This is a genomic window from Thauera sp. WH-2 (genome assembly GCF_048321015.1).
GTDB lineage: Bacteria > Pseudomonadota > Gammaproteobacteria > Burkholderiales > Rhodocyclaceae > Thauera.
On sequence record NZ_JBLWFG010000002.1, the window covers coordinates 114,935 to 227,346 of the forward strand.

At 65.8% G+C, this 112,412-nt stretch carries 107 protein-coding genes, 1 tRNA gene and 1 pseudogene (2 of these 109 running past the window's edge); 45 read left to right on the forward strand and 64 right to left on the reverse strand.

The features are described 5' to 3' along the window. From guaD to ACNKW1_RS04740, 5 genes are all read left to right on the forward strand, one after another. Positions 1 to 1,079 carry the 3' portion of a guanine deaminase gene (gene guaD / locus ACNKW1_RS04720; protein ID WP_418363446.1) on the forward strand. 238 nt of this gene lie to the left of the window's left edge, so only the last 1,079 of its 1,317 coding nucleotides appear in the window; the start codon falls outside the window, past its left edge; it ends in the stop codon at positions 1,077 to 1,079. 109 nt (positions 1,080 to 1,188) lie between these two features. Next, positions 1,189 to 2,697 (forward strand): DUF1538 domain-containing protein, encoded by a 1,509-nt coding sequence (locus tag ACNKW1_RS04725; RefSeq protein ID WP_418363447.1) that lies wholly within the window; start codon positions 1,189 to 1,191, stop codon positions 2,695 to 2,697. Beyond that, positions 2,694 to 3,041: a P-II family nitrogen regulator gene (locus ACNKW1_RS04730; protein ID WP_418363448.1), complete on the forward strand. Its 348-nt coding sequence runs from the start codon at positions 2,694 to 2,696 to the stop codon at positions 3,039 to 3,041. Before ACNKW1_RS04725 ends, ACNKW1_RS04730 begins: the two co-directional genes overlap by 4 nt. 12 nt (positions 3,042 to 3,053) lie before the next feature. Further along, positions 3,054 to 3,455, forward strand: coding sequence for a CBS domain-containing protein (locus ACNKW1_RS04735; protein ID WP_418363449.1), 402 nt, complete (start codon positions 3,054 to 3,056; stop codon positions 3,453 to 3,455). A gap of 34 nt (positions 3,456 to 3,489) precedes the next feature. Beyond that, positions 3,490 to 4,389 (forward strand): universal stress protein, encoded by a 900-nt coding sequence (locus ACNKW1_RS04740; RefSeq protein ID WP_418363450.1) that lies wholly within the window; start codon positions 3,490 to 3,492, stop codon positions 4,387 to 4,389. A gap of 65 nt (positions 4,390 to 4,454) precedes the next feature. Here ACNKW1_RS04740 and ACNKW1_RS04745 read toward each other — a convergent pair whose 3' ends face one another. The 10 genes and pseudogenes from ACNKW1_RS04745 to ACNKW1_RS04790 all read right to left on the reverse strand — a co-directional run bounded on the left by ACNKW1_RS04745 (position 4,455) and on the right by ACNKW1_RS04790 (position 18,191). Next, a complete protein-coding gene (locus ACNKW1_RS04745) occupies positions 4,455 to 7,211 on the reverse strand; it encodes an EAL domain-containing protein (RefSeq protein WP_418363451.1) in 2,757 nt (918 codons plus the stop codon). 241 nt (positions 7,212 to 7,452) lie between these two features. Further along, positions 7,453 to 8,214, reverse strand: coding sequence for an ABC transporter permease (locus tag ACNKW1_RS04750; protein WP_418363452.1), 762 nt, complete (start codon positions 8,212 to 8,214; stop codon positions 7,453 to 7,455). After that, entirely contained in the window at positions 8,211 to 9,257 is a 1,047-nt protein-coding gene (locus tag ACNKW1_RS04755; RefSeq protein WP_418363453.1) for an ABC transporter ATP-binding protein, read from the reverse strand. The genes ACNKW1_RS04750 and ACNKW1_RS04755 overlap by 4 nt, the downstream gene beginning before the upstream one ends. 83 nt (positions 9,258 to 9,340) lie before the next feature. Then, the gene (locus ACNKW1_RS04760) at positions 9,341 to 12,493 is read right to left on the reverse strand and encodes an EAL domain-containing protein (RefSeq protein ID WP_418363454.1); all 3,153 of its coding nucleotides are present in this window, start codon (positions 12,491 to 12,493) and stop codon (positions 9,341 to 9,343) included. A gap of 17 nt (positions 12,494 to 12,510) precedes the next feature. After that, positions 12,511 to 13,401, reverse strand: a complete 891-nt coding sequence (locus ACNKW1_RS04765; RefSeq protein ID WP_418363455.1) for a transporter substrate-binding domain-containing protein — start codon at positions 13,399 to 13,401, stop codon at positions 12,511 to 12,513. Between the two features lie 110 nt (positions 13,402 to 13,511). Beyond that, positions 13,512 to 14,630 carry a diguanylate cyclase gene (locus ACNKW1_RS04770; RefSeq protein WP_418363456.1) on the reverse strand — a complete coding sequence of 373 codons (1,119 nt, stop codon included), beginning with the start codon at positions 14,628 to 14,630 and terminating at the stop codon, positions 13,512 to 13,514. 47 nt (positions 14,631 to 14,677) lie between these two features. Further along, positions 14,678 to 15,250, reverse strand: a pseudogene (locus ACNKW1_RS04775) (chemotaxis protein CheB); the annotation flags it as partial. Between the two features lie 122 nt (positions 15,251 to 15,372). After that, entirely contained in the window at positions 15,373 to 16,185 is an 813-nt protein-coding gene (locus ACNKW1_RS04780) for a CheR family methyltransferase (protein WP_418363457.1), read from the reverse strand. Positions 16,186 to 16,281: 96 nt separating this feature from the next. Further along, entirely contained in the window at positions 16,282 to 16,953 is a 672-nt protein-coding gene (gene leuE / locus ACNKW1_RS04785; protein WP_418363458.1) for a leucine efflux protein LeuE, read from the reverse strand. Between the two features lie 332 nt (positions 16,954 to 17,285). Beyond that, positions 17,286 to 18,191 carry a DMT family transporter gene (locus tag ACNKW1_RS04790; protein ID WP_418363459.1) on the reverse strand — a complete coding sequence of 302 codons (906 nt, stop codon included), beginning with the start codon at positions 18,189 to 18,191 and terminating at the stop codon, positions 17,286 to 17,288. Between the two features lie 252 nt (positions 18,192 to 18,443). Between ACNKW1_RS04790 and hyi the strand changes: the two genes are divergently transcribed. Continuing rightward, the gene (gene hyi, locus ACNKW1_RS04795) at positions 18,444 to 19,241 is read left to right on the forward strand and encodes a hydroxypyruvate isomerase (RefSeq protein ID WP_418363460.1); all 798 of its coding nucleotides are present in this window, start codon (positions 18,444 to 18,446) and stop codon (positions 19,239 to 19,241) included. Between the two features lie 28 nt (positions 19,242 to 19,269). On the opposite strand, the gene ACNKW1_RS04800 is transcribed toward hyi, so the two are convergent. The 5 genes from ACNKW1_RS04800 to hemN form a co-directional block, all read right to left on the reverse strand. Continuing rightward, a complete protein-coding gene (locus tag ACNKW1_RS04800; protein WP_418363461.1) occupies positions 19,270 to 20,247 on the reverse strand; it encodes an arsenic resistance protein in 978 nt (325 codons plus the stop codon). Positions 20,248 to 20,553: 306 nt separating this feature from the next. Further along, the gene (gene ppa, locus ACNKW1_RS04805; protein ID WP_418363462.1) at positions 20,554 to 21,081 is read right to left on the reverse strand and encodes an inorganic diphosphatase; all 528 of its coding nucleotides are present in this window, start codon (positions 21,079 to 21,081) and stop codon (positions 20,554 to 20,556) included. Between the two features lie 89 nt (positions 21,082 to 21,170). Beyond that, positions 21,171 to 21,380, reverse strand: a complete 210-nt coding sequence (locus ACNKW1_RS04810) for a heavy-metal-associated domain-containing protein (protein WP_418363463.1) — start codon at positions 21,378 to 21,380, stop codon at positions 21,171 to 21,173. A gap of 39 nt (positions 21,381 to 21,419) precedes the next feature. Beyond that, entirely contained in the window at positions 21,420 to 22,130 is a 711-nt protein-coding gene (locus ACNKW1_RS04815) for a sulfite exporter TauE/SafE family protein (RefSeq protein WP_418363464.1), read from the reverse strand. Positions 22,131 to 22,190: 60 nt separating this feature from the next. Beyond that, entirely contained in the window at positions 22,191 to 23,582 is a 1,392-nt protein-coding gene (gene hemN, locus ACNKW1_RS04820) for an oxygen-independent coproporphyrinogen III oxidase (RefSeq protein WP_418363465.1), read from the reverse strand. Between the two features lie 138 nt (positions 23,583 to 23,720). On the opposite strand from hemN, the gene fnr reads away from it, so the two are divergent. Next, complete coding sequence (fnr, locus tag ACNKW1_RS04825; RefSeq protein WP_418363466.1) at positions 23,721 to 24,461, forward strand: fumarate/nitrate reduction transcriptional regulator Fnr; 741 nt, start codon at positions 23,721 to 23,723, stop codon at positions 24,459 to 24,461. 16 nt (positions 24,462 to 24,477) lie between these two features. Here the strand turns inward: fnr and ACNKW1_RS04830 are convergent, their stop codons facing one another. Continuing rightward, positions 24,478 to 24,861: a SirB2 family protein gene (locus ACNKW1_RS04830; RefSeq protein ID WP_418363467.1), complete on the reverse strand. Its 384-nt coding sequence runs from the start codon at positions 24,859 to 24,861 to the stop codon at positions 24,478 to 24,480. Between the two features lie 103 nt (positions 24,862 to 24,964). Here ACNKW1_RS04830 and ACNKW1_RS04835 point away from each other — a divergent pair, with 103 nt between their 5' ends. Continuing rightward, the gene (locus ACNKW1_RS04835; protein WP_418363468.1) at positions 24,965 to 25,651 is read left to right on the forward strand and encodes a Crp/Fnr family transcriptional regulator; all 687 of its coding nucleotides are present in this window, start codon (positions 24,965 to 24,967) and stop codon (positions 25,649 to 25,651) included. Between the two features lie 3 nt (positions 25,652 to 25,654). Here the strand turns inward: ACNKW1_RS04835 and ACNKW1_RS04840 are convergent, their stop codons facing one another. Further along, complete coding sequence (locus tag ACNKW1_RS04840; RefSeq protein WP_418363772.1) at positions 25,655 to 27,319, reverse strand: PHA/PHB synthase family protein; 1,665 nt, start codon at positions 27,317 to 27,319, stop codon at positions 25,655 to 25,657. Positions 27,320 to 27,453: 134 nt separating this feature from the next. Beyond that, positions 27,454 to 28,863 (reverse strand): MBL fold metallo-hydrolase RNA specificity domain-containing protein, encoded by a 1,410-nt coding sequence (locus ACNKW1_RS04845; protein WP_418363469.1) that lies wholly within the window; start codon positions 28,861 to 28,863, stop codon positions 27,454 to 27,456. Between the two features lie 125 nt (positions 28,864 to 28,988). Between ACNKW1_RS04845 and ACNKW1_RS04850 the strand changes: the two genes are divergently transcribed. Then, entirely contained in the window at positions 28,989 to 29,432 is a 444-nt protein-coding gene (locus ACNKW1_RS04850) for a universal stress protein (protein WP_418363470.1), read from the forward strand. Between the two features lie 74 nt (positions 29,433 to 29,506). On the opposite strand, the gene ACNKW1_RS04855 is transcribed toward ACNKW1_RS04850, so the two are convergent. From ACNKW1_RS04855 to ACNKW1_RS04900, 10 genes are all read right to left on the reverse strand, one after another. Next, positions 29,507 to 29,659 carry a DUF3149 domain-containing protein gene (locus tag ACNKW1_RS04855; RefSeq protein ID WP_418363471.1) on the reverse strand — a complete coding sequence of 51 codons (153 nt, stop codon included), beginning with the start codon at positions 29,657 to 29,659 and terminating at the stop codon, positions 29,507 to 29,509. 30 nt (positions 29,660 to 29,689) lie between these two features. Further along, positions 29,690 to 30,202 (reverse strand): FixH family protein, encoded by a 513-nt coding sequence (locus ACNKW1_RS04860; protein WP_418363472.1) that lies wholly within the window; start codon positions 30,200 to 30,202, stop codon positions 29,690 to 29,692. Position 30,203: 1 nt separating this feature from the next. Continuing rightward, complete coding sequence (gene ccoG, locus ACNKW1_RS04865) at positions 30,204 to 31,628, reverse strand: cytochrome c oxidase accessory protein CcoG (RefSeq protein WP_418363473.1); 1,425 nt, start codon at positions 31,626 to 31,628, stop codon at positions 30,204 to 30,206. 96 nt (positions 31,629 to 31,724) lie between these two features. After that, complete coding sequence (gene ccoP, locus ACNKW1_RS04870) at positions 31,725 to 32,615, reverse strand: cytochrome-c oxidase, cbb3-type subunit III (protein WP_418363474.1); 891 nt, start codon at positions 32,613 to 32,615, stop codon at positions 31,725 to 31,727. Then, positions 32,608 to 32,796, reverse strand: a complete 189-nt coding sequence (locus ACNKW1_RS04875; protein ID WP_418363475.1) for a cbb3-type cytochrome oxidase subunit 3 — start codon at positions 32,794 to 32,796, stop codon at positions 32,608 to 32,610. The genes ccoP and ACNKW1_RS04875 overlap by 8 nt, the downstream gene beginning before the upstream one ends. A gap of 14 nt (positions 32,797 to 32,810) precedes the next feature. After that, the gene (gene ccoO, locus ACNKW1_RS04880; RefSeq protein WP_418363476.1) at positions 32,811 to 33,446 is read right to left on the reverse strand and encodes a cytochrome-c oxidase, cbb3-type subunit II; all 636 of its coding nucleotides are present in this window, start codon (positions 33,444 to 33,446) and stop codon (positions 32,811 to 32,813) included. 15 nt (positions 33,447 to 33,461) lie between these two features. After that, entirely contained in the window at positions 33,462 to 34,892 is a 1,431-nt protein-coding gene (ccoN, locus tag ACNKW1_RS04885) for a cytochrome-c oxidase, cbb3-type subunit I (RefSeq protein WP_418363477.1), read from the reverse strand. A gap of 374 nt (positions 34,893 to 35,266) precedes the next feature. After that, positions 35,267 to 35,494, reverse strand: coding sequence for a cbb3-type cytochrome oxidase assembly protein CcoS (gene ccoS / locus ACNKW1_RS04890; protein WP_418363478.1), 228 nt, complete (start codon positions 35,492 to 35,494; stop codon positions 35,267 to 35,269). A gap of 18 nt (positions 35,495 to 35,512) precedes the next feature. Beyond that, the gene (locus tag ACNKW1_RS04895; protein WP_418363479.1) at positions 35,513 to 38,002 is read right to left on the reverse strand and encodes a heavy metal translocating P-type ATPase; all 2,490 of its coding nucleotides are present in this window, start codon (positions 38,000 to 38,002) and stop codon (positions 35,513 to 35,515) included. A gap of 157 nt (positions 38,003 to 38,159) precedes the next feature. Next, positions 38,160 to 38,927, reverse strand: a complete 768-nt coding sequence (locus ACNKW1_RS04900; protein WP_418363480.1) for a 3-hydroxyacyl-CoA dehydrogenase — start codon at positions 38,925 to 38,927, stop codon at positions 38,160 to 38,162. 276 nt (positions 38,928 to 39,203) lie between these two features. Here ACNKW1_RS04900 and ACNKW1_RS04905 point away from each other — a divergent pair, with 276 nt between their 5' ends. After that, the gene (locus ACNKW1_RS04905; RefSeq protein ID WP_418363481.1) at positions 39,204 to 39,458 is read left to right on the forward strand and encodes a hypothetical protein; all 255 of its coding nucleotides are present in this window, start codon (positions 39,204 to 39,206) and stop codon (positions 39,456 to 39,458) included. An 83-nt stretch (positions 39,459 to 39,541) separates the two neighbouring features. Here the strand turns inward: ACNKW1_RS04905 and ACNKW1_RS04910 are convergent. Then, a tRNA-Thr gene (locus tag ACNKW1_RS04910) sits at positions 39,542 to 39,617 on the reverse strand. 395 nt (positions 39,618 to 40,012) lie between these two features. Between ACNKW1_RS04910 and ACNKW1_RS04915 the strand changes: the two genes are divergently transcribed. The 8 genes from ACNKW1_RS04915 (at position 40,013) to ACNKW1_RS04950 (ending at position 48,166) form a co-directional block, all read left to right on the forward strand. Further along, positions 40,013 to 40,795 (forward strand): sulfite exporter TauE/SafE family protein, encoded by a 783-nt coding sequence (locus tag ACNKW1_RS04915; protein ID WP_418363482.1) that lies wholly within the window; start codon positions 40,013 to 40,015, stop codon positions 40,793 to 40,795. Positions 40,796 to 40,800: 5 nt separating this feature from the next. Further along, positions 40,801 to 41,763 (forward strand): DMT family transporter, encoded by a 963-nt coding sequence (locus ACNKW1_RS04920; protein ID WP_418363483.1) that lies wholly within the window; start codon positions 40,801 to 40,803, stop codon positions 41,761 to 41,763. Between the two features lie 45 nt (positions 41,764 to 41,808). Next, positions 41,809 to 42,744 (forward strand): nucleoside recognition family protein, encoded by a 936-nt coding sequence (locus tag ACNKW1_RS04925; protein WP_418363484.1) that lies wholly within the window; start codon positions 41,809 to 41,811, stop codon positions 42,742 to 42,744. Between the two features lie 134 nt (positions 42,745 to 42,878). After that, positions 42,879 to 43,241: a CidA/LrgA family protein gene (locus ACNKW1_RS04930; RefSeq protein ID WP_418363485.1), complete on the forward strand. Its 363-nt coding sequence runs from the start codon at positions 42,879 to 42,881 to the stop codon at positions 43,239 to 43,241. Next, positions 43,238 to 43,972, forward strand: coding sequence for an LrgB family protein (locus ACNKW1_RS04935; RefSeq protein WP_418363486.1), 735 nt, complete (start codon positions 43,238 to 43,240; stop codon positions 43,970 to 43,972). Before ACNKW1_RS04930 ends, ACNKW1_RS04935 begins: the two co-directional genes overlap by 4 nt. Before the next feature lie 81 nt (positions 43,973 to 44,053). Then, positions 44,054 to 45,679, forward strand: coding sequence for a hypothetical protein (locus ACNKW1_RS04940; RefSeq protein WP_418363487.1), 1,626 nt, complete (start codon positions 44,054 to 44,056; stop codon positions 45,677 to 45,679). 110 nt (positions 45,680 to 45,789) lie between these two features. Then, complete coding sequence (fusA, locus tag ACNKW1_RS04945) at positions 45,790 to 47,844, forward strand: elongation factor G (protein ID WP_418363773.1); 2,055 nt, start codon at positions 45,790 to 45,792, stop codon at positions 47,842 to 47,844. 61 nt (positions 47,845 to 47,905) lie between these two features. Beyond that, positions 47,906 to 48,166 carry a DUF4212 domain-containing protein gene (locus ACNKW1_RS04950; protein WP_418363488.1) on the forward strand — a complete coding sequence of 87 codons (261 nt, stop codon included), beginning with the start codon at positions 47,906 to 47,908 and terminating at the stop codon, positions 48,164 to 48,166. 106 nt (positions 48,167 to 48,272) lie between these two features. Here the strand turns inward: ACNKW1_RS04950 and ACNKW1_RS04955 are convergent, their stop codons facing one another. The 4 genes from ACNKW1_RS04955 to icd all read right to left on the reverse strand — a co-directional run bounded on the left by ACNKW1_RS04955 (position 48,273) and on the right by icd (position 52,368). Then, entirely contained in the window at positions 48,273 to 48,662 is a 390-nt protein-coding gene (locus ACNKW1_RS04955; RefSeq protein ID WP_418363489.1) for a hypothetical protein, read from the reverse strand. 153 nt (positions 48,663 to 48,815) lie between these two features. Further along, complete coding sequence (locus ACNKW1_RS04960) at positions 48,816 to 50,621, reverse strand: sodium:solute symporter family protein (RefSeq protein ID WP_418363490.1); 1,806 nt, start codon at positions 50,619 to 50,621, stop codon at positions 48,816 to 48,818. Between the two features lie 16 nt (positions 50,622 to 50,637). Continuing rightward, complete coding sequence (locus ACNKW1_RS04965; protein ID WP_418363774.1) at positions 50,638 to 50,895, reverse strand: DUF4212 domain-containing protein; 258 nt, start codon at positions 50,893 to 50,895, stop codon at positions 50,638 to 50,640. A gap of 228 nt (positions 50,896 to 51,123) precedes the next feature. After that, entirely contained in the window at positions 51,124 to 52,368 is a 1,245-nt protein-coding gene (icd, locus tag ACNKW1_RS04970) for an NADP-dependent isocitrate dehydrogenase (RefSeq protein WP_418363491.1), read from the reverse strand. A 281-nt stretch (positions 52,369 to 52,649) separates the two neighbouring features. On the opposite strand from icd, the gene aceK reads away from it, so the two are divergent. Then, entirely contained in the window at positions 52,650 to 54,410 is a 1,761-nt protein-coding gene (gene aceK / locus ACNKW1_RS04975; RefSeq protein WP_418363492.1) for a bifunctional isocitrate dehydrogenase kinase/phosphatase, read from the forward strand. A 78-nt stretch (positions 54,411 to 54,488) separates the two neighbouring features. Here aceK and soxB read toward each other — a convergent pair whose 3' ends face one another. The 8 genes from soxB to ACNKW1_RS05015 form a co-directional block, all read right to left on the reverse strand. Further along, the gene (gene soxB / locus ACNKW1_RS04980) at positions 54,489 to 56,213 is read right to left on the reverse strand and encodes a thiosulfohydrolase SoxB (protein ID WP_418363493.1); all 1,725 of its coding nucleotides are present in this window, start codon (positions 56,211 to 56,213) and stop codon (positions 54,489 to 54,491) included. Between the two features lie 101 nt (positions 56,214 to 56,314). Next, a complete protein-coding gene (gene soxX, locus ACNKW1_RS04985; protein ID WP_418363494.1) occupies positions 56,315 to 56,914 on the reverse strand; it encodes a sulfur oxidation c-type cytochrome SoxX in 600 nt (199 codons plus the stop codon). 12 nt (positions 56,915 to 56,926) lie between these two features. Further along, entirely contained in the window at positions 56,927 to 57,727 is an 801-nt protein-coding gene (soxA, locus tag ACNKW1_RS04990) for a sulfur oxidation c-type cytochrome SoxA (RefSeq protein ID WP_418363495.1), read from the reverse strand. 110 nt (positions 57,728 to 57,837) lie between these two features. Continuing rightward, positions 57,838 to 58,149, reverse strand: a complete 312-nt coding sequence (soxZ, locus tag ACNKW1_RS04995; protein WP_418363496.1) for a thiosulfate oxidation carrier complex protein SoxZ — start codon at positions 58,147 to 58,149, stop codon at positions 57,838 to 57,840. A gap of 30 nt (positions 58,150 to 58,179) precedes the next feature. Continuing rightward, positions 58,180 to 58,647 carry a thiosulfate oxidation carrier protein SoxY gene (gene soxY / locus ACNKW1_RS05000; protein ID WP_418363497.1) on the reverse strand — a complete coding sequence of 156 codons (468 nt, stop codon included), beginning with the start codon at positions 58,645 to 58,647 and terminating at the stop codon, positions 58,180 to 58,182. 22 nt (positions 58,648 to 58,669) lie between these two features. Beyond that, on the reverse strand, positions 58,670 to 59,746 hold the full coding sequence (locus ACNKW1_RS05005) for a c-type cytochrome (protein WP_418363498.1): 1,077 nt from the start codon (positions 59,744 to 59,746) through the stop codon (positions 58,670 to 58,672). After that, the gene (soxC, locus tag ACNKW1_RS05010) at positions 59,730 to 61,067 is read right to left on the reverse strand and encodes a sulfite dehydrogenase (protein ID WP_418363499.1); all 1,338 of its coding nucleotides are present in this window, start codon (positions 61,065 to 61,067) and stop codon (positions 59,730 to 59,732) included. The genes ACNKW1_RS05005 and soxC overlap by 17 nt, the downstream gene beginning before the upstream one ends. A 62-nt stretch (positions 61,068 to 61,129) precedes the next feature. Continuing rightward, complete coding sequence (locus tag ACNKW1_RS05015) at positions 61,130 to 61,480, reverse strand: ArsR/SmtB family transcription factor (protein WP_418363500.1); 351 nt, start codon at positions 61,478 to 61,480, stop codon at positions 61,130 to 61,132. Positions 61,481 to 61,730: 250 nt separating this feature from the next. Here ACNKW1_RS05015 and ACNKW1_RS05020 point away from each other — a divergent pair, with 250 nt between their 5' ends. Together ACNKW1_RS05020 and ACNKW1_RS05025 are read left to right on the forward strand one after the other, a co-directional pair. After that, entirely contained in the window at positions 61,731 to 62,030 is a 300-nt protein-coding gene (locus ACNKW1_RS05020) for a c-type cytochrome (protein ID WP_418363501.1), read from the forward strand. A gap of 16 nt (positions 62,031 to 62,046) precedes the next feature. Next, on the forward strand, positions 62,047 to 63,327 hold the full coding sequence (locus ACNKW1_RS05025; RefSeq protein ID WP_418363502.1) for an FCSD flavin-binding domain-containing protein: 1,281 nt from the start codon (positions 62,047 to 62,049) through the stop codon (positions 63,325 to 63,327). A gap of 84 nt (positions 63,328 to 63,411) precedes the next feature. Here ACNKW1_RS05025 and ACNKW1_RS05030 read toward each other — a convergent pair whose 3' ends face one another. The 4 genes from ACNKW1_RS05030 to coaBC form a co-directional block, all read right to left on the reverse strand. Continuing rightward, entirely contained in the window at positions 63,412 to 64,032 is a 621-nt protein-coding gene (locus tag ACNKW1_RS05030) for a c-type cytochrome (RefSeq protein WP_418363503.1), read from the reverse strand. Positions 64,033 to 64,256: 224 nt separating this feature from the next. Next, complete coding sequence (locus ACNKW1_RS05035; protein WP_418363504.1) at positions 64,257 to 64,691, reverse strand: NUDIX hydrolase; 435 nt, start codon at positions 64,689 to 64,691, stop codon at positions 64,257 to 64,259. Next, positions 64,691 to 65,140: a dUTP diphosphatase gene (gene dut / locus ACNKW1_RS05040; protein WP_418363505.1), complete on the reverse strand. Its 450-nt coding sequence runs from the start codon at positions 65,138 to 65,140 to the stop codon at positions 64,691 to 64,693. The genes ACNKW1_RS05035 and dut overlap by 1 nt, the downstream gene beginning before the upstream one ends. A 50-nt stretch (positions 65,141 to 65,190) precedes the next feature. Further along, the gene (gene coaBC, locus ACNKW1_RS05045) at positions 65,191 to 66,387 is read right to left on the reverse strand and encodes a bifunctional phosphopantothenoylcysteine decarboxylase/phosphopantothenate--cysteine ligase CoaBC (protein WP_418363506.1); all 1,197 of its coding nucleotides are present in this window, start codon (positions 66,385 to 66,387) and stop codon (positions 65,191 to 65,193) included. A 74-nt stretch (positions 66,388 to 66,461) separates the two neighbouring features. Here coaBC and radC point away from each other — a divergent pair, with 74 nt between their 5' ends. From radC to rpmG, 3 genes are all read left to right on the forward strand, one after another. Further along, a complete protein-coding gene (radC, locus tag ACNKW1_RS05050; RefSeq protein ID WP_418363507.1) occupies positions 66,462 to 67,139 on the forward strand; it encodes a RadC family protein in 678 nt (225 codons plus the stop codon). Positions 67,140 to 67,284: 145 nt separating this feature from the next. Beyond that, positions 67,285 to 67,521, forward strand: coding sequence for a 50S ribosomal protein L28 (gene rpmB / locus ACNKW1_RS05055; protein WP_002924478.1), 237 nt, complete (start codon positions 67,285 to 67,287; stop codon positions 67,519 to 67,521). Positions 67,522 to 67,546: 25 nt separating this feature from the next. Next, positions 67,547 to 67,714 (forward strand): 50S ribosomal protein L33, encoded by a 168-nt coding sequence (gene rpmG / locus ACNKW1_RS05060; protein ID WP_075149299.1) that lies wholly within the window; start codon positions 67,547 to 67,549, stop codon positions 67,712 to 67,714. Between the two features lie 176 nt (positions 67,715 to 67,890). Here the strand turns inward: rpmG and ACNKW1_RS05065 are convergent, their stop codons facing one another. Continuing rightward, positions 67,891 to 68,094: a cold-shock protein gene (locus ACNKW1_RS05065; protein WP_418363508.1), complete on the reverse strand. Its 204-nt coding sequence runs from the start codon at positions 68,092 to 68,094 to the stop codon at positions 67,891 to 67,893. A gap of 484 nt (positions 68,095 to 68,578) precedes the next feature. On the opposite strand from ACNKW1_RS05065, the gene clpS reads away from it, so the two are divergent. From clpS to aceA, 4 genes are all read left to right on the forward strand, one after another. Further along, a complete protein-coding gene (gene clpS / locus ACNKW1_RS05070; protein ID WP_418363509.1) occupies positions 68,579 to 68,887 on the forward strand; it encodes an ATP-dependent Clp protease adapter ClpS in 309 nt (102 codons plus the stop codon). Next, on the forward strand, positions 68,888 to 71,161 hold the full coding sequence (clpA, locus tag ACNKW1_RS05075) for an ATP-dependent Clp protease ATP-binding subunit ClpA (RefSeq protein WP_418363510.1): 2,274 nt from the start codon (positions 68,888 to 68,890) through the stop codon (positions 71,159 to 71,161). A 190-nt stretch (positions 71,162 to 71,351) separates the two neighbouring features. Then, positions 71,352 to 71,831 (forward strand): ribonuclease E activity regulator RraA, encoded by a 480-nt coding sequence (gene rraA, locus ACNKW1_RS05080; RefSeq protein ID WP_418363511.1) that lies wholly within the window; start codon positions 71,352 to 71,354, stop codon positions 71,829 to 71,831. A 340-nt stretch (positions 71,832 to 72,171) separates the two neighbouring features. Next, positions 72,172 to 73,485 (forward strand): isocitrate lyase, encoded by a 1,314-nt coding sequence (gene aceA, locus ACNKW1_RS05085; protein ID WP_418363512.1) that lies wholly within the window; start codon positions 72,172 to 72,174, stop codon positions 73,483 to 73,485. A 167-nt stretch (positions 73,486 to 73,652) separates the two neighbouring features. On the opposite strand, the gene ACNKW1_RS05090 is transcribed toward aceA, so the two are convergent. Then, entirely contained in the window at positions 73,653 to 74,198 is a 546-nt protein-coding gene (locus tag ACNKW1_RS05090; RefSeq protein WP_418363513.1) for a Spy/CpxP family protein refolding chaperone, read from the reverse strand. A gap of 197 nt (positions 74,199 to 74,395) precedes the next feature. On the opposite strand from ACNKW1_RS05090, the gene ACNKW1_RS05095 reads away from it, so the two are divergent. Both ACNKW1_RS05095 and ACNKW1_RS05100 read left to right on the forward strand, forming a co-directional pair. Beyond that, positions 74,396 to 75,163: a response regulator gene (locus ACNKW1_RS05095; RefSeq protein WP_418363514.1), complete on the forward strand. Its 768-nt coding sequence runs from the start codon at positions 74,396 to 74,398 to the stop codon at positions 75,161 to 75,163. Then, on the forward strand, positions 75,160 to 76,500 hold the full coding sequence (locus ACNKW1_RS05100; RefSeq protein ID WP_418363515.1) for an ATP-binding protein: 1,341 nt from the start codon (positions 75,160 to 75,162) through the stop codon (positions 76,498 to 76,500). The genes ACNKW1_RS05095 and ACNKW1_RS05100 overlap by 4 nt, the downstream gene beginning before the upstream one ends. Here ACNKW1_RS05100 and ACNKW1_RS05105 read toward each other — a convergent pair. Then, a complete protein-coding gene (locus ACNKW1_RS05105) occupies positions 76,458 to 78,002 on the reverse strand; it encodes an FAD-dependent oxidoreductase (RefSeq protein WP_418363516.1) in 1,545 nt (514 codons plus the stop codon). The two genes, ACNKW1_RS05100 and ACNKW1_RS05105, sit on opposite strands and share 43 nt — an antisense overlap. Further along, a complete protein-coding gene (gene glpK / locus ACNKW1_RS05110; RefSeq protein WP_418363517.1) occupies positions 78,003 to 79,520 on the reverse strand; it encodes a glycerol kinase GlpK in 1,518 nt (505 codons plus the stop codon). A 269-nt stretch (positions 79,521 to 79,789) separates the two neighbouring features. On the opposite strand from glpK, the gene ACNKW1_RS05115 reads away from it, so the two are divergent. The 3 genes from ACNKW1_RS05115 to ACNKW1_RS05125 all read left to right on the forward strand — a co-directional run bounded on the left by ACNKW1_RS05115 (position 79,790) and on the right by ACNKW1_RS05125 (position 82,006). Beyond that, on the forward strand, positions 79,790 to 80,677 hold the full coding sequence (locus ACNKW1_RS05115) for a DMT family transporter (protein ID WP_418363518.1): 888 nt from the start codon (positions 79,790 to 79,792) through the stop codon (positions 80,675 to 80,677). Positions 80,678 to 80,762: 85 nt separating this feature from the next. Continuing rightward, positions 80,763 to 81,131: an STAS/SEC14 domain-containing protein gene (locus ACNKW1_RS05120; RefSeq protein WP_418363519.1), complete on the forward strand. Its 369-nt coding sequence runs from the start codon at positions 80,763 to 80,765 to the stop codon at positions 81,129 to 81,131. Between the two features lie 20 nt (positions 81,132 to 81,151). Then, positions 81,152 to 82,006, forward strand: coding sequence for a sulfurtransferase (locus ACNKW1_RS05125; protein WP_418363520.1), 855 nt, complete (start codon positions 81,152 to 81,154; stop codon positions 82,004 to 82,006). A 49-nt stretch (positions 82,007 to 82,055) separates the two neighbouring features. On the opposite strand, the gene murI is transcribed toward ACNKW1_RS05125, so the two are convergent. Then, entirely contained in the window at positions 82,056 to 82,862 is an 807-nt protein-coding gene (gene murI, locus ACNKW1_RS05130) for a glutamate racemase (protein ID WP_418363521.1), read from the reverse strand. 31 nt (positions 82,863 to 82,893) lie between these two features. Then, on the reverse strand, positions 82,894 to 84,093 hold the full coding sequence (gene tyrS, locus ACNKW1_RS05135) for a tyrosine--tRNA ligase (RefSeq protein ID WP_418363522.1): 1,200 nt from the start codon (positions 84,091 to 84,093) through the stop codon (positions 82,894 to 82,896). 89 nt (positions 84,094 to 84,182) lie between these two features. Between tyrS and ACNKW1_RS05140 the strand changes: the two genes are divergently transcribed. After that, a complete protein-coding gene (locus ACNKW1_RS05140) occupies positions 84,183 to 85,505 on the forward strand; it encodes a M23 family metallopeptidase (protein ID WP_418363523.1) in 1,323 nt (440 codons plus the stop codon). Positions 85,506 to 85,572: 67 nt separating this feature from the next. Here the strand turns inward: ACNKW1_RS05140 and erpA are convergent, their stop codons facing one another. The 4 genes from erpA to rplM form a co-directional block, all read right to left on the reverse strand. Then, entirely contained in the window at positions 85,573 to 85,923 is a 351-nt protein-coding gene (erpA, locus tag ACNKW1_RS05145) for an iron-sulfur cluster insertion protein ErpA (protein ID WP_418363524.1), read from the reverse strand. A 91-nt stretch (positions 85,924 to 86,014) separates the two neighbouring features. After that, on the reverse strand, positions 86,015 to 87,052 hold the full coding sequence (gene argC / locus ACNKW1_RS05150; protein ID WP_418363525.1) for an N-acetyl-gamma-glutamyl-phosphate reductase: 1,038 nt from the start codon (positions 87,050 to 87,052) through the stop codon (positions 86,015 to 86,017). Positions 87,053 to 87,212: 160 nt separating this feature from the next. Then, positions 87,213 to 87,605 (reverse strand): 30S ribosomal protein S9, encoded by a 393-nt coding sequence (gene rpsI, locus ACNKW1_RS05155; protein WP_418363526.1) that lies wholly within the window; start codon positions 87,603 to 87,605, stop codon positions 87,213 to 87,215. Between the two features lie 11 nt (positions 87,606 to 87,616). Further along, entirely contained in the window at positions 87,617 to 88,045 is a 429-nt protein-coding gene (rplM, locus tag ACNKW1_RS05160; protein WP_418363527.1) for a 50S ribosomal protein L13, read from the reverse strand. Between the two features lie 596 nt (positions 88,046 to 88,641). On the opposite strand from rplM, the gene ACNKW1_RS05165 reads away from it, so the two are divergent. Further along, complete coding sequence (locus tag ACNKW1_RS05165) at positions 88,642 to 89,061, forward strand: OsmC family protein (protein ID WP_418363528.1); 420 nt, start codon at positions 88,642 to 88,644, stop codon at positions 89,059 to 89,061. Between the two features lie 48 nt (positions 89,062 to 89,109). Here ACNKW1_RS05165 and coq7 read toward each other — a convergent pair whose 3' ends face one another. The 3 genes from coq7 to ACNKW1_RS05180 all read right to left on the reverse strand — a co-directional run bounded on the left by coq7 (position 89,110) and on the right by ACNKW1_RS05180 (position 90,913). Then, complete coding sequence (gene coq7, locus ACNKW1_RS05170) at positions 89,110 to 89,730, reverse strand: 2-polyprenyl-3-methyl-6-methoxy-1,4-benzoquinone monooxygenase (protein ID WP_418363775.1); 621 nt, start codon at positions 89,728 to 89,730, stop codon at positions 89,110 to 89,112. Further along, entirely contained in the window at positions 89,730 to 90,209 is a 480-nt protein-coding gene (locus ACNKW1_RS05175; RefSeq protein WP_418363776.1) for a CNP1-like family protein, read from the reverse strand. The genes coq7 and ACNKW1_RS05175 overlap by 1 nt, the downstream gene beginning before the upstream one ends. A gap of 116 nt (positions 90,210 to 90,325) precedes the next feature. Further along, positions 90,326 to 90,913 carry an RNA pyrophosphohydrolase gene (locus tag ACNKW1_RS05180; protein WP_418363529.1) on the reverse strand — a complete coding sequence of 196 codons (588 nt, stop codon included), beginning with the start codon at positions 90,911 to 90,913 and terminating at the stop codon, positions 90,326 to 90,328. A gap of 175 nt (positions 90,914 to 91,088) precedes the next feature. On the opposite strand from ACNKW1_RS05180, the gene ACNKW1_RS05185 reads away from it, so the two are divergent. Together ACNKW1_RS05185 and ACNKW1_RS05190 are read left to right on the forward strand one after the other, a co-directional pair. Beyond that, the gene (locus ACNKW1_RS05185; protein ID WP_418363530.1) at positions 91,089 to 92,837 is read left to right on the forward strand and encodes a proline--tRNA ligase; all 1,749 of its coding nucleotides are present in this window, start codon (positions 91,089 to 91,091) and stop codon (positions 92,835 to 92,837) included. A 16-nt stretch (positions 92,838 to 92,853) separates the two neighbouring features. Further along, on the forward strand, positions 92,854 to 93,516 hold the full coding sequence (locus ACNKW1_RS05190) for a lytic transglycosylase domain-containing protein (RefSeq protein WP_418363531.1): 663 nt from the start codon (positions 92,854 to 92,856) through the stop codon (positions 93,514 to 93,516). Positions 93,517 to 93,524: 8 nt separating this feature from the next. On the opposite strand, the gene ACNKW1_RS05195 is transcribed toward ACNKW1_RS05190, so the two are convergent. Beyond that, positions 93,525 to 94,157, reverse strand: a complete 633-nt coding sequence (locus tag ACNKW1_RS05195; protein ID WP_418363532.1) for a bactofilin family protein — start codon at positions 94,155 to 94,157, stop codon at positions 93,525 to 93,527. Positions 94,158 to 94,566: 409 nt separating this feature from the next. Here ACNKW1_RS05195 and ACNKW1_RS05200 point away from each other — a divergent pair, with 409 nt between their 5' ends. From ACNKW1_RS05200 to ACNKW1_RS05210, 3 genes are read left to right on the forward strand one after another with little or no spacing between them, the layout of a single operon-like run. Further along, a complete protein-coding gene (locus ACNKW1_RS05200) occupies positions 94,567 to 95,973 on the forward strand; it encodes an ATP-binding protein (RefSeq protein WP_418363533.1) in 1,407 nt (468 codons plus the stop codon). Then, positions 95,966 to 96,517 (forward strand): hypothetical protein, encoded by a 552-nt coding sequence (locus tag ACNKW1_RS05205; RefSeq protein WP_418363534.1) that lies wholly within the window; start codon positions 95,966 to 95,968, stop codon positions 96,515 to 96,517. The genes ACNKW1_RS05200 and ACNKW1_RS05205 overlap by 8 nt, the downstream gene beginning before the upstream one ends. After that, positions 96,514 to 97,911, forward strand: a complete 1,398-nt coding sequence (locus tag ACNKW1_RS05210) for a sigma 54-interacting transcriptional regulator (protein ID WP_418363535.1) — start codon at positions 96,514 to 96,516, stop codon at positions 97,909 to 97,911. The genes ACNKW1_RS05205 and ACNKW1_RS05210 overlap by 4 nt, the downstream gene beginning before the upstream one ends. 3 nt (positions 97,912 to 97,914) lie before the next feature. Here the strand turns inward: ACNKW1_RS05210 and tldD are convergent, their stop codons facing one another. The 3 genes from tldD to ACNKW1_RS05225 form a co-directional block, all read right to left on the reverse strand. Beyond that, positions 97,915 to 99,360: a metalloprotease TldD gene (tldD, locus tag ACNKW1_RS05215; protein WP_418363536.1), complete on the reverse strand. Its 1,446-nt coding sequence runs from the start codon at positions 99,358 to 99,360 to the stop codon at positions 97,915 to 97,917. A gap of 133 nt (positions 99,361 to 99,493) precedes the next feature. Then, positions 99,494 to 100,318: a carbon-nitrogen hydrolase family protein gene (locus ACNKW1_RS05220; protein WP_418363537.1), complete on the reverse strand. Its 825-nt coding sequence runs from the start codon at positions 100,316 to 100,318 to the stop codon at positions 99,494 to 99,496. Between the two features lie 101 nt (positions 100,319 to 100,419). Beyond that, entirely contained in the window at positions 100,420 to 104,313 is a 3,894-nt protein-coding gene (locus tag ACNKW1_RS05225) for a YhdP family protein (protein ID WP_418363538.1), read from the reverse strand. A gap of 210 nt (positions 104,314 to 104,523) precedes the next feature. Between ACNKW1_RS05225 and glnE the strand changes: the two genes are divergently transcribed. From glnE to ACNKW1_RS05250, 5 genes are all read left to right on the forward strand, one after another. Beyond that, positions 104,524 to 107,232, forward strand: coding sequence for a bifunctional [glutamate--ammonia ligase]-adenylyl-L-tyrosine phosphorylase/[glutamate--ammonia-ligase] adenylyltransferase (gene glnE, locus ACNKW1_RS05230; RefSeq protein WP_418363539.1), 2,709 nt, complete (start codon positions 104,524 to 104,526; stop codon positions 107,230 to 107,232). Positions 107,233 to 107,338: 106 nt separating this feature from the next. Next, the gene (locus tag ACNKW1_RS05235; protein ID WP_418363540.1) at positions 107,339 to 108,868 is read left to right on the forward strand and encodes a CHAD domain-containing protein; all 1,530 of its coding nucleotides are present in this window, start codon (positions 107,339 to 107,341) and stop codon (positions 108,866 to 108,868) included. Between the two features lie 69 nt (positions 108,869 to 108,937). Then, on the forward strand, positions 108,938 to 109,390 hold the full coding sequence (locus ACNKW1_RS05240) for a SixA phosphatase family protein (protein ID WP_418363541.1): 453 nt from the start codon (positions 108,938 to 108,940) through the stop codon (positions 109,388 to 109,390). 199 nt (positions 109,391 to 109,589) lie between these two features. Beyond that, positions 109,590 to 110,162, forward strand: coding sequence for a DUF2062 domain-containing protein (locus ACNKW1_RS05245; RefSeq protein WP_418363542.1), 573 nt, complete (start codon positions 109,590 to 109,592; stop codon positions 110,160 to 110,162). A 50-nt stretch (positions 110,163 to 110,212) separates the two neighbouring features. Beyond that, positions 110,213 to 111,160, forward strand: coding sequence for a hypothetical protein (locus tag ACNKW1_RS05250; protein ID WP_418363543.1), 948 nt, complete (start codon positions 110,213 to 110,215; stop codon positions 111,158 to 111,160). A gap of 87 nt (positions 111,161 to 111,247) precedes the next feature. On the opposite strand, the gene mnmA is transcribed toward ACNKW1_RS05250, so the two are convergent. Both mnmA and ACNKW1_RS05260 read right to left on the reverse strand, forming a co-directional pair. Next, complete coding sequence (mnmA, locus tag ACNKW1_RS05255) at positions 111,248 to 112,345, reverse strand: tRNA 2-thiouridine(34) synthase MnmA (RefSeq protein WP_418363777.1); 1,098 nt, start codon at positions 112,343 to 112,345, stop codon at positions 111,248 to 111,250. Positions 112,346 to 112,361: 16 nt separating this feature from the next. After that, positions 112,362 to 112,412 carry the end of a hypothetical protein gene (locus tag ACNKW1_RS05260; protein WP_418363544.1) on the reverse strand. Its footprint extends 528 nt past the window's final position, so the window shows 51 of its 579 coding nt (coding positions 529–579); its start codon lies beyond the right edge, outside the window; the stop codon is at positions 112,362 to 112,364.

Genomic DNA, 112,412 nt, shown 5'->3' on the forward strand with positions numbered 1-112,412 from the left:
ACCCGCAGACCGACATCATCGCCAGCCACGGCGAACAGCTGCTCGAGTGGCTGGAGAAGTACACCTTCCCCGCCGAGCGCCGTTTTGCGGAACGTGCCCATGCCGACGAGGTGGCGGGCTTCTTCTGCGACACGCTGCTGCGCAACGGCACCACCACCGCGTGCAGCTTCGCCACCGTGCATGCGAGCTCCGTGGACGCGCTGTTCGAGGCTGCGCAGGCGCGCCGAATGCGCATGATCACCGGCAAGGTGCTGATGGACCGCAACTGCCCGGACTTCCTGTGCGACACCGCGGCCTCCGGCTACGCCGAATCAAAGGCCCTGATCGAGCGCTGGCACGATCGTGACCGCCTGCTGTACGCGATCACCCCGCGCTTCGTGCCGACCTCCACGCCCGAGCAGCTGGCGCTCGCGGGCCAGCTCTTCGCCGAGCATCCAAGCGTGCTGCTGCAGTCCCACGTCGCCGAGAACCGCGCCGAGCTCGAATGGGTCGCCCGACTCCACCCCGAAGCACGCAGCTACCTCGACGTTTACGCACACCACGGCCTGCTCGGCAAGCGCGCCCTCTACGCACACTGCATCTGGCTCGACGACACCGATCGCCAGCGCATGGCCGACACCGGCACCGCGATCAGCTTCTGCCCCACCTCGAACCTCTTTCTTGGTTCGGGCCTGTTCGACCTCGCCCGCGCCCGCGAGCGCGGGGTTCGGGTGGGCCTGGGCACGGACGTGGGCGGCGGCACCAGCTTTTCGATGCTGCAGACCCTGAACGAGGCCTACAAGGTGCTGCAGCTTGCCGGCCAGTCCCTGTCGGCGGTGGCCGCTTTCCACCTCGCCACACTGGGCGGGGCGCGCAGCCTCTACCTGGACGACCGCATCGGCAACTTCGCGCCTGGAAGGGAGGCGGATTTCGTCGTCCTCGACCCCTGCGCCACGCCCCTGCTCGCACGCCGCAGCGCAGCCTGCAACACGCTGGAAGAGCGCCTCTTCACAATGATGATGCTGGGCGACGACCGCGCGGTCGCGGCCACTTTCGTGCTCGGCGAGGCGGCCTGGCGGCGCGACACGCTGCCCACCTGAGGCAGCAGGGCACCGGCACATCCGCGGCGGGGTGGTAAGCTTCGCTCGAGACTTCGAGCCACCCCGCCCCCGCCCGAACAAACAAGCACCTACGCGGAGATACCAAGCCTTGCACCCGCTTCGGGAATTCAGTCACATCCTGCTGCACGCATTTCGCAACCTGATGCCGATCGTCGTCGTGGTCGCGGTGTTTCAGCTTGCGGTGATCCGGGAAGTGCCAGACGGCTTGCTGTCGATGGCGGGCGGGCTGCTGATCGTCGCGATCGGCGTCGCACTGTTCCTGCAGGGCCTGGAACTCGGGATTTTCCCGATCGGCAAGAACCTGTCGAACGAGTTCGCCAAGAAGGGCTCCTTGCTCCTGCTGATGGTCTTCGGCTTCTGCCTTGGATTCGCCGCGGTGATTGCCGAGCCGGCGCTGATCGCGGTCGCCTCGCAGGCGGAATCCATCAGCGGCGGGCGGATCGACGGCTTCACGCTGCGCGTGCTGGTGGCCCTGTCCGTGGGCGCCGTGGTGGCGCTGGGCGTGGTGCGCACGATCCTCGGCCACTCGCTGCACTGGTACATGATCATCGGCTATCTGCTGGTGGTCACGGTGACCTTTTTCGCCCCGGCAGAGATCGTTGGCCTGGCCTACGACTCGGGCGGCGTCACCACCAACATCGTCACCGTGCCACTGATCGCCGCGCTGGGCATTGGCCTGGCGGTATCGATCCGCGGCCGCAATGCGCTCTCGCATGGCTTCGGCCTCGTGGCGCTGGCGGTGATGGTACCGATGGTCCTGGTGCAGCTCTACGGCATCGTGGTCTATCGCTTCGGCATGGGTCCGGAATCCGGCACGCCCGCCGTCGCACTCGCCACGGCCGTGGCCGACACCGGCCCCGCCACCCTGCTTCAGCATCTCATGCGCATTCTGGGCGACCTGCTCGGCATGCTGGGCGACGTGCTGCCGATCATCGCGGTGATCCTGTTCTTCCAGTACGCAGCAATCCGCAAGCCCATCGCCCACCTGCAGAAGGTCACCGGCGGCTTCATCCTCGTCATCGTTGGACTGTACGCCTTCGTGGTCGGGCTCAAGCTCGGACTGTTCCCGATCGGGCGCAGCATGGCAGCCCAACTCATCGGGCTCGACACCCTGCTCTATGTGTACCTGTTCGCCTTCGCGATCGGCTTCGCCACCACCATGGCCGAACCCGCGCTGATCGCCATCGGCGAGAAGGCCGAGGAAGCCGGCCAGGGACGTCTGCTCGCCAGCCGCATCCGCATCCTGGTCGCGCTCGGCGTCGCGGTGGGCATCACCGTCGGCGTACATCGCATCATCACCGGCGACTCGATCCACTACTACATCATGGGTGGCTACGCGCTGGTGATTGCGCTGACCTGGTTCGCGCCCAAGTACATCGTACCGCTGGCCTTCGACCTGGGCGGCGTAACCACCTCCGAGGTGACGGTGCCGCTGGTGACGGCGCTCGGCATCGGCCTGGCAACCAACATCGAGGGACGCAACGTGCTGATCGACGGCTTCGGCCTGATCGCGTTCGCGTCGATCTTCCCCATCGTGACCGTCATGCTCTACGCGATCGGGGTGGAGTGGTTGAAGCGAAAAGGAGAGGCAGCATGAAGTTCTCTGTACTGGTAGCGATCCTCGCCGAGGATCTGGAGGAGCAGGCGATCGAGGTCGCGCGCGCGGCCGGCGCAGGCGGCGTGACCATCCTGGGCGGGCGCGGCATCGGCGCGCGGGAGAAGAAGACCTTCTTCGGCCTGACCTACGAGGGTAGCCAGTCGGTGCTCGTGTTCGTGCTCGAGAAGAAGCTCTCGCTGGCCGTGCTCAAGGCGCTTCGCGACGCGCTCGAGCTGCGCGACAACAGCCGGGGAGTGATCTTCACCCTTCCGCTCGAGCATATCGCCGGCATGGACATGAGTCAGATTCACCAATTCGAGGATCGTCTGCGCGACGACATCTAGGAGACATCGACGATGCAACTGGTCAAGGAAATCATGGTGCGCAACGTTGCCACCATTTCGCCCTTCGCGAGCATCCGCGAGGCCATGCAGAAGATGCGCAGCCGCGGCGTCAAGTCGCTGGTGGTCGAACGCCGCGATGCGCACGACGCATTCGGCATCATCACCTACACCAATATCCTCAAGACCATCGTGGCCGAGGAAGGCGACATCGACCTCATCAACGTCTACGACATCTGCGCCAAGCCCGCGCTGACGATCCCGGTCGAGCTGAGCGTCCGCCATGCGGCCCGCATGATGGTGAACATGCGTCTGCGCCGGCTGCTGGTGCTCGACGGCAACGAGCTCGCCGGCATCGTGACCATGAACGACATCGTCACCGACATCCTGAACATGGCCGAAACCGAAACCCCCTGACTGCCTCCTCCGCAGCCCCCAGGAGCGCCGCGAGATGACTGCCCTGCATACCCTGCTCGCCCCGACCGACCTGTCCGCGCTCGCGCGCCACGCCGCCCTGCGCGCAGCGATGATCGCCACCGAAACCGGGGCGCGGCTTTGCCTGCAGCATGTGGTGAACATCAACGCACTCGACAGCCTTCGCCACCTGCTTGACAAGGAGGCGGACGAGATCGAGCGGCGCCTGCTCGACAGCGTGCGCGATGACGTCGAGGCGCTTGCTGCGGACATCGCAGCACGCACAGGCATCCCCCCTGAGGTCCGCCTCAGCAGCGGGCCGATCCTCACAGAAATCGCTGCCCACGCCGACGCCATCGACGCCAGCCTGGTGGTGATGGGCGCGCGCGGTGCAGGTTTCCTGCGCGAGATGCTCATCGGCTCGACAACCGAACGGGTGCTGCGCAAGACCCGCCACCCTTTGCTCGTGGTCAAGCAGAGCCCGCACGAGCCTTATCGGCGCGTGCTTGTCCCGGTGGATTTTTCCGAGCGCTCGGCGGAGGCGATCCGCATCGCCCAGGGCGTGGCGCCAAGCGCCGAGATCTTGCTGCTGCACGCCTTCGATGTGCCGTTCGAGGGCAAGCTGCGCTATGCGGGCGTCGAGGACGCGCAACTCTCGTCCCTGCGCGTGAATGCGAAGCGCGAAGCGGTCGAGCAGCTCAACGCGCTGATCAATGCGGGCGGCTTTCCCACCGACCGCATCCGCCGCCTGGTGCTGCACGGCGACGCCAGCACCTGCATCCTGGAGGAGGAGCAGCAGCAGGACTGCGACCTGATCGTGATGGGCAAGCGCGGGCGTGGCGCGCTCGAGGAGATGTTGCTGGGCAGCGTCTCCAAGCACATCCTGCTGCAATCCAGCGCGGACGTGCTGATCACGGACCGCGCCTCCGGCGGCTGAGCGCCGCGGGCCTCCTGCATAAGGAGGCGCAGGAAGCGGGGTCGGTCGGTTCGCCCCCCCCTGGCTCAAGCCATCTCGAGGAAATCTCCCCAGGCTTCGATCGGCATCGGCTTGCCGAACAGATAGCCCTGGTAGAACTCGCAGCCGTGCTGGCGCAGGAAGTCGCGCTGGGCTGGCGTTTCCACGCCTTCGGCCACCACTTCCAGCCCCAGGGCGTGGCTCATCGACAGGACCGCGAGTACGATGGCCTCGCTGCCCTCGTCCTGTGCCATGTCGCGAATGAAGGACTGGTCGATCTTCAGCTGGGCGAAGGGCAGACGCTTCAGGTAGGACAGCGAGGAATAGCCGGTGCCGAAGTCGTCCAGCGCGAACTGGATGCCGAGCGAACGCAGCTGGTTCATGCGGATTACCGTCTCATCCAGGTCGGCGAGGATGGCACTCTCGGTGAGCTCCAGCTTGAGCCGGCTGGGGTCGATGCCGGCGCGCATGACGACTTCCCGCACGCTGGCGACGAAGTCGGCCTGGTGGAACTGGCGGGCGCTCACGTTCACCGAGATGCAGAGCGGATGCGTGCGCGCTTCGGACTGCCACACAGCCAGCTGGGCACAGGCGGTGCGCAAGACCCACAGCCCGAGCGGAATGATGTGGCCGGTGTCTTCAGCGAGCGGGATGAACTCTGCGGGCGAAACCATCCCGGCTTCGTCCAGCGGCCAGCGCACCAGCGCCTCTGCACCGACCACCCGCCCGTGACGGTCCACCAGTGGCTGGAAGAACAGGCGGAAAGCCTCCGCAGCAAGGGCCTCATGCAGCCGTACCTCCATGCGCGCGTGCGCATCCACCACCGCCTGCATTTCCGGGCTGAAAAAGCGCACGGCGTTGCGCCCGTCCTGCTTCGCCCGGTACAGCGCCACCTCGGCCCGCTTGAGCAGGGTGTCCAGCGAACTGTCGCCATCGAAGAACAGGCTGATCCCGATACTCAGCGTTGCAAAGTGGCGCTCGCCTTCATCGTCACCGAGCACGTAGGGCACCTCGAGCGCCTGCTGCAGCTTGCGCGCGACGTGCTCGGCGTGGGCAAGCGCCTCGGCCTCGGTGCTGCCGATCTGCTCGATCAGCACGGCGAAGTCGTCATCCCCATGGCGGGCGACCGTGTCTTCTTCGCGCACCCCGCCACGTAGACGCGCGGCCACGGTGCGCAGGAGCTGGTCGCCGGCAGCGTGACCCAGGGTGTCGTTGAGCTGACGGAAACGATCGATGTCGACCAGCATCAGCATGCCCCAGGCTTCCTTGCGCGAACTGTTTCGAATCGCCTGGGCGATGCGGTCGTGCAGCAACGCCCGGTTGGGCAGCTCCGTGAGGGCATCGTAGTAGGCAAGCCGGTGCAGCAGCGCCTCGGACTGCTTGCGCCGGGTGATGTCCTCCTTGACCGCGACGTAGTGTGTCACGACGCCGGCCGCATCCTTGATCGGCGCGATCGTGGCGAGCTCCAGATAGGTCGATCCGTCCTTGCGCGTATTATGGAACTCGCCGCGCCAGACCTCGCCGCGTCCGAGCGTGGACCACATGTCTTCGTACGTTTCCTTGGGCGTGAGTCCGGTGTTGAGCACGCGCGGATTGCGACCGACGACTTCATCATGTGCGTAGCCGGTGGTGCGCCGGAAGGCGTCGTTGACGTAGAGGATCTGTGCATCGGTGTCGGTGATCACGATCGACTCGGGACTCTGCTCGATCACCATCGACAGCCGCCGCAGTTCGCCCTCGCGCTTCTCGATCTCGACGGCCATGCCGTCCACCCCTGCGGACAGTTCGTCGAGTTCGCTGACCCCCGTGTCGTACCCCACACGTGTGCCAGGGCTGCCGCTCGCGATACGGGCGACGGCATCGCGCACTCGCAGCGCCCACACCTCCACCTGACGGTAGATGTAGAAGCGCGCAAGCAGGGCCGAGACGAGGGCCAGACCGGCGATCAGCGACAGATGAAGCTGGAAGCGGTGGTCAACTGCGTCCAGCGAGCGATCCAGCGGCGCGCCGATGGTGAGAAAGCCCGAGTCGGGCGCAAACTCCGGCGTTGCAACGCCATACAGACGGCGTGTGCCGTCGAGCCCGGCAAACTGCGCGATCCCGGTTTCCGTCCGCATGACCTGTGTCATCTGCGCCAGTGTGTCCGCAGGGACGACGTGGCCGCGCCAGCGCGAAACATCGGGGTGATGGGCGAGCACATGCCCGGTCGCGCTGATCACGCTCGCCTCCCACTCGCGCGGCAGATTGAAGCCCTGGATCAGGCGCTCGAACCAGCCCAGCGTGATCGAGGCAAACAGCACCGCACGCACCTCACCGGTATCAGTGGCGAGCGGGTACCCGAACACCAGCCCGGGCTTGCCGCTGATGCGCCCGACGATGAACTCCCCGGCGGAGATGCCCTGCCCGCCCAGCGCCGCGCCAAACCAGGCCCGATCCGCAACATTGGTCGGCGCCGCAGCCGGTTCGGCGCTGCAGAATACGCTGCCATCGGGCCGCACCGCGCCAATGTTGGCAAAGCCCTGCACGGAGCCCAGCAACCGGCGCGCAATGCCGGTGCAACGCTCGGGGTCCGCATCGCGCAGATCGTCCGAGCGCGCCATGATCTCCAGAACGAGCACGACCACGCGGTGGGCCGCACGGATCTCGCGGTTCGCGTCTGCGAGCCGGTGTGAAATCTCGGTGTGGATGCTGGCGACCGCCTCCGCACGCCGCTCCTGGTAATCGAGCAGCGCGAACAGCAGGAGCGGGACGACCGCGATCGCGATCGTCAACCACAACCGGAAGCTGAGAGAGTTATGTCGCATCGTTCATGCGGCGCGGAATGCCGGGTTCTTCAGCCAATGCATTACTCGGAAGGGAGCGTGGGCACACTGTGCCCCAATCTGGGAAGTTTGTCTCCTGTCGAGGGCGCGCCCCTGTCAAGAAAGTCACGCATGGCACATGCGAATGCGCATGCAGCCAGAAATGACTCGAAAATATGACAAAGGCCATTTCGGGAAGTTCGCCTTCCCTCCGGTTCCGCCATGACCTTCGACGACCCACCACTCATGCCTTGAGCCGGTAGCCTGTCTTCAGCATCCAGGTCGCCACCGCCACGAACACCGCGAGGAACAGCAGTGCCATCGCCAGGCTCACCCCCACCGCCACATCGGCCGTGCCATAGAAGCTCCAGCGGAAACCGCTCACCAGATACACCACCGGATTGAACAGCGACAGCGTGCGCCAGGCCTCCGGCAGCATGTCGATCGAGTAGAAGCTGCCACCGAGGAAGGTCAGCGGCGTGATGATCAGCAGCGGCACGAGCTGAAGCTTTTCGAAGTTGTCCGCCCAGATCCCGAGGATGAAGCCGAGCAGGCTGAAGCTGAGCGCAGTGAGCAGCAGGAAACCGACCATCCACAGCGGGTGTTCGATGCGCAGCGGCACGAAGAAGGTGGCGGTGGCGAGGATGATGAGGCTGAGCAGGATCGCCTTCGTGGCCGCCGCACCCACATAGCTCAGCACGATCTCGAAGTGCGACACCGGCGCCGACAGGATCTCGTAGATGGTGCGCGAGAACTTGGGAAAGAAGATGCCGAAGGACGCGTTCGACACGCTCTGGGTGAGCAGGTTGAGCATGATCAGGCCGGGTACGATGAAGGCCCCGTAGCTCACCCCTTCCACCTCCGGAATGCGCGCGCCGATCGCCGCGCCGAACACGACGAAGTACAGCGAGGTGGTGATCACCGGGGCCAGCACGCTCTGCAGCAGCGTGCGCTTGGTGCGCGCCATCTCGAAAAAATAGATCGCACGGACTGCGTGCCAGTTCATCTTGCGCCCTCCTTGGCGGGCGTGCCCGCGGCGTCCTTGTTGCGCGGGTCGCCTGCGCCGCCCGGTTCGCGCTCGCTGACCAGGCTGACGAATATTTCCTCCAGCGAGCGCTGGGTCGTGTGCAGGTCGGCAAAGGCGATGCCGGCAGCGGCGAGATCCTGCAACAGGTCGGCGATCGCCCTCTCGCCAGCCCTCTCGCCGGCCCCCTCGCTGCCCTCACCGCTCTTGCTGCCCTCGCCCCCCCTGGCCATCTCGTACGCGTAAATGAGCGTGCTGCCGCCCTTGCCCAGCGTCAGCCCGTAGTGCGCGAGCGCGGGCGGAACCTCCTGCAGCGGCGCCACCAACTGCAGCGTAAGCTGCTTGCCACCGAGCTTGCGCATCAGCGCGGCCTTGTCCTCGACCAGAATCAGTTCGCCCCGCGCGATCACGCCGATGCGCTCGGCCATCTCCTCGGCCTCCTCGATATAGTGCGTGGTCAGGATCACGGTGACACCGCTGTCGCGCAGCCGGCGCACGAGCTGCCACATGTCGCGGCGCAGTTCCACGTCCACGCCGGCGGTGGGCTCGTCGAGGAAGAGGATGCGCGGCTCGTGCGACAGCGCCTTGGCGATCAGCACCCGGCGCTTCATGCCGCCCGAGAGCATCATCAGCCGGGCGTCCTTCTTCGCCCACAGCGACAGATCCTTCAGCAGCTGCTCGAGATAGGCCGGATCGGGCGGCTTGCCGAACAGCCCGCGCGAGAAGCTGACCGTGTTCCACACCGTCTCGAAGGCATCGGTGGTGAGTTCCTGCGGCACCAGGCCCACCAGCGCACGGGCTGCGCGGTAGTCGCGCACGATGTCGTGGCCGTCGACGCGCACGCTGCCCGCGCTCGGATTAACCAGGCCGCAGACGATGCTGATCAGCGTGGTCTTGCCCGCACCATTGGGGCCGAGCAGCGCAAAGATCTCGCCGCGGCGGATGTCGAGGTCGACACCCTTGAGCGCAGCGAAGCCGGAGGCGTAGGTCTTCGACAGACCAGAGATCGAGATGATGGAAGTCATGGCCCGAAGATAGCAGATCGGCGCAGATGGACGGCAGGCAGCTGCGCGAGCGTGCCGCACAGCCGTCGCATCCGGCGCACCGATCACCGCAGGCGGCCGAGTCTCTCGATCAGGTGGTCGCGCAAGGCGCGCAACGCAAGCAGGCCCGCATCGTTGTCGGGGATGGGCGCAGTCGCCCTGCGGCTCATCAGTTCGTGCGCGAGTTCGTGCACCCCGTCGTGCATCGCCAGCGCCTCGTCGAATGCAGGGTCGTTCCCGTGCCGCAGCCTGCCCTCGTCTTCGAGCCACATCCCGAGCGCACACTGGTCATCGGTCGCGGGCGGCGCAAGCGTCCCGGCCTGCGACAGCAGGTAAGCCTCGATGCGCGCAACCCAGGCGCGATGATGGGCGATCGCAAACATGCGCGGCAGCTCGTCGTGCTCGACACGCGGCCGGTCCAGCCAGGACGGACCGGGGCGCCAGCCGCGCACCCAGCCGGGAACGTCATCCGCCGCCATGGGGCGGGCGATGCCATAGCCCTGCGCGATCTCGCAGCCCAGATCCAGCAGCAGCTCACCATGGAGAACGGTCTCGACCCCCTCGGCGACCGTCTGCCGGCTGAAGGCGCCCGCGAGGCCGATCACCCCCTCGAGAATCGCCAGATCCTCGGGGTCGTCCAGCATGTCGCGCACGAAGCTGCGGTCGATCTTGAGCGTATTGGCGGGCAGATTCTTCAGATACGTCAGGGAGCAGTACCCGGTACCGAAATCATCCAGCGCAAAGCGCACCCCCAGGCTCTGGCAGGCGTGCATGATGCTGGACACTTCCGCGATGTCGTCGAGGGCACTGCTCTCGAGCACCTCGAGCTCGATCTGCTCGGGGCGGACGTGGGGATACGCTTCGAAGCGCTGGCGCAGGCCCGCGACGAAATCCGTCTGCTCCAACTGGCGCGCGCTCACGTTCACACTCACCGAAAGCCGCAGACCTTGCGCCTGCCAGGAGGACACCTGCGCGAATGCGCTGTCGAGCACCCAGGCACCCACGGCGACTGCGAGCGGATGCTCCTCGATCAGCGGCAGGAAGGCGGCCGGCGGCAGCAGGCCGCGCTCGGGGTGGCGCCAGCGGATCAAGGCCTCGAGACCCAGCACCGCGCCGGAGCGCATGTTCACCTTGGGCTGGTAGAAGAGCACGAACTCGCCCGCCTGAAGCGCCTGGCGGATACGCTCACGCCCCTCGTGGCTGTCACGCACGGCGCGGTCCTGCTCGGCGTCGAACAGATAGTAGCGGTCCTTGCCCTGCAGCTTCGCCTGGTACATGGCCTGATCGGCCTGGCGCAGCAGTTGGTCCGCGTCGACGGGGTCTGCCTGCGGAAAGAAGGTGACCCCCAGGCTGGCGGAGACGCGCAGTTCGCAGTCTTCCTCCACCCAGGGCGCGGACGCGGCCTCGAGCAGACGGTTGAGCAAGGGCACACACGCCTCGACCGTCGGCATGTCCTGCAGCACGGCGACGAACTCGTCACCACCGAGCCGGGCCAGCGTGTCGCCCTCTCGCAGCACCGCATGCATGCGCTGGGATACGCCCATCAGCAGGCGGTCACCCATGTCGTGCCCGTGCCGGTCATTGACCGCCTTGAAGCCATCCAGGTCAAGATAGACGATGGCCAGCCGGGTGGCGCGCCGCAAGCTCATCACCATGCTCTGGTGCAGCCGGTCGGCGAGCAGGCTGCGATTGGCGAGACCGGTGAGCGCGTCGTAGTGCGCGATGCGCTCGAGTTGCTGCTGGTGCGACTTCTGCGCGGTGATGTCGCTGAACAGGGCCACGTAACACTGGATGCGGCCGTTGTCATCGCGCACGGCGCTGATGGTCAGCAGCTCCGCATACAGGCTGCCATCCTTGCGCCGGTTCCAGATCTCGCCGTGCCAGTGGCCGTGCTCATGCAGCGCCTGCCACATCTGCAGGTAATGCTCGGGCTTCTGTCGTCCCGACTTCAGCATGCGCGGGTTCTGTCCGAGCAGCTCCTCGCGCGCGTAGCCCGACAAGCGGCAGAAGGCGTCATTGACCTCGAGGATGGTGCCGTCGGCGTCCGTGATCGAGATGCCCTCGCGCGCGTAGGTGAACACCATTGCCAACTGGCGCAGCTCGGCATTCGAGCGCGTCAGCTCGGCGGTACGCTCGCTCAGGCGGGCCTCCGCCGCTTCGCGCCGCGCCACCTCGGCGGCCAGCGCGGCATTGTCGGCCTCGAGCCGGGAGCGGTGTTGCACAGCGGTCCTGATGTCCGAGCGCAGGCGCTCGGCCCGGCGGCGCTGGCGCAGAAAGGCCAGCCACAGCGCCACGAGCGCCAGCGGGAAAGCCATCATCACGCCGCTCACGGCCGCGGAGATCGCCTGCCCGTGCGCATCCTCGCGCGCGATCAGGGTGAGCACGGACAACTCGGTGTGCGGTACCTCCGCACGCACCAGCAACATGTCGGGCGCAAGCCCTGGCGTATCCGCAAGCATCGCTGCAGGCACAACCGCGCCGGCTTCGGCGGCCGCGAGCGCCTGCAACGCGCCGGGCGCCAGCACAAGCGCCGGCGCGGACGAGGCCAGCGGTGCGCCGCCAAGGCCAAGCACCAGCTCGGCATAGCGCACCGCATCCTGCTCCAGCCCACGCTCGCCCTCTCGCGCCTCGATCAGCAAGGCACCCAGCGTATCGAGACTGCCGACAGCGACCAGAAACGCGCGCGGTGCACCGCGGAACAGCACCGGCGCCACGATCTCGAAACACCGGTTGCCACAGTCCATGCGCAGTCGCGGCCCATCGACGTCCGTGAGCATCGGCGCCCGCTGCGGCGCGCCCCCCGCGGCGGCCAGCACCCGGTCGGAGCCTTCGATCAGGCGCAGGCTGCGAAATACCGGCACGTCACGCAACGTCGCCTCGCGCAGTTGCTCGGCTAGTCGCCGGTCGATCGCATCCAGACTGGCATTCAGGCCATAGCGGGGCGACATGCCGAGGTCGGCGTTGACGAAGTAATCCTCGATCTCCCGCACCGAGGCGATCTGGGCCACGTTGCGGATGCGCTCATCGATGAAGTCGGAGATCACCGCAGCACGCCGCTCGGTGTCGGCCACCAGCCGCCGCTCGGTCACCTCGCGCAGCACGCTCTGCGACGCCAGCACGTTCCACAGCAGCACCGCCGCATAGGCCACGAACAGGCCGAGGATCAGCAGTGGCGTATGCCTGCAGAGCAGCAGCGCACGCATTCGGCTCATCGACATGCGTCCAGATCCGGCCGTCAACGCGGCACACTCGCGAAGAAGTCGGGGAAATAGCGCCGGATGCCCGGGTAGTATTTGTCCACCAGGGCGTCATACCCGCCACTCGCCTTCAGGGCGGCGAGATAGGCGTTGAAGGCATCGCGCAGCGCCGGTGCATCGGGCGGGAACGCCGCGGCAAGCGCCTGCTCCTCCGAGATCGGCCCCAGTACCTTGATGCGGCCGGCCCACTTGCGCAGATCGAGGATGGCGTCGGGCACGTCGAGCAGCGTGAACTCCGCATCGGCATTGAGCAGCGCCGGCACCATTTCGTTGAGGTTGGTGCTGCGGGTGTAGGCGCGCAGGTCGATACCCACGCCTTCCAGCCCGTAATTGGCCGGATCGAGGCAGGTGCCCTCCATCACCAGCAAACTCTTGCCGGCGATCAGGGCCCGGGTTTCCAGAATGTCGGCGGCGAGATCGTCGCTGCCCGCGATCGGCCTGACCGGGGACTGCGCGCTCGCCACCAGCAGTACCTGCGAAGGAAAGGTGGGCGCAGAGAACAACAGCACCGCGTCGCGCCACGGCAGCACGGTGAAGCCCGCGGCGATCACGTCGCCGCGCACCGGATAAGACCCTTCCAGGCGCACCGAATCCCCTTCGCGCACGACCTCACGCCCAAGCAGGTCGCGGATGACCGAGTAGAAGTCGGAATGCACCAGCGTGTAGCGCACGCCGATGTGCGCCGCGAAGCCCTGCATCAACTCGACGTCGAAACCGTCGCCGCTGCCGGTGACGAAGTTTGCGTAGCGGATTCCAAGGTGACGGAGCTCGCCGCGTGCACGAATCTCGTCCAGATCCGCAGCCGGGGCGGGCAGCGCCATGAAAAAACCGAGAAGCAGGGGCAAGACACGGCGAAGCATGCGAAGCATGGAGAGGATTCCACGGAGAGGTGACGAAGGCGCCGCGGCATTTTCGCGGATAACGCACTTTCGCGACATGGCCGACTGCTCGGCCGATTGCCCGTATTGGGCGCGCGCCCTCACCCGACGCGGTCGCCGCCTCCGCGCTTGGCTTCGTACAGCGCCCGGTCCGCGGCCTTCAGCATGTCCTCGGCGCTGTGCATCGAGGGCTCGATCTCCGCCACCCCGACGCTCACCGCCCCGCTCCAGCATTCCTGCCCGAGGGCGTTGATGTGAGGGCGGCGCGAAGCGACGATCTTGCTGGCCACCTGCCGCGCACCGGCGCGGTCGCTGCGCGGACAGATGACCAGAAACTCGTCGCCGCCGAGGCGGCACACGATGTCGCTGGTACGCACGGCGTCACGCAGTCGCTGGCCAAGCGCGCGCAGCACGGCGTCCCCCTCGGCATGACCGTAGGTGTCGTTGACGCCCTTGAAGCGGTCGGCATCCAGCAGCAGCACCGACAGCGGCGTGCCGTCCCGGCGGGCCTCTTCCCACAGCGCCTCGAGCGCGGTGACGGCGTGGCGCCGGTTGGGCAGACCGGTGAGGTCGTCATGGTAGGTCAGCACGTGCAGGCGCTCGTTTGCACGCGCGAGCTCCGCGGTGCGCTCGGCGACGCGTTGCTCCAGCGTGCGGTTGAGTTCGGCGAGCTCGCGATTACGCTCGGAGACCATCGCCAGCAGCCCGTTCAGGGCACCGAGCAGCGGTTCGGTCGAGGCCTCGCGCTGGCGCTGCTCAAGCTCGGCTTCGAAGGCCTCCGGCGCGCCGAGCCCATTCTCCATCAGCCGCAGCTGCCGCGCCATCGACTGATCGACCCCGAGGATGTGGTGAGCAAGCCAGTTGACCAGATAGCCGACCTCCATCCGCACCGTCTGCTCCCGCTGCGGTCCCTTGGCGTCTTCGGCCGCGCCCATCGCATGAAGCTCGTCGATGAAGCGCTGGTGCTCCCCGCGGTGGAAGTCGACATGGCGCGGGTCGATGCCCGCCGCGATGAACATGGCCTCCTCGTCACCGAAGTGCGTTTGGCTGTACTCGATCAGCTCGGCACGGGCCGCATCGATCTGTGCCTGCGAAACCCCGCCCTCCCCCATCAGCAGGCCACCGAGGCGGTTGATCAGGTCGACCAGGCGGCGGTGCTGCCGGTCTACCTCGGGAAGGTCGGTCATGAAGGCAGATGACCATGTGAACAATTCGCTCATTCCGAAACTCCTTTGACCCTGACTCTTGGCAAGCCCAGGCGATCTCTTCAAAAACCGCTGCGGGCGAAGTGTTCGATTGCCGGGCCGATCGCATCGAGCGGCAGCACCCTGCCGGCCGCGCCCCGGCGGATGGCCTCCTTGGGCATGCCGAACACCACACAACTGGCCTCGTCCTGGGCGATGGTCTGCGCGCCGGCATCGAACATCTCGCGCAGCCCGCGGGCGCCATCGTCGCCCATGCCCGTCATGATGACGCCGAGCGCCCTGCGCCCCGCGTACTTGGCGACGGAGTTGAACAGCACGTCGACCGAGGGGCGGTGGCGGTTGACCGGCGGCCCGTCACGCACCTCGACCACATAGTGCGTACCGCTGCGGCGCACCGACATCTGCCGCCCGCCCGGCGCGATCAACGCACACCCGGGGCGCACGCTCATGCCGTCCTCCGCCTCGAGCACCTCGATCTTGCACAGCTGGTTGAGGCGCTGGGAGAACAGTGCGGTGAACTTTTCCGGCATGTGCTGCACCACGACGATACCCGGCATGGTGAGCGGCAGATTGCGCAGCACCGCCTCCAGCGCCTGCGTGCCGCCGGTTGAGGTGCCGATCGCGATGATGCGGTCGCCGACCTCTGGCCGGGCTTCGCGCACATGCGCATTTCCAGCCTGCACCGGGTTTGTGCGCGCGGCGGAGGGTCCGTCGGTCGACACGGCCCGGATCGGTCTGTGATCGTCCATCTCCATGCTCAGGCCCGCCGGTAAATCGTCGGGCGCTCCTGACGCAGGCCGACGTTGAGGCCGTTCAAGCTCTCCGAGTGGCCGATGAGCAAGCAGCCATCGGGGCGCATCTGGCGCGCAACGCGTTCGACGATGCGCTGTTTGGTGGGCGTATCGAAATAGATCAGCACATTGCGCAGGAAGATCACATCGAAGTCACCGACACTGCCGAGGTTCTCGTTCAGATTGACCTGCGCGAAACGCACCCGCCTGCGCAGGGCGGCGTCAATCTGCAGCGTCTGCTCGCCGCCCGTATTCTCGAGCCGACAGAAACGGCGCAGGTAGTCCTTGGGAATACCGTCGATGCGGTTGGTGGCATACACGCCGCTGCGGGCCTTCTCGACCACCTGGCGGCTGATGTCGGAAGCGAACACCTCCCACGCCGAAGCCACGCCAAGCCGGTCGGCAAGCACCATGGCGATGCTGTAGGCCTCTTCGCCGGAGGAACTGGCCGCACTCCAGATTCGCGTCGGTCTGGTGCGCTGCTGAAGCTGGGGCAGCACGGTGGCGGTGAGGAAATCGAAGTGCTTGGGTTCGCGGAAGAAATAGGTCTCGTGCGTGGTCAGCAGATCCACCATACGGTCGAATTCGTCGGCCGACTTGCGATCGGACACCACCGCGAAATACTCGCCGAAGCTCTTCAGCCCGAGCGCGCGCAGCCTGCGCGCCAGCCGTCCGCTCACCAGGCTCTTCTTCTGCGGCGACAGATCCACGCCAGCGACCCGCCGCATCAGCGTGCGGAACTGCTCGAACTCGTGCTCGGTGATCGAAATTTCCGACATGGATGGCCCTTTCCGACAAGACCGTAGTGTACGCGCCGGATGGCGGTGCAGGGTGTGCCGTAGTGCGCACGCGGGCGCAACGGAACCGTGCTTGAGTTACCCCAGCGTCGCCGTGGCGAGCTTGGCGCCGAAGCCGATGAACACCCCGCCCACCCCCGCGGTCGCCCCGGCCGCGGCACGGCGGTGACGGCGGAACTGCGCCGCGAGGCGGGCGCCCGCGAAGATGAGCACCGACAGGTAGAGCAGGCTGCAGACCTGCACGATCACGCCCAGGATCACGAAGGACAGCGCCGGGTGGCCGTAAGCGGGGTCGACGAACTGGATGAAGAAGGACACGAAGAACAGGATCGCCTTGGGGTTCATCAGGCTGATCAGCAGCGCGGTGCGGAAGGGGTGCGGGGTGCTGCGCACCGGCGGGTAGTCCGGCTTGCCGTCGCCGACCGCTGCGGCGGTTTCGCCCCCCCGCCGCCAGGTGGCGAGCGCACCGCGCAGCAGACTCAAGCCCACCCAGGCCAGGTAGGCCGCACCGGCGTACTTGATGACCATGAACAGTTCGGGCGTGGCGCGCAACACCGAAGCCATGCCGGTGACCGCCAGCAGCATCAGGAGGGTGTCACCGACGAAGATGCCGGCCGCGCCCCGGTAGCCGGCGCGCACGCCCCAGCGCGAGGCAGCCGCCATCACATAGAGCGAGTTGGGCCCGGGCAGCAGCACGATAAAGATGGTGCCGAGGACGAAGGTGAAGAGGTCGGTGATGCCGTAGAACATGGCCGGAGCGCTGCACGATGACGGGTGGGGAGCTACTTTGCCACGCCGCTCATGTGCTCGCCAGTCGTGCACTCGGATGCAGCCAGTTCCGCACTCCTTGTCTGCCGCCCAGCTAAAAGTTTAGATATGATCGACTACTCATTCGGGTATAAAGTATTCTTATACGAGCGCTGCGAAAGTTCGGCATGCCGAAAGAGGCGATTCGCCTCGGTGCGGCCGATAGCGTCGTTCCACTGAACCAGATTCCGGAGATGGTGTTGCGCAAGAGCGCCCAGTAGCGCGTCGCACAGGAAATCCGAACCCGTCTTGCAGCAAGCGCGCGCCGCCCGGCCTTACCCGTCGCTGCGCGCGGCCCGGCTGCTTTGAATCAGGGCCCACAGACTCACCAGCCCCAGCGCACCGACGATAAGCGCTATGCCGGCGAATTCTGCCGCCGTCGGGCGTTCGCCGAGCTCGATCCAGCCCGCCAGCACGCCGACGAGGGGAACCCCCAGCACCGAGAGCCCCGCCATCCCCGCAGACAGGTGCTGGAGGATGTACAGCCACAGCACCCAGGCGAGCCCGGTCGCGAATACGGCGTTAAAGACCAATGCGCCGAAGAAGTACGGCGATGGTTCGATCGGCCGCGAGGGATGCAGCCCCGCGAAGACGCACAGCGCGATCGCGCCGAACAGCATCTGCCACGCAGTGAGCGCGAGCAGATCGAACTTGTGCCTCTGGCGCATGCGCTTGGCGAGCACCGAAGAGGCCGCCCAGATCGCGCCGGCCAGAACGGCCAGCAGATTGCCAAGCACCGAGCCCCCCAGCGACCAGGGTTCGAGCACCAGCACCAGCCCACTGGCTGCCAGCGCGATGCCCAGCCACTGCACGCCGCGCACGCGCTCGCCCAGGGCGAGCCAGGCCATCGGGAGCACCCAGAACGGCATGGTGTAGACGAGCACTGCAGTCTTGCCCGCACCCGCGGTCACCAGCGCCCACTGGATGAGCGCGGTGAAAGCCCCCGTCTGCAGCAGGCCGAGCAACACGACCTCACGCCAGGCCTCGATCGTCATTGGCCGCCGGAGCAGCGCGAGCACCCCGAACAGCGTGAGCGCGCCGAACGCGGCGCGGATGGCAGAGAAATCGAAGGGATCGACGTAGTCGATCACCTGCTTCATGACGACCCAGTTGTATCCCCAGATCAGGGAAAGCGCGACGAGCGCAAGCAAGGCAATGCGGGATGCGCCGGGCGCGGACATCGATCCTCCAGAAGGAAAATGCCGCGACACCCCGGTCGGGCGGCGCGGCGTTTCAGGTGCCGTCGGCTGCGAGCGGATACAGCGGCAGGCAGCGGCTTCGGACTCGGACTCGGATTATGCGCCCGCACATGGCAAGATGCGAACCCACGCGGTACAACCGAAGCAGCACGTACAGAGCGCCCTCCGTCTCACCCGCGCCCCTGTGCACGAAGCGCCTTCGGGCTGCGAGTGAGCCCCGAAAGAAGGAAGCGCATGCCCAAGTTCGACGCCAACCTGACCCTGCTCTTCAACGATTTACCCTTCCTCGCGCGCTTCGAGGCGGCTGCGGAAGCGGGCTTTCGCGGGGTGGAATTCCAGTTCCCCTACGCCTTCGACCGGAACGAGATCGCCGACCGGCTGCACGCGAACGGCCTGGTGGCGGTGCTGCACAACCTCCCTGCGGGCGACTGGGATGCGGGCGAGCGCGGCATTGCATGCCACCCGGGCCGGGTGGGCGAATTTCAGGACGGCGTCGGGCGCGCGATCGAGTACGCCACGGCGCTCGGTTGCGCACGGCTCAACTGCCTCGCGGGGGTCCCTCCTGCCGATCTGGCCCCGGCGCAGGCGCACGAGATCCTCGTCGCCAACCTGCGCTTCGCCGCACGCGAGCTGAAGGCGGCCGGCATCCGCCTGCTGATCGAACCGATCAACACCTTCGACATCCCCGGCTTCCACCTGCATCACAGCGCGCAAGCCATCGCGCTGATCGATGCAGTGGGCGCGGACAACCTCTTCCTGCAATACGACGTGTATCACATGCAACGCATGGAAGGCGAACTCGCCAACACGATCGCCCGGCACCTGCCGCGCATCGGGCACATCCAGATCGCCGACACGCCAGGCCGGCACGAGCCGGGCAGCGGCGAGATCAACTACCCCTGGCTGTTCGACTTCATCGACCGCATCGGCTACACGGGCTGGATTGGCTGCGAATACCGCCCCGCGGCCGGCACCCGCGAAGGCCTGGCGTGGATGCACTCAGCGACGACCGGCCGGGCCCGGTCCGACTGACCTCCGGCCACGCCATCTCCCCTGGGCTTCAGCCGGCCTTGGGCTGTGCGGGGCCGAACAGGCGGTTGGTGAGCTTGACGTACCACGCCGCCGACTGCACCTGCAGGATGTATGCGAGCGCGATGACCAGCGCGGCGCCCGCGCTTTCGCCACCGAACACGTTCATCGCCAACGCGAGCGCGATCGAGAGATTGCGCATCACCGTGCCGTAGACCAGCGCGATGGCGTCACCACGCGGCAGCAGGGTGCGGGCAACCACCGTGCTGAGCACGTAGTTGATGCCGTACAGGCACAGCAGCGGCACCAGCACGACGACGATCTCTCCGGGCTGGGCGACGAGGTCCTTCGCCTTGAGTGCGAGTGCGACAAATACGATGCCGAGCACGCCGAGCGTGGAGAATGGCGGGAAGCGTGGCCCCCAGGTTTTCTGGTATTCGGCCTGGCCGTGGCGGGCAATGAGCCACTTCTGCGTGAAGTGGCCGGCAACCATGGGCAGGAACACGATGATGATGATCTGCATGAAGATCGCGGCCATGTCGACCGGCACCTCCGCCCCCATCAGCCAGCGCACGTACAGCGGCGTGGCGAGCGAGCCGAGGATGAGGCCGAGCACGGTCATCTTGACCGCAGCACCGAGGTTACCGCCGGCGAAACCGGTCCACGAGATGGTCATGCCGCTCGTAGGCAGCAGCGCGGCCAATAGCAGGCCGAGCGCATAGAAGGGCTGCTCGGGGAAGAAGAGCTTGCCGAGGCCGAAGGCCACGAAGGGGATGATGGCGAAGTTGATCGCCTGCGCGAGCGCCTGCGCCTTGAGGTCGCCGCCCTCGAGCACTTTCTGCAACTTGAGGTTCACCATCATCGGATAAACCATCAGGAAGGTGAGCGGCACGATCAGCGACTTGAGCCACGCCACCGGCGCGACGAGGCCGAAGCCGAAGCCCAGCACCATCGCCACCGGGATGGCGAAGATGAGGTTCTTGTTGATCTTCATGAGGAGCGCGAGCATGGCGGGTCTTCCCTGTTGTCGCTGTTGTGATCCGATGCCGCCATCGTAGCAGCGGGAGAGGCACAAGCAAGCGTGATGCCAGCCTGCCAGCCCCCTTGTCTGGCGCAGACCATGGTCCGCCGCCCCGGGGCACCTTGCGCCAGCAAACTGCCATCTCAGGCACATTGCGGGCAAAACTGCTGCCACTACTGGCAGCAGCCCCGCTCGTCAACACGCGGACGCACTCTGTGTCCCCCGCGCCGTCGTGGACGGAAAAGGGCCCGCACACGGCGGGCCCCTTCACCAGCGACGGCCCAGCCGTCCGTGTTACTTCTTGCCGGCGGCGAGACCGTTCAGGATTTCCTGCTTGGCGTCTTCGACCGTGCCCCAGCCCAGAACCTTGACCCACTTGCCGGGCTCGAGATCCTTGTAGTGCTCGAAGAAGTGCACGGTCTGCTTCATCAGCAGTTCGGGCAGGTCGTCGGTGGTCTGCACCTTGTCGTACAGCGGGGTCAGCTTGGACACCGGCACGGCGACGACCTTGGCGTCTACCCCGCCGTCATCTTCCATCTTGAGCACGCCCACCGGGCGGCAGCGGATGACGACGCCCGGCTGCAGCGGAAAGGGGGTCACGACCAGCACGTCCACCGGGTCGCCGTCGCCGGCGATGGTGTGCGGCACGTAGCCGTAGTTGAGCGGGTAGCGCATCGAGGTGCCCATGAAGCGGTCGACGAAGACGGCGCCGCTGTCCTTGTCCACCTCGAACTTGATCGGATCGCCCTGCGCGGAGATCTCGATGATGACGTTGATGTCGTTCGGCACATCCTTGCCGGCGCTGACCATATCGAAGCCCATGAATCCCTCCCGTGGAAAAATGTGCGCGGATTATAGGGGGAAACCACAATTTCTTGCACTGCGGCATTGCCCCGTCTGCATGAAAACCATCAGGCCGGGGAGTCGAACCCGGCATCCTCGACCGCAGCGCGCAGCGCCTCGACGGAAGTCTGTGCAGGGTCGTGGCGCACGGTGGCAGACGCCGTCCCGAGCGAGACCTGCACGTCCTGCACGCCGGGCAGCGCCTGCAGCACACCGGTCACATTCTTCACGCATCCGCCGCAGCTCATGCCTTCCACCTTGATCGTCACTTCATTCATGTGTTGCTCCTTGTCGATACCAAACGCCGGACGGCGCCCTCAGGTCACGCAGACCACACCACGCCACAGGTCGCCGCCCAGCGTCGGTGCATGATAGAGGCCGAACACCCCGAAACCCAGCACCAGCACGCCGGACGCAATGCGGACCCGGCGGTTGCGGGTGATGTCACGAAAACGTTTGAACAACATGCCTGCCAGCAGCAGATTGGGCAGCGTACCCAGGCCGAAGGCCAGCATCAGCCCTGCCCCGCGCGCACCCGAGCCGGTGACCAGCGCGGTGGCGAGGACGGAGTAGGTCAGCCCGCAAGGCAGAAAGCCCCACAGTAGTCCAAGCGGCAGCGCCTGTCGGATCGAGCGCGCAGGCAGGAAGCGCCGGGTCGCGGGCTGGATGCGCCGCCATAGCACGCCGCCGGCACGCTCGATCGGAGTGAGCAGGCGGGTGAAGCCGGTGAGATAGAGCCCGAGCGCGATCAGCATGAGGTTGGCGAGCACGTACAGCGCCATCTGCACCGGCAGCATGCCGTCGTAGAGCAGGCCGACCGAGCCGAGCAGACCCACTGCCCCGCCGAGCGCAGTGTAGGTGGTGATGCGGCCGATGTTGTACGCCAGGTGCAGCGGCCATTGCGGTTTGCCGCCAGGCGTCTGCACCTGCATGGTCAGTGCACCGACGATGCCGCCACACATGGCCACGCAGTGCGTGCCGCCGAGCAGGCCGATGAGGAAGACTGCGATGAAACCGGTGTCAGGCATGGATGAAAAAGGCCCCGCGGGGAATGCGAGGCCTCATTCTACGCTGCGTTGCCGCAATACTCAGATCACGCGCGAGTAGCGCGCACGCTCGCGGTCGGCGCGCAGGTAACGGTCGAACACCATCGCGATGCCGCGTACCAGCAGGCGCCCGCCGGGCTGCACGCTGATCCAGTCGCCATCGATCTTCACCAGGCCGGCCTTCTCCATCTCCTGCAGGTCGGCGAGTTCTTCGGCGAAATACTCGCGGAAGTTGATCAGATGGGCGATCTCGATCGACTGCATGGACAGCTCGAAGTGGCACATCAGCGCCTGGATGATCGCGCGCCGCAGCAGATCGTCTGCGGTAAGCTCGATGCCGCGCAGCACCGGCAGTTCGTCGCGGTCGAGCGCATCATAGTACTCGTCCAGGCTCTTCACGTTCTGCGCATACACCGGCCCGATCTTGCCGATCGCCGACACGCCGAAGGCGAGCAGATCGCACTCGGCCTGGGTGGAGTAGCCCTGGAAATTGCGATGCAGACGCCCCTGGCGCTGGGCGACGGTGAGTTCGTCGTCCGGCTTGGCGAAATGGTCCATGCCGATGTACACGTAGCCCGCCTCGGTGAGGCGGCGGATGCCCAGCTGCAGCAACTGCAGCTTGGTATCCGCGGTGGGCATGTCGCCGCTGTTGATGCGGCGCTGGGGCTTGAAGAGGCCCGGCAAGTGCGCATAGCTGTACAGCGAGATGCGGTCGGGCGAGATCTCGAGCACCTGCTCCAGCGTGCGGTTGAAGCTGATCACGTTCTGCTTGGGCAGGCCGTAGATGAGGTCCATGCTCACCGACTTGAAACCGGTGGCGCGCGCCGCGTCGATGACGAGCTTCGTCTCGTCGTAGCTCTGGATGCGGTTGACCGCCGCCTGCACGTCCTCGGCGAAGTCCTGCACGCCCACGCTCATGCGGTTGAAACCGAGGTCGGCGAGCAGCTTCACCGTCTCGAAGTCGACCTTGCGCGGGTCGACCTCGATGGAATACTCGCCATTGGGCACCAGCGTGAAGTGCTCGCGCACCGCCGCCATGAGCTCTCGCAACTCGTCGTGGGACAGGAAGGTCGGCGTGCCCCCCCCCAGGTGCAGCTGGGTGACCTGCCGGCTGCCGGTCAGGCAGGCGGCCTGCATCTCGATCTCTTTCGCCAGATATTTCAGATACTTGGCAGAGCGCCCATGATCCTTGGTGATGATCTTGTTGCAGGCGCAGTAATAGCAGATCGTGTTACAGAAGGGGATGTGGAAGTATAATGAAAGCGGTTTGCTTACGCCGCCCACGCCCCTCTTGGCGAGCCAGGTCTTGAGCGCATCCGCATTGAAGGCCTCGACGAAGCGGTCCGCCGTGGGGTAAGAGGTGTATCGCGGTCCGTTGATGTCGAAGCGACGAATCAGTTGCGGATCGAAGATGAGTTCGTTCTGACTTTTCATGATCTTGCTGCTGAGGTGTGTGCCAAACAATGGCAGATCACCGGAATCTTTAGGTTGACGTGGGTCAACGGGCATGTTTTAGACGCCTATTAAACCCTCACCGGGGTCTTTTTTCTGGGAAGCGGGATTATCGTGCAGATGAGGGCTACCGTGCCAATCACCGTGAGCGGGCTGAAAGTGGCCTGCTCGCAATGCAACCTCGTCGAACTGTGCCTGCCCTTCGGGATGTCGGACAGCGAACTGAGCCGGCTCGACGATCTGGTGGGTGCGCGCCGCAAGGTGAAGCGCCAGCATTGCCTTTATCGGGCCGGCGATCCCTTCGAGGCCATCTACGCCATCCGCGCCGGCTCGTTCAAGACCGATGTGCTGCTCGAGGACGGCCGCGAGCAGGTGACCGGATTCCAGATGACGGGCGAGATCCTCGGCCTGGACGGCATCAGCACCGAAGCCCACTCCTGCAACGCAATCGCGCTCGAGGACAGCGAGGTGTGCGTGATCGCCTACGACAAGCTCGAGCAGATGTCGCACGAGATCGAGGGGCTGCAGTTGCAGTTCCACAAGGTCATGAGCCGGGAGATCGTGCGCGACCACGGCGTGATGATGCTGCTTGGCTCGATGCGCGCAGAGGAGCGCCTGGCTGCCTTCCTGCTTAACATGTCGCAGCGCTTCAACGCGCGCGGCTTCTCGCCGCAGGACTTCAACCTGCGCATGACGCGCGAAGAGATCGGCTCCTACCTGGGGCTCAAGCTCGAAACCGTGTCGCGGGCCTTCTCGCGCTTCCAGGAAGACGGGCTGATCTCGGTGCAGCAGAAGCATGTGAAGCTGCTCGACCCTGCCGGGCTGAAGAAGCTCATCCAGCACCAGCAGGGCGTGCGCTGAGCGCTCGCGTACGCGTTCAGGCAAGGTAGCCGGCGGCCTGCTTGGTCAGCGCCACCGAGACGATCCACAGGTAGACCAGCAGCGCGGCCACGAAGGCGCCGACGCGAATACCCTGCGTGCGTCCGCGCTTGAGCGCCACCGTGCCGAGGAGGATGTAGACGATCAGACCAAGGATCTTCGCCGTGGCCCAGCCCGCCACGAAGGGATACTGCTGGATCAGCACGGTCAGGGTGATCGCCGACAACAGCAGTGTCGTATCCACCAGATGCGGCAGAATCCTGGTGAGGCGATGCTGCAGCAATGGATTTCCGGTCATCATCCATAGCCCCCGCAGCAGGAACCCCGCCGCGCTCAGCACCACGCAGGTGATGTGCAGATTCTTGATCGCGTAATAGAACATCCCTTCTCCCTTTGGTGACCGGCCAGAGAGCCGGAATGTGCTGCCGCCAGCCCCCGGGCACAGCGGCTCGATTAGAATTGCGACCCCACCGGAGAGTTCCGAGATGCCTCATTCCCACATACAACTCGACATCCCCGCCCTGCTGGGCCGCATCCCCCTGTTCGGCGAACTCTCGGAGGCCGACATCCAGCTCGTGGCGCGTTTCACCCGCGAGCGCCAGGTGGCACGCGGCGAAGTGCTGTTCCAGCGCGGGGATCAACCGCACGGCTTTTACTTCGTCGTCTCCGGTCAGGTCAAGCTTGCGTTCTCATCCTCGCAGGGCACCGAGAAGGTGGTGGAGATCATCGGCCCGATGCAGAGCTTCGGTGAGGCGGTGATGTTCATGGACCACCCCTACCCCGTGTTTGCCGAGGCACTCACCGACACCGTGCTGATCCACGTCGGCCAGCAGGTGGTGACCGAGCTCATCGACCAGGATTCGACCTTCGCCCACAAACTGCTCGCCGGCATGGCGATCCGCCTGCATGGGCTGATTCAGGACGTCGAAACCTACTCGCTGCGCTCGAGCACGCAGCGCGTGATCGGCTATCTTCTGCAGGTGGCCGACAGCGACACGCCCTGCGAAATCGCGCTGCCCACCAGCAAGCAGGTGATCGCCTCGCGCCTGAATCTGACGCCGGAAACCCTGTCACGCATCTTCCACGACCTGAGCGATGCCCGCCTGATCAGCGTGCAGGGCAAGCGCATCACCCTGCACGACCCCGCCCGGCTGTCGCGCTACGGCGCCTGAACTTCAACGCTCCAGCACGTATTCTCCCGGCGCGTCGGCCAGCGCAGGGAACGCCGCATTCGCGGCCGCCCTTGCTTGCACCTGCTCGCCGGCGCGCGGCTTGAGCCAGGCCATCCAGTCCGGCCACCAGCTTCCCTCGCAGGCCTGCGCGCCCTGGCGCCAGCGCTCGGGCGTGTCCCCGGGCTGCGTTTCGCCCACCCAGTAGCGCCGCTTGGGCGGGTCGACCACCGGATTGACGATACCCAGGATGTGCCCCGAGCTCGATTGCACGAAGCGCACCGGCACGCTCACATGATCGACGATGCGGAAGGTCTGCCGCCACGGCGCGATATGGTCGTCCTCGCAGCTCACGGCATAGAGGGGCTGGCGGATACGCCCGAGATCCAGCGCTTCCCCGGCGACGACCAGGGCATCGGGCTGGATGAGACGGTTACGCAGATAAAGCTCCTCCAGATACCAGGCGTGCATGCGGTAAGGCATGCGGGTCGCATCCATGTTCCAGTACAGCACATCGAAGGCCGGTGGTTTCTCTCCGTACAGCCAGCCACGCACCACGTAATGCCAGATCAGGCTGTTGGAGCGCAGGAGGCGGAAGGAGGCGGCCATGGACTTGCCGTCCAGGTAGCCCTTGCGCGCCATCTGGCTGATCAGGTAGTGGATGCTGCCTTCATCGATGAAGACCTCGATATCGCCCGGCTTGTGGAAATCGACCAGGGTGGTGAAGAGCGTCCAGTCCGCCACCGGCACCTCGCCCTCCGGGTAGTGCCGGTTAGCCCAGGCCATGTACATCGCAAGCGCCGTGCCGCCGATGCAGTAGCCCGCTGCATGCACCTTCGCCGCACCGGTGAACTCACGCGCCACGCGCACAATGGTATCGACCCCCTCCCGCAGGTAGTCGTCGAAACCGGTGTCGCGCATCGACGCGTCGGGGTTCTTCCAGCTTGTGATGAACACGTCCAGCCCCTGGTCGAGCAGATAGCGGATCATGCTCTTCCGCGGCTGCAGATCGAGGACGTAGAACTTGTTGATCCAGGGCGTGATGATGACCAGCGGCTCGGCACACACTTTCTTCTGCACCGGTGCGTAATGGATCACCTCCAGCAGGCGATTGCGGAACACCACCGCACCCGGCGTGGTGGCAAGGTTCTCACCGACCCGGAAATCGTCCGGGTTGGTCATGCGTACCTCGCCCGCCTGCACGTCCTCGAGATAGTTCGAGAAGCCGTCGATGAGGCTTTGCCCACGCGTATCGATCGCACGCTGTAAAGCAACCGGATTGGTCCACAGAAAGTTGGTGGGCGCCACCGCATTGAGCCATTTCCGCCACCAGAACGCCGCGCGCCTGCGCTCCTTGCTCGACAGGCCGGGCGTTTCGTAGAGCATGTCCTGAGTGTGGCGGGTGAAGGCCAGATACCATTCCTTGATCAGATCCCAGGTCGGGCGCTCGGTCCACACCGGATCGGCGAAACGCGCATCGTCGACGTTGGGTTCGATCGGGTCGGGGCTGGGCAACCCATGCATCCGTGCCCAGGAGTGCCATTGCAGCGCCCACAGATCCGAGGACAGGCTGAGCATGTGCTCGCCCAGTTCCTGCGGGTGGGACAGCCAGGCCAGCTGCGCATGCAGGATGGGCGCGCCAACACCGAGCGGGTCGAAGGCGTCTTCCATCTGCTCATGGAAGCGATGAAGCAAGGCAGCCGCCGACGCGGCGCCGTGATTGGCCGTACCGTTGCGCAGGCGTGCGCCGTTGCGGGGACTACTGCCGTTTGCGTTCGCCATCGTCGTCTGCCTCTGCATTTCGTTCAATCCAATGTGTAGGGCGTCTGCGGCTCGGCCACCGCCACCTCAGGCCAGCCGAACTCGCCCTCGATGGCTTCCGCGAAAGCCGCCGAGGCCGCAGCCTCGCCGTGCACGATGAAGGTTCTGCGCGGCGGACGTTCGAAACCGCGCAACCAGTGCAGCAACGCCGGCTGGTCGGCATGGGCCGAAAGCCCGCCGATCGTATGGATGCGAGCACGCACCGGAATGCGCTCGCGGAACAACGTCACCTGTCGGGCCCCATCGACCAGCCGCCGCCCCAGCGTGCCCGCCGCCTGAAAGCCGGCGATCACGATCGCGCATTCTCGCCGCCCGATGTTGTGCCGCAGGTGATGCTTGACGCGCCCAGCGTCGCACATTCCGCTTGCCGAGACGATAACGAGTCCGCCCTGTACCGCATTGAGCGCCATCGACTCCTCCGCGTCCTGGACGAAGCGCAGGTGGAATCGGTCTGCATGATGCTGAACCCACGCGTAGAGCTCGCGCGTTTCGTCGTCCCACAGGTTGTCATGACGGACGGTGAGTTCGGTCACCATCGAGGCCATGGGCGAGTCGACGACCACGTCGAGGCGAGGCACGCGCCCGGAGCGCACGAGGTCGGCGAGCACGAACAGGATCTCCTGCGTGCGCCCCACCGCGAATGCGGGAATGATCACATTGCCGCCATCGACTTCGAGCGTCCGGTGCAGCACCTGGGCGAGTTCATCCAGCGTCGACTGGAAAGGACGGTGCGCTCGGTTGCCGTAAGTGGACTCGATGCAGAGATAGTCCGCGGCCCGAATTCGCGCCGGATCCTGCAACACCGGGCGCATCGGCTGGCCGAGGTCGCCCGAGGCAACCAGGCGCCGGGCGTGGCCCTTCTCCTCGATGTCGATCTCGATGATCGCCGAGCCGAGGATATGCCCGGCGTCGCGGAACCAGCAACGGACCCCCTTGCCGGGGACGACGGGCTCGCCGTAGTCGACCGCATGCAGACGGCGCAGGCTCGCCCGCGCCTGTTCCACCGTGTAGAGCGGCCCCTGCTCGGCGCCACGCCGTGCCTTGCGCGAGCGCGCATTGCGCAAGGCCCACTCGGCTTCCTTCTCCTGTATGTGGGCAGAGTCGAGAAGCATCACGCCGAGCAGGTCAACCGTCGCCGCGGTCGCATGAAACCGCCCCTTGAACCCCAGCGAAACCAGCCGGGGGACGAGACCGGTATGGTCGAGGTGAGCGTGCGTGAGCAGCACGAAGTCGATCTGCGAAAGATCGAAGTCCAACGCCTCGCGGTTCTTGCGATCGGCCTCACGCCCGCCCTGAAACAAGCCGCAATCGACAAGGAAGCTCCCGCCCGCATGATCGACCCGGAGGCACGACCCGGTCACCTCGCCTGCCGCACCATAAAAAGTCAGCTTCATGGAACACCTCCATCTGCCTACACTGTGCCCCGCAGGATTGCACGCCGGTTTGATCACGATCAATCGGTATGGATACCGAGTCGTCGCTATAATCGACGCGTAACGCTCAACAAGGAGTCCCCGTAATGTTCCAGCACATCCTCGTCCCGACCGATGGCTCGGCGCTGTCCGAAAGCACCGTCGCCCGCGCAGTATCCTTCGCCAAGGAAGCCGGCGCACGCATCACGTTCTTCTACGCACAGCCCGATTTCCCGATGCCGATCTACGGCGAAGGTGCACTGATCGACCCCACCACGCCGGAGCAGTTCGCGAAGTCCGCGGCAGCGGAGGCCGAATCGATTCTCGCCAAGGCGAAGAGTGTGGCCGATGCCTCCGGTGTCGCTGCCGGAACCGACACCGCCGTGAACGAAGTCCCGTACGAAGCGATCATCGATGCCGCTGACCGCCATGGCTGCGACCTGATCTTCATGGCCTCGCACGGCCGCCGCGGGATCGCAGGGCTGCTGCTGGGCAGCGAAACGCAGAAGGTGCTCACGCACAGCAAGACCCCCGTGCTCGTGTACCGCTGAACACTGCGCTGTCCACGCCCCATAAGCAGAACGGCCCGCATCGCGGGCCGTTCTGCTTATGGGGCGTGGCAAGTCTAGCCACCGCGCTCCAGCCGGGTTTTCTGCTCGTCCTCCGCCATATGACGCTTGGCGAAGCGGTACAGGTAAAGGGCCATACCGAGAATGAAGACGATGGTGAACAGGCTCAGCAAGCCAATATCGCTCGTCAGCAACAACTCCCATGCCATGATGTGACTCCTCTGCAGTCAGTGGGTAAATCAGACGTTCGGATCAATAAGGATCTCCGTCTCTGCAGGGAGGTATGCGGACCCGTCCATTCTCCAGCTTCGGGTCTCATCTTCTATGACAAACAGCCAGCGCCCGGTCGATAGCGGTGCCAGCCGGGCCTCGTAGGCCCCATCGGCGCGCTCGGCAATGACGACCTGATCGAGCCCGCCGCGTGTGGGGTGTGCAACAGTCACCAGCAAGCGCTGGGGCAGGCTCGCTGCATCGCGCGCACCGAGCTCGACCCGGATCGAACTGCTCCGCACCTTGAGCGCCGCCCGCATGCCCAGTTCACGCGCATGTTCGACGCGTCCGATCGTCTGAACGATCGCGCGACCTTCCTTGTAGTAATCATCCACCACCATGCCGTCAAAGGTCCTGGCGGCGATCACCAAGGTGGCAATCCCCGCCACCACAGCGATGGCGGGAAACATGATCAGGAACCAGGGCCAGCCCTGACGATACCAGGGCTGGACGGGATGCTCGGTCGATTGGTGAGTGGACATGTCAGCGCGGAATCAGGAAGGTGGTCTGTTCCTTCAGGGTCAGCGAAGGATCATCCTCGGCAGTGACCTGGAAGTGAATCGTGTTGGCACCGGGCTGCCCCTGGTCGTAGGGCACCAGCACCTGCATTGTCACCGACTGCGCCGCGGCGGGCGCGACCTGGATCTGTTCGCTGCCGCCCAGACGGATACCCGGCAGGCCCGACACCTCGAGACGGAAGCTGCGCGCCGCTTCGGTCATGTTCATGACCTGCAACTGATAGACGTTCTCGATCATTCCGCCTTCAACCTCACGCCCAAGCGACGAGCGGTCGCGCAGGACATCCATGCGTAGCGGCTCCCTCGCTGCAAGCCCCCACACGAAGGCAAGGCAAATCAGAATCAGGATGCCGCCGTAGATGAGGGTACGGGGACGCAGCACATGCGCGATGATCTCCTTGCGGCCCCAGCGGTTCTTCATCGCATTCTCGGTGGAGTAACGGATGAGGCCGCGCGGATAGTTCATCTTGTCCATGACCTGGTCGCACGCATCGATACATGCGGCACAGCCGATGCACTCGTACTGCAGCCCATCACGGATGTCGATCCCGGTCGGGCACACCTGCACGCAGATGCCGCAATCGATGCAGTCTCCCTTGGCGACGGCACGCGGGTCGATGCCCTTCTTCCGCGTGCCGCGCGGCTCGCCGCGCGCCTCGTCATAGGTGATGACCAGGGTGTCCGGATCGAACATCACCGCCTGGAAACGCGCGTACGGGCACATGTACTTGCACACCTGCTCGCGCATGACACCGGCGAAGAGGTAGGTGAAGCCACCGTAGAACAGGATCCAGAACGTTTCCCACGGCCCGAAATTGAAAGACGTCACGGACGCGAGCAGTTCGCTCAACGGAGAGAAATAGGCAACGAAGGTAAACCCGGTCCACAAGGACACCAGGATCCAGACCAGGTACTTCGCACCGCGTCGCAGCGCCTTCCCGGCGCTCATCGGCGCCTGGTCCAGCTTCTGACGGCGGACGTGGTCGCCTTCGATCTTCTGCTCGATCCACATGAAGATCTCGGTATAGACCGTCTGCGGACAGGCGTAGCCGCACCACAGGCGGCCGGCGATCGCGGTGAAGAAGAACAGCGCGTAGGCCGAGATGATGAGCAGTATGGCGAGGAAGAACACGTCCTGCGGCCAGAACACCCAGCCGAAGATGTAGAACTTGCGCTCGGTGAGATGGAGCAGGACGGCCTGGCGGTCGTTCCAACTCAGCCAGGGCAGGCCGTAGAAGATGATCTGCGTGATCCACACCAGCGCCCAGCGCCAGTTGGCGAAAATGCCGGTCACGGAACGGACGAAGAGCTTCTTGCGGGCAGCGTAAAGCGTGTCCTGGGAAGAGTCTGCTTGCTGCGTCTTGCGCGGTTCAGGGGATGGGCTGTGCATGGCCTTTGTACCAGTGTTTTTTGTTCTTTTTATTGTTATGGAAACCCCGGGAGGACCCCCTCCTCCCGGGGCTGGACTACACCCTGCTTGAAACGATCACTTCTTGTTCAGGCTCAGCACGTAGGCCGTGAGAATATGAACCTTGTCCTCGCCGAGGAAATCACCGAAAGCCGGCATCTTGTTGTTGCGGCCATGGGTGATGGTCTCGATGATCGTCGACTCGGTCGAGCCATAGAGCCAGTTGTTGTCGGTCAGGTTGGGCGCGCCGAGCATCGGGTTGCCCTTGGCATCCGCACCGTGGCATGCGATGCAGTTGGTGTCGAACAGATCCTTGCCACGCTGAGCGCGCAGCGAATCGTGCGCCAGCCCGTTCATGGAACGGACGTAGTTGGCAACGTCCTTCACACCGTCCGAACCCAGCACCGCGCCGAACGGCGTCATGATGCCGTTGCGGCCGTTGGTGATGGTCTCGCGGATGTTGTCCGGCTCGCCGCCCCACAGCCACGCGCCGTCGGTCAGGTTCGGGAAGCTCTTGGCACCCTGTGCCGCGGCACCGTGGCACTGCTGGCAGTAGGTCAGGAACAGGCGCTGCCCCATCGCCACGGCTTCGGGCTCGGCCGCCACCGCCATCACGTCCATCTCGCGATACTTCGCGAACACAGGGCCGAAGCGCTCTTCGCCCGCCCGCATTTCGGCGTCGTACTGCGCCCACTGCCCGCGGTGCTGGTTGAAGGAGCCGAAGCCCGGGTAGATCGCGAGATAGCCGATGCCGAAGAAGATGGTGATCCAGAACAGATACATCCACCAGCGCGGCAGCGGGTTGTTGTACTCCGCCAGCGACTCATCCCACACGTGACCGTGCAACTCGACCGGCCCCTTCTCGCGCCGGGTCATGTTCGACACGAGCACGAACACACAGAACAGGATGGAGAGGGCCACGAGGACCATCACATACATGTTCCAGAAACCGCTGATAAAGTCAGCCATTTTTCTTTTCCTCTTGGTCTTGCCGGCCGCCCCGGGCCGGCAGGTCGTCATCGCTCAGAGGCAGGCGCGCCGCAGCGTCGAACCCCGGTTTGGCATGCTTGCTGTAAGCCCAGGCGACGATGGCCAGGAAGCACAGCAGCCCCAGAACGGTGAGCAAGCTCCGGATGTCGTTGATATCCACGGCGCACGCCCTCCTTATCGGAAGTGGGAAATCGCGGTACCGAGGCCCTGCAGGTAGGCCACGATGGCGTCGAGTTCGGTCTTGCCCTCGAGTGCAGCAGGTGCCGCGGCGATCTCTTCGTCGCTGTACTTGTGCAGACCCACCTTGTTGAGCGCACGCATGCGGTCCTGGATGTCGTCGCCCTGGATCGGACGATCCAGCCAGGGGAAGGCCGGCATGTTCGACTCGGGCACCACGTCACGCGGGTTGAGCAGGTGAACACGCTGCCACTCGTCCGAGTAGCGACCGCCCACACGCGCCAGATCCGGACCGGTGCGCTTGGAGCCCCACTGGAACGGGTGGTCGTAGATGAACTCGCCCGCCACCGAGTAGTGGCCGTACCGCTCGGTCTCGGCGCGGAACGGACGGATCATCTGCGAGTGGCAGTTGTAGCAGCCTTCGCGCACATAGATGTCGCGGCCAACGAGGCGAACCGGATCGTACGGCTTGACGTCGAGTGCATTGCCCTTCTGATCGATCGCGGTAGTGGTCGAGTGCTGGAAGAACAGCGGCACGATCTCCACTAGACCGCCCACGCTGACGGTAAGCAGCGTGAACACGATCATGAGGAATACGTTGCGTTCGATCTTTTCGTGTTTGGATTGAGCCATGTTGTTGTTCTCCGATCAGGCGTGGGCAGCCGCAGGCGCGAGCACCGGGGCGTCATAGGCCTTTTGGCCGGCGATGGTCTTCACCATGTTGTAGAACATGATCAGCATGCCGCCGAGGAACATCGCACCACCGATGAAGCGGATGGTCCAGAACGGGTAGCTGGCCTTGACCGATTCCACGAAGGAATACGTAAGCGTGCCGTCCGCATTGGTCGCGCGCCACATCAGCCCCTGCATCACGCCCGAGATCCACATCGACGCGATGTAGAGCACGATACCGATGGTCGCGATCCAGAAGTGGGCATTGATCAGCTTGACGCTGTACATCTCGCTCTTGCCGTAAAGGCGCGGCAGCAGGAAGTACACCGAGCCGATGGAGATCATCGCGACCCAGCCGAGCGCGCCGGAGTGCACGTGGCCGACGGTCCAGTCGGTGTAGTGCGACAGCGCGTTGACCGTCTTGATCGACATCATCGGGCCTTCGAAGGTGGACATGCCGTAGAAGGACAGCGAGGTGACCAGGAACTTCAGGATCGGGTCCGTGCGCAGTTTGTGCCAGGCACCCGACAGGGTCATGATGCCGTTGATCATGCCACCCCAGGACGGCGCGAGCAGGATCAGCGAGAACACCATGCCGACGGACTGAGTCCAGTCAGGCAGCGCGGTGTAGTGCAGATGGTGCGGACCGGCCCACATGTAGGTAAAGATCAGCGCCCAGAAGTGCACCACCGACAGACGGTAGGAATACACCGGACGGTCGGCCTGCTTCGGCACGAAGTAATACATCATGCCGAGGAAGCCTGCGGTCAGGAAGAAACCGACCGCGTTGTGGCCGTACCACCATTGGACCATCGCGTCCTGCACGCCCGCATAGGCCGAGTAGGACTTCATGCTGAAGAGCGAGACAGGGATCGCTGCACTATTGACGATGTGCAGCAACGCCACGGTAAGGATGAAAGCGCCGAAGAACCAGTTCGCCACATAAATGTGCGAAACCTTGCGCTTGGCGATGGTGCCGAAGAAAACCACGGCATAGGACACCCAGACAATCGCGATCAGGATGTCGATCGGCCACTCGAGCTCGGCATATTCCTTGGAGGACGTATAGCCTAGGGGCAGCGTGATCGCAGCGAGCACGATCACCAGTTGCCAGCCCCAGAAGGTAAACGCCGCCAGACCGGGAGAGAACAACGTGGTGTGACAGGTGCGCTGCACGACATAGTACGACGTCGCAAACAGCGCCGAGCCACCGAACGCGAAGATCACCGCGTTGGTGTGCAGCGGACGGAGCCTGCCGAAATGCAGGAATTCGTGCACGTTCAGTTCTGGCCACACGAGCTGTGCTGCGGCGATGACGCCGACCAGCATGCCCACGATGCCCCACACCACCGTCATGATGGCGAACTGGCGCACGACTTTGTAGTTATAAGTCGCTTGCGATTGCATGTGAGTCACCTCTTCGTTTTAAAAACCGACCCCGGCGCGGCAGCTCCCGACGCCGCGCTTCTTGCCCAGCCGAATCAGCCTAACTTCAGCATGATCGGGCCATTTGACATAGATCAACATTGTATTTCAGGCGAGCTAGGTGAGGAAGAGAAACTTGGACCTAGACCAACTCCAAAGCCAGGTGCAAGCGTGTCCGGACACCCCACCCGGACCCCAAAAAAAAGGGTGCGCATTCACGCACCCCCAACCCCAACAGAGAGACAAAAAACCCGGGTGTTGCGGCCATCACAGCCTTTGCCGCAAAACTCACCATGGGTCGTATTGTGCCGCGGACCCAAAAGTCGATGTTGACCTAGATCAACATTTATCGGCCCCTACCCCCGGTTGTCGCGCTGTTTCTCTCCATCCTCCGGCAGCTCATGCCGGCTATCGACGGGGGCTTTCTCATCCATCGGCGCTTCATCGCGATCATCCATCAGCAAACGGTAGGCCGGCCCCTCCAGGTCGTCATACTGACCGCTGCGCAGGGACCACCAGAACAGCACGCCAATGACGAACACCAGCACGACCGAGAGGGGAATCAGAAGATAGAGGCTTTCCATGCTGTTTTCCTCGCACACTCAACGCGCGGCCGGCACACGCTGCAGGCGCATGGCGTTGAGCACCACCAGCAGCGAACTCGCCGCCATGCCGATGCCTGCCATCCAGGGCGTCACCAGGCCGGCCATGGCCAGCGGCACCGAGGTGAAGTTGTACGCGAACGACCACCACAGGTTCTGCCGGATGATCCGCAAAGTCTTGCGCGAGAGGTCGATGCTGCGTCCGAGGCTGGACAGGTTTTCGCTGAGCAGCACGATGTCGGCCTGGTTGCGCGCAAGGTCGGTGCCGCCACCCATCGCGATGGACACATGCGCCTGCGCCAGCACCGGCGCATCGTTTACCCCATCCCCCACCATCGCCACGATTGCGTTGCGATCCTTCTGCATTGCCGCGATGGCCTCCTGTTTGCCCTGCGGACTGAGCCCCCCGCGCGCATCCTCGATGCCGAGTTGCCGCGCCATGTCGGCAACGACCGTCTCCGCATCACCGGAGAGCATGCCGGTGTGCACGCGCTCCCCGCCAAGCCGGCGCATCAGCAGCGGAGCCTCGTCGCGCACCTGGTCTGCGAGGCGGAAGGCACCCAGCCAACCCGACGCGGTACCAAGCGCCACCACCGTTCCGCCCCGCACAGCGAACGCATCCAGCGCCCCGGGCAACTCGAGCCCCGTGGACCGGGCCACATAGTCTGGACGACCGATCCACATCTTCTCACCGGCCACGGTACCGACCATACCCTGACCGGTTTCGGCGCGCACATCCACCGCCACCGGCAGGCGGTCACCTTCGACCGCCTCGCGCAAGCCAGCAGCTACCGGATGCTCGGAGCCTTGCTCCAGCGCCGCCGCAAGCACCAGCACTGCACGGCCTTCATGTGCCCCGAGCGGCAGCACCTCCTCCAGGCGCATGCGGCCGTGGGTGAGCGTACCGGTCTTGTCGAACACAAAGTGATTGGCCTTCGCCAGGGTTTCGATCGCATGTCCCCGCGTGACCAGCACGCCCAGGCGCGCCATGGCATCGGTCGCGACCGTGAGCGCAGTCGGTGTCGCCAGCGACAGCGCGCACGGACACGCCACGACCAGCACGGAGACGAAGATCCACAGAGCCCGATCCGGGTCGACCATGTACCAGGCCACGCCGGTCCCGCTCGCCAGCACCAGCAGGGTGACGATGAACCAGGCGGCCACATGATCCGACAGCGTGGCTATGCGCGGCTTGTCGCTGGCCGCGCGCTCCATGAGCCTGCGAATGGCCGCAAGCCGCGTCGCATCGCCCACCTGCTCCACCCGCAGCAGCAGCGGCGAGGAAACGTTGATGCTGCCTCCGGTCAGCCGGTCGCCCGGACGCTTGGGGACCGGCATGCTCTCGCCGGTGAGCAGGGCTTCATTCGCCTCACCCTCACCCTCGAGCACCACCCCATCGACCGGGAACACCTCTCCCGGGCGCACCCGCAGCACGTCACCGGGCACCAACTGCGAAGTCGGCACCCTCTCGCCCACTGCGCTGGCGGGCCAGCCCTCGACGCGCTCGGCGAAGGAAGGCAGCGCCTTGCCGAGCTCCTCCACGCCGCGCATCGCGCGCTGACGGGCCACCATCTCGAGGTAGCGCCCACCGAGCAGGAAGAACACGAACATGGTCACCGAGTCGAAGTACACCTCCGGCCCGTCGGTCAGCGTCGCCCAAAGGCTGGCGAGGAAGGCGCTGCCGACCCCGACCGCCACCGGAACATCCATCCCCAGCCGGCGCAGGCGCACATCTCGCCACGCACGCTGGAAGAAGGGCGCTGCCGAATACAGCACCACCGGAAGAGTCAGGAGCAAACTCGCCCAGCGCAGCAACAGCTCGATGTCCCAGCTCATGTCTCCCTCGCCCGCCACATAGACGGGGAAGGCGTACATCATGACCTGCATCATGCCGAAGCCGGCGACGAACACCCGCCACAGCATCGAGCGGCGCTCGCGGTTCGCGACCTGCTCCGAGCGCTCTGCGTCGTAGGGATAGGCACGATAGCCGATGCCCTGGATCGCGGCGAGGATGTCGGAAAGCTTGATCCTGCGCTCATCCCAGCGCACGCGGGCGCGCCGGGTCGCGTAGTTGATCTGGATCGCCGACACGCCGGGAAGGCGTGCGACATGATTCTCGTTGAGCCACACGCAGGCCGCGCAGGTAATGCCCTCGAGAATCAGCGAAGCCTCGCGTTCGTGCTCGCCCACGGGCCGCACGAAGCTCTTCTGGAAGTCGGGGTGGTCGAACAGCCCGAGCTCCTGGAGCTCGGCAGGCATGGCCTCGCGGCGCGTCTCGGGCATCGTGTCGCGGTGGCGATAGTAGTCGACCAGGCCATTGTCCACGATGGACTGCGCCACGGCCTCGCAGCCGACACAGCACATGCGCCGGCTGCGGCCGTCGATGCGCACGTAATGATCCGTGTCGGACGGAATGGGCAGACCACAGTGATAGCAGTCGGTATCAACGGCCTCGCTGGCCACGGGAGCAGTGTGTTCGGCGGGCATCATGTGCGGCAATGAGAAACCGCCCCGGCGCGCGCTGCACCCCGGGGCGGGTCGTGAAGGAGCACGGGTTTTAGCACATTTCTCCCGACCCGGCCATTGCACTGCAACATGAGGTTGCTGCGCGCGCGTTCGAACGCGTGCGCAGCAACGCCAGAAGAGCTTACTTCGCCGCCATGCGGATTGCGCCGTCGAGACGGATCACCTCACCGTTGAGGTAGGCGTTCTCGACGATATGGCGCACCAGCGCAGCGTACTCCGCGGGCTTGCCTAGGCGGGAAGGGAACGGCACCATCTTTCCCAGCGCATCCTGCACCTCCTGCGGCATGCCCATCAACATGGGCGTTTCCATGATGCCTGGCGCAATCGTCATGACGCGGATGCCGTAGCGCGCGAGCTCGCGCGCGACCGGCAGGGTGAGCCCGACCACGCCCGCCTTGGACGATGCATAACCAGCCTGCCCGATCTGACCATCGTAGGCGGCAACCGATGCGGTGTTGATGATCACGCCGCGCTCGCCGCCTGCGTCGGGCTCGGCCTTGCTCATCACATCTGCCGCAAGGCGCAGCATGTTGAAGGTGCCGATCAGATTGATCGAGACCGTGCGCGCGAAGCTCTCGAGCTTGTGCGGCGCCTCACGCCCAACGACCTTTTCGGCCGGCGCCACGCCGGCGCAGTTCACCAGACCGGTCAGACGGCCGAATCGGCTCACCGCGGTATCGATCGCGGCCTTCGCGCTGGCCGCATCGGCCACATCGGTCACGACGAACACAGCGGCATCGCCAAGTGCCACCGCCTGTGCCTCGCCAGCTTCCTTGTTCACATCGGCAAGCACCACCTTCGCCCCTGCCTCGACCAGCATGCGGGCCGTCGCGGCACCCAAGCCAGAACCACCGCCCGTCACCACGAAAACGCCATTCTCGATCTGCATTCGCACCCTCTCCGTTCAAAGACTCCAGACTCGCCCCTTTGTCTGGGCGACCGGTAGAGAACATAGTTTGCGTTTACGTTAACGTCAACATCGCCATGAGGGGCTGTCAGATCGCAGTGCGTCCTGAAGGTCTGCAATCCAGCGCCCACCGCGAACCAGCGCACAGCCACGAGGGAGAAGTGCTGAGATAATTCGAGCAAGAATGAACCGAACCACGAACTCCCTGAACCAAAGGGAGGCGCGAACCGCGACCGCGGTTACAAGGAGGAGCACGCGATGACCATGCCACGCTTTCATACCGAAAAGGGCGACGGCCTGTTTCACCCCATTCCCTTCCTGTTTGTCACGCGCCGGATGTGCGAGGAGATCATGGCCGAACGCGAGGCGATTCTTCACGAACAGCCCGCAGCCGCGCGCAAGAAGCAGGAAGCGCTGTTCGCGCGCTACGATCCCGCGGTAAGCGCCAACGCCTTCAGCGGCATCCTGGGGCTGTTCGACACCCCGAAAAGCGAGTTACGCAGCCACCGCTGACGAACCGCACATCCTCGATGCACTCCGCCAGAGGCGGCAAGCAAAAGGGCCCGTCAGTGATGACGGGCCCTTTTGCTTGATTCTGGTGCCGGTGAGAGGAGTCGAACCCCCGACCTTCGCATTACGAATGCGCTGCTCTACCAACTGAGCTACACCGGCTAAGGGCGCGGATCTTACCCCGGATCCCGGTCGGCAGCAACACCATAAACGCAAATTGTAGGGAGCACATAGACTGTCCGGACTTGTAGCACGTGATCCGCCCGGTTTCATTACTCCCCAGGGAGGCTGCGGTGGGACGCACGGGACGGCCTCACCAAGACACACGCCCCCAAGCCCGCACAACGCCCTTTGCCATAAGCAAAATTATCAGACGATTCTATTTTTCTGAATACAACTCTACTAGAATGGGCGTCATCGAAGGGCGGAGGAGACAAGCCCGCATCCAAGAACGCAGCACCGCAAGGGAATCCCCTTGCGGTAGCCGCGCCGAAAGCGTCCGCGACGCCGCTCTCCCGCGTGCGTACCGCTGCACCCTGCCCCATTCGAAACTTCACATGCTCGGCCTCGACTTTTTCGACATCGCCCTCATCGGCATCGCTGCATTTGCCGCTGGTGCGGTGAACTCAGTCGCGGGCGGCGGCACCTTCTTTTCGTTTCCGGCCCTGCTCGCAATCGGCGTGCCACCCGTAATCGCCAATGCCAGCAACTCGGTGTCGCTGTGGCCCGGCAGCCTCGCAGGGGCCTGGGCCTTCCGGCGCGAACTGAAGCGCTTCTCGAAAAGCCTGCCTATGTTGTCCGTGGTCGCCTTCGTAGGGGGCATCGCTGGCGGCCTGCTGCTGCTTGCGACCTCCAACGCGGCCTTCGCGCAACTGATCCCCTGGCTGCTGCTGATCGCCACCGTACTCTTCGCCTTCAGCACGCAGATCTCCGCGCTCGTCAAGAAATGGAAGCCTGCGCCTGCCGGGACGGATGAGCGCCACATCGGACCAGGCGGCTACGCCTTCCAGCTTGTGGTGTCGATCTATGGCGGCTTCTTCGGTGCCGGCATGGGCATCCTGATGATCGCCGCGCTTGCGATCCAGGGCTTCAAGGACGTGCACGAGATCAACGCGCTCAAGAACTGGCTCTCCGCGGTAATCTACAGCGTCGCGGTGGGCACGTTCGTGATCGCGAACGCGGTATCCTGGCCCCACACCCTGGTGATGCTCGTCACCGCAACCCTCGGCGGCTACTGGGGCGCGGCGATGGCGCGCAGGCTGCCTGCGATCTGGCTGCGGCGCTTCATCATCACCGTCGGCGGGCTGCTGACGGTGTACTACTTCGGCAAGACGCTCTGAACGCGATGCTGGTCGGCCTGTCCGCCGCGCTCGGCGCCGGTCTGCTATGGGGGCTGGTGTTCCTGACCCCGCTCGTGCTTGCCGATTACCCCGGCTTCATGCTCGCAGTGGGACGCTACCTGGCCTTCGGCGTGCTCGCGCTCGGGCTGGCCTGGTTCGACCGCGCAGCCCTCGCCCGCCTCACCCGCGCCGACTGGCTGGAAGCGGCCAAGCTCGCATTGATCGGCAACCTGCTCTATTACGCCACGCTGTCGAGCGCGATCCAGTTCGCCGGCGCACCCGTACCGACCCTGATCATCGGTACGCTGCCGGTCGTCATCGCGATCAGCGCCAACCTGCTCGACCGCCGGCGCGGCGGTGGCGAGGACAGCGTGCCCTGGCTGCAGCTCGGCATGCCGCTCGCACTGATCCTCGCCGGCCTGCTCGCAGTGCACTCGGGCGGCGGGCAGCAGGCCGCAGCCGAGGGCCGCTACGCCTTGGGCCTCGTGTTCGCGCTCATTGCGCTGGCATGCTGGACCTGGTACCCGATCCGCAACAGTCGCTGGCTGCGCGCGCGCGGCCCCGGCCTGTCGCGCGCCTGGGCCACGGCACAGGGCCTGGCCACGCTGCCGGTCGCCCTGCTTGCGGGCGCAGGCTACTGGATCTGGAACAACCTGGGCGCCGGGGCGCCAGCCTACGACTGGCCGCTCGGGCCGCAGCCGATACGTTTCGTGCTGATGAGCCTGCTGCTGGGCCTGGCCGCATCCTGGCTCGGGACCCTGTTATGGAACAAGGCCAGCCATCTGCTGCCAGCCGCCCTGGTCGGCCAGCTGATCGTGTTCGAGACCCTGTCGGCGCTACTCTATGCGTTTATCTGGTATGGCCGCTGGCCCACGGCGGGCGAGGCAGCAGGCATCGGCCTGCTGGTCGTGGGCGTGCTCGGCGGCGTACGCGTCTTCCGTCGCAGGGGGCGTGCGGCGCAAGGCTGAGGCCACACACGCCGAATGTTTCACAACCGGGGTCTTCGGACAAGCATGGATCAACTGACGCAGATCATCCTCCAGGCCGGCCGCTCGGCGGTCGAACTCTCGCTCTTCATCCTGCTGCCGATCATGGTAGTCATGCTGTCGCTGATGCGACTGCTCGAGGCGCGCGGCATCCTCGACTGGCTGGTGGCCCGGCTTGCGCCCCTGCTGCGCCCGGCTGGGCTGACCGGTCTGGGTGTCTTCGCCGCGCTGCAGATTCACTTCGTCAGCTTCGCCGCCCCCGTGGCGACCCTGACCATGATGGAAAGCCGCGGCGCCTCCGACCGGCACCTTGCCGCCACGCTGGCGATGGTGATGGCCATGGCGCAGGCCAACGTAACCTTTCCGATGGCGGCGATGGGGCTGGCCTTCGGTCCGGCGCTGCTGATGTCAGCCATTGGCGGCCTGGTGGCGGCCGCCGTGACCTTCCACGTCTTCGGTCGCAAGCTTTCGAACGTCGAGACGACGGTGGACGAGACCCTGCACCACCGCATCGCCGACGATGCCAAGGGCGTACTGGACGTGATCAACCGCGCCGGCGCAGAGGCTTTCAAGATCTCGGTCGGCGCCATCCCGATGCTGGTGCTGGCGCTAGTGGCGGTGATGGTGCTGCGCACCACCGGCGGCATCGACCTGCTCACCACCCTGCTCACCCCGCTGCTGCGCGCCTTCGATCTCGACCCGGCGCTGATCCTGCTTACGCTGACCAAATACATCGCCGGCGGCACGGCGATGATGGGCGTGATGGACGAACTGCTCAAGAACGGCGAAACCACGGTGGCCACGCTCAACGCGAGCGCGGGCTTCCTGATCCATCCCTTCGACGTCGCTGGCGTCGCGGTGCTGATCTCGGCGGGCCGGCGCGTGGCGGCGGTGTGGAAACCCGCTGCGCTCGGCGCCACGGTCGGCATCCTTGTGCGCACCCTCGGGCACGGGCTGCTGTAGCCTGTCGCCTTCATCCGGTCGCACACCGCACCGCCGTTCACGCTCGACACCGCACTCGCCGCCGCCCCAATCACGATGATCGTCACGCCCCCTCGTTACGACACTCGACCCAGTCCTCGCCCGGAGCCCTCGCGATGATCGCCGCCCTGACTATGCTTCTCGTCTTTCAGCTTGCGGGCGAGGTGATCGCTCGCGGCTTCGCGCTGCCCATCCCCGGCCCGGTGATCGGCATGGCCCTGCTCTTTCTCGCACTGATGCTGCGCGGGGGACCGGGCGAGAACCTGCGCCAGACGGCAGGCCAGCTTCTGCAGCACCTGTCGCTGCTGTTCGTGCCGGCCGGCACCGGCATCGTGCTCTACGGAGACCGCATCGCTGCCGAGTGGTTGCCGCTGCTGGTATCGCTCTTCGTCAGCACCTTTCTCGCGATCGCGGTGACCGCGCTGGCACTGAAGGCGCTCACGCGCGGGCGCAAGCCGACGGTGGAGAATCGCCAATGAACCCGAACCTTGAGGAGATCTGGGTCTATCTCTCCGCCTCGCCGCTGCTCGGGCTCACGCTCACCCTGCTCGCCTATCAGGCCGCGTTCTGGATCTACAGGCGCGCCGGCTTCCACCCCATCGCCAACCCGGTGCTGATCAGCGTGGCCATCCTGGCCACCTTGCTGCTGGCGACCGGCACGCCCTACCAGACCTACTTCGACGGAGCGCAGTTCGTACACTTCCTGCTCGGCCCAGCCACCGTGGCGCTGGCAATTCCACTCTACGCCCAATGGCCCAAACTCAAGGCCATGGCCGCGCCGCTGCTGGTCGCACTCGTCGCGGGTTCACTCACCGCCGCGCTCTCGGCCTGGGGCATCGGCGCACTGCTCGGTGGCAGCCGCGAGTCGCTGATGTCGCTCGCCCCCAAAAGCGTCACCACACCCATCGCCATGGGCGTAGCCGAGCGCATCGGTGGCCTGCCCTCGCTCACCGCGGTGCTGGTGATCAGCGCCGGCATCATCGGTGCGGTGTTCGGGCGTGCCATCCTGCGCCGGTTGCATGTGGGCGACCACGCGGTGCATGGTTTCGCAATCGGCATCGCCTCGCACGGCATCGGCACCGCCCGCGCATTCCAGGTCAGCGAGCAGGCAGGCGCCTTCGCCGCGCTGGCGATGGGACTGAACGGTCTGGTCACGGCGCTGTCCCTGCCTTGGATCATGCCTTGGGTGGAGCGCCTGTTCGCGGGCTGATCCCATCCAGGGCCCGCGAGCCCCCGCAGAACCCGGACCCACCCCCAAACGCAACCTAACCCCAGCCGCGAGACCGACCGAGTGCTGCACGCCATCTACCGCTGGATCGACCGCAACCTGCTCGAACTCGGCCGCGAGATGCGGCTCTCCTACCTGCCGCCGCTGATGGTGTATTGCGCGGCGGGGGTATCCGGCCTCACCGGCATCGTCGGCACCTTCTTCGTCAAGGACTACCTTGGCCTGTCGGCCGCCTTCCTCGCCGCGCTCGGCTTCTGGGCAGGCATCCCGTGGGCGCTGAAGATGCCCATCGGCCACCTGGTGGACCTCATGTGGCGACACAAGGCTGGGCTGGTCTACCTCGGCGCCAGCCTGATCGCCGCCAGCCTGCTGATCATGATCGGGCTCATCGGCAGCCCGGACGCGATGCGCGCGGTGATGCCGATCGAGGCCTGGTTCGTGCTGTCGGTGCTGCTGTCACCGGTGGGCTACGTGATGCAGGACGCGGTAGCCGACGCGATGACGGTGGAGGCGGTGCCGCGCCTGGACGCCCGCGGCGATCCGATTGCACCGGAGACCATCCGCCTGATGCACACCACCATGCAGATGCTCGGCCGGGTGGCGATCATCGGTGGCACGGTGCTGGTGTCGCTCGCCAACGTAGCGATGTTCCAGGGCTCCGAGAACCTGCCGGAGGCCGACAAGGTCGCGATCTACCTCCGCATCTACGAGCTCGCGCTGATCATCCCGCTGCTGTCGGTCAGCGGTGTGCTGCTCGGCGGCTTCCTCAAGCGCCGCGAGGCCCGGCGGCTCGCCGCACTCGGGCGCAGCGGCGCCGAGATCGACCGCCTGCTCCACGCCCCGGAAGGGAAGACCGCGCCCAACTGGTGGATCCTCGGTGGCAGCGCGGTCTTCGTTGCCCTCACCATCGGCATCGGGCTGTCGGGCTTCAAGTACGGCCAGGAGGTGATCTTCGCCACCTCGTTCGCGATCATCGGCGTCATGATCAGCCGCCTGCTGCGCGAACTCTCGCCCGAGGCCGCGCGCACCCTGCTTGGCACGGTGATCATCATCTTCGCCTTCCGCGCCCTGCCCGGCCCGGGCGCCGGGGCGAGCTGGTGGATGATCGACGCGCTCGGCTTCGATCAGAGCTTCCTGTCGCGGCTGGACCTCATCACCAGCACGCTCACACTCGCCGGCCTGTTCCTGTTCCGCCGCTTCATGGCCGAGAAGTCGATCGCCGACATCGTGATCTTCCTCACCGTCGCCAGCACACTGCTTTCGCTCCCGATCATCGGGATGTTCCACGGCCTGCACGACTGGACCGCGGCGCACACTGGCGGCGTGGTCGACGCGCGCTTCATCGCGATCGCCAACACTGCGCTCGAATCCCCGCTCGGACAGGTTTCGATGGTGCCAATGCTGGCGTGGATCGCAAACTCCGCGCCGCCGCACCTCAAGGCCACCTTCTTCGCGGTGATGGCGTCCTTCACCAACCTCGCGCTGTCGGCCTCACAACTGGGCACCAAGTACCTCAACCAGTTGTACACGATTACGCGCGAAGTGAAGGATGCGGTGACGGGCGCGGTCACCACGCCCGCAGACTACGGCGAACTCGGCGCCATGCTGATCACCGTCACGCTGATCGGGCTCGCGCTGCCGCTGAGCGCCATCCTCTTCACCCGCATCACCCGACTGCGTAGCGCCTGACCCGAAGCGTAGCGCCGACGAGCATTCGACCGAGCGCGCGCATTGCCTTCGGATCAAAGCAAGCGGACACTTGAGGGCATCCCGCACAAACAAGAAAAGCGAGGTCCATGATGACACCCAGTTCGGTTCACGACATCCGCAACCTGGCCCTCTTCGGCCATACCGGCAGCGGCAAGACCACCCTGGTCGAAGCCCTGCTCGCTGCCGCCGGCGAGATCAACGCGCCGGGCAGCGTCGAGCGCGGCGACACTGTCGCGGATTTCGACCCGCAGGAGAAGGCCATGGGCCACTCCCTGCATTCGGCACTGGTCCACCTCGAGTGGGCGGGACACTGGATCAACCTGCTCGACGCCCCGGGCCTGCCTGACCTCGCCGGTCGCGCACTCGTTGCCCTGCCCGCCGTCGACACCGCCCTGGTCACGATCAACGCCGCCGCTGGCATCGAGAGCGGGACGCGGCGCATGATGGACGCCGCGCAAGGCAAGTGCCGCATGATCGTGGTCAACAAGATCGATGCGGCTGGCACCGACCTCGGCGCCCTGATGGATTCAATCGCGGCCGCCTTCGGCCGCGAATGCCTGCCGATCAACCTGCCCTCCGCCGACGGCAGCCGCGTGATCGACTGCTTCTTCGCCCCCGACAATGCCGCGGCCACCGCCTTCTCCAGCCCCACCGCCGCGCACGACGCGATCGTCGACCAGGTCGTCGAGCTGGACGAGGATCTGATGGCGAAGTACCTCGAGCAGGGCGAATCGCTCGACCCCGAGCAGCTGCATGCGCCCTTCGAGCAGGCCTTGCGCGAAGGCCATCTGGTGCCCGTGTGCTTCGTCTCCGCGCGCAGCGGCGCAGGCGTGCGCGAACTGCTCGACATCCTCGGCAAGCTCGCACCCGACCCCACCGAGGGCAACCCGCCCGCCTTCCTCAAGGGTGAAGGCGCCGCGGCCGAGGCGGTGGAACTCGCGCTCGACCCCGAACGCCACGTCGTCGCCCATGTCTTCCAGATCGCCAACGACCCCTATCGCGGCAAGCTAGGCATGTTCCGCGTCCATCAGGGACAGGTCACACCCAACTCGCTGCTCTACGTGGGCGATGGGCGCAAGCCGTTCAAGGTGGCGCACCTGCTCCGCATGCAAGGCAAGAACACGGTGGAGAGCACGCTCGCGGTTCCGGGCGATCTGTGTGCGGTAGCGCGCGTGGACGAGGTCTGCCGCGACGCCGTGCTGCACGACTCCCACGACGAGGACTATTACCACCTCGCGCCCGCCGCCTGGCCGCAGCCGGTGTTCGGGCTCGCGCTGATGACGCGCAAGCCCGCCGACGAGCAGAAGCTGTCCGAAGCGCTGGCGAGGCTGATGGAAGAGGATCCGTGCCTGGAGGTCAGCTTCGACAGCCGCAACCGGCGTACCGTCGTGCGCGGTCTGGGCGAGCAGCACCTGAAGATCGTACTCGACGAGTTGTCGGCACGCTGGAACCTGCAGCTCGACACGGCGACGCCCAGTATTCCGTATCGTGAAACGATCACGGTCGTCGCCGAAGCGCGTTACCGCCACAAGAAGCAGAGTGGCGGCGCCGGCCAGTTCGGTGAAGTGGCCCTGCGGGTGGAGCCGCTGACGCGCGGCGCCGGCATCGAGCTGGGCGACGAGGTCAAGGGTGGCACCATTCCGACCCACTTCATGCCTGCGGTCGAAAAGGGTGTGCGCCAGGCCCTCTCCGAGGGGGCGTTGGCCGGCTTCCCGCTACAGGACCTCCGCGTCGTGGTCACGGACGGAAAGCATCACGCGGTGGATTCGAACGAGGTCTCCTTCGTCACCGCAGGCCGCCATGCACTGATCGAAGCCGTGCTCGCGGCGCGACCCGTGGTGCTCGAACCCCTGCTCGACGTACAGGTGAAGGTGGCGGACGCGCTGTTCGGTGAAGTCAGCGCCGAGCTCGCCGGCCGGCGCGGCCGTCTCACCGCCACCGACAGCCCGGCGCCCGGATGGACGCTGATCTCGGCGCGTGTACCGATGGCGGCGCTCGAAGGCTTCGAGAGCCGGCTGAAGGCGATCTGCGCGGGGGAAAGCGAATTCGTGCTCGAAGCAGGCGGTCACGAGCCCGCGCCGCAGGACGTACAATCCGAACTCGCGCGTGCCCACGCCAATGGTGGCGAAAACGACGCGCACTGAGCCCGCAGCGCCGGCTCGGGCAACCGGGCCGGCCGAAATCGCAGAAGCCGCGCAAGCAACCATGAACCGATCCGACCTGCAACGCGCCTACTGGCGCCGCAACCTGTGGCTGACGCTCGCGCTGCTCACGTTGTGGTTCGGCACCACCTTCGTCGCCGGCTTTTACGCGGAGGCGCTCAACCAGATCGAGTTTCTGGGTTTTCCGCTCGGCTTCTACATCTTCGCCCAGGGTGCGCTGATCGTGTATCTCGTGATCATCGTGGTCTACGTGACCGTGATGAATCGCATGGATCGACGCTTCCGCGTCGACGGGCGGCGCTGAACGACCGCATCGCGGAGGAACGCCCAGCCCGGGGCTCATGGGCAGACTGGGCCTCACAGGCGCGTGCCGCGCATGCCGGCACGCGCGGCAGATTGCTGACCCTGTCTTACTTTCCCTGCGAGACGGCCGATTCGTCGGCCGCCTTCTTCTTGCGCCCCCATTCGATCGGGTGCGCGTGACGGCTGAGGATGAAGTCGAGCAGGAACTTGCTCCAGATCGTGATGCCTGCGGTCGAACTCCAGGTGTCGTAGTCGAGCCGTGCGGTAACGACGCCGAAGATCACGAACACGACGATCACCCCGCACACGAGGTTGATGACCGCGGTGAAGGGCGCGAACTTCGCAGGATTGGCGGGGGGCAGGCCGCGTTTGAGCGCAACCTCGGAGAAATCGCGCTTGACCAGGATGCGCCAGGCGCGCCGCAGCCAGAAGAAGGCGATCGGAAACAGGGCCAGGAAGAGGATCCAGGTCACTGCCATGCTGATGTCGAAAACCATGTGCTGCTCCAGTCACTGCGGGCGCCGCGGATGCCGGGAGCCCTTGTGGCAAGGTGCCACAAAATGGAAAGCCCCGCCATCGAGAGACGCAGGCGGGGCTTTCGTTCCCGGCGCCACCCGAGGGTGACGGACCGGGTTCATGCTGCGAACTGCTTAGTGCGCGCCATCCACCGCCTTGGCGCCACGCGGGATGCGGACTTCTTCCACCAGGTGCTGGATGTGCTCCGGCGGCTCCTTCGTGACCTTATCCACTGCGAAGGCGACGATGAAGTTCACCAGCGCACCGATCGCACCGAAGGCTTCCGGCGTGATGCCGAAGAAGCTGTTCGCACCACCGATCAGGTCGAGGTACTCGGTGCCCTTGATGAACAGGATGCCCTTGTGTGCAAACACGTAGAACAGGGTGACGAACAGACCGGACAGCATGCCGGCGATCGCGCCTTCCTTGTTCATCTTCTTGGAGAAGATGCCCATCATGATCGCGGGGAACAGCGACGAGGCCGCAATACCGAAGGCCAGCGCCACCGTACCGGCCGCGAAGCCCGGCGGGTTCAGACCGAGGTAGCCGGCGAGCACGATCGCGAACACCATCGAGATCTTGCCGACCATCAGCTCGTTCTTGTCCGACATGTTGGGCGCGAACACGTTCTTCACCAGGTCATGCGACACCGCCGAAGAGATCGCCAGCAGCAGACCGGCAGCGGTCGACAGCGCAGCGGCCACACCGCCCGCGGCAACCAGCGCGATCACCCAGTTCGGCAGCAGGGCGATTTCCGGGTTGGCCATCACCATGATGTCGGCGTTGACCGAGAGCTCGCTGCCCTTCCAGCCAGCCTGCTCGGCCTTGGCCAGCACGTCGGCGTTCTTGGTCTTGTCGTTGTAGTACTGGATGCGACCGTCGCCGTTCTTGTCTTCCCACTTCAGCAGGCCGGTCTTCTCCCAACGCGACATCCAGTCCGGACGCTCGTCGTACTTGAGGCTCGACTCCGCGGCGTACAGGTCGCCGTTGGCTTCGATCGCGACGTTGACCGTCTTGTGCAGGTTGTACTTGGCCATCGCGGCAATAGCGGGCGCGGTGGTGTACAGGATGGCGATGAAGACCAGCGCCCAGCCTGCGGAGTAACGGGCGTCGGAAACCTTCGGCACCGTGAAGAAGCGGATGATGACGTGCGGCAGACCGGCGGTACCGATCATCAGCGACACCGTGTAGACAAACATGTTCAGCTTGCTACCCGGCACCGAGGTGGTGTACTCGGCAAAGCCGAGGTCGACCACGACCTGGTTCAGGCGCTCGAGCAGGGTGGTGTCGGTACCGACCAGCGTGCCGCCCAGACCCAGTTGCGGCAGGAAGTTGCCGGTCAGGTTCAGGGAGATGAAGATCGCCGGGATGGTGTACGCCAGGATCAGCACGATGTACTGGGCCACCTGGGTGTAGGTGATGCCCTTCATGCCGCCGAACACCGCGTAGGCGAACACGATGCCCATGCCGAGGTAGATGCCGGTCTCGTTGCTCACGCCCAGGAAGCGGGAGAAGGCCACGCCGACGCCAGTCATCTGGCCGATCACGTAGGTGATCGAAGCCACCAGCAGGCAGACCACCGCCACCGTGCTGGCCGTCTTCGAGTAGAAGCGGTCGCCGATGAACTGGGGCACGGTGAACTTGCCGAACTTGCGCAGGTACGGCGCCAGCCACATGGCCAGAATCACGTAGCCGCCGGTCCAGCCCATGAGGAACAGCGAGCCGCCGTAGCCCATGTTGGAGATCAGGCCGGCCATGGAGATGAAGGACGCAGCCGACATCCAGTCAGCGGCCGTTGCCATGCCGTTGGTGACCGGATGCACACCGCCACCGGCGACGTAGAAGTCGCTGGTGCTGCCTGCGCGCGCCCAGATTGCGATCCCGATGTAGAGCGCGAAGGACGCGCCCACCACCAGGTAGGTCATAGTTTGAAGATCCATGTGTCCGTCCCCCCGTTTATTCTTCGTGAACGTCGAACTTGCGGTCGATCTCACCCATCTTCTTCGCGTAGAAGAAGATCAGTGCGATGAACACATAGATCGAGCCCTGCTGTGCAAACCAGAACCCGAGCGGATAGCCGCCGAGATGGATGCTGTTGAGCGCGTCTGCGAAAAGGATTCCAGCCCCGTAGGACACCAGGAACCACACGACCATGATCTTGGTCAGGAGGCCCAGTGTGGCTTTCCAGTAGCCAGCTGCACTGTTGTTTTCCATCATGTCTCCTCGTTGTCTGTGAAACACCGCCACTGCGTGAACCGGCAAGAGACAACTCCAGCCCATGCAGCAGTGTGCGAATTATAGAAACATCAGTCTTACTTATCCCTTACAGCGCGTGTCAGGAATGAACCGATCGAATCCGCCGACGCCGACGCGGTGAAGCACAGGCAACAAAAAACCCGCCGGCTCGGGCAGAGCGGGCGGGTTCTTGCGGGGCGGAACGGCTTACATGCGCGCGATCATCGCGTCGCCGAACTCGGAGCACGACACCTCGTTGGCGCCTTCCATCAGGCGGGCGAAGTCGTAGGTGACCTGCTTGTCGGCGATCGCCGCCTCCATGCCCTGGATGACGAGGTCGGCCGCTTCCTTCCAGCCCAGGTGGCGCAGCATCATCTCGGCCGACAGGATCAGCGAGCCCGGGTTCACCTTGTCCAGCCCCGCGTACTTGGGCGCGGTGCCGTGGGTGGCCTCGAAGCAGGCGTACTGGTCGGAGATGTTCGCCCCCGGCGCGATGCCGATGCCACCCACCTGCGCCGCGAGCGCGTCCGAGATGTAGTCGCCGTTGAGGTTGAGCGTGGCGATCACGTCGTATTCGGCCGGGCGCAACAGGATCTGCTGCAGGAAGGCGTCGGCGATGGCGTCCTTGACGAGGATCTCGCGGCCGGTCTTCGGGTTGGCGAACTTGCACCACGGGCCGCCGTCGATCGGCTGCGCACCGAATTCCTCCTGCGCCACCTTGTAGCCGACGTCGCGGAACAGGCCCTCGGTGAACTTCATGATGTTGCCCTTGTGCACCAGGGTCACGCTCTTGCGGTCGTTGTCGATCGCATACCGGATCGCGGCGCGCACCAAGCGCGTGGTGCCCTCGACCGAAACCGGCTTGACGCCGATGCCGCAATCCTGCGGGAAGCGGATCTTCTGCACCCCCATCTCTTCGCGCAGGAACTGGATGACCTTGTTGGCCGCATCGGAGCCTGCCTGCCACTCGACGCCGGCATAGATGTCCTCGGTGTTCTCGCGGAAGATGACCATGTCGGTCAGCTCGGGGCGCTTGAGCGGGCTGGGCACGCCCTTGAAGTAGCGCACCGGACGCACGCACTGGTAGAGGTCGAGTTCCTGACGCAGCGCCACGTTGAGCGAGCGGATGCCGCCGCCCACCGGCGTGGTCATCGGGCCCTTGATCGACACCGAGTAGGTCTTGAGGGCGTCGAAGGTTTCCTTCGGCAGCCACTGGTCCGGGCCATAGATCTGCGTCGACTTCTCGCCGGCGTAGACTTCCATCCAGTGGATCTTCTTCTTGCCGCCGTAGGCCTTCTCGACCGCAGCGTCGATGACCTTGATCATCACCGGCGTGATGTCCACGCCGATGCCGTCGCCTTCGATGAACGGGATGATGGGGTGGTCCGGAACCGCTTGCCCCGGAACGATTTTCTGGCCGCCCGCGGGTACCGTGATCTTGGATTCGCTCATGCCTGCTCCCTCTCTCAATGACCGCGAACGGGTCCGCGGTTCTGGTCTGTGGTGACAGCAACGGAAGGGCGCGACGGCGAACCGGGCGCATCGCAGCCCTGTACCGAGGGCGCATTATCCTCCAAAAGAACGCGGCCCGAAAGAAAGCGCCTTCCCGACAGGGGACGGGAAAACGCACCGCCGCCGTGCCCCAACGCCCCCGCCCGGCACATGCGCGGGTGATAGACTGAGCCACCGTTGGGCGGGCCGGAACGGCCCCCGCCAGACCCCGAGGAGGCTCGATGGACGTGCAGTTGGGAGAGAACCCGGTCGCACAGGCGATCGCCCAGGCCCTGGTGGAGGGCTTCAACAAGCACTACCGGATCTTTCGCGAAACCTCGCGCCGCGCGAAAGAGCTGTTCGAGGGCGCTCAATGGCAGAAGCAGCTCGATTCGGTGCGCGAACGGGTGCAGTTCTACGACGATCGCGTAGCCGAGACGGTGACCCGCCTGCTCGACGAGTTCGACGCCGACGCGCTCGATGACGCCACCTGGCAGCAGGTCAAGCTGCAGTTCATCGGCATGCTGATCAATCACCGCCAGCCCGAACTCGCCGAGACCTTCTTCAACTCGGTGACGACCAAGATCCTGCACCGCAGTTACTTCAACAATGACTACCTGTTTGCGCGCCCGGCGATCTCGACCGAGTTCATCGAATCCTACCCGCCGGTGTACTCGAGCTACTACCCGCAGGAGCGCGGCCTGCGCACCACCATCCGCCGTATCGTCGAGGACTTCGACTGGCAGCGCAGCTTCGAGGACCTGGAGCGCGACGTCCACCAGGTGATGCGCGCCGCGCTGGCGCACCTGGGCGAGTGGCCGCAGATGGAGGTCAACTGCCAGATCCAGGTGCTGTACTCGGCCTTCTATCGCAACAAGACCGCCTACATCATCGGCAAGACGGTCAACGGCTACCAGGAATACCCCTTCGCCATCGCCGTGCGCCACAACGCGCGCGGCCTGCTCTATCTGGACACGCTGATCCTCGACCCGTGGCGGATCTCGGTGCTGTTCTCGCTGTCGCGCGCCTACTTCCTCGTCGACATGGAGGTGCCCTCGGGCTACGTGCAGTTCCTGCGCTCGATCATGCCCAACAAGCCGCGCAGCGAGCTCTACACCATGCTGGGCCTGGGCAAGCAGGGCAAGACCATGTTCTTCCGCGACCTGGTCTCGCACCTGCGCCACTCGAACGACCAGTTCATCATCGCGCCCGGCATCCGCGGCCTGGTGATGCTGGTGTTCACGCTGCCCTCCTTCCCCTACGTGTTCAAGATCATCAAGGACACCTTCGGCAGCTCGAAGAACATGGATCGTGCCACGGTCAAGCGCAAGTACCTGATGGTCAAGCACGTCGACCGCGTCGGCCGCATGGCCGACACGCTGGAGTTCTCCTACGCCGCGCTGCCGCTGTCGCGCTTCCATCCCGAGTTGCTGGACGAGCTGCGCACCCTCGCACCCTCGAGCTTCGAGATCGACGGCGACAAGGTGATCATCAAGCACCTCTACATCGAGCGCCGCATGACGCCGCTCAACATCTACCTGGAGAAGGCGAACGATGCGGAACTGGAAGAGGCGGTCCGGGAATACGGCAACGCGATCCGCGAGCTCGCGATCGCCAACATCTTCCCTGGCGACATGCTGTGGAAGAACTTCGGCGTGACGCGCTACGGCCGGGTCGTGTTCTACGACTACGACGAGATCGAGTACATGACCGACATGAACTTCCGCGCCATCCCGCCCGCGCCCTATGAGGAAATGGAGATGTCGGCCGAGCCCTGGTATTCGGCGGGGCCGATGGACGTGTTCCCCGAGGAGTTCGCCACCTTCCTGCTCGGCGTGCCGCGCGTGCGCAAGGCCTTCCTCAAGCACCACCGCGACCTGCTCGCGCCGAAGTTCTGGCAGCAGGCGCAGCAGCGCATCCGCGATGGCTACGTGGAAGACTTCTTCCCCTACCCGCTCGAGTTGCGCTTCTGCAGTCTGTTTCCGGCAAACGCGCAGATTTAGGAGGGTGCTGCAAAGGATGCAGCCCGTCGCCATACCGAGCGCACGACGACGGACTGCATCACTTTCAGCGGGTGGGGCTTAGATCGCCACGCCCGGGTTGCCGTCCATACCCTTGAGCGTGGGCAGGTTGAGCGCGCGCTGGGTGATCACCTTCTGGCCGCGAAGGTAGTCGGCAACCACGTCCCAGACCGCCGGGCCGGAGTCCTTGGCCTCCTCCGACACCGGCGCCCAGCCGGCGACCTTGTAGGTCTTGCCGGCTTCGATCGGCTTGCCCTTGAGCATCATGTTGTCGATGCGCTTGCCCATCGCCGCATTCGGGTCGCAGGTGTATTGCAGCCCGCCCACGCGCACCATGTCGCCGCCCTGCTGGTAGTAGGGGTCGGGGTTGAAGAGGTTGTCGGCGACGTCCTCCAGGATGGTCTTGATCATCTCGCCGCTCATCTCGGTGAGCGTGGTCCACGGGTAGGTGATCGCGGTCTGGTCGAGCAGATGCTCCATGGTGATGGTGTCACCCGGCAACAGCGAGGTGCCCCAGCGGAAGCCGGGCGAGAAGGCAATCTCGGCGTCCTTCTCGGCGATCAGCGCATCGACGATGAGTTGGTCCCACGAACCGTTGAAGTTGCCGCGGCGGTACAGCATGCCTTCGGTGACGGCGAGCTTTTCGGTGAGCTTCTCGAGGAAGGGCGCGCGCGTCTTGTCGATGAACGCGGCCATCTCGGGGTCGGCCGGCAGCAGGTTGGAGAACACCGGCAGCAGCTTGTAGCGGAAGTCCGCCACCTTGCCGTCGCGCACGTCGAAATCCATCACGCCGAGGAACTTGCCGTTGGAGCCGGCGTTGGTCACCAGCGTCTTGCCGCCCGCGTTCTCGACGATGGTGGGCGCCGGCATGCCGTCGTGGGTGTGACCGCCGAAGATGGCGTCGATGCCGGTAACGCGGCTTGCCATCTTCAGGTCCACATCCATGCCGTTGTGCGACAGCACCACCACCACCTGGGCGCCCTCGCCGCGTGCGGCGTCCACCGCCTGCTGCATGTCCTCGTCGCGGATGCCGAAGCTCCAGTCCGGTGTCTGCCAGCGCGGGTTGGCGATCGGGGTGTAGGGGAAGGCCTGGCCGACGATGGCCACCGGCACGCCGTTGATGTTCTTGATCACATACGGCTTGAAGACCGGATCCTCGAAGTCGGTGGTCTTCACGTTCTGGGCGACGATGTCGATCTTGCCCGCGAAGTCCTTCTCCTCGATCTCCTTGACGCGATCGGCGCCGTAGCTCGATTCCCAGTGCAGCGTCATCACGTCCACGCCGAGCAACTTGCAGGCGTCGACCATGTCCTGCGCGTTGGTCCACAGCGCAGTGCCCGAGCCCTGCCAGGTGTCGCCGCCGTCGAGCAACAGCGCGCCGGGGCGGCTGGCCTTCATCTTCTTGACCAGGGTGGCCAGGTGGGCAAAGCCGCCGACCTTGCCGTAAGTCCTCGCAGCCTCGACGAAGTCGAGATAGGTGAAGGCGTGGGCCTCGATGCTGCCCGGCTTGATGCCGAAGTGCTTGAGGAAGCCCTCGCCGACGATGTGCGGCGCGTTGCCCATCATGCCACCCACGCCGAGGTTGACGTTGGGCTCGCGAAAATGGATCGGCAGCAGCTGCGCGTGGCAGTCGGTCATGTGCAGCAGGCTGACGTTGCCGAACGGCGGGAGGTCGTAGAGCGCTTCGGCCGACTTCTCGGCACGCGCGAAGTTCGAATGCAGCGTCATGCCGCCTGCTGCGGCGACCGCGAGCATCTGCATGAATTCACGACGATTCATCGACATGGAATACCCTTTTCGAGTGATCTGGAGACGAAGGCGCGCCAAGCAAAACGGGCCCGGGGCCGAAGCCGCGGGCCCGATCCGGAGCGCCAGCCTGGCGCCGGTTACTGGTTGACCGGTGAGGCCGGGTCAAACAGATAGGCCATGACGTGGCGGATCTGCTCTTCGGTGAGGATGCCGCCATAGCCGTTACGCGGCATGTCGCTGCATGCGTTGTAGGCCTTGGAGTTCCACAGCTTGCCCCAGGTGTACTTGACGACCTCTTCCGAGTTGCCGCGCAGCTTGCCGTAGCCTTCGAGACTCACGCCGATCGTGCCCTCGGACACCTCGTTCGGGTCCATGGCGTGGCAGTTGTAGCAGCCACCGCCATTGTTGTCGGGGCTCTTGTCGGTCCAGGTCAGGCCACGGCCGCTGGCCGCAATCTTCTGCCCCTGCTTCCAGTCGCCACCGGTGTAGTTACCGTCGGAAGGCCACTGGATCGTTTCGAACTCGGCGGCCTCGAGGCGTTTCATGGTCTCGGTGTCCAGCGGTGTCAGGCTCGAGCACGCCTTCTGGATCGCATCCTGTTTCTGGCGATCGAGGCTGGCGATGCCGTTCGCCTTGAACGAAGACACCATCATCTGCTCGACCTTGGCCTGAAGCTCGTCAGCCTGGGCGAAGGACGCGGCGAGCGCCAGCGGGATCGCAAACATCAGTTTCTTCATCTCATGTCCTCCTTAGCGCTTCACGCCCGGCCACTGGGCCTCGGCACCGTTGCCCTTGCCCGCCATGAACACCGACAACGCGATGGTCACGTCCGATGCGAACACCGGCTCGGCCGTGCGCTGCTGGCGGAAGCAGTCCCACAGGCGGTGCTGCATGGTCCAGAACTGCGAGTTCGACACACGGTAGGCGGGCCACGACCCCCAGCCGGCGGCCGCACCCTCGGGCTTGGTGATGTTGGGCAGCTGCGTGGCGCGGATGCGCTTGTCGTCCTGGCTGTGGCAGGAGGAACAGGCGAAATCCATGGCGCCGGTGCGGTAGAAGAAGACGCGCTCGCCCATGTCGTACATCTCTTTCATCTTCGGATGCGACAGGTCGACCGCAATCGGCTTGCCCTTGGAGTGGGTGACGACGTAGGCCACCAGGGCCGCGACCTTGGCACGCTCGCCCTGGCCGAACTTGCCCTTGATGATTTCATCGGACGGGATGCCCTGCTGGGTTTCCATGCAGTGCATCAGGCGCGACTCGAGGTCCTGCACCTTGCCGGTGTCCTCGAAGAAGCGCGGCAGCTGCGCAGCGGCGCCTTCCACCACGCCCGGCCCCATGCCGAGGTCGCACTGCTCGAGCGTGGCGTTCTTGGGGCCACGCGCGGTGCGCCACAGCTCTTCGCCTTCCATCTCGTAGAGCTCGGCCGGGTTGCCGTCGGCGAGCATCTCGCGGTAGGCGTCGAAGTTGAGCTCCTGCTGCGCCGATGCGAGCGGGCCGCCCAGCATCGTCGCGGCGCCGAGCGCGGCAAACATGACTTGTCTTTTCATCGTCTCTCCTCCAGGGGCCGTTCGAGCGGTCCCACTTGTTTTCGGGCTGCCGGCCCCTCGCCGGCAACGACCGAGGCTGCGCCCGCGGACGCGCAGCCACCGCCCTCCGATCAGGAAATCTGCACTTCGTCGGTACGGCTGTCGCCCTTGTTGTCGACCCAGCTCACCGAGAGTTTCTCGCCCTTGGCGCCGCCGTTGAACTTGAAGGCGAGGTAGGGGTTTGTGGACACGGAGGGGCCGAACTCGGCGCTGAGCACGACCTTGTCGTTGTGCTTGGCGGTGAGTTCGGTAATGAAGTGGGCCGGGATCGGGGCACCGGACGAGTCCTTGCGCTGGCCGGTTTCCATGACGTGCGACATCAGCACACGGACTTCGGTGACGCCATCCTTGGCGGCGGCGCGAATGCGCATCGGGTTTGCCATATCGATAATCTCCTTGATCTGTACTGAGGATCAGCCGCCGCAGCCGCCGAGGGTGACCTTGACTTCCTTCTTGGCCATGTAGAACTTGCCGTCGGCCTTGACCATCGCATACACGTCCGAGGTCTGGCCCATCTTCACTCGCGTCTGCACGTCAGCGACCGTGCCTTCGGGCAAGGTGAAGGTGGCGGCGACCATGTTCGGATTCTTCTCGATGAGGATCACGATCTGCTCGGTCTTGGGCAGCTTGCTGACCACGCCCACCGGCACCACGGCACCGTTCTCGGCGATGTCCGGCGCGGTGATCACCACGTCCGCGCTCTCGGCCGGCTTGCCGGCGTTGAAGGCGCCAAAGGCCGCGTCCATGTTCTTGGCGTCGAACGCGGCCTGGTTCCAGGCGGCGTGCGCCAGTTCGGGCTTGATGAAGCCGGCCGCCGCGAGCAGACCGAGCATGCCCAGACCGCTGCCGGCCTTGAGGGTGTCCCTGCGTTGATTGTTCATCCCGTCTCTCCTTGTTTAGGGGTTACTGCGCTTTCGCGCCTTCCAGAATCCACTTCACGAGTTGCTGGAGCTCCTCGTCCTTGACGTGCCCTTGCGGCGGCATGGGCACCGCCCCCCAGACACCCTGGCCCCCAGCCTTGGCCTTGGCGACCAGCGTCGCCTGGGCATCGGCCTGGCCCTGGTACTTGGCCGCGATCTCGTTGTAGCCGGGGCCGACGATCTTGTGTGCGACGCCATGGCAGGCCATGCAGCCCTTGGCGTTGGCGAGCGCGAGGCTCGCCGCCGCCCCGGCGGACTCGGGCGCGGCGCCCGCCTCGCCCGAGGCGGCGGGCGCCCCCGTGGGCTTGCCGCGCGCGGGACCGATCGGGCGGTTCTGCTCGGCGAGGTTGCCGTGCGCGTCCTGCGCGTAGTCGGGCAGCGCGGAGGCGATCTCGACCGCCTTCTTGCAGTCCTGCATGCAGGCCACGCTCTGCACGTCGGGCGTGCCGCCGTTGCCGATGCCGCCCCTGTCACCCGCCGCACCCGGCCACATGCCGTGATCGGTGGTCATGCCGTTGCGGTTGGGCATGCGCGCCTGCACCTCGCGGATGTTCTCGTCACTGAGCTCGTAATCGGCCGGAACGACCTCGGCGAGGTTGAGCAGGTAGGCGAGGATCGCATACACCTCGTCCGGATTCAGGGACTTGGGCGCGGTCCAGGGCATGGCACGCTGAATGTAGTCGAACAGCGTCGACACCGTCGGCACTTTCATCAGCGTGGTGCGCTGCGGAAAGGAGCCGGTGACGAGCGACTCGACGTGGCCGGTCTCGATGTCCTTCAGCGTGGTGCCGCCGACGATGGGGGTGAATACTTCGTTCGACTCGCCGAAGATGCCGTGGCAGCTCGCACAGTGGGTTTCCCACAGCGCCATGCCGTCATCGACATTGCCACGCCCCTTGGGCAGGCCGACGAAGTCCGGACGCACATCGATGTCCCAGGCCTTCACCTCGGCCGGCGTGGCTTCTCGGCCGATGCCGGGGAAGCGGTCTTCCCAGGCCATGGCTGCGGTGCTGGCGCCGGCGACGAGCAGCGCGATCAGCGTCTTAGAGAACCTGGACATTGCTCACCTCCCCGGACTCGACCACCTTCCAGGACTGGATGGCGTTGTTGTGATAGATGGACTTGGTCCCGCGCGCCGCGCGCAGCTGGCCATAGCTCGGCTGCACGTAGCCAGTCTCGTCGACGGCGCGCGACTGCAGGATCGCGGGCTTGCCGTCCCACACCCAGTCGATGTTGAAGCGCGTGATCGCCTTGGACAGCACCGGCGTCTCAAGGCGCGCCTGGCGCCAGTTGATGCCGCCGTCGGCTGACACATCGACGCGGGTGATCTTGCCGCGCCCCGACCACGCCATGCCGGAGACGTTGTAGAAACCCTTGTCGAGCAACAGCTGGCCGCCCGAGGGGGTCGTGATGACCGACTTGCACTCCTGGATCGAAGTGTACTGACGATGCTGGCCATCGGGCATCAGGTCGATGTAGTGCACCGCCTCGTCCTTCGCCCCCCAGGGCTGGTCGCCCACCTCGATGCGGCGCAGCCACTTCACCCAGCTCACGCCCTGCACGCCCGGCACCACGAGGCGCAGCGGATAGCCATTCTCGGGGCGCAGCATCTCGCCGTTCATGCCGTAGGCGACCAGCACCTCGCCCGACTCGATCATCTCCATCGGGATCGTGCGCGTCATCGACGAACCATCAGCGCCCTCGGCGAGCACGAAGCGGCCGGTCTTGTAGTCGGCGCCGCACATGTCGAGGATTTCCTTCAACGGCACGCCCGTGAATTCCGCACAGGACAGCATGCCGTGCGAATACTGCACGGTCGGCACCGCGACGTTGCCCCACTCCATGCCGGTGTTGGCGCCGCACTCGATGAAGTGGATGCGCGACACCGAGGGCAGACGCATGATGTCGTCCATGGTGAAGACCGCGTTGGTCTTGACCAGGCCGTTGATCATCAGGCGATGCTTCGAGGGATCGATGTCGTGCCAGCCCTGGTGGTGGCGCTCGAAGTGCAGGCCCGAGGGCGTGATGATGCCGAACAGGCCCTGCAGCGGCGTAAAGGCTACCGAGGAACCGCCCACGCGGGTCAGACCCGGGCTCTCGCGACGCTGCAGGCCACGCTCGTACTGTGAAGGCATGCCGTACGGATTGGCCGCCACCGGCAAGCCCAGCGTGGTCGACCACTGTGGCAACTCCAGGATTGCCGGGTCGCCTTCGACGGCAGCGCGAGCCACCGCAGGTACAGCCATGGCGGCCGACGCGGTGACGAACGCCTTGCGCAGGAAATCGCGCCGGCCATCCTTGACCGCGGCGATCTGCGCGTCGGTCAGGAAATTCTCGGGCGCAGGCCTCACCCGGCCGGGCCGGGTCTCGAACATCGTCATGCTTTGTCTCCCCCTTCGTTGTCTCGATGCACGACCAACTATCACTGCCGCAACGGCCCCGCTTACTGCCCGGCTCCGAGCCCGGGCTTGAGCAACCCGGTGTCACCGACCGCGCCCGGCTGACCCCGCGAGGCGATGCGCACGCACACCGTCCGGCACAGGTCCGTGAAATCGGGGTCGGTCAGGCGATAGAACACCTGCGCGCCGTCCCGGCGACGACCGAGCACCCCGGCCCGGTAGAGCAGGCTCAGGTGGCGGGAAACATTGGCCTGGTTGAGCCCGGACGCCTCGACCACCTCATTGACCGAGCGCTCCCCGTCGCACAGGCAGTGCATGATCTTCAGGCGCGAAGGCTCTGAGAGCAGGCCGAAATACTGCGCGGCGCTTTCGAAGACTTTTTCGAGCTCATCCATATCAGTCTCTTTTATGAGATCATTTTTGACATGGATCAAATCTAAAAGTCTTCAATCATATAGTCAAGCACTAATATTTGTGCGCCACAGCAAACCGGTTTCCGATGGCAGAATTCAGCACATCCTGCTTGCCCATCCGGCCAGCCAGGTGCGCGATTCGACCAGGCGCGGTCGCGCGGAACAGCGGACGACGGGTCTGGCGTTGTGCAGGCAGTACCACCCCTTGGAACCAAAGACGGAGGGACCATCCATGAGAACAAGAAGCTTCATCGCCGCACTCGGCCTGCTCGCGCTGAGCGGGGGACTGCACGCGCAAGACCCGAACCTCGCGCGCAACCTTGCAGCAACCTGCGCGAACTGCCACGGCACAAACGGCCACAGCGTGGGCGGGATGGACTCCCTTGCGGGAGAATCGAAAGAGAAGCTGATGCAGAAGCTCGCCGATTTCCGCTCGGGGGACAAGCCGGCGACGATCATGCACCAGATCGCGGCCGGCTATACCGATGAGCAGCTCGATCTCATCACCACCTGGTTTGCCGAACAGAAATGACGGGGAGACAAGAACGATGCTGAACAGACGCAACTTCCTCAAGGCCTCGGCCATCGCTGCAGCAGCAGGCGCCGGACTCCCCGGACTCTCGGGCAGCGCAACCGCAGCATCCGGTGGCGCGCGCCGCCACGTCGTCATCGTGGGCGGCGGCTATGGCGGCGCCACCACGGCCAAGTACCTGCGCATGTGGAGCAAGGGCAAGGTCGACGTGACGCTCATCGAGCGCAACGCCCAGTTCGTGTCCTGCCCCATTTCCAACCTCGTGATCGGCGGCCTCAAGCAGATCGAGGACATCACGGTCAGCTACGACAACCTCGTATCGAAATGGGGCGTGAAGCTGATCACCGACGAGGCGACTGCGATCGACGTCGAAAAGCAGAGCGTGACCACGGCCAAGCACGGCACGCTCCACTACGACCGTGTCGTGCTCTCCCCCGGCATCGATTTCGTGCCGGAACGCATCGGCGGTCTTGCCGGCAATGAGGAGCGTATCCCCCATGCCTGGAAGGCAGGCCCGCAGACGGTGACGCTGCGCAAGCAGCTCGAGACCATGCCCGACGGCGGCGTGTTCGCCATGCACATCCCGCGCGCGCCCTACCGCTGCCCGCCCGGCCCCTACGAGCGCGCATGCCTGGTCGCCAACTATCTGCGCGAATCCAAGCCCAAGTCCAAGGTCCTGGTGCTCGACGCCAACGGCGAAATCCAGTCCAAGAAAGCCTTGTTCAGCCAGGCGTTCGAGCGCTACGGCGCCCTCGTAGAGTACGTACCCAACAGCGCACTGCAGTCGGTGGATGCCGCCACGCTCACCGCCGAGCTGGAATTCGACTCGATCAAGGCGGACGTGCTCAACGTGATCCCGCCGATGCGCGCGGGCGACATCGCAACGAAGTCCGGCCTGCCGCTGGTCAACGACGCCTGGGTGGACGTGGACTGGCTCACGCTCGAAGCCAAGGGCATGCCAGGTGTTCATGTGATCGGCGACGCCCTCTTCCCGGCGCCGACGATGCCGAAATCGGGGCACATGGCCAACCAGCACGGCAAGGTTGTCGCCGCAGCCATCCTCAACCTGTTCGAGGGTCTGCCGCCCAATCCCACGCCCGTGGTCATGAACACCTGCTACAGCTTCGTCGACAGCCGCAACGTCGTACACGTCGCCTCGGTGCACCAGTACGACGCCGACAAAAAGCAGCCGATGCCGGTCAGTGGCGCGGGCGGGCTCTCGCCGATGGCCAACGAGATCGAGGCCAAGGCCGCGCTCGCGTGGGCGCGCAACATCTGGGCCGACATGCTCGCCTGAGCGCAGCACGCAACAAAACGAAGGGGGCCGCTGGCCCCCTTTCTTCATGCCTCGCGAGGCCGCCCTTCGGGCGCGCCGTTGGACTCACTCCAATGTACTGATGTACAGCGCAACCGCCTTGACCTCGAGCTCGGTGAGCTTGGAGGCGATGGAGTGCATGATCTCGTTGTCGTTGGTGCGCTCGCGCTTGTTGAAGGACTTCAACTGCGATTCGGTATATCGCGGCACCTGGCCGGCGAGGCGCGGCAACTCCTCCGTCCCGTGGCCGTTGTCGCCATGGCAGCCGGTGCACGCCGCCACACCCGAGTATTCGTTTCCGCGATGAAAGATGAAGCGCCCGATCGCGGCGAGCTCTTCATCTCGCGCCGGACGAGCCTTGGTCGGCTTCTTCTCGAAATACACGCCGAGGGCGAGCATCTCGTCCTTGGTGAGGTCCTGCGCCATGCCGTTCATGGTGTCGCTCTGGCGCCGCCCGGACTGGAAGTCCGCGAGCTGCTTGGCGATGTACTGATGGTGCTGTCCGGCCAGACGCGGATAGAGCGGCGAAGAGCTGTCACCCTCCGGACCGTGGCAAAGCGCACAGCGCCCGCCGCTGATCTCGGCCGCGCGGGCCAGATCGACCTCGGGCAGTTCGCCCGAAGCGATCGCCAGCGGCGTCGCAAGGCCCACAGCACAGGAAACGGCCAGCCTCTTCCAGATCTTCATCGCGCTCTCCTCGCGGCTCTCCGCTCGCCGCGCACCTGCGTGGCGTCTGATCATCACGGAGGATTATAAGAATTCCGCCATACTTTGGACAAGATCGAAACTAACAGATCAGAACCTGATCGATCAGACTCCGCTGCATCACATTCCGCGTTACCGCCCAAGCAGCACGGTCGCGCCGCCACACGCCTGCACACGGAGATCTCGCCGTTGCCGCGCGCCTGACCTCAGCGCTCTGCGGTCCAGCCCAGCTCCAGCATCCATGGAGCCGCCCCCGCTTGCAGTGCGCAGCGGACGTATTCGACCATTTCGTCCGGCAGGGCATCCTCCGCATACCAGTCGAGCCGGTCACACTTGTCCGGCTCGCAGATCCGCGGCGCACCATCGACATCGGTCGCTTCGAAGAAAAAGTCGATGCGATTGGTGTCTGAAAGCCGGTGCACCACACCCATCCAGGACAGCGACGCGCTCGCGACCCGAAGCCCTGTTTCCTCGAGCAACTCCCGGCAAGCTGCAGCCCGCACCGGCTCGCCCGGCTCCACGTGCCCGCCCGGCAAGCTGTACAGACCGTCGAAAAAGCCCGTCCCTGCGCGGCGCATGAGCAGAATCCGCCCCGCACGCCTGCAGATCACGTGCACCCCGGTGGGAATGCCGGCATGCATCAATGCTTGCCCGTGCTGCCGAAGCCTTCAGCACCGCGCACGCTGTGCTCGAAGCTGTCGACGATGTTGAAGCCCACCTGCAACACCGGCACCACCACCAGTTGGGCAATGCGCTCCATCGGCTGGATCGTGAAGCTGGCCCGCCCCCGATTCCAGACGGATACGAAGACCTGGCCCTGGTAGTCCGAATCGATCAACCCCACCAGGTTGCCAAGCACGATCCCATGCTTGTGCCCCAGGCCGGAGCGCGGCAGCACCATCGCGGCGAGACCGGGGTCCGCGAGATGGATGGCCAGGCCGCTCGGCACCAGCGTCGTCTCGCCGGGGTGAAGGGTGATCGGGCCCGGGAGGCAGGCGCGCAGGTCAAGCCCCGCCGCGCCCTCGGTCGCATACGCGGGCGGGTGTGTCCTGAGGCGCTCATCGAGCAGCTTGACGTCGATGCGGTGCATAAGCGGTTCTCCATCCCGCATGGCTGCGATGGCAGCGCGCGGCTGAGGTTTCAGTGTTCCCGCCGTCCGAGAAGGTCCGCGAGATGGGTAACGATGTCCCGCGCGACCTCGGCCTTGGGCGCGCGCGGCAGGGGGTGACGGCCGGCATCGTCATAGATGATCACGGTGTTGTCGTCCCCCCCCATACCGTCGCTGACCAGATTGCCCACCAGCATCGGCAGCCGCTTGTTGCGCCGCTTGCCTTCCGCGTAGGCGTCCAGGTCGCGGCTTTCGGCCGCAAAACCCACGCAGAAGGGCGGGCGCTCCAGCGCGGCCACTTCAGCGAGGATGTCCGGGTTCGGCGTGAGCGTGATCGTGAGCGTATCCCCACTTTTTTTCATCTTGTGTTCGGCCACCTGCTGCGGGCGGTAATCGGCCACCGCCGCCACGCCAATGAACACGTCAGCGCCCGGCAAGGCCGCGAACACCGCTTCGCGCATCTGCAGCGCCCCGGTCACGTCCACACGTCGCACCCCGACCGGCGCTGGCAGCCCCACCGGCCCGCTCACCAGCGCGACCTCGGCTCCGGCCTGCGCGCAGGCACGTGCCAGCGCATATCCCATCTTGCCCGAACTGATGTTGGTGATGCCACGCACCGGGTCAATCGCCTCGAAGGTCGGCCCCGCAGTGATCACCACCTTGCGGCCGGCGAGCCGCTTGGGCACGAAGAATGCCGAAAGATGCTCCACCAACTCCTCGGCCTCGAGCATGCGCCCCATGCCCGTCTCGCCACAGGCCTGGTCGCCCGCCGCGGGACCGAACACCGTGACCCCATCGGCACGTACCTGCGCCAGGTTGCGCTGCGTCGGCGGTGACGCCCACATCTGGCGGTTCATCGCCGGCGCGACGATCAGCGGTACGTCACGCGCAAGGCACAGGGTGCTGAGCAGATCGTCGGCGCGCCCCTGGGCGAGCCGCGCGATGAAATCGGCAGTCGCGGGCGCCACCAGAATCGCATCCGCATCGCGCCCGAGGTCGATGTGCGCCATGTTGTTGTCCATGCGCACATCCCAGAGCTCGGTCCACACCCGGTTGCCCGAGAGCGCCTGGAAGGTGACCGCGGTGACAAAGCGCGCTCCGCCCTCGCTCAGCACCACGTGCACATCGGCCCCCGCCTTGCCGAGCAGTCGTACGAGCTCGGCAGCCTTGTAGGCGGCGATGCCACCGGTGACCCCGAGAACAATCCTGCGGCCCTTCAGAATATTCATGACGTACGCTTATAATCGATGGCAGTTCATGCCCTTGTCACTGGCGCGGCGCGCGCCCTGAGGAGTCCCGTACGATGGCGATCACCGACTGGCCGGCAGAAGAGCGCCCCCGCGAAAAACTGCTTGCCCGCGGCGCTGCAGCCCTGTCCGACGCCGAGCTGCTGGCGATCTTCCTGCGCGTGGGCATCCCGGGCCAGAGCGCGGTGGATCTGGCACGCGTGCTTCTCGTTCGCTTCGGCAGCCTGACCCGCATGTGCGGCGCGAGTGCACGGGACTTCTCCGCGGTACCCGGCATGGGCCTGGCGAAGTATGCCCAACTGCAGGCCGCGATGGAACTGTCGAGGCGAGCCCTGACCGAAACCCTGCGCGAACGCCCGCTGTTCGATTCGCCGCAGGTCGTGCGCGACTGGTTGCGCCTGCGTCTGGGCCACCTTCCGCACGAAACCTTCTGCATTCTCCTGCTCGATGCGAGACATTGCCTGATCGACGCCGTAGACCTGTTTAGGGGGACCCTCACCCAAACCTCGGTTTACCCGCGCGAGGTCGTCAAACTCGCCCTCGCACACAACGCCGCAGCGGTCATCCTCGCCCACAACCACCCCTCCGGCGCCGCCGAACCCAGCACCGCGGACGAGTTGCTCACCCGCGCACTGAAAGATGCGCTCGGCCTCGTCGATGTGCGCGTACTCGACCATTTCGTGGTCCCGGCACACGGATCTCCGGTATCATTCGCCGAACGCGGCCTGCTGTAAGCCCTTACCGGCCAGCACACCGGCAGTTTTCCCACGAACAGCTCACGAAATTCACGCGCACGATCCCGGCGCGGGGCTTGCCATGAGCGCACATGTTCGTTTATCCTTTTGCGTTTTCCGCAATCAGAATTCCCTGGAGCATCGTATGGCTCGCGTCTGCCAAGTGACCGGTAAAGCACCGATGGTGGGAAATAACGTTTCCCACGCTAACAACAAAACCAAGCGCCGTTTTCTGCCCAACCTGCAGAGCCGTCGCTTCTGGAGCGAAGGCGAGAACCGCTGGATCCGCCTGCGCGTTTCCAACGCCGGTCTTCGCACGATCGACAAGAAAGGCATCGACGTCGTCGTTGCCGAGCTTCGCGCCCGTGGCGAGAAGCTTTAAGCAACCGAACTGAACGGAGAAAGCCATGGCCAAGGGCATCCGCGAGAAGATCAAGCTGGAGTCGACCGCCGGTACGGGTCACTTCTACACGACCACGAAGAACAAGCGCACCACCCCCGGTAAGCTCGAGTTCAACAAGTACGACCCCGTCGCTCGCAAGCACGTGCCGTACAAGGAAATCAAGCTCAAGTAAGGCTTGTGCGGGCGCTTGCCGCCCGCGACGTTGCGCGGAATCTCCCCGCAATGCGCCGGTCGGCAGCGCAAGCTGCGTCAGCTCCAGAATGCACGAAGGCCATCAGCTCGCTGATGGCCTTCGTGTTTCAATACCCGCGTTTCACGCAAGGCCGGCCTGCCGGCCGACCTGCTGCATCATGCACGCTGGATGTTCGAGGCTTGCTTGCCCTTCGGACCCTGGGTCACCTCGAAGGAGACCTTCTCGCCTTCCTTGAGCGACTTGAAGCCGTTCATGTTGATGGCCGAGAAATGCGCAAACAAGTCCTCGCTTCCATCATCCGGCGTGATGAAGCCGAAACCCTTGGAATCGTTGAACCACTTGACGGTACCAGTTGCCATATTGCTTGAATCCTTCAAGGTTGCTCTTTACTCCGCAGCGGTGCTGCTGCGGTTGCTGTGGCGCCGACGAAGGATCAGTACTACCTCGGATCTCCTCGGCATCAAGTCCCGGCCTGCGCACGCAGCCGGTTTTACGCATTCGGCACGGCAGCGTCAACGGTCTTTCGCACCCCCACGGATACCGCAGCGCAGCATCGATCACCCTCCCGATGCGCCCCGCGGACCTCCAGGCCGCGAGGCAAAAGGGCTTCGGCGCATTGCGCATTGCACGATCGATGCCTTCACCTTCGCGCCGAAACAACACCGGCGCGCGCGCCGCAAGATCCATCAGCGCTCGCGTGTGCGCCTGCCTTCAGCCGCTCGTCCGCCTGCCGACGTGCGCGCAGCCAGCGTTTTGACTGATCACAGTTCAAGGCCCGGCTGCCGCTCATTTGCCGCTCATCTGCCGTGTTGCACTCTCGTTCGACTTCATTAGAATGGTTTCATGGGCACCCGAAAACAAGATGAAGTCATTCTCGAAGCAAAGCGGACACAGACGCGTCCGCCCCCCCTTTTCAGGGTGCTTCTGTTGAACGACGATTACACGCCGATGGATTTCGTCATCGCCGTGCTGCAGAAATATTTCGGCATGGATCGCGAACGTGCCACGCGAGTCATGCTCCAAGTCCACAGAGAGGGCATGGGGGTATGCGGCGTCTTCCCAAGAGACATCGCCACGACCAAGGTAGAGCAGGTCACCTCGTTTGCTCGTCAGCATCAGCATCCGCTGGCATGCGTGATGGAGGAGAATTGAATGATCGCGCAAGAGCTTGAAGTCAGCCTGCATATGGCTTTCGTCGAGGCACGTCAGAAACGCCACGAGTTCATCACCGTGGAGCATCTTCTGCTTGCCCTGTTGGATAACCCGTCCGCGGCACAGGTGCTACGCGCCTGCAATGCGGAAGTCGCCGATTTGCGCCGCGAACTGGCGAATTTCATCGAGGAGCACACGCCCCGCATCGAAGGCACCGAGGACATCGACACGCAACCGACGCTTGGCTTCCAGCGCGTCATCCAGCGCGCCATCCTTCACGTCCAGTCCTCCGGCAAGAAGGAGGTCACCGGCGCGAACGTGCTGGTCGCAATCTTCGGTGAGAAGGATTCGCATGCGGTGTATTTCCTGCAGAAGCAGAACATCTCCCGCCTCGACGTGGTGAACTTCATCTCGCACGGCATCGCCAAGACGCCGCCGCAAGGTGGTTCGGCCCCCTCCCGTGGCGAAGCGGAAGCAGGTGAGCAGGAGCAGGAAGACAAGCAAGGCGGCGGCGCACTCGAAGCCTACACGCAGAACCTCAACCAGCAGGCCCTGGTGGGCAAGATCGACCCCCTGATCGGCCGCGAGAAAGAGGTCGAACGCGTCATCCAGACCCTGTGCCGTCGGCGCAAGAACAACCCCTTGCTCGTCGGAGAAGCCGGCGTGGGCAAGACCGCGATTGCCGAAGGACTGGCACGCCGCATTGTCGAAGGCCGCGTACCCGAGATTCTGGAGGATGCCCAGGTCTATGCGCTCGACATGGGCTCGCTGCTCGCGGGCACCAAATACAGGGGTGACTTCGAGCAGCGCCTGAAGGCGGTGCTCAAGCAACTCACCGAGAGCCCGAGCTCCATCCTGTTCATCGACGAGATCCACACGCTGATCGGTGCGGGTGCAGCTTCGGGCGGCACGCTGGACGCATCCAACCTGCTCAAGCCGGCGCTCTCCTCCGGTCAGCTGAAGTGCATCGGCGCCACGACCTACAACGAGTTCCGCCAGGTGTTCGAGAAGGACCACGCCCTCTCCAGGCGCTTCCAGAAGATCGACGTGGTCGAGCCGTCCGTCGCCGAGACCATCGAGATCCTCAAGGGGCTCAAGACCCGTTTCGAGGAGCACCACGGGATCAAGTACAGCAGTTCGGCGCTCTCGAGCGCGGCCGAACTGTCAGCCAAGTACATCAACGACCGCCACCTGCCGGACAAGGCGATCGACGTCATCGACGAGGCCGGCGCGGCACAGCGCATTCTGCCCAAGTCGAAGCAGAAGAAGACCATCGGCAAGAACGAGATCGAGGAGATCGTCGCCAAGATCGCCCGCATCCCGCCGCGCACGGTGTCCAACGACGACAAGGCGGCACTGAAGACACTTGAGCGCGACCTCAAGAATGTCGTTTTCGGCCAGAACGCTGCGATCGAGGCGCTGGCCAAGGCAATCAAGATGTCACGCTCCGGTCTCGGCAACCCCCAGAAGCCGATCGGCTCCTTCCTGTTCTCCGGCCCCACCGGTGTCGGCAAGACCGAGGTCGCCCGACAGCTCGCCTACACCCTGGGCATCGAGCTGGTGCGCTTCGACATGTCCGAGTACATGGAGCGCCATGCCGTCAGCCGCCTGATCGGCGCTCCCCCGGGTTACGTCGGCTTCGACCAGGGTGGCCTGCTGACCGAGCAGATCAGCAAGAAGCCGCACTGCGTCCTGCTGCTCGACGAGATCGAGAAGGCCCACCCGGACATCTATAACATCTTGCTGCAGGTCATGGACCACGGCACGCTGACGGACAACAACGGCCGCCAGGCGGACTTCCGCAATGTGATCCTCGTCATGACCACCAACGCGGGCGCGGAGGCCATGCAGAAGTCGGTGATCGGCTTCTCGGCCAAGCGCGAGGCGGGCGACGAGATGAGCGAGATCAAGCGCCTGTTCACGCCGGAGTTCCGTAACCGGCTGGATGCAATGATTTCCTTCAAGGCGCTCGACAACGAGATCATCCTGCGCGTGGTCGACAAGTTCCTGATGCAGCTCGAGGCGCAGTTGCACGAGAAGAAGGTCGAGGCCCATTTCAGCGAGGAACTCAAGGCCTGGCTGGCGGAAACCGGCTTCGACCCGCTGATGGGCGCCCGTCCGATGGCCCGCCTGATCCAGGACACCATCCGCGCCGCGCTCGCCGACGAGTTGCTGTTCGGTCGCCTGGTCAATGGTGGCAAGGTCACCATCGACCTCGACGAGAACGACAAGGTCAAGCTCGTGTTCGAGGAAACGGAAGCGGCCACCGCCTGATCCATGCGCCTCTGCGGCAAGACGGCACGCCTGCGGTAACGCGGCGTGCCGTTATTTTTCATACCGCTCCGACGCAGCGCCCCAAGCCCAGGCGCACAAGGCACAGAACGCTTCGCGGATCGTCTCGTTTATCATGCCCGCTCCCGCGCCGGTCGCCCGACGCATAGCCCCCTTCTTTCGAGGAGCCAGCATGAATATCCAGACCGCCGACCTTTGCGACGCCCACGAAGACAAGCTCGCCGTCGTGGCACCCATGTTCGCCAGCTACGGAGGCCGCGCCGCCTTCGGCGGACCGATCTCCACGTTGAAGCTGTTCGAGGACAACTCGTTCGTGCGCAAGGCGGTGGAGAGCCCGGGCGAAGGTCGCGTACTCGTCATAGACGGCGGCGCCTCGATGCGCTGCGCGCTCGTCGGCGACCAGCTCGCCGAGCTGGCGGTGAAGAACGGCTGGGCAGGCATCCTCGTCTATGGCTGCATCCGCGACTCGAAAGCGATTGGCGAGATGGACCTCGGCGTGTTCGCGCTCGGTACCCATCCAAAGAAGACGGTCAAGCGCAACACCGGCGAGATTGACGTGCCGGTGAGCTTCGGTGGCGTCACCTTCCAGCCGGGCCACTACGCCTACGCGGACGAGGATGGCGTGATCGTCAGCGCCGAAGCCCTGCTGTAAACCTGTCGCTGCCGAAACGGGCTGGGGCGATCCGGTGGCGGCCCACCGGCTTCGCCACCGGCGCTGCGTGCAGCGCAACACGAAAGAGGCGAAAAACCATTTCACAGCGCTCCACATTCTTTCACGATACAAAAAATAAGATCCAAGCAACTGTTTTTCAAACAGAAGATTTTTTCTTATGTCTTATATAAGACATATTGCTGCTGCGCGGAATGACCCCTATACTTCCGTCCCATCTGCAGCAGGTTTCTCCCTCGAGCCAGCTGCAGCCGTAACACCGCGACCGGTGCCTGAAACCGCCGCGATGGTTGACCCCCTTCTGCACTGACAAGGACGCATCATGACTCTGACCCGCGAACAGCAAATCGCCGCCCTGGAAAAAGACTGGGCCGAGAACCCCCGTTGGAAGGGCGTCAAGCGCGGTTACACCGCCGCCGACGTCGTCCGCCTGCGCGGCAGCCTGCAGCCCGAGTACACGCTGGCCCAGCGTGGCGCCAAGGTGCTGTGGGAGAAGGTCAACGGCGGCGCCAAGAAGGGTTATGTGAACGCCTTCGGCGCGATCACCGCCGGTCAGGCCATGCAGCAGGCCAAGGCTGGCCTGGAAGCCGTGTATCTGTCGGGCTGGCAGGTCGCCGCCGACGGCAACACCTCCGAGACCATGTACCCGGATCAGTCGCTGTACGCCTACGACTCGGTGCCGACCATGGTTCGCCGCATCAACAACACCTTCAAGCGCGCGGACGAAATCCAGTGGTCGCGTGGTGTCAACCCGGGCGACAAGGAATTCATCGACTACTTCCTGCCGATCGTCGCTGACGCTGAAGCCGGTTTCGGCGGCGTGCTGAACGCCTTCGAACTGATGAAGAACATGATCGCCGCGGGTGCCGCCGGGGTGCACTTCGAAGACCAGTTGGCCGCCGCCAAGAAGTGCGGCCACATGGGTGGCAAGGTGCTGGTGCCGACCCGTGAAGCCATCGAGAAGCTGATCTCCGCGCGTTTCGCCGCCGACGTCATGGGTGTGCCCACCCTGATTCTGGCCCGTACCGATGCCGAGGCTGCCAACCTGATCACCTCCGACTACGACGCCAACGACAAGCCCTTCCTCACCGGCGAGCGCACCCAGGAAGGCTTCTACCGCGTCAAGAACGGTCTGGAGCAGTCGATCTCCCGCGGCGTCGCTTACGCCCCCTACGCCGACCTGGTGTGGTGCGAAACCGGCGTGCCCGATATCGGCTTCGCCCGCGAGTTCGCCCAGGCCGTGCTGGCCGCCTGCCCGGGCAAGCTGCTGTCCTACAACTGCTCGCCGTCCTTCAACTGGAAGAAGAACCTCAACGACTCGCAGATCGCCTCCTTCCAGGAAGAGCTGTCGGCGCTGGGCTACAAGTACCAGTTCATCACCCTGGCTGGTATCCACGTCAACTGGTACAACACCTTCAAGTTCGCCCACGCTTACGCTCGCGGCGAAGGCATGAAGCACTACGTCGAAATGGTCCAGGAGCCGGAATTCGCCGCGCGCGAACAAGGCTACACCTTCGTGTCCCACCAGCAGGAAGTCGGCACCGGCTACTTCGACGAAGTCACCACCGTGATCCAGGGCGGCTCCTCCTCGGTCAAGGCGCTGACCGGCTCGACCGAAGAAGAGCAGTTCCACTAAGAAACTGCATCCCCGCATAACAAGGGGGAGGAGACGGGGCCATCCTGCGGGGTGGCCTTTTCTTTGAGCCGGCGATAGCGGGATGCGCCCGCGTTCGAGCCCCGCCCACGACAGGGCCGCCCCGCAGGGCAGCCCTTCTTCGTCAACGCATCCGCGAAATCTGAGGATCAGCCGCGGCCCGGCCCCATGCCGCTACCGTTATGCGGTCCGCCCCTGCCGCCACGCATGCCGCGGTCGCCCTTGCGCCCCATGTTCTGGAACTCGGCGTCGAACACCGTCTTCTGCGCATCACTCAAGGTCGCATAGAAGGTTTCGACCGATTTGCGCGCCTGGGCCATCTCGGTCTGACGCAGGGAGCCCATCTCTTCCATGCGCTGCATGCGCTGCAGCGCAGTCTGCGCCACACCCGCCGCACTACGCTCGGCCATGCCCGTCGCCATACGCTCGGCACGCGCCTTCATGTCGGACTTGAAAGTCTCAAAGGCTGCCTTCTGCTCGGGCTTCAGCGCAAGCGACAACTCCAGGCGGGCCATATGAAGCTCAGCACGCTGGGCCATGCGGGCCTTCACCTGCTCGGGTTCGACCTGCGTCCAGCCCGCCTTGCCGCCGCGCATGCCGTCGCAGTGACCACCCCATGCGAGTACCGCGGTGGAACCCATTGCGCCAGTGGCGATGAGGGCAGCAGCGAGCGAAGTTTTCATCCAGGTTTTCATGATCGTTCTCCTGTGGGTTTCCAAGTGGGTGTTGCCCGTTCGCTTGGGCGACGGAGCCATTACATCACCGCGGTGTAAGCCCCATTTGTCCGGCAGCGGCGCTTTTGCAGCCTCTTGTCTCAGAGGCCGTGTTTGATACGCTGGGATACAAACCTCCCCTCACCCGCGCTTATGATCCCGGCCATGGAGAATCCTGCATGAACACCGCCGACCACATCCTGATCGTCGATGACGACCGCGACATCCGCCAGTTGCTCGCCGACTACCTCGAGAAGCAGGGGCTGCGCTGCACCACTGCGGCCGACGGCCGCGAGATGAAGGCGGCACTCGAGGCACACCGTATCGACATGATCGTGCTCGACGTGATGATGCCCGGTGAGGACGGCCTGAGCCTGTGCCGCAACCTGCGCGCAGGCGGCGGGGCGCACGCGAACACCCCGATCCTGATGCTGACCGCACGCGGCGAGGACATGGACCGCATCATCGGTCTGGAGATGGGCGCGGACGATTACCTGCCCAAACCCTTCCTGCCACGCGAACTGTTCGCGCGCATCCGCGCGGTGCTGCGCCGCACCCGCGCGCTGCCGCCCAATCTGGAGGCCGCGCCGCCGGCCAACGCGCGTACGCTGCGCTTCGCGCACTGGCTGCTAGACACGGTCAACCGTCACCTCATCGATGCGGACGGCAGCGTGGTCGCGCTCTCGGGTGCGGAATACCGCATGTTGAGCGTGTTCCTGTCGCACCCGCAGAAGGTTCTCTCGCGCGACCAACTGATGGAACTCACCCAGGGGCGCGAAGCGGACGTGTTCGATCGCTCGATCGACCTGCTGGTGAGCCGCCTGCGCCAGCGCCTGGGCGACAACGCGCGGGAGTCGTCCATCATCAAGACGGTGCGCAACGAAGGCTATGTGCTCGCCAGCGAAGTCAGCGTCGGCGACACTGCGCCGCTAGGCAGCACCCCATGAACCTGCACGGGCCATCCTGGCTGCACCGCCTCGCGCCGCGCACGCTCTTTGCCCGCCTGATGCTGATCTGGATGGTCGGCATCGCGCTGGTGCTCGCGGTGAGCTTCGCCCTCTTCGTCGGCGAGCGCGAACGCGTGGGGCGCAGTGCGCTGTTCGAAGGTGTCGCTCAGGAGATCGCCACCGCAGCCGATCTGCTCGATTCCATGTCCGGCCCCGAACGCGAGCGCTGGCTCGACGAGATCGGTCGCCGCCGCCTGCGCCTGACGCTGCGGCCGCCGCACGAACACCTTCGCCCACTCGCCGGCGAACACCCGCTGCGCACCGCGCTGCAGGCTGCGATGCCGCAGCGCAGCTTCGACATGTACACCCACCGCCGCAACGAACGCTCGCATCCGATGCTGCTCGTGCTCGTTCATCTGGCCGACGGTACCCCGCTGCAGATCCGCCTGCCTGACATTCCCCCCGCGCCACCGGTGATCCAGCGTGCGCCCGAGCGTCTGTTTGCTGCACTTGCGGCGCTGGTGCTGGGCGTAGGCCTGCTCACCTGGATCGCAGTGCGGCTGGCCACCCGCCCGCTGTCACGCATGGCCGAGGCTGCACGCGCACTGGGCGAAGACCCCGGGCGGGCCCCGATGGCGGTGCGCGGCCCGACCGAGGTCGCACAGGCAGCTGCCGCATTCAACCAGATGCAGCAACGCATCTCGGAACACGTCACCGAGCGCACCCGCATCCTGGCGGCCATCTCGCACGATCTGCAGACCCCAATCACCCGACTGCGATTGCGCGCCGAGATGGTCGAGGACGAAGACCTGCGCACCCGCATCCAGTCGGACCTCGACGCGATGCAGGGGCTGGTCAAGGAGGGCCTGGCCTATGCGCGCAGCCTGGACGAGCGCACCGCACCGCAGCCAATCGAGCTCGGCCCGCTGCTGCAGGCGCTCGCCGAGGATGCGCGCGACATGGGCTGGATGGTGCGGGTGCCCGAGGACTGCAGCGGACGGGTCATCGGCAACCCGCCCGCACTGCGCCGCGCACTGTGGAACCTGATCGAGAACGGGGTGAAGTTCGGCGAGACGGTCGAGCTCACGTTCGCATGCGACGCAGCCCACTGCGAGATCCTCGTCCGCGACCATGGCCCCGGTCTGCCCGAAGCCGAATTCGAGAAGGTGTTCGAGCCCTTCTACCGCACCGAATCGTCGCGCAACCGGGAGACCGGCGGCACCGGGCTGGGGCTGGCGATCGCCCGCAACCTGCTGCGCGGCCAGGGCGGCGAGGTGAGCCTGCGCAATCACCCTCAGGGCGGACTCGAGGCCTGCGTGCAGCTGCCGCTGCGGTAGCGGCCCGCCAGCGCGTGGAAAGCCGCCAGCGACTCGGCACGACGCTCCGCGCTCCAGCCCAGTTCCGCGGCGAGGATGTCCGCCACCGGCGCAGCGGCTGCTTGCGCTGCCGCCGCATCCAGGAACAACACCCGGCTGCGCCGCGCGAGCACGTCCTCCACATCGAGCGCGAAGCCCTCACGCACGGCATGGCGCACCGCATCCACCCCGGGCAGCAGACAGGCATGCTGGCCACCCGGCAGCAGCGCCGCATCATGCGGGGCAGTGCAGCCCCAGGGCATGTCGCAATCCAGCCCCAAGGTGGCCGTCGACGAGGCACGGTGCGCAAGGCCCGCCACCGCCTCCGCGCGGTCGATCGCCTGCTCCGCCATGCTGCGGTACGTGGTCCACTTTCCGCCCAGCACGCTCACCAGACCCTGCGCCGACACCTCAACCCGGTGCTCGCGCGAGACGCGACTGCTCGCCTCGGCGGATGACCCGCCCAGCAGCGGACGCAAGCCGGCGAACACGCTGCGCACATCCGCCATGTCAGGCGCACGCACCAGCCAGCGCCCTGCGGCGGCAAGCAAGCCCTCGATCTCTCCGGCAAGCGGTGCCGGCTCCTCCGGCACACCCTCACGGGGCGTGTCGGTCGTACCGATCAGCAGCTTGCCCTGCCAGGGAATCATGAACAGCACCCGGCCGTCATCAGTGTGCGGCACGAGCAATGCATCTCGCCCCGGGAGGAACGTCGCATCGACCACCAGATGCACGCCCTGGCTGGGCCTGAGCAGCGTATGCGCCCGCGGGTCTGCCATGCGCCGCACCGCATCGCCCCAAACCCCGGTGGCGTTGACCACGACCCGCGCCAACACCTCGAAACTGCGTCCGCTCGCACGCTCGGCCAGCACCGCGCCGCACACGCGGCCACCCGCTTGCAGCAGCCCGTCCGCCCGGCAGTGGTTCAACACCAGCGCCCCATGCTGGCTGGCGCTGCGGGCGAGCGAGAGTGCCAGCGCGGCATCGTCGAACTGCGCATCCCAGTACGCCACGCCACCTGCCCCCGGGGTGAGAACCCCCGGCATCATCGCACCCAGGGCTGCCGGCTCCAGCCCCTCACAGGGTGCAATGCGCAGCCCGCCCGCAAGCCGGTCGTAGAGTCCCAGGCCCACCCGCAAACGCAGGCGGTCGAGCCGCCCACGCGCCGGCACCACGAAGCGCAGCGGGCGTACCAGGGCCGGCGCGTTGCGCAGCAGATGACCACGCTCACGGAGGGCCTCGCGCACGAGCGAAAACCGGCCCTGCGCAAGGTAGCGCACGCCGCCATGGATCAGCTTGGTCGAGCGAGAACTGGTCCCCGCGGCAAAGTCGCGCGCTTCGACCAGCAGCACCGAATACCCGCGCGCCGCGGCATCGAGCGCGCAACCGAGGCCAGTGGCACCGCCGCCGATGACAAGCACGTCCCATGACGGCATCGCTGCCAGCCGCGCCAACAGGGCGTCACGGGAATAGGGGGCGGACATTCAAACGGACTCCGCCCCCTGCCCCACATCTTGCGCCCAATCGCGCGCACGTTCGACCGCTCGTGACCACAATGCACGCGCCTCGGCCCGACGTGCCGGCGACCAGCGAGGCTCGAAGCGGCGGTCGAGTTGCCAGCGCGCGGCGATCTCATCCTCGTCCTGCCACAGGCCGCACCCCAGCGCGGCAAGACACGCCGCGCCCAACGCAGTGGTTTCAAGCAAGCGCGGGCGCAGCACCGGCACCCCCAGCACATCCGCCTGCAACTGCATCAGCAGATCGTTGGCCGCCGCACCGCCGTCTACACGCAGTTCGTTCAACGCAGCCGCTCCATCACGGGCCATGGCATCGACCAGGTCTGCGCTCTGCAGCGCGATTGCCTCCAGCGCCGCGCGCGCGATGTGCGCAGCACCGCTGCCACGCGACAGCCCGAGCAGCGTGCCGCGTGCACGTGCATCCCAGTACGGTGCCCCTAGGCCGGTAAACGCCGGCACCAGCACCACCCCGCCACTGTCGGGCACACTCGCCGCGAGCGCCTCCACCTCGGCAGCCTTCTTCACCAGCCCAAGTCCGTCCCGCAGCCACTGCACCACGGCGCCGCCCATGAACACACTGCCTTCGAGCGCATAACTGGCCTGTCCGCCGGCGCTGCACCAGCCCACCGTGCTCAGCAGCCGGTTGCGCGAGATCACCGGGCGCGTACCGGTGTTCATGAGCAGGAAGCAGCCCGTACCATAGGTGTTCTTCGCCATGCCGGGGCGCAGGCACGCCTGGCCGAAGGTCGCTGCCTGCTGGTCGCCGCCAATGCCGGCGATCGGGATGGCCGCACCGAAAACCCGCGCATCCGTCTCGCCGCAAACACCGCTACTCGGCACCACTCGCGGCAGCAGCGCACGCGGGATGCGAAAGCGCTCGAGCAGCACCGGGTCCCAGTCCAGCGCACGAAGGTTGAAGAGCAGCGTGCGCGAGGCGTTACCGGGATCGGTGACGTGCAGGCGTCCGCCGCTCAGGTGCCACACGAGCCAGCTGTCCACCGTGCCGAAGGCAAGTTCCCCCGCCTCGGCACGCACGCGGGCCCCGGGGACGCTGTCGAGCAACCAGGCCAGTTTGGTCGCGGAAAAATACGGATCGAGTTCCAGCCCCGTGCGCTCACGCAGCTCTTCCGCCCAGCCCAGAGCGCGCAAACGCTCGCACTCGGCGGCGGTGCGGCGGTCCTGCCACACGATCGCGGGGGCGAGTGCACGTCCGCTTGCACGCTCCCACAACACGGTGGTCTCGCGCTGGTTGGCGATGCCGATCGCGGTCACCGCACGTGCCGGAACACCGGCATTGGCGAGCGCCTCGCGCGCACAATCGAGCTGGGTGCGCAAAATGTCGTTCGCATCATGCTCGACCCGGTCCGGCGCGGGGAAGTGCTGGGCGAACTCGGCCTGCGCGAGGCCACACACGCGCAAGCCCTCATCGAACACGATGGCGCGCGAACTGGTCGTGCCCTGGTCGAGGGCGAGCAGGTAAGCCATGGCGATCTCCGGTTGGTGCGTGCGATGACGCAAGCCTAACGCCGAAACACGGTTCTGGGGCGACTCCGGCCAAGCGCGGCCGCGCCCCCCGGCAAATGTTCGCGGCAGCGGCCCCGCGCGCGCCCCTATACGCGCCAACAGGCCCCTACACGCCGCAAAACGCCTCGCACGCCGTCTCCGTGCGCTCGCTATCAATTGCCGCTGCTCCTCCGCACAGGGCTGCATTGTGTTCCAATGAGCGGCTTCCACGCTGCAATGCAACAATCGCCATGCCCGCCTTCTGGATGATCATTTCGTGCTTCCTCTTCGCCTGCATGGGCGTATGCGTGAAGCTTGCCTCGGCCGAGTTCTCGACCGGAGAGATCGTCTTCTACCGCGGCTTCGTGAGCGGGCTGATGATGCTCGCCCTCGCCGCCACGCGCGGCATACCGCTGCGCACACCGAACTGGCGCATGCATGTTTCGCGCAGCCTGTCGGGTTCGATCGCACTGGGTTGCTACTTCTTCGCGATCGGCCTGCTGCCCCTGGCCACCGCGGTCACGCTCAACTACACGTCGCCGCTGTTCGTCGCCCTGCTGCTCGCGCTCTTCTTCGGCGAACGCCTGCGCTGGCCGGCCAGCCTCGCCGTTCTCGCGGGCTTTGCGGGGGTGATTTTGCTGCTGCGCCCCACCCTGCAGCCCGAGCAATGGGTCGGTGCCGCAGTTGGTCTGGGCTCGGGCGCCATGGCAAGCCTGGCTTACATCAGCCTGCGCGAGCTCGGCCGGGCCGGTGAGCCGGAGGTGCGGACGGTGTTCTGGTTCTCGGTGATGACCACCGTCGTCGGCCTGAGCTGGGCGCTGACCGGAGAGATCCACACCCCCGACGGCACGGAGTTCGCGACCCTGGCCGGCGTGGGCCTCTTCGGCGGCCTCGCCCAACTCGCGATGACACGCTCCTACCGCTACGGCCGCACGGTGGTGTCGGCAAACCTCAGCTACGCCACGGTGATCTTCGCCAGCCTGTTCGGCATGCTGCTGTGGGACGAACGCATGCCATGGTCGTCCTGGGCCGCCATCTGCCTGATCATCGCCGGCGCCATCACGGTGTCACTGGCCACCCGCAGCAGGCCCGCGCCGACCACCGCACCTACGCCGGAGCACGCATCGACGCGCAATTGAGCCCGTTCCCGGTCGCGGCTATAGTGGAGCCATCCTTGGCCATCCTCGTACGGCCACCCTTCGCGGCGAACTCATGGAGGCTGTCATGATCAGTACCGAGCACACGGACAAGCTGGTTTCCGTCACCGTATTCGGTGAATTCACTCTGGCCGACTACAAGGAATTCGAGGAACTGGCGAACTACCACATCCAGTTCAGCGGCCGCGTAGACGTGCTGCTCGACCTGCGCCAGATGGCGGGTTTCACGCTCGACGTCGCGTGGGAGGAGATCAAGTTCTCGCGCGAACACGCAAAGGACTTCGGCCGCATCGCAGTGATCACCGAAGACGAGTGGCTGACCTGGAGCGCATGGGTTTCGCAGTTCTTCGTCGACGCCGAAGTCAAGGTCTTCGACGACGAGCAGGAAGCACGCGGCTGGCTGGCCGCGGACGCTGAGGCGCCTGCCGAATCGTGAGCGCAGGCCCGGATGCCGCAATGAACGCAGGCTTCTCCACCCTTGTCACGGTAGACGCGCTTGCGCCACGCATCGACAATCCGGGCTGGGTCGTTTTCGATTGCCGCTTCGACCTCGCGGACGCAAGCTTCGGACGCCGGGCCTACGCCGACAGTCATCTGCCCGGCGCGTTCTTCCTCGATTTGGAAGAGGACCTCTCAGGCCCGAAGAGCGGATTCAACGGCCGCCACCCGCTGCCCGATCCCGCGCGATTGTCCGCGCGCCTCGCCGCCTGCGGCGTGGGAAAGGGCAGCCAGGTCGTCGCCTACGACGACGCTGGCGGCATGTCAGCGGCCAGACTATGGTGGCTGCTGCGCTGGCTGGGCCACACCCGCGTCGCTGTGCTGGACGGCGGCTTCCAGGCCTGGCTGGAGGCCAGCCTGCCCGTCACGGCCGCCCCGCCCGCTGCGCGCGCTGCGCAGTTTGACGGCAAGCCAGGACCACAAGGAGTAACGGTCGACGAGGTGCTCGCACACCTCGGCAGCCCGGAGATGCTGCTCGTGGACGCCCGCAGCCCGGACCGTTTCCGCGGCGAGAACGAAATGCTCGATCCGGTGGCCGGCCACATCCCTGGCGCGGTGAACCGCTTCTACCGTGACAACATGGACGAACGCGGACGCTTCAAGGCACCCTTGGACCTGCGCGCGGAATTCCTGAATCTGCTCGGCACACACGACGCGCACGAGATCGTGCATCAGTGCGGCTCGGGCGTTTCAGGCTGCGTGAATGTGCTCGCGATGGAGGTCGCCGGACTCACCGGCTCCCGCCTGTACGCCGGGTCGTGGAGCGAGTGGTGCGCCGACCCTTCGCGCCCCGTGAGCACGCGCCCAGCCTGAAGCCAAGCCTTGGCCGTGCAAGCCCGACCCTGCGCATTGCGCGTGTCCCTCACCAGTCGACCTTCTCCACCTCGCCGAGCGAGCGCCCGAGGAAGCGCTCGCCGATGGTCTGGAAGCGCAGCGGCACGTCGCTGACCACGAATCGATATGCGGCAGGCTCACCCCCAGCGCGCGCCAGACCATCCCGCTGCAGTCGCTGCGCGGCGAATTCGGCGGTGGTCACGGCAGAATCGATGAGTTGCACGCGCGGCCCGATCACGTCGCGCAGCAAGGGCTTCAGCAGCGGATAGTGGGTGCACCCCAGGACCAGACTGTCGACCTCCTCGGCCAGTACCGGCCGCAGATACTCCTGCGCGGTCAGGCGGGTGACGGGATGATCCAGCCAGCCCTCCTCCACCAGCGGCACGAACAGCGGGCAGGCCTGCGAATACACACGCACCGAAGGATCGAGCTCGTGCATGCGACGGGCATAGGCGTTGCTGTTGATGGTCGTGGGCGTCCCGATCACGCCCACGCGGCGCCCGGGCGAACTCGCCACTGCGGCACGTGCGCCCGCCTCGATGACGTCCAGCACCGGAATGCCGGCCGCGAGGCGGTGCACCACCTCGGCAGCGACCGCAGCGATGGTGTTGCAGGCAATGATCAGCATCTTGACGTCGCGCTTCAGCAGGAACTCGGTGATCTGCGCGGTGAAGTGCTCGATCGTGGCGACTGATTTGACGCCGTAGGGCACGCGGGCGGTATCGCCGAAATAGACGATGTCCTCGAGCGGCAGACGCTCCATCAGCGCGCGCACCACGGTAAGCCCGCCCACGCCGGAATCGAACACCCCGATCGGGCGCGCAGGCGCACTCATCGCCCTGCTCCCGGGCGGCACTGGTGACGCATCAAGACAGCACCACCGAGGCGAACTTGCGCTTGCCGACCTGCAGCACGACGGTCTCACCGGCGCGAAGCAGCAAGCCCTTGTCTTCTGCGCGCTCGCCGTCGATGCGCACCCCCCCCTGCTCGATCATGCGCATCGCCTCCGAAGTCGTGCCGGTGAGCCCGGCCTGCTTCAGCACCTGGAACAACGGCATGCCCTCCGCACCGACACGCACGCTCACCTGCGCAATGTCATCGGGGATCGCGTTGCGCTGGAAACGTGCCTGGAAATCGGCGAGCGCCTCTTCGGCGGCACGCTGTCCATGGAAGCGAGCGACGAACTCCATCGCCAGCATCACCTTCACATCACGCGGGTTACGCCCTCCCTCCACATCCGCGCGCAACTGCGCGATCTCGGTGGTAGAGCGGAAGGACAGCAACTCGTAGTAGCGCCACATCAGCGTGTCGGAAACCGACATGGTCTTGCCGAAGATCTCCTTCGCCGGCTCGGCGATGCCGATGTAGTTGCCCAGCGATTTGGACATCTTGTTCACGCCGTCCAGCCCCTCGAGCAGCGGCACCATCACCACGCACTGCGGCGCCTGACCGAAGTGCTTCTGCAGTTCGCGGCCCATGAGCAGATTGAAGCGCTGATCGGTACCACCGAGCTCAACGTCGGACTGCATCGCCACCGAGTCATACCCTTGGCACAAGGGATAGAGGAACTCATGGATCGCGATCGGCTGGTTGTTGCCGTAGCGCTTGGCAAAATCGTCGCGCTCGAGCATGCGCGCTACGGTCTGCTGCGCGGCCAGGCGGATCATGCCGGCGGCGCCGAGATCGTTCATCCAGGCCGAGTTGAAGCAGATCTCGGTCTTCTCCGGGTCTAGGATCTTGAACACCTGCTCCTGGTAGGTCTTCGCGTTCTCCACGATCTGCTCGCGCGACAGCGGCGGCCGCGTGGTGTTCTTGCCGCTCGGGTCACCGATCATGCCGGTGAAGTCGCCAATCAGGAACTGGACGGTGTGGCCGAGTTCCTGGAAATGACGCATCTTGTTGATCAGCACGGTGTGGCCAAGGTGGAGGTCGGGTGCGGTGGGGTCGAAGCCGGCCTTCACCCGCAAAGGCTTGCCGCGCTTGAGCTTCTCGACCAGTTCGGCCTCGATCAGGATGGCATCGGTGCCACGCTTGATCAGGTCGATCGCAGCCTGAACATCAGACATTCAATTTCTCCAAAAATACTTTGCCGAACTGAAGCGCACCTTTGCTACACTTCCGAAAATTTTTCCCAGCGTTCAAGCGAACCGAGCTCATGAAGGCCAGAAAGACCCGAATTCTAGCCGATCTGCCGGCCCGTCTCCTCTCCCGCCCACGGACCTGGATCGCAGCCGGCGTGGCAGGGGCGTCGTTGATGGGCGTCGTCGCAGCCACGGCCGTCACGCCGGACACCCTACCCCCGGACATCCTGTTCGAGCGCGTCGTCGAAAACCTGCCCGCGCCGGAGCTGGAGATCGCCAACACCGACGACCTGCCCTTCATACAGGTCGAGCAGATCCGCACCGGAGACACATTGCAGGCGATCTTCACCCGCCTCGGCATCGACGACGCCGAAGCGCTGAACCACCTTACCGCCTCCGACGAAGGCAAGCAGGCGATCCGCATGATGCGGGCTGATCGTACGGTCACGGCAGTCGTTTCGCCCGCGGGCAAGTTGCTCTCCCTGAACCTTCCGATGGGCAACACCGCGCAGGACCTCGTCCTCGAGCGCGGTGACAAGGGCCTGGCACTACGCAACTCCACGAGTGCCGAGCAGAGCACGATGGTCGAGATGCGCTCGGGCACGATCACGCACTCCCTGTTCGGCGCCACGGAAGCCGCCGGCCTGCCCGACAACGTTGCGACGCAACTCGCCACCCTCTTCGGCACCTGGATCGATTTCCGCTCCGACCTGCGCAAAGGCGACCGCTTCAACGTCGTCTACGAGGCGATCTACGAGGAAGGCAACCCGGTGCGCGCCGGACGCATCCTGGCCGCAGAGTTCATCAACAACGGTGAACGCTACGCCGTCGTCCGTTACAAGGGCCCCAGCGGCAGGGAGCAATACTACAGCGACGACGGCCGCAGCCTGCAGCAGGGCTTCCTGCGTACGCCACTGGAGTTCTCGCGCGTCAGTTCGAACTTCGGCCGCCGCCTGCATCCGATCAAGGGCAAGTGGCGTGAGCACAACGGTACCGATTTCGCAGCACCGACCGGAACCCCGGTGATGGCCTCTTCCGACGCCACGGTCGACTTCGTCGGCAAACAGCGCGGCTTTGGCAACCTGATCATCCTCAAGCACCGCAACGAGATCACCACGTACTACGCACACCTCAACGGCTTTGCCAAGGGCCTCTCCAAGGGTCAGGTCGTGAGTCAGGGCGACGTGATCGGCTTTGTCGGCTGCACCGGCTGGTGCACCGGGCCGCACCTGCACTACGAGGTTCGCATCCAGGGGCGCCCCTCCGATCCGATGACGGTCGCCCTGCCCGCAGCGGATTCGTTCAGCGCCAAGGAACTCGCTGCCTTCAAGCAAGACACGGCACCGCTACGTCAGCGCTTTGCGCTGCTCAACTACGAGTTTGCAGACGCGCGCTGAGCCGCGCCAGCAAGGCTAAAGAACAAACGGGGCGCACAGCGCCCCGTTTTTCCTTCAGCGGCCCAGTTCAGACGGTGAACGAAGAACCGCAGCCGCAGGTGCTGGTAGCGTTCGGATTCCGAATCACGAACTGCGAGCCCTCGAGACCTTCGGTGTAGTCGATCTCCGCGCCGAGCAGGTACTGATAGCTCATCGGGTCGATCAACAACATCACACCATTCTTCTCGTAGGTCGTATCGTCCTCGTTCACCTCCTCATCGAAGGTGAAGCCGTACTGGAAGCCGGAGCAGCCACCACCGGACACGAAGACGCGCAGCTTGAGATCGGGATTGCCTTCTTCCTCGATCAGCTCTCGCACCTTGTTTGCGGCGCTGTCGGTAAAGACAAGGATATCGGGGGTTTCGACTTCTGCGCTCATGTTTTCTCCTCTGTTGGGGGGTGCCGCGAATGATGCGCCTTCCGTGGCCGAATCGTCAAAATCGGATCGTCGTCCGCTGTGCAAGTTCCCGTCAGGGGCTGACCGGAACGATGTCCAGCCCGGCTTGCTCGTCGCAACCGAACATGATGTTGAGGTTCTGCACCGCCTGCCCAGCAGCACCCTTCACCAGGTTGTCGATCACCGAAAGCACCACCACGGTATCGCTGCCCTGCGGACGATGCACCGCGATGCGGCACAGATTGGAGGCGCGCACCGACCGTGTTTCCGGGTGACTGCCAGCAGGCATGACATCGACGAAGGCCTCGCCAGCGTAGCGCTTCTCGTACAGCCCCTGCAGATCGGAAGCATCGACACCCGGCTTTAGCCGACCGTAGAGCGTGGCATGAATGCCGCGAATCATCGGCGTGAGATGCGGAACAAAGGTCAGGCCAACCGGCTTTCCAGCCGCCAGTGAGAGCCCCTGGCGGATTTCCGGCAGATGGCGATGCCCGGGCACCCCATACGCCTTGAAGCTGTCTGCCGCCTCGGGGAGCAGGGTATGCACCTCAGCCTTGCGGCCCGCACCCGATACACCGGACTTGGCGTCCGCGATCAGGTGGTCGATCTCGATCAGACCCGCCTCGACCAGAGGCAGGAAACCGAGTTGCACCGCGGTCGGATAGCAACCGGGGTTAGCCAGCACGCGCGCCTGGCGGATCTGTGCGCGATTGACCTCGGGAAGGCCGTACACCGCCTCGGCGACCAACTCGGGCGCCGCATGCTCCATGCCATACCATTTCTGCCATTCTGCGATGTCACGGATGCGGAAATCGGCTGCGAGGTCGATCACGCGCACACCGGCAGCGACCAGCTCGGTCGCCTGTTTCATGGCGATGCCGTTGGGGGTCGCAAAAAAGACGGCGTCGCACTTCTCGAGTTCGGCATCCTGCGGTGTCACGAACTTCAGGTTCACCCGCCCGCGCAAGCTCGGGAACATGTCTGCAACCGCCATGCCCGCCTCACCACGCGAGGTGATGGCGACCAGCTCCACCTGCGGGTGGCGCGAAAGCAGGCGCAGCAGTTCCACGCCGGTGTATCCGGTACCGCCTACGACTCCAACCTTGACCATGCTAACTCCTCGCAGCAAATGACTTCAGACGGGGGATTATCGCACTCCTGATACCGCTGCGCAGCGCGCGTCCACACCGCTCGCCTCGAACCCCACTCCAGAAGCGCAAAAGCCGCCCCAAGGGACGGCTTTTGACTGCACCACAAAACCGGGAACCGGATCAGCGCTTGGAGAACTGCTTCGCGCGGCGGGCCTTGCGCAGACCGACCTTCTTACGCTCCACCTCGCGAGCATCGCGGGTTACGAAGCCTGCGGAACGGAGTTCACCCTTCAGCTCGGCGTTGTAGTCCACCAGCGCACGGGTGATGCCGTGACGCACGGCGCCGGCCTGACCGGACTCGCCACCGCCGACGACGTTGACCATGATGTCGAACTTGCCTTCGTTGCCGGTGAGAACCAGCGGCTGACGCACGATCATGCGGCCGGTTTCACGCGAGAAAAACTCGTCGACCGGCTTGCCGTTGACGACGATGTTGCCGGTACCCGGCTTGATGAACACACGAGCGACCGCAGTCTTGCGACGACCGGTACCGTAGTTGTAAGTCACAGCCATTGTCGGCTCCTTCAGATCTCGAGAACTTGCGGCTGCTGAGCGGTGTGCGGGTGAGCGGGACCCGCGTAGCACTTCAGCTTCTTCAGCATGGCGTAGCCCAGCGGGCCCTTCGGCAGCATGCCCTTCACCGCCTTCTCGAGCACGCGCTCGGGGAAGCGCTGCTGGAGCTTGGTGAAGTTGGTTTCGTAGATACCGCCCGGGTAACCCGAGTGACGGTAGTACTTCTTGTCCTGCGCCTTGTTACCGGTTACGCGCAGCTTGTCCACGTTGACCACGACGATGTAGTCGCCGGTATCCACGTGCGGGGTGTAGATGGCCTTGTGCTTGCCACGCAGGCGACGGGCGACTTCGGCGGCGAGACGGCCAAGCACCTTGTCCGTGCCGTCGACAACGAACCAGTCGCGCTTGACCTCGTGCGGCTTGGCGGAAAACGTCTTCATGTGAATCCTCGATCTTGTCGGGCCGTAAGAGATGGCCGTCAAACGGAAAGCTCGCAATCCTACGTCCAATAGGTAGCACCTGTCAATCGCCGAAAACGGCGTCGACGGTTTTGCGGGCAGCGCATACCAAAAAAAACGCAGTCCGACTGGACTGCGTTAAATCCACACCAAAGGAGGAGGGTGGAGGAGACATCGTTTGGACCGGCGCGAGCACTTGAAACGTCTTGCCGCGTCAGCGATCCGACTGGGACGAATTATCCATGTCTCACGCAGCGCGTGCAAGAGCGCTTTTGTGCATTGCGTAAGAAAATTTTTGATTTTCCCATAAGCAGCCTCTATTTTAATCAAACGCCTTGTTTTAGATCAAATTTCTCCACCAAGGAGCGTCCCACAGAAGCGCCTCTGACAATTCCTTTGTCATTCCAAGCGGTACTTTTTGCGCAGTGCGGCACTACGCTACCGTATGGCGGACCGGCCGCCACCTTCAATCCACGGCGGCCGGCAGCCACCCCCTCTACTGCCCGCCCCTGCGGTAAGATCGCGCCTCCCTGACAACCCAGAGCGAGAAGAGGGCCCTGCCCCAGGAGTGAAAACCTATGGAATGCACCGTCAAATGGTTCGACGGCATGAGCTTTGTCGCAGAAACCGGATCGGGTCACCTTCTTGCCATGGACGGAGCCCCCGAAGCGGGCGGGCGCAACCTCGCACCACGGCCGATGGAGCTTCTTCTTGCTGGCGCGGGCGGCTGTACGGCTTTCGACGTGGTGATGATCCTCAAGCGCGGCCGTCACGACATTCGCGGCTGCAGTGTGCGCCTCGAAGCTGAGCGGGCAGACGCGGACCCGAAGGTGTTCACCCGGATCCGATTCATCTACACCGTAAGCGGGCGCAACCTGAAGCGCGAAAGCGTGGAGCGTGCTGTCCACCTCTCCGCTGACAAATACTGCTCGGCTTCGATCATGCTGGCGAAGACGGCCGAGATCACCCACGAGGTCGAGCTCGTCGAGCTGGATTGACTGCCCCTGCGCCCCGCCCCCGAGGCTGCAGCCGAGCCCGGGGCTGGATCAGACGCGGTAGGCGAGCGTCGTCATCACCCGCGCGGCGAGCTTCATCGCTGTCCTTGCCGGCGCAGGCAGCGCATGCGCACCCAGCCGAACCGCCATCTCGGCATGCTCGGCTTCATCCACCTTCATCTGCTCGACGATCGCGCGCGAACGCTGATCCGTTGGCGGCAGCGTGTCGAGATGGCCCTTCAGGTGCTGCTCGACCTGACGCTCGGTTTCGGCGAGGAAGCCCAGGTTCCAGCGCTCCCCGAAGCGTCCCGCGAGCATCCCGAGCGCGAGCGCGCCGCCGTACCAAACGGGATTGAGCAGACTCTTGCGCCCCCCCAGTTCGGAGATGCGGCGCTCGGTCCAGGCCAGGTGCTCCGTTTCTTCCTGCGAGGCCTCGCGCATCGCATCCCGAATCACCGCATCGCGCGACATGATCGCCTGCCCCTGGTAGAGCGCCTGCGCGCACACTTCTCCAACGTGGTTCACCCGCATCAACGCTGCCGCATGCGCGCGCTCGGCATCGCTCATCTCCGATTCTGGTATCCCATCGCCAGGTAGGGGACGAACGCTTCGCGCCTGCGCAAAGACGGTGCGCAGGGCTTTGTCGAACTCGATGATGGCCTGATCGATCATCATTGGCGGACTCCAAGAGGATCAGTGGGCTCACGCCTCTGCTGCAGCAGACGCAAGGCCTGTTTGCGGTCGCGCGGACCAGCCGCCCCATCGCAAAAGTAATCATAGGCCAGCGCGGCACGCGGACGGTTGTACCGGTTGTCGCGGATCGGCTGCCAGTCGCTGTTCTTCAGCAACGTCCAACTTCCGTCCTTGCGCCCGCTCGCATAGATGCGGCGCTCGCCGGTCGCACAGCGGATGCCCTCGAAGGTCACATTCTCCGCACCTCCCGGCGTGCGCACCACCAGCGTGTAGCGCACCACGCCATCCGTGCCGACGCGAACGCTTTCCTCGTCCACAAAGAAGCGGTTGGGTGAAGGCGAGCCAATGTCGAATGTGCGCAGACCGGCCTCCGCAGGCGCCGCCGGCAGTTCCACCTCCCCCTCCTGCCAGTCGGGATCAGCCTCCACGAGCAGGCCCGCCACCGCGGGCGCCACCATGCCGGCGGCCAGCGCCAGGCCGGCAAGCCAGCCACGAACAAAAGATGTCTTCAAGAGTGCAGATCTCCGCATGATTGGCGCGCAGGCCCTCCCGCGCGGCCCCGACTCCGACTCGACTAGCCTTTGTGTGCCAAGTCCCGTCGCTCCCGCTGACCCAGCATGACGCGCACCGGTTCCGGCGCGACCGGCGGCTCCGGCAGGCGATACGCGTCAGGCAGTTCGAACGCACGGGAACGGAACAGGATGCGCGCCAGTTCGATCAGCGCGAGCTGGTACACCTGCCGTTTGAACTCGATCACCGCCTCGAGCGGTACCCAGTAGTTGCTCCAGCGCCAGGCATCGAATTCCGGATGGGTGCTCGCACGCAGACAGACGTCCGAATCGCGCCCCACCAGCCGCAGCAGGAACCAGATCTGTTTCTGGCCGCGGTAGGTGTTGCGCCATTCACGCCGTATCCAGTGCTTGGGCACCTCGTAGCGCAGCCAGCCGCGCGTGCGGCCGAGGATCTTGACGTGTTCCGGGCGCAGCCCGACTTCCTCGAAAAGCTCCCGGTACATGGCCTGCTCCGGCGACTCGCCGTGCTTGATGCCACCCTGCGGGAACTGCCAGGAATGTTCGCGGATACGCTTGCCCCAGAACACCTCATTGCGCGCATTGACCAGAATGATGCCGACGTTCGGGCGAAAGCCTTCACGGTCAAGCATGACAAACCTTCAATTTCGGTTGATTGGATGCGATTTTTTCACACTTGCGCATGCTTTGAAAGCACACCACTGACGTGCATCGACTAAGCTCATGACGCATGGAGCGTTGCGCGGCGGTGCCATGCGCTAAAATCTCGCGCTCCTGTCCCACCAAGCCATACAGTCGAAGACCCTCATGCGCGCCAGCCAGTTCCACCTGTTCACCCTCAAGGAAGCCCCGTCGGATGCGGAAGTCGTCAGCCAGAAGCTGATGCTGCGTGCCGGCATGATCCGCAAGGTCGCCGCCGGCATCTACAGCTATATGCCGATGGGGCTGCGTGCCATCCGCAAGGTCGAGACCATCGTGCGCGAGGAGATGGATCGCGCCGGCGCAATGGAGCTGATCATGCCGATGGTGCAGCCCGCCGAGCTGTGGAACGAGACCGGGCGCTGGGACAAGATGGGCGACGAGCTGCTGCGCTTCAAGGACCGCCACGAACGCGACTTCGCACTGCAGCCCACCTCCGAGGAGGTCGTCACCGACATCGCGCGCCAGGAGCTCAAGAGCTATCGCCAGTTGCCGAAGAACTTCTACCAGATCCAGACCAAGTTCCGAGACGAACGCCGGCCGCGCTTCGGCATCATGCGCGGGCGCGAGTTCACGATGAAGGACGCCTACTCCTTCGACCGCAGCGAGGAAGCAGCAGGCCGCAGCTACGACATCATGTTCGCCGCCTACAAGCGCATCTTCGACCGCCTGGGTCTGGAGTACCGCGCCGTGGCGGCCGACACCGGTGCCATCGGCGGCGACCGCTCGCACGAGTTCCAGGTCATCGCCGACACCGGCGAGGACGCCATCGTCTACTGCCCCGACTCCGACTACGCCGCCAACATCGAGCTCGCCGAGGCCGTGTCTTTGCTCGCGCGCCGCGCCGAACCGGCCAAGGCGCTCGAGAAGACCCCCACACCGGGCAAGGCCACCTGCGAGGACGTCGCCAAACTGCTCGGTGTACCGCTCGCGACCACGGTGAAGTCGCTGGTGCTCGCCACCGACGACATCGACGAAAAGGGCAAACCCGCTGGCGTCACCGTGTGGCTGCTGCTGGTGCGCGGCGACCATGCGCTGAACGAGGTCAAGGCCGGCAAGCTGGAAGGCCTGAAGGCGGGCTTCCGCTTCGCGACCGAAGCCGAGATCCTCGAGCACTTCGGCTGCAAGCCGGGCTATCTCGGCCCCCTCGGCCTGAAGAAGCCGGTCAAGGTCATTGCCGACCGCACCGTCGCCCACATGGCCGATTTCATCTGCGGCGCCAACGACGCGGACTTCCACTTCACCGGCGTCAACTGGGGCCGCGACCTGCCCGAGCCCGACCTGGTCGCCGACCTCCGCAACGTGGTCGAAGGCGACCCCAGCCCGGACGGCAAGGGCGTGCTCGCCATCCAGCGGGGCATCGAGGTCGGCCACGTGTTCTACCTCGGCACCAAGTACTCCAAGGCGATGAATGCCACCTTCCTCGACGAGGACGGCAAGCCCAAGCACTTCGAGATGGGCTGCTACGGCATCGGCGTCACCCGCATTCTGGGCGCCGCGATCGAGCAGAACCACGACGCCCGCGGCATCCTCTGGCCGCGCGCGATCGCGCCCTTCGAGGTGGTGATCTGCCCGGTGGGCTGGGGCAAGTCCGAGGCCGTGCGCGACGAGGCGCAAAAGCTCTACGACGCGCTCATCGCCGCCGGCGTGGACGCCATCCTCGACGACCGCGACGAGCGTCCCGGGGTGATGTTCGCCGACTGGGAACTGATCGGCGTGCCGCACCGCGTCACCATCGGCGACCGCGGCCTCAAGGAAGGCGTGGTCGAGTACCAGGGCCGGCGCGACGCCGAAGCGGTCAAGCCGCCCGCCGGGGAAATCCTGGGCCATGTGCTCGAGCGCCTGAACCAGGGCTGAGCGCGGGAAGATCCGCATGCGCCCTTTACCCGCCCCGTTCCGCCAGTTCGCCGCCGCATGTGCGTTCGCGGTGGCGGCCGGCGGCGCACACGCCGGGGCGCAGCAGTACGAGCCCATGGCCGCGAGCGTACGCGCCGCGCTATATGCCGCAGTCAGCGATGCCGCGGCACCGACGCTGCCGATTCCGGATGCTGGCGAGCGCGCGCAATGGCTCGCCGAGATGTCACGCCGGCTGGCGAAGCGCATCCCGGACGAGGCCTACCGCACGGAACTCCTCACCAGCATCCACTACGAGGCCACCCGTGCCGGGCTGGACCCGCAGATGGTGCTCGGCCTGATCCAGGTCGAGAGCGCCTTCCGGAAATACGCGATCTCGTCGGCAGGTGCACGCGGCTACATGCAGGTAATGCCATTCTGGATCAAGGTCATCGGCCGCGAGGACGACAACCTCTTTCACATGCGCACCAACCTGCGTTACGGCTGCACCATCCTGCGCCACTACCTCGACATCGAGAAGGGTGACCTCTTCCGCGCCCTCGGCCGCTACAACGGCAGCCTGGGCAAACCGCAGTACCCCAACCTCGTGCGCACCGCCTGGGAAAAGCACTGGACCTGGACGCCCCAGCAACTCGCCGCGGCGGTCCGCCCCCCGCCCAACGAGGCCACCCGATCTCGCTGAGTGTCGCCTCAGCCCGCCACGGCGGCGAGTGGGCGCGGCTCGGCAGGTTTGCCTTCGATCGCGCGCAACCCCTCCTTGGCGACGGCGCTCAGCGCCTGCACATCGCCCGACAACTCCCCGCCTTCCTCGATCAGGATCTTGCCGTAGCGGATCTTGCCGCTCACGCGCCCGGTGGCGTGAATCAGCAGTTGCTTGCGCGCCGTGAGCTCGCCCTCAAAGTGGCCGTGGATCTCGGCAATGTCGATGCCGACCGTACCCTTGTAGGCGCCCTTCTCCGCGATGCGCAGCACACGGCTGTCCATCGTGGCCTCGACCCGACCTTCCACCACCAGCGTGTCGCAATCCAGGATCTCGGCGCCCTTGAGCTTTACCTCCGGGCCAACGATCAGGCGGCTCTCCCCCGTGCCCTCTGCGGCAGGCGCACCCGCCTTTTCCTCCAACCGCTCGCCGACGTCGTCGCGCCCGGCCGTGGTGCCTGTTTGCGGGCTGGTGCGGGCGGTCTCCGGCGTGGCCGCGGAAGACTGGCGCTCACCGAAAGCCGTCGCTGAACTGGCAGCGGTGCCGCTCCCCACCGGGCGCCCGTTGCTGCGGCTGGAGGCGGTTTCGCTGCTTTTGTGGAACAGATTGGGCTTGTTGAACATGATTTCTCCTTGAGTCGGGGCTGCAGCCCTGGCGCTACAGACCATACCCTTCTAGCAAACACCATGCCTGCGCAGAAATCGGCATTGTGCTCAGATACTTGGCAACCGCAGTCCGGCGCGGGACGGAGCCTCATCCAGGCTGCAGGGGAAGAACTGTCGGGCGATGGCGACAGTTTTTCTGCGTGGACACGCAAGCCGCTGAAGCGCCGGCGCTTGCACATGTCGCCCGCAGGCGACACCCGCACGGCGCTTACGTTGGCTTGCATTTGCACGCTCTGCCCGGGGCGTTTCCTGGCCTAGACTCGCGCGGGTCGGCTGCTCCTGCGCCACTCGATCGTCATGAATCGAACGAAGCGTGGAGTGGGCGCGCGTTCAAGCAAACCCCACCGTTTTCCGCAGAGCAGCTTCCATGCCACGCCTGTCCTTCCGCGCCATCCTGTTGCTTGGCTTCCTGCTGGTGGCCGGCATCCTGAGCACCATCACGGTGAGTGGGTGGCTGAGCATCGAAGCCCTGGCCCACCGGATCCATGATGAAAACCACACCGCACTGACGCTGAGCGCCGCTACCGCAAGACTGTCCGAGCGCAGCGTCGATCTCGAGCGTGCGGCGCGCCAGTTCATCGTGCTCGGTGACCACGCGCTCGTCGAGCGCTTCCAGGTAGCGCTCGACGACGCCCAGATCACGATCGCCACCCTCGAATCCAGCGCGGGAAGCCCTTCCGGGCCCCTCGCTGCCTGGCGTGAGGCTGCGATGCGCATCCACCGCACCATCCTCGCCGGACAGGGCGGCGCCCCCATGCCACTCCTCGACGAGGACTTCACCGCCCTGTCCGTACAGGCCACAGCGCTGGACCGGCAGCTGCGCGCACATCTCGCGCAGCGCAACCAGTCGCTGTTGCAGGCCCTGGACGCGGCCCGCGACAGCGTGATCCTCCAGATTGCCATCGCGCTCACCGTCTCCGCCCTGCTCGCCGCGGCGAGCGCCTGGTGGTTGCTGCGCCCCCTCGTGCGTATCGAGCAGGCGATCGGTGCGCTCGGCGAGAACCGGCTCAGTGAGCCGATCCGCATCGCCGGCCCGGCCGACCTGCGCCAGCTCGGCGAACGCCTCGACTGGCTGCGCCTGCGCCTCGCCGAACTGGAAGCGAACCGCAACCGGGTGCTGCGCCACGTCTCGCACGAGCTTAAAACCCCGCTGGCCTCGCTACGCGAAGGCATCGCCTTGCTCTCCGACGGCGTGCTCGGCGAGCTCGACGCGCGCCAGCGCGAGGTCGCGAGCATTCTGGAACACAGTACGCAGGCGCTGCAGTCACGCATCGAGCAGCTCCTGCAATACAACGCGAGCCAGTTCGATGCGCGCAGGCTGGATCTGCGTGACACCGCCCTGCTGCCGCTGCTGCGTGAGGTCGGCGCCGAACAGCGCCTGCTTGCCGAGAGCCGGGAGGTCAGCATCCATGTCCGTGGCGACGCCCCGGCCGTGCGCGCCGATGCCGGCAAGCTGCGCATCGCCTTCGCCAACCTGCTGACCAACGCCATCGCCTTCAGCCCGATGGGCGGGCGCATCGAACTGCTCGCCGGCAGCGACGGCGAACAGGTCGTCGTCGACTGTCTGGACGAAGGACCGGGCATCGACCCCGACGAACTCGAACGCGTATTCGAACCCTTCTATCAGGGACGCCACAATCCCCCCGCCCCGGTCCAGGGCAACGGGATCGGCCTGGCCATCGTGCGTGAATTCGTCACGGCCCACCAGGGCAGGGTACGTGCTCTCCCGAGCGCCTGCGGGGCGCATTTCCGAATCGAGCTGCCATATGCCTGAACAGCACCGTGCCCACCTCACCGGCCACCACCTCACCGGCCACCGCCGCCCCGCCACGCTCCTGCTCCGGGCCACGGCGATGGCCTGCATCTCCCTGGCCGGCTGCACCGGCCTCCACGATCGCACGACATCCCCCGGGGCAATCGTCACCGCGCCCGCCGACGCCAGCGCACATGAAGCCGCCCAGGAACGTCTGCATACCGCAGTGCAGGCTCTGCAGCCCGGACAGGCGCGGCTGCAGCAGGCCCGCCGTGCGCTCGAAGGCCTGCTCGCCGATGGCAGCACCGAAGCCCGCGCGCACCACCCCTACGCGCGCGCGCTGCTCGAGCAGATCCGCGAGCGGCAACGCCTGATCGCACACAACGAGCAGCTCGTACGCGAGCGCGACGCGGCCATCGCCGACCGGGACGCAAGGGCCCAGGCGCTGGAGGCGGCGCTGGCAGAAGCCCTGCTCGCGCGGGACGCACTCCAGCACAAGCTCGACGCACTCGGCGAGATCGAACGCCGTCTTCCGGCCCCAGCCACACCCGGACTCGATCGATGAGCGTCGAACTCGCAGGCCGACGGGGTACAACGCAGACGCGCGCGCGCTTGCTGGTGGTCGACGACGACCCCGATCTGCTGCGGCTGCTCGGCATGCGGCTGCGCGCCAGCGGCTATCAGGTGGTCAGCGCCGAGAATGCGGCACAGGCACGCGCGCACCTGAGCATCGACCGCTTCGACCTCGTGCTCAGCGACGTCCGGCTGCCGGATGGGGACGGACTGGCGCTGTTCCGGGACATCCGCGCCCAGCACCCTGCACTGCCCGTGATTCTGCTCACCGCGCACGGCAGCATCCCGGACGCCGTCGAGGCCACCTCACACGGCGTGGCCGGCTACCTGACCAAGCCTTTCGACAGCCGCGACCTGCTGCAGCGCATCGCGCAGGCCCTGTCGCACGGCACCCCGGCCGACCAGAGCCCGGCCCAGGTCGATGCCGGCTGGCGTGCGGACATCATCAGCCGCAGCACACGCATGCACGCCCTGCTCGACGAGGCCCGGCTGGTCGCAGCCTCCGACGCCAGCGTGCTGATCCGCGGCGCCAGCGGCACCGGCAAGGAAGTGCTCGCCCGCGCCATCCACCTTGCCAGCCCGCGCGCCGCCGCGCCCTTCATCGCGATCAACTGCGGCGCGATCCCCGAGCCCCTGCTCGAGTCCGAGCTCTTCGGCCACGTGCGCGGCGCCTTCACCGGGGCGAGCACTGCGCACACCGGCCTGGTCCAGGCCGCGCATGGGGGCACGCTGTTCCTCGACGAGATCGGCGACATGCCGCCCGCGCTGCAGGTCAAGCTGCTGCGGGTACTGCAGGAACGCGCGGTACGACCGGTCGGCGCCACACACGCCCAGCCGGTGGACCTGCGCATCCTGTCCGCAACCCATCGCGATCTCGATACCGCGCTGAGCGAGGGGCAGTTCCGTGAGGATCTGTACTACCGCATCAACGTGGTGAGCCTGGAGTTGCCCACGCTGGCCGAGCGCCGCGAGGACATCCCGCTGCTCGCCGCGCACTTCCTGCGCGGCCTGGCGCAGAAATACGGCAAGCGCTTGGGCGGCTTCGCGCCGGAGGCGCTGGAGGCGCTGAGCACCGCCCCCTGGCCGGGCAACGTGCGCCAGCTGCACAACGTCGTCGAGCAGGTGTGCGCGCTTGCAACCACGCCCGTGATCCCGCGCGCCCTGGTTGAGCGCGCGCTGCGGGTGCAACCGATCGAGGCACTCGGCTACACCGAGGCCAAGCGTCGCTTCGAACACAACTACCTGATCCAGTTGCTCAAGCTCACCGCGGGCAACGTCTCCGACGCAGCGCGCCTGGCGGAGCGCAACCGCACCGAGTTCTACCGCCTGCTGCAGCGCCACGGGCTCACGCCCGGCCTCTTCCGCGAGGGGCCGCCGGCTCCCTGAACCTCAGGCCGTCCCACCCACGGTCAGGCCGTCAATGCGAAGGGTCGGCTGGCCGACGCCCACCGGCACGCTCTGGCCGTCCTTGCCGCAGGTGCCCACGCCCGGGTCGAGCGCCATGTCGTTGCCGACCATCTTCACCTTGGTCAGCGCATCCGGCCCATTACCGATCAGCGTCGCACCCTTGACCGGGCGCGTGACCTTGCCGTTCTCGATCAGGTACGCCTCGGAGGTCGAAAACACGAACTTGCCCGAGGTGATGTCCACCTGACCGCCGCCGAAATTGGCCGCATACAGCCCCTTCTTCACGGACTTGATGATCTCCTGCGGGTCCCGGTCGCCGTTGAGCATGTAGGTGTTGGTCATGCGCGGCAACGGCAGGTGGGCAAAGGACTCGCGCCGGCCGTTGCCGGTGAGGCCCATGCCCATCAGACGCGCGTTCATCATGTCCTGCATGTAGCCGGTGAGGACGCCGTCCTCGATCAACACGGTACGCGCGGTAGGGTTGCCCTCGTCGTCGATCGAGAGCGAACCGCGACGGTCGGGCAGCGTACCGTCATCGACCACGGTGACGCCCTTTGCGGCCACCTGCTGGCCGATCCGCCCCGAAAACGCCGAGCTGCCCTTGCGGTTGAAATCACCCTCCAGGCCATGACCGATCGCCTCGTGCAGCAGGATGCCCGGCCAGCCCGGCCCGAGCACCACCGGCATGGTGCCGGCCGGTGCGGGATCGGCGCCCAGGTTCACGCGCGCCTGGTGCACCGCGGCCTGCGCATACTCCTGCAGGCGCTCGTCGGTGAAAAAGCCGTAGTCGTAGCGCCCGCCGCCGCCGGCGCTGCCCTGCTCGCGGCGACCGTTGTCCTCCATGATCACGGTGATCGACACACGCACCAGCGGGCGCACGTCGGCGGCCTGGTGGCCATCGCTGCGCACCACCATCACCACCTCCCAGGAGCCGGCGATGTGCGCCATGACCTGGGACACACGCGCATCCGCATCACGGGCGAACCCCTCCAGGCGCTCAAGCAGCCGGACCTTGGCGGTATCGTCCAGCGAGTCGAGCGGATCATCGGCGCGGTACAGGCGGGTGCGCAGCTTGTGCGGCCGGATGCCGACCTCACGCTGCTCCCCCGCCGCGGCGATCGCGCGCGTGGCGGTGGCCGCGTCGATGAGGGCGTCGACCGAAATGTCGTCGGAGTAGGCGAAGGCGGTCTTCTCGCCGCTGATCGCACGCACACCCACACCCTGCTCGATATCGAAACTGCCCGACTTGACGATGCCCTCTTCCAGACTCCAGGCCTCGGAGCGCTGGTACTGGAAGTACAGGTCGGCAAAATCGATGTCGTGCCGCATCAGCTTGCGGAAGGTCTTCTCGAGTTCTGCCCCGCCCAGGCCGTAAGGCGACAGCAGGTAACGGTCGGCGACCTTGAGGGGGTTCTGGCTCTTGCTCATCGGAATTCCTTGTTGTTCATGCCGGCTTCGACCGGCACGCGACGAAAACGATCATCCAGCGCTACCCACCGCTCACGCGAGCGGCCGTCAACGCATAGGTACTGGCCGGGCGCACGCGCCGTCACCGCGCGGCTCAGCCCAATCGCCGATGCGCCAGCGCCGGGAGACTCTCACGGACTGCGGCGATTCTGGCCGGATCCAGCGCGGCGAGCACCACCCCCGGGCCTTCCTCGCGGCAGGCGAGCACCTCGCCCCAGGGGTCGATGATCATGGTGTGCCCCCAGGTCACGCGTCCGCTCGGGTGCCTGCCACCCTGCGCAGGCGCCATCACGTAGCACTGATTCTCGATCGCGCGCGCGCGCAACAGCACCTCCCAATGTGCGCGGCCGGTGGTGTGGGTGAAGGCCGCGGGCAGCACGATCAGATCGACCGGTCCCATGGCACGGAAGAGTTCGGGAAAGCGCAGGTCGTAGCAGACGGAGAGTCCGACCCGACCGAAGGGCGTGTCGAAGCAACGCACCGCATCGCCCGCCTCGATCGTGGCGGACTCGTCATAACGCTCTTCGCCGCGCTGGAAGCCGAACAGGTGAATCTTGTCGTAGCGCGCGACCTGCCGGCCGCAGTCATCGAACACGAGGGTGGTGTTGCGCACCTTTTCCGGCGCGCCGGACTCGAGCGGGATGGTGCCGCCCACCAGCCACACACCATGGCGCCGCGCCATATCGGCGAGGAAGTCCTGCAGCGGCCCGCCATCCGCGCGCTCACGGATGCGCACCTTGGCGCCCTCATCGGCGCTGATGAGCGGGAAGTACTCCGGCAGCGCGACCAGCCGCGCGCCCGCCGCGGCGGCCTCGGCCACCAGGCCGGCGATCTGTTCCAGGTTGGCCTGTACATCGGGGCCGGATACGGTCTGGATGGCTGCGATGTGCACGGTCGAAGCGGGAGTCTGCTGCGTCATTTCGGTGCTCAATTGCAAACGGTTGGCCTGGCGAAGTTCGCGAGAAGAGGATGGGCCGGAACGGCCCGGGAAACGGGATCGGCAAGGTCTGCACACGATGCCTACTGCGCCGGCCGCGCCTCGGCACCGGTCCGTCGCGCCACCAGCGGATCACTCCAGCTGCCGGTGATCGAATACTCGAAGGTGAAGAGCTTCTCGATCGGATCGCTCAGCACCTTCTGCGCGAGATAGGTCACGACCCCCACGGCCGGGTTCAGCAGCCCCGCCGCTGCACCAATCGCCACCGATTCGGACAGGGTCGGCTGGACGAACACCTGCAGATCCTGGGTTTCGGCGACCACGTCCGCCGTGCCGCTCATGCGCACCCGCGCCGCGGGCCCGCGGATGTCGAGGTCGTCGGTACGCAGGACACCGGAAGCGAGTTCGATGCTACCGGAAATGCGGTCGAAGGCGAATCCCTCCGAGAACACGTCACGGAAATCGAGCGTGATCCGGCGCGGCAGGGACTGCAGGCTTAGGATGCCGAGCAGACGCCCGACGCCGGGCTCGAGCTTGTTGAACTGCCCGGCACCCGTCTCGAACTGGAGCGCACCCGAAAGCGTCGGATGGTCGATGCGCGTAGGCGCCCCGCGCCAGGCAAGGCGGCCGGACAGATCGGCGGCGCCCCCGCGCACAACGTCTGCGTAGCCCAAGCGGCGCACCAGCTGCCCCATGCTGGAAGTCGAGAGGGTGAATTCGAGCTGCGTACGTTGCAGGCCCGATGACCGCCATTCACCGTGGCCGACCACCCGGCCATCCTCGTTGTCGAGCGCAAGGCGCTCGAGCTGCCACAACCTGCCGCGGTTGCGGGCAAGGAGTTCCAGCCGGCCGAGTTCCAGTCCGTCGAGCACGAAACGCTCGGCGACGATGTCAAGCGCAGGCAGACTGCCCGGGTCGCGCCCTTCTGCCGCCACCTCGTCCCCAGCAGGCTCTGGCTCGCCATCCGCCACGGCTGCGTCCTCCGTGCCCTTGCGCGCATCCGCACCGCGCACCAGGCTCAGGTGGCGGAAGCGCGCCAACAGCGCGCCGCTGCCCGCATGGCGCCAGTCGAACTCGCCATCGGCGACATCGCTCTCAAGGCGCGCCTTCCACCCCCCGGCGTCCGCCGTGGCGCGCAGATCGACCGCCTTGAGGGTCTGCCCGAGAACGCTCAGCTCATCCGCCGCCAGGGCAACTTCCGACCACGCAGGCACCTCGCCGATCGCAGGCATCTCGCCGCCCCCCGATTCAAGCGCCCGCTGCCAGGCATCGAGGTCGAGCCGGTCGAGCACGGCCGCAATGCGCACCCCGTCGGCCGAAGCCGGTGGTGCATCGACCGTCGCCCGCCCCAGCGCTACACCGCCACGCAGCGCGGGGTGCGCACCCTCCTGCCGGCTGAGGGCCGCGCGCAGCAGCGCGCCTGCGCGCAAGGCGTAGGTTTCAGCCGCATCAGGCCCGGAATGCTCGAAGCGGAACTCCGTCGCCCATGCCTCACCGGCCGATTTGTTCAGCGGCGCAGGCAGGCTGGAGGACAGACCGACGAGATCGGAGCTCACTTCGACCTGCGTACCCTGCCCCTGCACCGAAACCGCGGCCTTCCAGCCCACATCCCCCGAGATTGCGTTGAGCAGGTGCAGGTCGTAGGCCGCGCGTACCGCATCGGCGCCTGCCCTGCCGCTGGCTTCGAAGCGGACGCCGCCGTCCTTCAGCGTTTTCGCGACCAACCGCAGCGGGTGTCCGAACAAGCGGGCACGCGCCTCGGGGATGGAGAGCGAATCCCCAGTAAACCGGATCTGCCCCGCCGCACCCTCAAGTGCAGGCAACGCCTCCAGCAGGCGGATGCGGTTGCCGGCAAAGCGGAAATCTCCACCCACACGGGTCTCGGCAACCGCGTGCAACGGCATGTCCAGTTCGAGCGCGAGCACCCCCTCGCCCTGGGCGGCGATACCTGCAGTAAACCGGCCCACGCGCCGGGCGACCGGGCTCTCGGCCACGAAGCGCAGAAAATCTGCAGTCGCGCCGGCTGCTTGCCCCCGGATCTGCATGACGGGCGTCGGCCGCGCATCCAGGTCAGGGATCTCGGCCACCACATCGCGCAGCGCGACCCCGAGGATCCTGCCCTGGCTTGCCGCCATGCGCATGCCCGCTGCCTCGAAGCGAAGCTCGCCGGCGATGCCCTCGATACCGGGCCAGCCCGGCGCGTAGTCAAGCACGGCATCGGTAATCCGCACCGTGACCAGGAACTGTCCACTGCCATCGCGGAAAGGAAAATCCGACAGGGCGCCCTTCAGCCGCAGGCGCGCCTCGGGCACCGTCGCCTGACGGATCGCATGCTGCACCCATGCCCGTGTGTGCGCATTGACCACGCTGGGCAGATAGCGCCAAACCGAGGTGCCCTCGGCCCGGTGCAGTCTGGCCTGCAGGTCGATCTCGCCCGCCCCGCCATCGGGCCAGTAACGACCCGATGCGCTGCCCGCCGCGTCAGCGTTCTCGAACTCGGCTCCGTCCAGCACCACCTCCAGCCTGCCTTCACGCTGCGACCAGCCACCATCGGCACGGAAACGCGCGAAATCGAGCCGCCCCTGTTCGAACACGGCCGGTAGATCGATGTGCATGTCCTCGCCGTCGAGACGGAAGCGGCCACGTTCGCCATCCCCCTCGACACTTCCCGACAGACCGCCCATGCCAGGAAGATTCGCCTGCGCCCGCACCCCCAGCCCCTCGAACCGTGCCGCCAGCGCCCAGCGCGCGGGCGCCGCGGCGGGGCCCTGCCACGACAGACGCAGGTCGTTCACCCGTCCGCGAGGCTCGAAGCCCGCCAGGCGTGCGCGCACCCCCTCGTCGAGCGGCAGGTGTGCGGCAAGCGCCGCCAGCGCGGCGAAATCGAGCCGGTTTGCGCGCAACTGCCCGCCCGCCGCCGCAGCGCCATCCTCCTCGCCGCGCGCGAACTCGAACATCAGGTCGGCGGGGGCCAGGCGCAAGCCCGCGTCCTGCTCCAGCGCCAGCGCATGTGTGCTCACCCGCCAATGCTCCGCATCACGCGCAAGGCCCAGCCTGCCTTCCAGCCGCTGCAGCGCCAGTTCAGGCAGCCCTTCGGCGAGCCGGGTGCGCACGCCGTAGAGCGCGAGATCCGCAGTAAGCGCAAAACCTCCCCTTCCGTCCGCATCGATCCAGGCCCGCGCCGCGCCGCGGCCGTCGAGCGGCAGGGGATAGTCGAGCCATGGCCGCCATGCACCGAGCTCGGCCTCGTCCAGCGCCACATGAAAACTGCCGCGAACGTGCGCGAGCGGCGCGCGCGCGCCGCCAGTCAGATCCAGTTCGCGCACCTCGGCACGTACGCTCAGGCGCGCTGCGATCGCGGGGGGAGGTTCGGCCTCGAACGCCATGCGCGTGGCGAAGCCGCGCCGGTCGAGGCGAAACGACACCTTGTCGAGCACGAGCAGCGGCGCGGCCCGGGTCTCGTCCTCCCAGCTCAGCCGCGCGCCATGGATGAAGATCTGGCGCTGTGCGAACAGCCATTGCAGCCCCGCGCCATCCGGCCCGCCTCCACGAACAGGCACGCCGGCGACATGCAGCATGCCTTCTGCATCACGGCGCAGCGCAAGCTCGGGGGCGACGATTTCCAGGCGGTGGAAATAGGGCCGCAGGCGAAGCAGCGAGCTCCACGCCAGCGTGGCATCGACCGCCCGCAGGGTGAGCGCGGGCCGGCCGTCGACATCGGCGATGCCGATGTCGGCCATGCGCAGGCGCGGACGCCACCCCGCCCAGCCGCCCTCAAGCTGACCGATGGAGACCGGCAGGCCGATCTGCGCCGCCAGCGCACGCTCGATCGGCCCGCGAAACTCGCCCACCGCGGGCAGCAGGACATGGCGCGCCACGAGCATCAGCGAAGCGCCGGCACACCACAGCAGCACGAGTGCGAACGCAGCGCGCGCGAACGCCCGGCGCAGCCGCTCCGCCGTGCGCGGAGGCGACACCGAAGCCGCCACGGGGGGCGGAGGAGCTGCGGCCGAGCCAGAATCTTGCGTGTTCAGGGAAATGCTCGATAGCTGTGTGGCACATCGCCACGATCGTCATGCCGGCCGGCTGCGCGGGCGGATAAAATGGATGTCTCTGCGGTACCGGCGGGCATTGCGCCGGAACGGCCGCATTCTACCAACGATCCGCGTCCGCACTGGAGCCACGCCATGTCCACCCCCCCCAGCGCCAGCGCGCCAGGCCTGCCCCCGGAAGTGCAGCAGGCCCGGCGCATGTCGCGCTATCTGTCGCGCATGCTCGACAGCCAGCCCTGGCTCGGACCCGCGCTGGTCACGAGCATGTCGGCACCGATCGGCGAAGCCCAGATGCAGCGCTTCATTGCCGAACGCGAGCAGGTGCACGGCGGTGGGGACGCCGCGTTGCGCCCCGCCCTGCGCCAGTTGCGGACCTGGGTGCTGTGCCACCTCATCGTGCGCGATCTGGCGCTCGCCGCCCCGCTGGCCGAGGTCACCCAGACCATGACGCTGCTCGCCGAAACCGCGATCCGGCACGCACACGACGTGCTGCACGCTGGACTCGTCGAGCGCTACGGCCAGCCGCTCTCACCCACCGGCTGGGAGCAGGAGCTGCTGGTGATCGGCATGGGCAAGCTCGGCGGGCGAGAGCTCAACGTGTCCTCGGACATCGACCTGATCTTCGTCTACCCGGAAGACGGCGATACCGGCGGCAAGAAGGTCATCAGCAATTTCGAGTTTTTCGAGCGCCTCGGCAAACAGCTCATCCAGGCCCTGGCCGAGATCACCGAGCACGGCCAGGTGTTCCGGGTCGACATGCGTCTGCGCCCGAACGGCGACTCCGGCCCGCTGGTGTGCTGCTTCGACATGCTGGAGAACTACTTCTTCACCCAGGGCCGCGAGTGGGAACGCTACGCCTGGATCAAGGGGCGCGTGCTGCTCGGTCAGCGCTGGCCCGAGCTGCGCGACATCGCCCGTCCATTCGTATTCCGCAAGTATCTCGATTTCGGCGCGATCAACGCGATGCGCGACCTGCATGCGCAGATCCGCCGCGAGGTGGCTCGCCGCGACCGGGTGAACAACGTCAAGCTCGGCCCGGGCGGCATCCGCGAGATCGAGTTCATCGCCCAGGTGTTCCAGCTCATCCGGGGCGGCCGCGACATCGCGCTCCAGGTGCGCCCAACGCTCAAGGTGCTCGAAATGCTCCCCGAACGCGGCATTCTCTCCCCCGAGGCGGTGGCCGAGCTGTCCTCGGCCTACGTCTTCCTGCGCCGACTCGAGCATCGGTTGCAGTACCTCGACGACGCACAGACGCACGATCTGCCCGCAAACACGGAAGACCAGGCGCGGATCGCGGAGGCCATGGGTTTCGCCGACTACCCTGCCCTGCAGACGGTGCTTGCGGCACATCGCACGGTCGTGAGCCGCCACTTCGACCATGTGTTCGGCGATCCGTCGGAAGAGGATCACAGCCTGGACGCCGTGTGGTCCAACGCGGAGGACCGCGACGCAGCAACCGATGCGCTTGCGGGGCTAGGCTACCTGCATCCCGGCGCCGGCGCCGAGCGTCTCGCCGCAATCCACGCCAGCCCGCGCTACCGCCAGCTGCCCAACAACATCAAGAGCCGCTTCGACGCGCTGGTGCCGCGCATGGTCGAGGCCGCAGCCACCAAGCCCGGAGCGGACGACACCCTGGCGCGGATGCTCGACCTCATCGAGGCGATCGGCCGCCGCGGCGCCTACCTCGCGCTGCTGCAGCAATACCCGCAGGCGCTGCAGCGCGTCGCCGACCTGATGAGCGCATCGCGCTGGGCGGCACAGTTCCTCACCCGGCATCCCATCCTGCTCGACGAGATGCTCGATTCGCGCAATCTCGACACGCCCCCGGACTGGGCCGCCTTCCGCACCAGCCTGGCCGCCGAGCTGGAGACGCACGAACCCGACATGGAGCGCCAGATGGACGTGATGCGCGAGCAGCACCACGCCCAGGTGTTCCGCCTGCTCACGCAGGACATCGCTGGCCTGCTCACGGTGGAAAAGCTCGCCGATCACCTCTCCGAGCTCGCCGACATCATGCTCGATCTCACGCTGCCGCTGTGCTGGCGTCGGATCAAGATCCGCCACCGCGAGGCGCCGCGTTTCGCCGTCGTCAGCTACGGCAAGCTCGGTGGCAAGGAGCTCGGCTACGCCTCCGACCTGGACATCGTTTTCCTCTTCGACGACGACGCGCCCGAAGCCCCCGAGGTCTACACGCGGCTCGCGCAGCGCACCAACACCTGGCTCTCCAGCCAGACCGCCGCCGGCCAGCTCTTCGATACCGACCTGCGCCTGCGTCCGAACGGCGAGTCCGGCCTGATCGTCACCTCCCTGGACGCCTTCCGCAAGTACCAACGCGAATCGGCCTGGGTGTGGGAGCACCAGGCGCTGACCCGGGCCCGCTTTTCCGCGGGCGACCGCGCCATCGGCGAGGCCTTCGAGCGCATCCGCTGCGAGGTGCTGCGCATGCAGCGCGACCGCAATGCGCTGCGCGCCGAGGTGCTGGCGATGCGCAACAAGATGCGCGATGCGCACGGCAGCAAGGGGGATGGCACATTCGAACTGAAGCACGATCCGGGCGGCCTGATCGACGTCGAGTTCCTGATCCAGTATCTGGTGCTGGGCTTCAGCCACGACCACCCGCAACTGACCGGCAACCTCGGCAACATCGCACTGCTGCGCATCGCCGGCGAGCTCGGCCTGATCCCCCGCGAACTGGCCGCCGCCTGCGCCGACAGCTATCGCGAACTGCGTCGCCTGCAGCACCGCCAGCGCCTGAATGACCGCCCGTCGCGGGTAGTACCCGAAGAAGCCGGGCACGCACGCGCCCCGGTGATCGCCCTGTGGCGGGAGGTGTTCGGCGAGTGAATGCCGAACGCGGACGCGTATGTCACGAAACCGAGCATGACGCACCACAACGGGGCGTCTAGAATTCAGGCGCCCTTTCTTCCGACGCCCCCACGGGGCGATCACCATGAGCCACGAGATCGAACTCAAGCTTGCCCTGCCCCACCGCGCACTGCCCGCACTCCGGCGCCATCCGCTGGTGAGCGCCGCGCAGAAGCTTGGCAACGCGGTGACGCTGGACAACACCTATTTCGACACCCCCGCGCTGCAACTCAAGGCACGCAAGGTGGCGCTGCGCATCCGCCGCCAGGGACGTCGCCAGTTACAGACGGTCAAGTGTGCCGCGGTGTCCAGTGGCGGCCTGTCCCAGCGCCCGGAGTGGGAGCAGGACTACACCGGCGCGTTCGATTTCGGCGCGATCGACCAGCCCGAAGCGGCACAGTTGCTCGCGCGCCACCACGACGCGCTGGTGCCCGTGTTCACCACGCGTTTCCGGCGTGAAACGCGCGTGTACAGCCCGCGCGAAGACCTGCGCATCCTGATGATGATCGACACCGGCGAGGTGAGCCTGCGCACACCCGACGGCGTTGAGCGCAGCGCCCCCATCTGCGAGCTCGAACTCGAGCTCGAAGCCGGGCAGCCGCTGGACCTGATCGAACTCGCCGAAACCCTCGCCAGCGACCTGCCGCTGATGCCTGCGGACCTCTCCAAGGCAGAGCGCGGCTACCGGCTGTTCCTCGGCACGCCGTCCACTGCAGTGCGTGCCGAGCCGTCCGCGATCGACGCCACGCAGAACGCGGTCGATGCCTTCCGCACCCTCGCCTTCTCCTGCGTCCGTCAATGGCAGGCCAACGCTGCCGGTGCGCTCGAGCACATGGACCCGGACAGCATCGCAGCCGATTTCATCCACCAGCTGCGCGTATCGCAGCGCCGCCTGCGCGCCCTGCTCAAGCTCTTCGCGCCGGCGCTGCCGGCCACCTTCGTCGCAGACTGGAGCGTGCGCCTGCGCGAGAACGCCAACCGCTTCGGCGACGCCCGCGACCTCGATGTGTTCCACGCCGAACTGCTCGCCCCGGTCGCCCCCGAGGGCCTGGCCGACGAGGCCTCCTTCTCGGCCCTGGCCAGCACCGTCCGCCGCGCCCGTGAGGAAGCGCGCGCACACGCCTGTCACAACCTCGATATGGCCACCCAGGGCCGCCTGCTGCTCGGACTCACAGCCGACCTCCACCGCCTCACCATCGACAGCCTGATCCAGGCGGCCGACCTGCGCACCTTTGCGCGTCTGCGCCTGGACCGGCTGCGCAAGCGCACGCGACGGCTCGCAGCGGCGGCCGAGACCCTCGAGCCGACCCGTCTCCACGCGCTGCGCATCGGATTCAAGCAACTGCGCTACGCGGTGGAGTTCTTCGCCCCGCTGTTCCCCGCACGGGCGGTGCGGCGCTATCTGGAAGCGGTCGTGCTCGTCCAGGACACACTCGGCTTCCTGCAGGACGTCGACGCTGCGCAGCAGCGGCTCGCCGCCTGGGTGGCGGCAGACGCGCGCCTCGCTCCGGCAGCCGCATTCGTGCTGGGCTGGCACGCCGCGCGGTATGCACGCCTGCGGCGGCGTGCGCTGCGCGAGAGCGCACCGCTGCTGTCGGGCAGGAAACCCTGGTAGGCTTCCCCCGTCATCAAGCTGCAACAGCCATAGACGAAGATGTCGGCCCTCTCCACCCGGAAGCACGACATGGACCTCCTGCTCTGGCGCCACGCCGAAGCCTTCGACGGCACGCCCGACCACACGCGCGAGCTCACGCCCCGCGGCCACAAGCAGGCGCGACGCATCGCGCAATGGCTGGACGAGCACCGCCCGAAGCAGCTCAAGGTCCTCGCCAGTCCCACCGTGCGCACCCGGCAGACAGCCGCCGCATTCACCGACAGCTTCCAGATCGTCGCCTCGCTCGGGCCGGATGGCAACGTGCCCGACCTGCTCGCCGCCACCGGCTGGCCGGACGCCAGCAGCGCAGCGCTCGTGGTCGGCCACCAGCCCGCGCTCGGCCGCCTGGCGGCCCTGCTGCTCTCCGGCCACGAGGCGGACTGGACGATCAAGAAGGGCGCACTGTGGTGGTTCACCAACCGCGTCCGCGAAGGCGAAACCCAGACCGTGCTGCGCGCAGTGATCCCGAGCGACCTCGCCTGACACGCCTGCTTGCCCTCGGCACCGCGGGGCAGGGGGAAACCCTGCTGCAGGCGTGTGAATTTCTCACGGCGGGAACGGTCACATCGACGGATAATCAGCACCTTGCAGCCGCCTGCGACCGTTTCGTACGGCCATGCGGCGCTACGCTTGTGCTTTGCGGCGCAATGCGTAAGATGCCGCTTTCTGCCCGGACCGGAACATGCTCGAACGCCTTCTGCCCACCCGTGAAAAAATCACGCAAAGCCGGCTCCTGCGCTGGCTGGGGCCGCGCGTTCACGATCCGCTGCTGTGGCATGTGAATCGGCGTTCGGTCGCGCGTGGGGTGGCCATGGGGGTGTTCTTCGGGCTCATGATCCCGATCGCCCAGATCCCGGCCGCCGCGGTCGCCTCATTGTTGCTGCGCGGAAATCTGCTCATCGCTGCGGCATCGACCCTGGTCAGCAATCCGCTGACCTACGGCCCGATCTACTACTTCGCCTATCGCCTGGGTGCGGGCATCATCGGCACGCGCACCCCGCCCGACCTTACCCCGGAAGACGTCGAACGCCCCCTGCGCATGATCGACTCGCTGAACCAGGCGTGGAACTGGGTCACCGGCATCGGCCAGCCACTGCTCGTGGGCATGGTCATCATGGCGGCTACGGGCGCCATCCTCAGTTACTGGGGTACGCAACTCTTCTGGCGCATCCGGGTGAGCGCAAAATGGCGCAAGCACCGGCGCGCACGCCAGATCCGCGCCGCCGCCCGGCAGGGCGCTATTGGAGGCGCCTGAACAGCGGCGTATCCTTCGACCTCTCCCACACGCTCAGGCCTCACACCGCTATGGAAGAGCTCATCCCCGACGGCACCGTCAAGATCATCGACGGTGTTCGGCGCATTCATTACGACGGCTACTGGCTCAAGGTCTACGAGCCGCCGGCGGACTCCCTCGACGCCAAGAAGAAGCTCATCCAGGCGCTGACGCGCCGCCTGTTCAACCACGTCGAGCACGGCATCAACATTCCCGGCAGACGCCTGGACGACGCGCGCCAGTCCTACGCGTCGGAGCAGGACCCCGAGCGCAAGCGCGTCAAGGGCGCGATGTACGCAGGCGCGCTGTTCAACCGCGCCACCGACATCTTCACCAAACTGGTCGAACTGCAGGAACTCGGCGTCGAGATCGCCACCGACAACCCGCTGATGCGCGAGTGCGGGCGCTGCCTGCAGGAGGCCCTCACCCTCGGTCGCCTGGTGCTGCACCGCAGCGGCGAGGAAGGCATCGACGAGCTGTGGGGCGAGCCCTTCCGCGCCTTCTCGATCCCGGTCGAAGCCTTCTACGAGAGCCGCTACATCAAGATCGCCCAGGCGCTGCGTGAGATCGACCGCATCGGCGCGATCATGGCGACCACGTTTTCCGCGGCGCCGCTGTTCGACAACCTCGCCCCGCTGGTGTACGAATTCACCCGCATCGCCAAGATCAAGTGCGAGACATTGCGCACCGACCCCGACATCTTCGACGTGTGGGCTGACTTCGTCGTCGCCTCGGAACATCTGGGCGCGGTCTCTGCGATGCTGTCGCCAGCAGCCAGCGAGCATGAACGTCAGCTTGCGGCGGACGGCCTGCGTCTGATCCTGCACGGACGCAACCTGGTGACCGACATCACACGGGCGCGCGTCACCATGCCCAAGAGCGCGCGCGAATACATCGCACGCTGCGAAACCTACGCCGCGCGCCTGCAGGCGCTGGCACATCCGCCGCTGGCCGTGGCCGGCGGGCCACTGCCCGCCTGAGATTCACCCCGTCCTGCGATGTGCGCACGGGGGATGCCGCGCTGGCCCGGGGCCAGCGCGGTCGCTCGAACGACCTGGCCCCGGGCCTCAGACGATGATGCCGCCGCCCAGGCAGACCTTGGACTCATACACCACCACGCTCTGACCCGGCGTCACCGCCCACTGTGGCTGGGCGAATGCGATCTCGGCACGCCCTTCGGCGATGCGGTCGATCTCGCACGCCTGGTCCGGTGTGCGGTAGCGTGGTTTGGCCGTGTAGACCCAGTTGGTGTGCGGGTCGCGGCCAGCGATCCAGTTCAGGTCAGTGGCCACCAGGCGGTCCTTGAGCAGCGCCGGGTGGTCGTGGCCCTGCACCACGTAGAGCAGGTTGGCCTTCACGTCCTTGCCTGCGACATACCAGGCGTCGTGCTCGCCGGCCTCGTCCTGGTTGCCCTTGAGGCCGCCGATCATGAGCCCCTTGCGCTGGCCGATGGTGTGGTACATCAGGCCCTGGTGCTCACCCAGCACGCGCCCGTCGTCGAGCGCGCGGATCTCGCCCGGCTGCGCCGGCAGATAGCGCATCAGAAACTCGCGGAACGGGCGCTCGCCGATGAAGCAGATGCCGGTCGAGTCCTTCTTGGCTGCGACGTGCAGCCCGGCCTGCTCGGCGCGCCGCCGCACCTCGCGCTTGTACAGCGTGCCGAGCGGAAACATCGTCTTCGCCAATTGCTCCTGGGTCAGGCGGTAGAGGAAATAGCTCTGGTCCTTGGTGCCGTCCTCGGCCTTGAGCAGTTGGTATTCGGTGCGGCCATCGTTGGTCCATTCGCGCACCTGGGCGTAGTGCCCGGTGGCGATGCGCTCGGCGCCCATCTTCATGGCGTGATCGAGGAAGCAGCGGAACTTGATCTCGGAGTTGCACAGCACATCCGGATTGGGCGTGCGGCCGGCCTCGTATTCGCACAGGAAGTCGGCGAACACGCGGTCCTTGTACTCGGCGCTGAAGTTGACCACCTCGAGGTCGATACCGATGACGTCGCACACCGAAGCCACATCGACCAGATCCTGCCGCGTCGAGCAGTACTCGGAATCGTCGTCATCCTCCCAGTTCTTCATGAACAGGCCGGTCACCTGGTAGCCCTGCTGCTTGAGCAGCAGCGCCGTCACCGACGAATCGACCCCGCCGGACATGCCGACCACCACCTTCATGCCATTTCCGTCCTGCTTACTGGACATTCGGTCCACCTCCATTGAGCCATTCCACGAGCGGCAGCAC

Coding starts and splice junctions, on each gene's coding strand:
- ACNKW1_RS04730 (WP_418363448.1), top strand. CDS start 2,694: ATGAAGTTCTCTGTACTGGTAGCGATCCTCGCCGAGGATCTGGAGGAG.
- ACNKW1_RS04735 (WP_418363449.1), top strand. CDS start 3,054: ATGCAACTGGTCAAGGAAATCATGGTGCGCAACGTTGCCACCATTTCG.
- ACNKW1_RS04740 (WP_418363450.1), top strand. CDS start 3,490: ATGACTGCCCTGCATACCCTGCTCGCCCCGACCGACCTGTCCGCGCTC.
- ACNKW1_RS04745 (WP_418363451.1), bottom strand. CDS start 7,211: ATGCGACATAACTCTCTCAGCTTCCGGTTGTGGTTGACGATCGCGATC.
- ACNKW1_RS04750 (WP_418363452.1), bottom strand. CDS start 8,214: ATGAACTGGCACGCAGTCCGTGCGATCTATTTTTTCGAGATGGCGCGC.
- ACNKW1_RS04755 (WP_418363453.1), bottom strand. CDS start 9,257: ATGACTTCCATCATCTCGATCTCTGGTCTGTCGAAGACCTACGCCTCC.
- ACNKW1_RS04760 (WP_418363454.1), bottom strand. CDS start 12,493: ATGTCGATGAGCCGAATGCGTGCGCTGCTGCTCTGCAGGCATACGCCA.
- ACNKW1_RS04765 (WP_418363455.1), bottom strand. CDS start 13,401: ATGCTTCGCATGCTTCGCCGTGTCTTGCCCCTGCTTCTCGGTTTTTTC.
- ACNKW1_RS04770 (WP_418363456.1), bottom strand. CDS start 14,630: ATGAGCGAATTGTTCACATGGTCATCTGCCTTCATGACCGACCTTCCC.
- ACNKW1_RS04780 (WP_418363457.1), bottom strand. CDS start 16,185: ATGTCGGAAATTTCGATCACCGAGCACGAGTTCGAGCAGTTCCGCACG.
- leuE (WP_418363458.1), bottom strand. CDS start 16,953: ATGTTCTACGGCATCACCGACCTCTTCACCTTCGTCCTCGGCACCATC.
- ACNKW1_RS04790 (WP_418363459.1), bottom strand. CDS start 18,191: ATGTCCGCGCCCGGCGCATCCCGCATTGCCTTGCTTGCGCTCGTCGCG.
- hyi (WP_418363460.1), top strand. CDS start 18,444: ATGCCCAAGTTCGACGCCAACCTGACCCTGCTCTTCAACGATTTACCC.
- ACNKW1_RS04800 (WP_418363461.1), bottom strand. CDS start 20,247: ATGCTCGCGCTCCTCATGAAGATCAACAAGAACCTCATCTTCGCCATC.
- ppa (WP_418363462.1), bottom strand. CDS start 21,081: ATGGGCTTCGATATGGTCAGCGCCGGCAAGGATGTGCCGAACGACATC.
- ACNKW1_RS04810 (WP_418363463.1), bottom strand. CDS start 21,380: ATGAATGAAGTGACGATCAAGGTGGAAGGCATGAGCTGCGGCGGATGC.
- ACNKW1_RS04815 (WP_418363464.1), bottom strand. CDS start 22,130: ATGCCTGACACCGGTTTCATCGCAGTCTTCCTCATCGGCCTGCTCGGC.
- hemN (WP_418363465.1), bottom strand. CDS start 23,582: ATGAAAAGTCAGAACGAACTCATCTTCGATCCGCAACTGATTCGTCGC.
- fnr (WP_418363466.1), top strand. CDS start 23,721: ATGAGGGCTACCGTGCCAATCACCGTGAGCGGGCTGAAAGTGGCCTGC.
- ACNKW1_RS04830 (WP_418363467.1), bottom strand. CDS start 24,861: ATGTTCTATTACGCGATCAAGAATCTGCACATCACCTGCGTGGTGCTG.
- ACNKW1_RS04835 (WP_418363468.1), top strand. CDS start 24,965: ATGCCTCATTCCCACATACAACTCGACATCCCCGCCCTGCTGGGCCGC.
- ACNKW1_RS04840 (WP_418363772.1), bottom strand. CDS start 27,319: ATGGAAGACGCCTTCGACCCGCTCGGTGTTGGCGCGCCCATCCTGCAT.
- ACNKW1_RS04845 (WP_418363469.1), bottom strand. CDS start 28,863: ATGAAGCTGACTTTTTATGGTGCGGCAGGCGAGGTGACCGGGTCGTGC.
- ACNKW1_RS04850 (WP_418363470.1), top strand. CDS start 28,989: ATGTTCCAGCACATCCTCGTCCCGACCGATGGCTCGGCGCTGTCCGAA.
- ACNKW1_RS04855 (WP_418363471.1), bottom strand. CDS start 29,659: ATGGCATGGGAGTTGTTGCTGACGAGCGATATTGGCTTGCTGAGCCTG.
- ACNKW1_RS04860 (WP_418363472.1), bottom strand. CDS start 30,202: ATGTCCACTCACCAATCGACCGAGCATCCCGTCCAGCCCTGGTATCGT.
- ccoG (WP_418363473.1), bottom strand. CDS start 31,628: ATGCACAGCCCATCCCCTGAACCGCGCAAGACGCAGCAAGCAGACTCT.
- ccoP (WP_418363474.1), bottom strand. CDS start 32,615: ATGGCTGACTTTATCAGCGGTTTCTGGAACATGTATGTGATGGTCCTC.
- ccoO (WP_418363476.1), bottom strand. CDS start 33,446: ATGGCTCAATCCAAACACGAAAAGATCGAACGCAACGTATTCCTCATG.
- ccoN (WP_418363477.1), bottom strand. CDS start 34,892: ATGCAATCGCAAGCGACTTATAACTACAAAGTCGTGCGCCAGTTCGCC.
- ccoS (WP_418363478.1), bottom strand. CDS start 35,494: ATGGAAAGCCTCTATCTTCTGATTCCCCTCTCGGTCGTGCTGGTGTTC.
- ACNKW1_RS04895 (WP_418363479.1), bottom strand. CDS start 38,002: ATGATGCCCGCCGAACACACTGCTCCCGTGGCCAGCGAGGCCGTTGAT.
- ACNKW1_RS04900 (WP_418363480.1), bottom strand. CDS start 38,927: ATGCAGATCGAGAATGGCGTTTTCGTGGTGACGGGCGGTGGTTCTGGC.
- ACNKW1_RS04905 (WP_418363481.1), top strand. CDS start 39,204: ATGACCATGCCACGCTTTCATACCGAAAAGGGCGACGGCCTGTTTCAC.
- ACNKW1_RS04915 (WP_418363482.1), top strand. CDS start 40,013: ATGCTCGGCCTCGACTTTTTCGACATCGCCCTCATCGGCATCGCTGCA.
- ACNKW1_RS04920 (WP_418363483.1), top strand. CDS start 40,801: ATGCTGGTCGGCCTGTCCGCCGCGCTCGGCGCCGGTCTGCTATGGGGG.
- ACNKW1_RS04925 (WP_418363484.1), top strand. CDS start 41,809: ATGGATCAACTGACGCAGATCATCCTCCAGGCCGGCCGCTCGGCGGTC.
- ACNKW1_RS04930 (WP_418363485.1), top strand. CDS start 42,879: ATGATCGCCGCCCTGACTATGCTTCTCGTCTTTCAGCTTGCGGGCGAG.
- ACNKW1_RS04935 (WP_418363486.1), top strand. CDS start 43,238: ATGAACCCGAACCTTGAGGAGATCTGGGTCTATCTCTCCGCCTCGCCG.
- fusA (WP_418363773.1), top strand. CDS start 45,790: ATGACACCCAGTTCGGTTCACGACATCCGCAACCTGGCCCTCTTCGGC.
- ACNKW1_RS04950 (WP_418363488.1), top strand. CDS start 47,906: ATGAACCGATCCGACCTGCAACGCGCCTACTGGCGCCGCAACCTGTGG.
- ACNKW1_RS04955 (WP_418363489.1), bottom strand. CDS start 48,662: ATGGTTTTCGACATCAGCATGGCAGTGACCTGGATCCTCTTCCTGGCC.
- ACNKW1_RS04960 (WP_418363490.1), bottom strand. CDS start 50,621: ATGGATCTTCAAACTATGACCTACCTGGTGGTGGGCGCGTCCTTCGCG.
- ACNKW1_RS04965 (WP_418363774.1), bottom strand. CDS start 50,895: ATGGAAAACAACAGTGCAGCTGGCTACTGGAAAGCCACACTGGGCCTC.
- icd (WP_418363491.1), bottom strand. CDS start 52,368: ATGAGCGAATCCAAGATCACGGTACCCGCGGGCGGCCAGAAAATCGTT.
- aceK (WP_418363492.1), top strand. CDS start 52,650: ATGGACGTGCAGTTGGGAGAGAACCCGGTCGCACAGGCGATCGCCCAG.
- soxB (WP_418363493.1), bottom strand. CDS start 56,213: ATGTCGATGAATCGTCGTGAATTCATGCAGATGCTCGCGGTCGCCGCA.
- soxX (WP_418363494.1), bottom strand. CDS start 56,914: ATGAAGAAACTGATGTTTGCGATCCCGCTGGCGCTCGCCGCGTCCTTC.
- soxA (WP_418363495.1), bottom strand. CDS start 57,727: ATGAAAAGACAAGTCATGTTTGCCGCGCTCGGCGCCGCGACGATGCTG.
- soxZ (WP_418363496.1), bottom strand. CDS start 58,149: ATGGCAAACCCGATGCGCATTCGCGCCGCCGCCAAGGATGGCGTCACC.
- soxY (WP_418363497.1), bottom strand. CDS start 58,647: ATGAACAATCAACGCAGGGACACCCTCAAGGCCGGCAGCGGTCTGGGC.
- ACNKW1_RS05005 (WP_418363498.1), bottom strand. CDS start 59,746: ATGTCCAGGTTCTCTAAGACGCTGATCGCGCTGCTCGTCGCCGGCGCC.
- soxC (WP_418363499.1), bottom strand. CDS start 61,067: ATGACGATGTTCGAGACCCGGCCCGGCCGGGTGAGGCCTGCGCCCGAG.
- ACNKW1_RS05015 (WP_418363500.1), bottom strand. CDS start 61,480: ATGGATGAGCTCGAAAAAGTCTTCGAAAGCGCCGCGCAGTATTTCGGC.
- ACNKW1_RS05020 (WP_418363501.1), top strand. CDS start 61,731: ATGAGAACAAGAAGCTTCATCGCCGCACTCGGCCTGCTCGCGCTGAGC.
- ACNKW1_RS05025 (WP_418363502.1), top strand. CDS start 62,047: ATGCTGAACAGACGCAACTTCCTCAAGGCCTCGGCCATCGCTGCAGCA.
- ACNKW1_RS05030 (WP_418363503.1), bottom strand. CDS start 64,032: ATGAAGATCTGGAAGAGGCTGGCCGTTTCCTGTGCTGTGGGCCTTGCG.
- ACNKW1_RS05035 (WP_418363504.1), bottom strand. CDS start 64,691: ATGCATGCCGGCATTCCCACCGGGGTGCACGTGATCTGCAGGCGTGCG.
- dut (WP_418363505.1), bottom strand. CDS start 65,140: ATGCACCGCATCGACGTCAAGCTGCTCGATGAGCGCCTCAGGACACAC.
- coaBC (WP_418363506.1), bottom strand. CDS start 66,387: ATGAATATTCTGAAGGGCCGCAGGATTGTTCTCGGGGTCACCGGTGGC.
- radC (WP_418363507.1), top strand. CDS start 66,462: ATGGCGATCACCGACTGGCCGGCAGAAGAGCGCCCCCGCGAAAAACTG.
- rpmB (WP_002924478.1), top strand. CDS start 67,285: ATGGCTCGCGTCTGCCAAGTGACCGGTAAAGCACCGATGGTGGGAAAT.
- rpmG (WP_075149299.1), top strand. CDS start 67,547: ATGGCCAAGGGCATCCGCGAGAAGATCAAGCTGGAGTCGACCGCCGGT.
- ACNKW1_RS05065 (WP_418363508.1), bottom strand. CDS start 68,094: ATGGCAACTGGTACCGTCAAGTGGTTCAACGATTCCAAGGGTTTCGGC.
- clpS (WP_418363509.1), top strand. CDS start 68,579: ATGGGCACCCGAAAACAAGATGAAGTCATTCTCGAAGCAAAGCGGACA.
- clpA (WP_418363510.1), top strand. CDS start 68,888: ATGATCGCGCAAGAGCTTGAAGTCAGCCTGCATATGGCTTTCGTCGAG.
- rraA (WP_418363511.1), top strand. CDS start 71,352: ATGAATATCCAGACCGCCGACCTTTGCGACGCCCACGAAGACAAGCTC.
- aceA (WP_418363512.1), top strand. CDS start 72,172: ATGACTCTGACCCGCGAACAGCAAATCGCCGCCCTGGAAAAAGACTGG.
- ACNKW1_RS05090 (WP_418363513.1), bottom strand. CDS start 74,198: ATGAAAACCTGGATGAAAACTTCGCTCGCTGCTGCCCTCATCGCCACT.
- ACNKW1_RS05095 (WP_418363514.1), top strand. CDS start 74,396: ATGAACACCGCCGACCACATCCTGATCGTCGATGACGACCGCGACATC.
- ACNKW1_RS05100 (WP_418363515.1), top strand. CDS start 75,160: ATGAACCTGCACGGGCCATCCTGGCTGCACCGCCTCGCGCCGCGCACG.
- ACNKW1_RS05105 (WP_418363516.1), bottom strand. CDS start 78,002: ATGTCCGCCCCCTATTCCCGTGACGCCCTGTTGGCGCGGCTGGCAGCG.
- glpK (WP_418363517.1), bottom strand. CDS start 79,520: ATGGCTTACCTGCTCGCCCTCGACCAGGGCACGACCAGTTCGCGCGCC.
- ACNKW1_RS05115 (WP_418363518.1), top strand. CDS start 79,790: ATGCCCGCCTTCTGGATGATCATTTCGTGCTTCCTCTTCGCCTGCATG.
- ACNKW1_RS05120 (WP_418363519.1), top strand. CDS start 80,763: ATGATCAGTACCGAGCACACGGACAAGCTGGTTTCCGTCACCGTATTC.
- ACNKW1_RS05125 (WP_418363520.1), top strand. CDS start 81,152: ATGAACGCAGGCTTCTCCACCCTTGTCACGGTAGACGCGCTTGCGCCA.
- murI (WP_418363521.1), bottom strand. CDS start 82,862: ATGAGTGCGCCTGCGCGCCCGATCGGGGTGTTCGATTCCGGCGTGGGC.
- tyrS (WP_418363522.1), bottom strand. CDS start 84,093: ATGTCTGATGTTCAGGCTGCGATCGACCTGATCAAGCGTGGCACCGAT.
- ACNKW1_RS05140 (WP_418363523.1), top strand. CDS start 84,183: ATGAAGGCCAGAAAGACCCGAATTCTAGCCGATCTGCCGGCCCGTCTC.
- erpA (WP_418363524.1), bottom strand. CDS start 85,923: ATGAGCGCAGAAGTCGAAACCCCCGATATCCTTGTCTTTACCGACAGC.
- argC (WP_418363525.1), bottom strand. CDS start 87,052: ATGGTCAAGGTTGGAGTCGTAGGCGGTACCGGATACACCGGCGTGGAA.
- rpsI (WP_418363526.1), bottom strand. CDS start 87,605: ATGGCTGTGACTTACAACTACGGTACCGGTCGTCGCAAGACTGCGGTC.
- rplM (WP_418363527.1), bottom strand. CDS start 88,045: ATGAAGACGTTTTCCGCCAAGCCGCACGAGGTCAAGCGCGACTGGTTC.
- ACNKW1_RS05165 (WP_418363528.1), top strand. CDS start 88,642: ATGGAATGCACCGTCAAATGGTTCGACGGCATGAGCTTTGTCGCAGAA.
- coq7 (WP_418363775.1), bottom strand. CDS start 89,730: ATGATCGATCAGGCCATCATCGAGTTCGACAAAGCCCTGCGCACCGTC.
- ACNKW1_RS05175 (WP_418363776.1), bottom strand. CDS start 90,209: ATGGTGGCGCCCGCGGTGGCGGGCCTGCTCGTGGAGGCTGATCCCGAC.
- ACNKW1_RS05180 (WP_418363529.1), bottom strand. CDS start 90,913: ATGCTTGACCGTGAAGGCTTTCGCCCGAACGTCGGCATCATTCTGGTC.
- ACNKW1_RS05185 (WP_418363530.1), top strand. CDS start 91,089: ATGCGCGCCAGCCAGTTCCACCTGTTCACCCTCAAGGAAGCCCCGTCG.
- ACNKW1_RS05190 (WP_418363531.1), top strand. CDS start 92,854: ATGCGCCCTTTACCCGCCCCGTTCCGCCAGTTCGCCGCCGCATGTGCG.
- ACNKW1_RS05195 (WP_418363532.1), bottom strand. CDS start 94,157: ATGTTCAACAAGCCCAATCTGTTCCACAAAAGCAGCGAAACCGCCTCC.
- ACNKW1_RS05200 (WP_418363533.1), top strand. CDS start 94,567: ATGCCACGCCTGTCCTTCCGCGCCATCCTGTTGCTTGGCTTCCTGCTG.
- ACNKW1_RS05205 (WP_418363534.1), top strand. CDS start 95,966: ATGCCTGAACAGCACCGTGCCCACCTCACCGGCCACCACCTCACCGGC.
- ACNKW1_RS05210 (WP_418363535.1), top strand. CDS start 96,514: ATGAGCGTCGAACTCGCAGGCCGACGGGGTACAACGCAGACGCGCGCG.
- tldD (WP_418363536.1), bottom strand. CDS start 99,360: ATGAGCAAGAGCCAGAACCCCCTCAAGGTCGCCGACCGTTACCTGCTG.
- ACNKW1_RS05220 (WP_418363537.1), bottom strand. CDS start 100,318: ATGACGCAGCAGACTCCCGCTTCGACCGTGCACATCGCAGCCATCCAG.
- glnE (WP_418363539.1), top strand. CDS start 104,524: ATGTCCACCCCCCCCAGCGCCAGCGCGCCAGGCCTGCCCCCGGAAGTG.
- ACNKW1_RS05235 (WP_418363540.1), top strand. CDS start 107,339: ATGAGCCACGAGATCGAACTCAAGCTTGCCCTGCCCCACCGCGCACTG.
- ACNKW1_RS05240 (WP_418363541.1), top strand. CDS start 108,938: ATGGACCTCCTGCTCTGGCGCCACGCCGAAGCCTTCGACGGCACGCCC.
- ACNKW1_RS05245 (WP_418363542.1), top strand. CDS start 109,590: ATGCTCGAACGCCTTCTGCCCACCCGTGAAAAAATCACGCAAAGCCGG.
- ACNKW1_RS05250 (WP_418363543.1), top strand. CDS start 110,213: ATGGAAGAGCTCATCCCCGACGGCACCGTCAAGATCATCGACGGTGTT.
- mnmA (WP_418363777.1), bottom strand. CDS start 112,345: ATGAAGGTGGTGGTCGGCATGTCCGGCGGGGTCGATTCGTCGGTGACG.